This window comes from Nocardia sp. NPDC088792 (assembly GCF_044750615.1).
In the GTDB taxonomy this organism is placed as follows: domain Bacteria; phylum Actinomycetota; class Actinomycetes; order Mycobacteriales; family Mycobacteriaceae; genus Nocardia.
On sequence record NZ_JBIVKC010000002.1, the window covers coordinates 285200 to 400542 of the forward strand.

Sequence of the window (115343 nt, forward strand, 5' to 3'; positions counted from 1 at the left end):
GACTCCACCACAGCCGACAGCGGATCGAGGTCCGCCTCCGATCCAGTGGTGACGCTGGCGCCGGGCGGGCAGACCACCGCTCTCGCGAGGTATCGGGTGGCGTACTTCAACAACGGCTGCGACAAGGCGATCGCGGACTATTTCGTCGTGTATCCACCTGAATCGACAACGCCGACAGCCCTTCCTGGGAGCGGGGCCGACAATGCCGCATACTACTGCCGCAATCCCGATCGAGTGTATTGGGATGGGGTCGGAGCAGTCGGAGACAGGTGACACTGATCAACTGGATGCCAGCAGCCGTTGGTGCATTCGATATAGCGCTGTGAGAACACCGCGGCATGACCGAGAGCCGCATCGACCTGCCTGCCGATCCGCGGCACCCCTGCGAGTTCATCGACCTCGGTTCCGTACGGCAACACGGACCGGTCACTACGACAAGCGCCCCGGCACCTGCGATGTACGACCCCGGGGTCGGGCGTCAGGACGCCCAGCCGGCGAAACCCTGGTGCCGATGGCGAGGTTGGTGCCCTTGGGGAGGTACTGGCGCCAGGACGCGCTCAGTGCGGCAGTTACGCAGGTCCGAATCGACAGGTTCGGTTCACCACAAAGAAGGGGTTGACGGGCAGCCGTTCAACCTCCTGCGTTGCTCGGTTCCGGACGACGTAGTCCACGACAGTTCGCGCGATATCTTCGACACCTGCATCGAGAACGCTCGCGCGATACGTCTGCCAGTCAGCGAGCTTGCCGGTGTCACGTTCTGCGCCGCGGTGAATCATGCCGCTGCGACGTCCTCTACTCGACGCTGAAAACCAAACAGCCCTACCGCATTCCAGCACGGCGTCCTGATCGCCGATACCCGATCCGGGTCAGGCGTCGGGCCCTTCCTCACGCCGCGCCCTGGTCGACAGGCCGCGCTGCCACCAATCGATCACTTCACCCGCGAGGGCCATATCGTCGATGAGTTGCGCGGCAGCTTCCACCTGCACACCGGACTGACCGCAAAACGTCCACAGCCGCTGAGCCGCCCGGTGGTACTGGTGGATCACCGCATCAACCTCGAACGCATCCACCTGTCCCGCACGGAACCGATTCAAGGCCCGACCGACGTGTGCGACCAACTCACCGAGGCGCGCTTCGTGATACGCCGCCACGCGATCCCGGGCAGCCTGCCGCTCAGGCTTTGACACCACTCAAATCACCCTACCGACCATCAGAGCCGCTACCACGCAGAACATCGGCCAGCGACTTGACGAAAACCATTGGGACAGCCCCGGCGGACCATCGCGCGGCCCCGAAACCAGTACAGGTTGAATGGTGCGGTGGTCAGTAGTGAAGTAGAACGGATTCGCCGGTTGATCGACGGGCTGCGTCGCGACCGTCGGGCCCACCCGTACCATGGCCGCCGCGAGTACTCCGGCCTGGCGAACGAAGTCGCGGTGGCATGTCATGAGTTGATCGGTACCGAGCCGACCGCGGTACCGGCTCTGCTGCAGCGAGCGGTGGAGCGGGTGACCGCGACGCTGATGTACATGGACGACTCCGCCGGCATCGTCGGAGACAATCTGCGCGGCCTCATGGCTGTGCATGCACATGCGTGCGCGGTCGCGGCACCGGATTCGAAACGACTGGCCGCATGGCTGGTCAAACTGCGTCTCGACGGCCCGGGCTGGCCGGACTTCGAATTACGTGACTACACCGATGCGCTCGGTGACCGAGGCCGCCGGGAGATCGCTCGTCTTCTCGCCGACCGCGCCGAAGCGGTAGGCCCGGGTCAACACGGCTGGGACGAGTTCGGAATCCGCATCCTGCGCGAGCAACTCGCCGAGACCTCCGGTGACGTCGACGAATACGTCGCTGTACTCGCCGAATCCCTGCACTCGGCAACGCAATATTTGAAGATCGTCGAGGTGCTGGTCACGGCGGACCGCCATGCCGACGCCGAACGATGGGCGGCACGTGGGCTGGGACAGCGGGGTATACCCGAGGATGTCGCCAGGCTGCGCGACACATACGTGGACCTGTTGCTAGGCCGCGGAGCGACCGCCGAGGCGATGGACCTGCGGCGAAAGGTGTTCGACCAGTACCCCACCCGCCGCAACTACGCCGACCTTCGCCGCACGGCATCGGCGCTCGAGCAGTGGGGCGAACTGCGAGACACCATGATCGAACGCTTGCACGGCGCTGTCGCCGAACAATCCGGCTATGTCGACGAGCTGATCGCCGTCCTGCTCGACGAGGACGACCTCGACCAGGCTTGGCAGGTCGCGTGCGCTCATCCCGACAGCCTGCACGAATCCCGTTGGCACCAGCTGATCGAGCTACGCCGACCCGACCGCCCGATCGAGGTCATCGCCCCGCTGCAACGGCTCATCGAAAACCGTCTGGCCAATGACCGCGACAAGTACCGCTACGACCGTGCCATCAAGTTGCTGCGGCAGCTCCGTGGCGCTTACCGAGCCGCGCGAAAACCGGACGATTTCGACGCCGACAAGGCCGAGTTGCGGGACGCCCACAAGCGCAAGACCTCATTGATCGCGAAACTCGACCGCGCGGGGTTTTGATCGCGACCGACCAGTTCTCGGCATCGGTGCGACCCCCTTCATTCGGTTGCCGGAACCGCCGGTGTTTACCGGGCGGTAGATGATCCCGCAGGGCGGCAACCGATTAGAGTGCCGTTGTGTGGCAAGCCCTTTGTTGGTGGTCGCCGACGCGAGTCTGGATGAGCTGTTCGACGACCGCACCTTTCAGCGCGGACTGAAATACGCCGAGCAGGGGCGTGTCACCGCGGCCGAATGGTTTCCCGCCGAGCTGGAGTTGGTCGGCGAAGTCGAGGGCTCGCAGCGCAATTGCTACGTGTCGACCCTCCGGTTCGCCCGGCGGCGCGGTGTGCTCGAGGTGGTCGATTCCGATTGCACCTGCCCGGTCGGATACCAGTGCAAACACGCTGTGGCCCTGGCCATCACCGCATGCATGCCCGCGTCGGCCGTGGCGGTGGACGCACAGCCGTCGTGGGAGGCCACGCTCGGCGATCTGCTGCCCGAGCACGAGTACACCGACACCGCCCCATTGGCGTTGCAGCTGAACGTGACACGGCGACGCCCCGATGCAACGCCCGGCCCCGCGGTCACAGCCACGTTACGCCCGGCGCATCGCGGCAAAACCGGATGGATCGCGGGCAAACTGAACTGGTCCAACCTGGCCTACGCGCAGTCGCCCGACGGGCGGCGTTTCGCACCCGAGCACCTGCGGATCCTGCGGGAGCTGTATGGGCTGTATCTGAGCGCCGGACGGTACGGCCATTACGGCTACGGCTCCGACAAGACGCTGAACCTGGCCGCTTTCGACAGCCCCGCCCTGTGGACGATGCTGGCGACCGCCCATGACGCCGGAATTCCGCTCGTCCACGGCAAGCGACCACTCGACGAGACTCCCGCCCACGGCCGGTACCAATTGCACGTCACCGACGACGACGGGGATGTGACAATCACACCCGTCATCCGGGTGGAGGGACTGCAGGTGACGCCTCTGTCGTTCATCGGAGCCGACGGTCACGGGGTCGTGTATATCGACCCCGCGGATCCGGGCGAGCGGTTCCGGCTGGCGCGCCTGGATCCGCCCGCCCCGGCACGGTCCCATCCCGCGCTGTTCGCCCGAACGGGGTTGCGCGTACCCGCGGGCGACCGGCATCTACTGCTCACCGGCTATTACCCGCGCATACGCCATGTGATCGACGCCGACAGCGAAATATTCTCCGCACCAACCATTTCCGGACCGACATTGGTCTTGGAGCTCGGATACGGCCCGAGCCACACCGTACGGGTGGGCTGGCGATGGGAATACTCCATCGCCGACGACCGTCACCTGCTGCCCCTCGACAGCCGATCCGGTCACCAGTTCCGAGACAGCGCTGCCGAGCGGACCCTGCTCACCGAGCTGCCCGCCGACTTCCAGGGCGTCGGCCTCGAGGGGCTGCACCCGCTGGCCCTGGGACCGGCCACCGCCGAACTCACCGGCACGAACACCCTGCAATTCACGACTCACGTCCTGCCGCCGCTACGCGAGCACCCCAGCGTCCGCATCGAAACACACGGAACGGCAACCGATTACCGCGACGCCGGTGACTCACTGGTCATCGAGGTGTCGACGGCGCCGTCCGACTCCGGCACCGACTGGTTCGACCTGGACATCACCATTTCCGTCGAATCCCATGCTGTTCCGTTCCGTGAGGTTTTCACCGCGCTGTGCGCCGATGACACCCACATGATCCTGCCCGACGGGGCATATTTCGCCCTCGACCGGCCCGAACTACAGACGCTGCGCTCCCTCATCGACGAGGCCCGCGCGCTGCACGACGCGACCCCGGATCGCCTGCAGATCAGCCGATACCAGGCCGGGTTCTGGGACGAGCTCACCGAACTCGGCGTCGTCACCCGCCAAGCCGACGAGTGGCAGCAGCAGGTGCGCGGGCTGCTCGACACGACCGCCATCGACAATCCGCCCACCCCAACAGGTTTGACCGCCGAGCTGCGCCACTATCAGCAGGAGGGTTTCGCCTGGCTGACCTTCCTGTGGCAACACCGCCTGGGCGGCATCCTGGCCGACGACATGGGACTCGGAAAGACCCTCCAAGCGCTGGCGCTCGTCTGCCATGCCCGCCAACACGATCCCGCCGCGCCGCCATGGCTGATCATCGCACCCGCGAGCGTCGTGCCCAACTGGGTCGGCGAGGCCGCCCGGTTCGCCCCCGCTCTGCGCGTCACCGCGCTCACCGACACGCTGCGCCGATCCGGCCGCGACCTCGCCGAGGTTGCCGCCACCGCCGAGGTCATCGTCACCTCCTACACCCTGCTGCGGCTGGACGCGGACTCCTACCTGGCCCGATCGTGGTCAGGATTGCTGCTCGACGAAGCCCAATTCGTGAAGAACCACCAGGCCAAAACCCATCAGTGCGCCCGCCGCGTCGACGCCCCGTTCCGGCTGGCCATCACCGGCACCCCGATGGAGAACAACCTGATGGAACTGTGGTCACTGCTGTCCATCGTGGCACCCGGCCTGTTCCCCCATCCGGCCAAATTCCGCGACTACTACGCCACACCGATCGAAAAGGGCTGCGACACCGAACGTTTGGCTCGGCTGCAACGCCGCATCGCGCCCTTGCTCCGCCGCCGCACCAAGGAACAGGTGGCCACCGAACTGCCCCCGAAACTCGAACAGACCCTGCACGTCGACCTTTCCCCCAAACACCGCAAGATCTACGACACCCGGCTGCAGCACGAACGACGCAAGGTCCTCGGCCTGCTCGACGACGTCGACCGCAACCGCCTCACCATCCTGACCTCGCTGACCGCGCTGCGGCAGCTCAGCCTGCACGCGGCTCTGATCGACGACAACCACGACGCCGTCGAATCAGCCAAACTCGAGGCGCTGCTGGAACATCTGGACGAGGTCGCCGAATCCGGGCACCGCGCCCTGGTATTCAGCCAGTTCACCCGATTCCTGACCCGTCTCCGAGACCGCCTCGACCGCGAAGGCATCGCCTGCAGCTATCTCGACGGCCGCACCCGCAAACGCGCCGAAGCCATCGAGCGCTTCCGCGGCGGCACCGCCCCGGTCTTCCTGATCAGCCTCAAGGCCGGCGGATTCGGGCTCAACCTCACCGAGGCCGACTACTGCTTCATCCTCGACCCCTGGTGGAACCCCGCCACCGAAGCCCAAGCCGTCGACCGCGTCCACCGCATCGGCCAGACCAACACCGTCATGGTGTACCGGCTCATCGCCAACGACACCATCGAGGACAAGGTGATGCGACTCAAACAACGCAAGGCCGCCCTGTTCGACGGCGTCTTCGACGATGCCGGTGGAGGCTTCGCCGGTCAACTGGGCGCAGACGACATCCGCGCACTGTTCGACTAGCACTGCGATCCGCGGCTCGCGCGGGCGCACGACAGGCCGGGGCTGTCACCGCCCTTCGGCGTAGATGGTGTCGAGGTCGACCAACATCGGGCTGTCGGCCTGCTTCGGCGTCTGCCCGGGACCAGTGCCGAGAGCCTGGAGATTATCATCGAATCCTGCCCCGCTGTAGCAGGTCAGGCGGGTTTGGCTGGTGTCGTAGCCCTTGGCTGACAACAACTCTCGAGCACGTCGCAGGCGGTCCACATGCCCGATGGTCATGGTGCGGTCCCACTTGACCTCCCCCAGGGACAGAATGCGGCGCGGCTGATCGGTTTCCTCAGGCGCCAATACCGCGACATCGATCTGGATCTGTTTCTTGTCCCGTGGATCGTTGATCGTCGCGGCCGCCACCTGGCCGGGCAGATCCCCGAACACTTCCGGTCCCACCGACATCGCCCACTCCCGGCAGATTCCCTCGAAATGCGGGCCCACCACCTGCGACAGGAACGTCGCCCTCGAATTGCGCCACGCCGCCTCAGGATTGCCTCGCTCCAACCGGGTCCACTCGCGGCGCATGATCGCCTCATAGAACACGATCAGCGGCTCGGCCACCCGATATACCGACTTGCCCCGATTGAACGGATCCGCCTCCCGAATCACCAGTTGCGCGTCCTCGAGCACCGACAATGGATGCCCGATATCGGTGGAGCTACGGCCGATCGTGTTCGCGATACCGCCCCGCGTCGTGTGCCCGCCCGCGATCGCGCCCAGCACCGCGTGATACAACGCCGCATCCCGAATCTCCGTCTCCTCCGCCAACAGATACCGCGCCTCACGGAACAACGGCACCTGCGGATTGAGTACCGTCCGCAACACCCAGGAATCGAAGTCCTCCAACGACTCCGGCGCATCACCCGCGACGAACTCACGCCGATACGCCGGCGTCCCACCCACGATCGCGTGCACCAACACCGCCAGGCGCGGATCCTCGATCCCCCAGAACCGCGCCGACTCCCGATAACCCAGCGGCTTGACGATCAACTCCAAACTCGCCCGACCCCGCAACGGCGCACTACCACCCAGCAACCGCCCCATCACCGACATCGCCGACCCACACAACAACACCCGCGAACCCGACTGCCGCGCATAGCCGCGCGGATCGAGTGCCCGCTGCAACACCGACGGCAACGACGGACTCGCCTTGGTCAGATACGGAAACTCATCGATCACCACCAGCCCCTCCCCCACCACCGCGAACAGCCGCTCGAACGCCTCGTCCCAGTCACGGAACGCATACCGGCCACCACCCGCGTACGCCGCGACAGCGGCGCCGAACTCCGCCAGCGCCTCGACCTCCGTCGCATCGGTCGCGGTGAAGAAGAAGCCCCCGACCGCGTCGGCAACCGCATCCAACAAGAACGTCTTACCCTGCCGCCGCCGCCCACTGACGATCCCCAACCGCACATCAGGACTCGGCGACGTCGCGAACCGCACCAGCCCATCCCACTCACGGTCACGATCGAACACCCGATCCGGCTTCACCAAGGCTGCCATGAATAGAACTATACTTCTAATAAGTACGCTTCTATAGGTGTTACCCGTTGCATCATGATCACCTCTGATGCTAGAGCGTCGGAATGTCCAATCTCGCCCTGAAACCCGGCACCGCCGGGCACCCGCACACCCGACAGCTCCCCGACGGCCGCTACGAAGCCCGCCTCCTGTGCCGCAACAATCTCGGCCAGTACCGCAAACCCCGGCGGACCGGTACCACCGAAGCCGAAGCGGTACGAAGGGCGCGCAAGGCCGCAACCACCTGGATCGCCAGCAAACCCGGCAGCCACACCGTGAAACCATCCACCCGCCTGTCGCCCTCGCCGACATCTGGCTGGCCGAAACGATACTGCGGGGCCACCTCGCCCGCGGCACCCTGACCATCTACCACTCCCACCTCGACCGCGCCCGCAGCCCGAACGCCCGCCCCGACGCCATCGACCACAACCCCATGGACGCCACCCTCAGACCCGTCCGCCGACTCGACGAACCACACGTCCTGCCCCACACCGTCTTCGACGAGTTCCTCCGCCAAGTCCAGACCTGGTGCAACGACGGGGCGATCCCCGGCCGGCCGGCACGCCGAGGCGGCCCGAGGCGCGAACCGCGCATCCACTGGACCATCCAACTACTCCTCGACACCGGGCTACGCCCCGCCGAGCTACTCGGCCAGCGCACCCACGATGTCGAACTCGACACGCCCATTCCCAGGATCTGGATCCGAGGCAAACTTACCGACCTCGGCGACGGTCACGGCTGGCGCTGGCAGCCCGGGCTCGAGACCGGCACCAAAGGCATTCGCCGCCTGGCCCTCTCACCACGAGGCATCGCAGCCGCCCGCGCGCTCCTCGCCGACCACATTCCTTCCGAAGACCATCTGCTCATCCCCTCACGCACCGGAAAAGGCTGGAACCTCAACAACTTCGGCCGCCTCTGGCGCAGCGTCCGCACCCCCGAATTCGCCACCATCACCCCACCCAGATCCGCCACCGCGTCGCCACCGACGTCCGAGACATCAACGGCATCGAAGCAGGCGCGCAACTCGGCGACTCCCTCCTCGTCACCGCCCGCTACTACGCCGCCCGAAACCAGCACGTCGACAACAGGACCGCACTGGAACGAACCGGCGAATGGACACGCCGCGCCCGACCATGAGAAAACCCAACGATCATGGACCCATCACGGACCATTTCGACCCCGAAACGCGAAAAGCCTCCGACCGCACATTTCATCCGTGCTGGTCGAAGGCTTTTCTATTGCTCCCCCATCTGGACTCGAACCAGAAACCTGCCGATTAACAGTCGGCTGCTCTGCCAATTGAGCTATAGGGGATTGTTTCCCTGGCTGGTGCCTCTCGGACCGGCCGGGGAAAACTTTAGCGCATTGATTGTTCACTTCCCAAATCGTGGGTCTACCTGCGGGGATGGGGTGGGGGCGGGGAGGGGGTGCCGGATCGACAGGGGGTGGTGGGGTCGGGCAGGATGTGGGGGCGGACAGGACTACGGGAGGAGCTTCTCGGAATGTTGCGGTTGATCATCGGCGTCGCGGCCGGGTATGTGCTGGGCGCGAAGGCCGGGCGGGTTCGGTATGAGCAGATCAGTAAGACCACCCGCGCGATCACTGAGAGTCCTGTCACACGGAAGATGGTTTCGGTGGGGCGGCAGAAGCTCGCTGACAAGTTGAGCACCCAGCCCAAGCTCGAACCCATGGTGCCGATCGATGAGCGGACCACCATCTTGGTGCCACAGGATCAGTTGCGGCGGTGAGGGTGGGGCTGCGCCCCTACTCGCAACCACAGCGCATTCGGCCCCACTCGCACGGCGGCACGTTGGGAGAGTGGGGCTTTACCCCCGGCCTCGCGGGTCAGCGCCTGAAGTCTTCGGCGTTGCCCATGGCTTGGGCTACAAGGCTTTTGCGGTATTGCTCCAGGGCCACCAGGTCGCCGAACAGCTCCATGTAGGCGGCGGTCTGCTCGGTGGAGGAGATGCGCTGGAGTTTGGACTTCAGCTCGGCGATCTGGCGGCCGACCGAGGCTTCCTGGATGCGGGCGAGGACACCGGTGACGAAGCGGGGGATGTCGTCGGCGGATTTCACCGGCAGGGCTTCGGCGGCCAGTTCGGAGACCAGGGCGCGCATCATGAGGTCGTCGGTGTGGTCGGCGACGGTGGTCACCCATTCGGCGCCGCTGAGGCCGGACGAGGCGCCGCCCGCCTTGACGATGACGGTGTGCAGCGCGATGTAGACGGGGTGCGTGAACGCTTCGGCGCCCAGCGAGTCGAAGACCGGGCCGGCGAGGGCCGGGTACTGGAGGGCCGCCGCCAGCACCTGACGCTGGGGCAGCAGGACCGGGTCGCGGGGGTTGGGGCGGGCCGCGGTGCTGTCGGAGATCGGCTGGGAGGCTTCGGATTTCGGGGCGGGGCGGCCGTTGGCTGGGCGGCCACCGGTCGCGCCGCGCTGCTTGCGGGCCTCGTCGCCGACCCGGCGGACGACCAGCTGGATATCGTCCCAGCCGACCCAGCCGGCCAGTTTGGTGGCGTAGGCCTTGCGCAGGGCGTTGTCCTTGATCTGCGCGACCACGGGGACCGCCTCGCGCAGGACGGCGACCTGCTGTTCGGGGCTCATGTCATTGGTGACGGGATTCGAGTACTTCTTGACGATGCCGCGAATCACGAACTCGTACAGGGCGACTCGGCGCGCGACCAGGTCGCGGACGGCGCCGTCGCCGTTGCGCTGGCGCAGTTCGCACGGGTCCAGGCCGTCGGGGGCCACGGCGATGTAGGTCTGGCCGGCGAGCTTCTGGTCGCCGCTGAAGGCCTTCACGGCGGCGGCCTGGCCGGCCGCGTCGCCGTCGAAGGTGTAGATGATCTCGCCGCGCCAGAAGTTGTCGTCCATGAGCAGGCGCCGCAGGATCGACAGGTGCTCGTCGCCGAAGGCGGTGCCGCACGCCGCCACAGCGGTTTTCACGCCGGACAGGTGCATGGCCATCACGTCGGTGTAGCCCTCGACGACGACCGCCTGATGCCCCTTGGCGATCTCGCGCTTGGCGAGGTCGAGGCCGAAGAGCACCTGGGACTTCTTGTACAGCAATGTTTCCGAGGTATTGATGTACTTGGCGGTCAGGGTGTCGTCGTCGTACAGGCGACGGGCGCCGAACCCGATGACCTCGCCGCCGAGATTGCGGATGGGCCACAGCAGGCGGCGGTGGAAGCGGTCCATGGGGCCGCGCTGACCCTGCCGGGACAGGCCCGCGGCCTCCAGCTCCTTGAATTCGAATCCCTTGCGCAGCAGGTGCTTCGTGAGGGCGTCCCAGCCGGAGGGCGCGTAACCGCAGCCGAACTGGCGGGCGGCGTTCGCATCGAAATTGCGCTCTGTCAGGTACTTCCGGGCCGCTTCGGCGTCGGGTTCGCCGAGCTGGGACATGTAGAACTCGTGTGCGGCGGCATTGGCGGCGACCAGGCGGGCACGGGTGCCGCGGTCCCGCTGGACGGAGGTGCCGCCACCCTCGTAGTTGATCTTGTAGCCGATGCGATCGGCCATCTGCTCGACGGCCTCGACGAAGCCGATGTGCTCGAGCTTCTGCAGGAACGCGAAGACGTCGCCGCCTTCACCACAGCCGAAGCAGTGGAATACACCGTGCTGCGGTCGCACATGGAAAGAGGGCGTCTTCTCGTCGTGGAACGGGCACAGGCCCTTCATCGACAGCGCGCCCGCCGATTTCAACGCTACGTATTCACCAACGACATCCTCGATCCGAACACGTTCACGAATCGCCGCGATATCGCGGTCAGGAAGTCGGCCGGCCACGGCAGCGAGTCTAGCCCCGCCCCACCGACACACTCGACCGGGACGCACGACTGGACACCGGACCGAGTGACCCGGTGCGGCGCATGCCAGGATCTATCGGTGCTCAGCCTGTACCACGACGCCCGGACGCCGGTGCATTCCGTGCCCGCCGGGGCGAAGCTGCTGGTGCTGGCGGTGACGGGCACCGCGCTGTTCTTCCTGCCGTCCATTGCGTGGCTGGCGGTGGCATTGGCCGTGGTGATCGGCCTTTATGCGGTGGCGCGGATTCCTTGGCGGGTCACCGGGCGGCAGTTGCTCGGGCTCGCGCCCTTCCTGGTTTTGATCATGCTCGCGCAGGTGCTGTTCACGAGCTGGCAGAGTGCGATCGTGGTCGGCGAGCGATTGCTGACTTTGGTGCTGCTGGCGAATTTGGTGACGCTCACCACTCGCACCACCGCCATGATCGACACCGTCGAAAGAGCCCTCGCCCCACTGCGACCCCTCGGCGTGCGGCCCGAGCGAGTCGGGCTGCTGGTGGCCATGACCATTCGATTCATCCCCGTCATCCGGGAACAGGCCGAGCTGGTCCGGGCCGCGCAGCGCGCTCGTGGCATCGAGCGCAGCACGGTCTTCCTGGTGCCGCTGCTGATCCGCACCCTGCGCATGGCCGACGGTGTCGGTGAAGCACTGGACGCCCGCGGTCTGGACTGACGTCCGAATCTCATAGGATGCCCGGAATGCGAAGTAGGGATCTGGCGCAGGTAGCGCTGTTCGCGGCGATCATGGTGGTGCTCGGGTTCTTCCCGTTGATACAGCTGCCGGGAGCGTTCGCGCCGTTCACCTCCCAGACCCTGGGCGTGATCCTGGCCGGCGCGATCCTCGGCGCGCGGCGCGGCGCGCTGGCGATCCTGCTGTTCGATGTGCTGGTGCTGGTCGGGTTGCCGGTGCTGCCGGGCGGCCGCGGCGGTCTGTCGGTGATCATGGGGCCGACGGGCGGATTCATCCTGGCCTACCCCCTGGGCGCGCTGGTGATCGGATTCCTCACCGAGAAACTGTGGCAGCGGTACAACCTGGCGATCGCGCTGGTGATCAACTTCCTGGGCGGGGCGATCGTGTTGTACGCCATCGGGATTCCGTGGATGGCGGTGGCCGCGCACATTTCGCTGGCCAAGGCCTTCACCACCTCGCTCGTCTTCATACCCGGGGACATCGTGAAAACCGTCATCGGCTCGCTGGCCGCGGTGGCCGTGCGGCGCGCCTATCCGCTGATTCCGAGCCGGGCATGATCGAGCTCGAAGGGGTCACGCACCGCTTCGGTGAGCGGGAGGTGCTGCGGCAGCTGGATCTCACGCTCGACGAGCGGCGCATCGCTGTGATCGGATCCAACGGGTCCGGTAAGTCGACGTTCGCGCGACTGCTCAACGGGCTGCAGGTGCCCAGCGAGGGGCGCGTACGGGTGGACGGGCTGGATACGCGCAAGCAGGGCAAGGCGGTTCGCCGGCTGGTCGGATTCGTGTTCCAGGATCCGGATGTGCAGATCGTCATGCCGACGGTGGCGGAGGATCTGGCGTTCGGGCTCAAACACCACGGGTTCTCGAAAGCCGAGGCCGCCGAACGGGTTACCGAGGTGCTGGCCGAGTACGGGCTGAGCGACTTCCGGGATCATCCGGCGCATCTGCTCAGCGGTGGGCAGAAGCAGATGCTGGCGATCGCGGCGGTGTTGTCGGTGAGGCCGCAGTACGTGGTGTTCGACGAACCGACCACCCTGTTGGATCTACGCAACAAACACCGGATCGCGAAGCTGCTGCACGAGATTCCGCAACAGGTCATCGTGATCTCCCACGACCTGGACCTGCTCACCGAGTTCGACCGCGTACTGGTCTTCGACGAAGGCCGCCTGGTCGCCGACGGCGCCCCCGCCGACAGCATCGCCCACTACCTGGACCTACACGCGGCACTCTGAACGCCGGGCCGTATTCACGCCGCTGAACGCCGGCAGAACCGCGCTACTCCGTGCGGCCGAAACGCTTGCGCCGCACATGATCCGTGAGCCGCTGCCCCGGCTTGCCGTGAAATGCCATGGCGGCTGTGATCCGCGGCGACCTCCCCCGCACCGGTGTGACCCGATGCCGGGATAGTCGCCCGGCATGCAGCAGGAAGGTCCCGGGCGCGGTCGGCAGCAATCCGATCCGCTGCCGTTGCGCGCCACTGCGCTGCAGGACCGCGCGTGGAAGCGAATGATATTCGAGCACCCCACCCTGTTCCGGGGCGGCGATGTGCACGTCGAGCATGTAATCCGGCAGATCGAAATGCCAGTCCTGCCCTTCCCCGTGCTCCTGGATGTGCACCGTCAAAGCCCCGAGCGAATCGGCCGACCGATACGCCGGCTCGCCCACCACGCGGGAAACGAAGTCCAGCAACGGTTCCCACAGATACAACCGTTTCAATGGCGAGGAGGCCGGAATCCGGTCCCCGGCCAGCAGACATTCGATGACCGGCGGCGGCTCCCCCGCCCGCCCGCGCTGCTCGGCGAGATCGATATCCGGCAGTCGCACCCCGTCGATCGCCCCATTGGCCAGACAGTTCGCCGCGATCTCCGCCAGCGCCTCCTCCCGCAGGAACTCCCGCAGCACCAGCACCCCGCTCGCCGCGAACTCCCGCCGCGACTCGTCGATCAACTCCTCCAGCACGCGCAGGTCCCGCCGATCGAGCGGATACCGCTCCAGATCAGCGATCTCGTCCATATCGGCCGGCACACACACCTCCACCCGGAATCCGCCGCAGCCACCGCCCACGGCTCGATAACCCCCGCCAGCCTGACACACCCCCCCGGCGCGCCACTACCGATCGCCCAATCGCCGAGTGGCACATGACGGACGCGACACGCCGCGAAATCCGGCCCTCATGTGCCACTCGGCGACCGGGCTGAACCGGTTAGGGGATGCCGGCGGCGAAACGTTCCAGGCGGCTTTCGGTGTAGGAGGCGATCTGGTCGACCACTACTCGGACCCGGGCGGTGTCGTCGGGGGCGGATTCCCAGGTGGGGACGAGGAGGCGGTCGAGGCCGCGGGGGGCGGCGGCCAGGAGGCGGTCGGCTACCAGGTGGATGCGTTCGCGTTGGCCGGCTTGGCGGACCTGGTGGATCGGGTCGGAGAGGACGTAGCGGAGGGCCATTGTCTTCAGGACGGCGACCTCCGTCGCCGCTATCCGCGGGACTTCGAGGTCGGCTGTGTAGCGGGATAATTGGCGGCCGCCCCAGGCGGCGCGGGTGGCCTCGACGGCGGCGGTGGCGAATCTGCCGACCAGGTCGCTGGTGAGGCGTTTCAGGGCCACCGAGGCGGTGAGGGAACCGTCGAAGTCGGTGACGGCGGCGACCACCGGCATTTCGGAGAGGCGCTGGGCGGCGGCCACCAGTTCGCCGGCGGAGAGCGAAGGGTGCTGGCGCGCACCGAGTTCGGAGAGGGCGGCCTGTTCGAGGGGGTCGGCCAGGGCGCGCAGGTCGATGCGGCCGGCGATGACGCCGTCCTCCACATCGTGGACGGAGTAGGCGACGTCGTCGGCCCAGTCCATGATCTGCGATTCGAGGCATTGGCGGCGGTCGGGCGCGCCCTTGCGGACCCAGGCGAGGCGGTCCATGTCGACGTCGTAGGCACCGAATTTGGAGCTCGGACCCGTTCTGCCCCACGGGTATTTGATGACCGCGTCCAAGGCGGCGCGGGTCGGGTTCAGCCCGAAGCTGTTGCCGAGTTCGTCGATCACCTTGGGTTCGAGGCGGGTGAGGATCCGCAGGTTCTGGGCATTGCCCTCGAAACCGCCGTGCGCGTCGGCGAATTGGTCGAGCGCCTTCTCACCGTTGTGCCCGTACGGGGGATGCCCGATATCGTGCGCGAGCCCGGCCAGATCGACCAGATCGGGGTCGCAGCCGAGGCTGTCGGCGATGCTGCGGCCGATCTGCGCGACCTCCAGCGAATGGGTGAGCCGGGTGCGCGGCGTGTCACCGTCGCGCGGGCCCATGACCTGTGTCTTGTCGGCGAGCCGGCGCAATGCCACGGAGTGCAGCACCCGCGCCCGGTCGCGCGAGAATTCGCTGCGCCGGGCCGGGCAGGGCGACCAGCTCAGGCCCGCGGTCCGGTCGGTTTCGGGCACCATGCGCTCACGATCGAAGTCGGAGTACACCTGGTCGTAATCGATGCGCGCATTCATGGGTTCACTGATCTGCCGTGTATTTGAAGTCTGCCGGGTAGTGGGTCAGTTGATACCAGAGCAAAGCGAACGTCTCCCGGAAAATGCCGTGCGCCTGCGATTCCCGCGTGTAGACGGCGGGTCCGGTGCGGACGGGCGCGGTCCAGGCCGAGAGGCCGGCGTCGCGGGCCATGGTGCGGGTGCGCAGCGAATGCCAGGGATCGCTGACCAGCACCACAGCGGATTTGCTGCGCGCCCGCAGGGCTTTGGAGACGGCTTCCACGCTCTGCAGGGTGTCGGAGCCGGTTTCGACGGCGAGGATCCGGTCGGACGGAACGCCCCGGTTCTCCAGGTAGAGCTTGCCGGAGGCGGCCTCGGTGTAGTTGTCGCCCAGCTGTTTTCCGCCGACGGTGACGACCAGCGGCGCGACGTTCTCGGTGTAGAGGTGGTAGGCCTGATTCAGCCGGGCCTCGAACACCGTGGACGGGGTGCCGTCGTACTGCGCCGCGCCGAGCACCACGATGGCGTCGGCGGGCGAGTAGTCGGAGATGCGGGCCACCTGCCACACCCGCACCGCGGTACCGCCGACCACCAGAACCGCCATGAGTACTGCGCCGACCAGTAGGCGCCGGGCCCAGCGCAGGGTGACGCCGACACACCCGCCGCGGAGTGTGCCGGTGTTCCTGTCCTGAACCAGCCGATCCGGTTCGGGGGTGCGGTTCCGGAGCTTCACCAACCGCGCCGCCGCCGTTCGGGCAGTTGCGAGCGCTGGGCGCCGACCGGGTAGGCGAACGGTCTCATACCGTCAACATAGCTTGTCCGGCCCGGCCGGCGCCGCCGTGTGCCGCGGTCGGCATCAGTCCAGCAACAGCTCCGGCGAGTAGAGATCCAGCCAGGTGGCCATGTCGATCACATGGTCGAGGCCGACCCGGATATGCGGGGCCATCCGGGCGGGGTCCTGTTCGACGGCGCGCTTCGCCCAGCCGCGGTCGAGGATGGTGAACAGCGCGTCGTTCGGCTCGGACAGGATTTCCTTCACCAGCTGCTGCAGCGCCGCCGCGTAGCCGGGGTCCTGGGTGGACGGGTAGGGACTCTTGACCCGCTCCACGACCGATTGCGGCAGGACGTGTTTCGCCGCGTGTCGCAGCAGGCTCTTCTCCCGGCCGTCGAAGGTCTTCAGCGACCACGGCGTGTTGTAGACGTATTCGACCAGCCGGTGATCGCAGAACGGCACGCGCACTTCCAGTCCGACCGCCATGGACATGCGGTCCTTGCGGTCGAGCAGTTGCCGGACGAAGCGGGTGAGGTGCAGGTGGCAGACCGTGCGCATGCGGTGTTCCCGCTCGTCCTCGGAGTCGAGGTGGTCGACCTCGGCGACGGCGGCGGCGTACTGATCGGCGACATAGTCGTTCAGTTGCAGTCGCTCCCGGAGTCCGGGATTCAGGATCTCCCAGCGGGATTCCCCGGAGAGCGGGTTGTTGAAGGCCAGCCAGGGGAAGTTGTCCTCCTTGAGGACGACCTCGTCGTGGAACCAGCGGTAGCCGCCGAAGACCTCGTCGGCGGATTCGCCGGACAGCGCGACCGTGGACTGTTCGCGGATCGCCCGGAACAGTAGATACAGCGAACTGTCCATATCGCCGAGACCCTGCGGGATATCGCGGGCGGTGATCACGGCGCGGCGCACCGAAAGATCGGCCAGGTCAGCGGGATTCAGGATCACATCCTGGTGTGCGGACTTCACGTAGTCCGCCACATCACGCACGAACGGCGAATCGGGAGTGTCGCGCATCTCGTCGGGGATGAAGTTGGCTTCCTGGTTGACGAAGTCCACCGAGAACGTCCGCACCTGTTCGCCGTCGCGGGCCAGGCGCTGTGCCGCCAGGCCGGTGATGGTGCTGGAATCCAGTCCGCCGGAAAGCAATATGCACCGGGGCACGTCCGAGATCAGCTGCCGGTCGACGATATCGGTGAGCAGTTCGCGGACGTGTTCGACAGAGTCCTGCCGGCTGTCGGTATGTTCGACCGCCGTCAGTCGCCAGTAGGTGCGCTCGCGAAGACCGTTGCGGTCCACGGTGATCAGCGTGCCCGGTAGCACCTCGGACATGCCCTTCCACAGGGACCAGCCGGGGGCTTTGGTGAAGGCGAAGAGCTCGCGCATGCCGTCGAGCTCGACTGCCTTGCGCGCCAGGGGATTCGCGAGGATGGCCTTCGGTTCCGATCCGAAGAGCACGCCGTCGGGCGTGCGGTAGAAGTAGAAAGGCTTGATGCCCATGCGATCCCGGACCATGACCAGCTTCTCGTCACGCTGGTCCCAGATCGCGAAGGCGTACATGCCGTTGAGGTGGTCGACCAGGCTCTCGCCCCACTGCAGGTAGGCGCGCAGGACGACCTCGGTGTCACTGTCGGTGGTGAACGAATGTCCCAGTCCCGCAAGCTGTTCGCGCAGTTCGCGGAAGTTGTAGGTCTCGCCCGAGTACACGATGGCCACGTCCCCGCCGGGGGTGGCCACGCTCATCGGCTGCGCGCCGCCGGGCAGGTCGATGATCGCGAGCCGTCGGTGGCCGAGTGCGCCGTGCTGTCGTAGGAATGTCCCGCGGCCGTCCGGTCCCCGGCACGCCATGGTTTCGGTCATGGCGTCCAGCACCCCCTGCTGCCGCGTCAAATCGGAGTCGAACGAAACCCACCCTGCTATCCCGCACATCCGGGACCTCCCAGATTCGTTAGCTGAAACAACTATCCGTAATCCAGGTGTAACACAACGGAAGTCGCCAGGCTACTAACCAACCGTCCGGTTTAGCACCGGCAAACGACGGGCACCGGACACCCGGCTAGGCGTCGGCCACGCCGCTATCAGCCGAATCCGACTGACAGAACTGGTATTTTCCGCGATCGAGCCGGCGGATATTGCTGTCGTCACGCAACGCCATCCGGCCCAGGGCAACCTTTACGTGGTGACGCGCGCTCATCGGCAATTCGAGCCCCCGCTCCTCCAGCGCCGCCACCACTTCCGTGGGCGTCCAGGTCTGATTGGGATGCTCGGCGAGGAAGTCGGACACCATCCTCGGTAGCGACCGCCCCTGCCGCTCGAGGGGCGCCTCACGTGTCGGCGGCGCATCCTGCAACTGCTCGAGGCGGGCCGTATCCAGCCAGTCCGCCACCGTCAGCAGCTTGGCGCACGCGGCGCGTAGCTCCGCGCCGGGCGAACGGATGTCACCGAGGTTGTACATCGCCTGGTAGTAGCGGCCGATCTTGGTGAGTAGCTCCACGGCCTGCTGCTCGGTGTCGGCGACGATGGTTTCGCTGCTACGACCGGAGTTCGATAGTGCCGCCGTTGGTCCTGCTCCCACCCTGCACGCTCCCCTTCCCGTCGATTGGCCAACTACCGCACGGGAGACCCTAACCCCACCATCGGGCCGAATTGTGAAAGGCCACAATGTCACCCGAGCGGTACTCCGGGATCGGAGCCGTCAACGCCGCGGCCGAGCCGGGCGATTCGCCGCTATACCAAGTCGAGCGTATCGAGGAAACGTTCGCCGACCGGGACATCTCCGGTGATCGTCAGCTCCGCCTCCGCCCAGGGTGACCGGCGGGTGGCCCAGGACAGGAACTCCGTTGCACTGCCGGTGATCCGGGTCGCGGCGCCGGTGACATCCCCCGGCTGCACGCGCAGACCACCTGCGCCGGCGGGCTCGATCCGCCAGGTACCGCCGCCGGGTCCCCGCAGGGTGAGCGCGATCGGAGCATCGAGCCAGGTCAAGCGGGTGCGGTGCGACTGCTCCAGCAGTGCCATGGTCCAGGCCAGGGCGGCGGACATGCGGCGATCGTCGGTGCCCGGCGGGGTGCGCCCGAGCGCGGGCGCGATATCGCAGCGCAGGTGGACATGCCAGTCGTAGACGAAGATGGTGGGCATCAGTCGCAGCGGATACCGGCCCAGTTCCCCGACGGGTAGCCGGACCCGTTCGATGCCGGGGAGCGTGGACAATCCGAGCGCCGCACAGCCGATCCGGCTCCAGCTGACGAAGTCGCCGTACACCTGTTGCGAGGATCGGCCGCGCACCGCCGCCACCACCTCGTCGTTGAGCCGCTCGAGGTCGTGGCTGCGCATGGTCGCCAACGCCGCCGGTGTCACCAGCGCCCGCTGTGTGGTGGCGAGGTGCGCGACGACATCCTGCACACTCCACCCCTCGGCGCGGCTGGGTGCGGCCCATTCCTCGGCGGAGAAGTCCGCGCAGAAATCGATCACGGCGGCACGTTCCGCGCGCATGGCGGCAAGATATCCGGAACTCATGTCTTCTCCCCCTCAGGTGAAAATCGGCAGACAGGCAACAGAATTCGACCGGTGAGAATCACCAGCCGCGGGCGCGCCACTCCCCCAGCTGTGGGCGCTCCCGGCCGAGCGTGGTGTCGTCGCCGTGACCCGGATAGACGACCGTGTCATCGCCGAAGCGGCCGAACAGCTTCGACTCCACATCACCCAGCAGCGAGGTGAAATCCTTTGCGTTGCCGGTCTTCCCGACACCACCCGGGAACAAGGAGTCGCCGGTGAAGAGGTGGGTGCGGCCGGCGCCGTCGGTCAGGGCGAGGGCCACCGAACCCGGGGTGTGGCCGCTGAGGTGGATGGCCTGCAGCTCGAGGTCGCCGATCAGGATGGTGTCACCGTCGGCGAGCAGGCGGGACGGGGGCACGGGCAGCGGTGCGGCATCGAGTTCATGTGCAGCGGTCGGGATTTCGGTCGCGTCGACCACATCCTTCAGACCCCACCAATGATCCGGGTGCTGGTGGGTGGTGACGATGAGCTCGACCCGGCCCGGGGCCTCCTGGGCGAGGAGTTCCAGGATTCGCTCGGGCTCGTTGGCGGCGTCGATGAGGAGGGCCGCGCCGGTGGCGGTGCTCTGGACGAGGTAGACGTTGTTGTCCATGGCGCCGACCGACATCTTCACGATGCGGGCGCCGGGGACCTCACGCTGCTGTGGATTCGAACCGGGGGCGACATGGCCCGTGTACTGGGTATCGATCGAGATCACGTGACCGATCGTAGTCACCGGGGGCCGACACGGGTGGCGGGGAATCCGGTCGTCCGGCCTGCGGCGGATAGATTCGGGGGATGCCGCTACCGAAGCAGCACTCCGTCGCTCGGCTCTGGTCCCTGCTGGTGATGTGCCTGCTGACGGTGGTGATCGGCCCGGTGACGGCGGGTACCGGGCCCGCAACCGCCACCCCGCCGCAGCGGCTGCCCACCTATGTCACCGATACCGCGGGTGCGCTGAGCGGCGGGCAGACCGCGCAGTTACAGGCGGCCATCGATGCGCTGTACGGGAAGCATCATGAGCGGCTGTGGGTCGTGTATGTGCGGAGTTTCGACGGCATGGACTCGCACGCGTGGGGTGAGCAGACGGCGCGGGCCTCCGGTTTCGGGGATCGGGATGTGCTGCTGTCGGTCGCGGTGGACGATCGGGCCTACGCGTTCACCGGAACAGTGCCGTCCTCGATCACTGAGAAGGATGTGGATCGGTTCCTCAGCAACGGGGTCGAGCCGAAACTGCGGGCCGGGGATTGGGCGGGCGCGGGGCTGGCGGCGGCCGAGGGGCTGTCGAATGCGATGAGCGGGTCGGGTGGGGTGAGCTATCGGACGCTGCTGGTGTTGCTGCTGATCGTGGCGCTGATATTGCTGGCCGGCTGGTTCTGGCTGCGGCGCCGGCGCGGGCGGCACGACCGCTCGCGGCTGGATTCGGCGCGGCAGGTGGATCCCACCGATGCGCGAGCGCTGGAGGGGCTGCCGCTGGTGGTGCTGGATGCGCTGTCCAAGGAGACGCTGGTCGACGCCGACAATGCGATCCGGACCTCGGCGGAGGAATTGCGGCTCGCCACCGATGAATTCGGGGCGATCGCGACGGCGCCGTTCACCGCCGCGCTGCAAGGGGCGAAATCGGCGCTGGCCAAGGCATTCTCGATCCGGCAGCAGCTCGACGACGATATTCCCGAGACGCCGGACCAGCAGCAGACCATGCTGGTCGAGCTGATCAGCAGCTGCGGCCGCGCGGATCGTGAACTCGACGCCAAGGTCAGCGAATTCGATGCCATGCGCAATCTGCTCATCAATGCCGGGGATCGGCTCGACGCGCTGACCCGGGATCTGGTGGCGCTCACCGCGCAGCTGCCGCGCTCGCGGCAGATCCTCGCCGGTCTGGTGGCGAGCCAGCCCGCCTCGGTGCTCACCCCGGTTCGCGACAATGTGGGCATGGCGGAGGAGCGAATCTCCTTCGCCGAAAGCAATATCGAAGACGGGCGGGCTGCGATCGCGAGACCGGTCGGGCAGCAGGGCGCGGCCGTCGCCGATATCCGCGCCGCCGAAGCCGCCGTGAATGCGGCGCGCACGCTGCTCGATGCCGTCGACACCGCCGCCACCGATATCGAGCAGGCGCGCGCCGGATTGCCCGGCCTCATCGAGGAATTGCGGCGCGACCTCGATACCGCCGCGGGCCTCACCGAACACGGCGGCGCCGAGCTGACCGCGGCCGCCGCCGGCGCGCGCACCGCACTGGATCACGCCGTCGCCGACGGTCCGGACAACCCGCTCGGCGCCTTCCAGCAGGCCATGGCCGCGGACACCGCACTGGACAATGCGACAGCCGCCGCCACCGACCGCAAGATCGCCGCCGAGGAGCTACGCCGCCGCCTCGACCAGACCCTGACCGCGGCCCGCAGTCAGATCAATGCCGCCGCCGATTTCATCAGCACCCGCCGCGGCGGAGTCGACGCCGAACCCCGCACCCGCTTGGCCGAGGCGCAACGCAGCCTCGACCAGGCCCAGCAGCTCACCCCCACCGACCCGGCCCAGGCCCTCCAATTCGCCCAGCGCGCGGTAGAACTCGGCAGCCGAGCCCTGCGCACCGCCCAGGCCGCCGTCAACGACTGGCAGGCCCAGCAACGCGCCACCCCCAACTCCCAGACCGGCGCCGTCCTCGGCGGCATCCTCATCGACGGCATGCTCCGCGGCATGGGCAACCAATACCGCGGCGGCGGAGGCGGATTCGGCGGCGGCTACGGCCCCGGCTCCTTCGGCGGCTCCGACGGCTCCCGCCGCATCAGCCGCGGCGGCCGCTTCTGAACCACCCGAACGCGGATCTCGACCGGGTGCGGGCGAGCCGCGGGAGCCACTGCCGCGGAGGCTGTTTACAGCCAGCCGAGGCGTTCTGCGGCACGGACGGCCTCGGTGCGGGTGCGGGTGCCGGTTTTGCCGATGGCGGCGGAGAGATGGTTGCGGACGGTGCCTTCGGAGAGGTGGAGTTGTCTGGCGATCGCCCCGGCGGTGGCGCCGTCCGCGGCGGCGGTCAGGACTTCGCGTTCGCGGGCGGTCAGGGGGGAGGTTCCGGCGGTGAGGGTTTCGGTGGCGAGGGCGGGGTCGACCACGCGGAGGCCCAGGTGGACGCGGCGGACGGCGTCCGCGAGTTCCCGTGCGGGCGTGTCCTTGACGACGAAGCCGCTGGCCCCGGCGTCGATCGCGCGGCGCAGGTAGCCCGGGCGGCCGAAGGTGGTGACCATGAGGATGCGGACCTGTGGATGCGCCGCGTGCAGCTGGGCGGCGGCCGAAATGCCGTCCAGACCGGGCATTTCCACGTCCAGCAGCGCCACGTCGGGAGTGGTCTTCGCGACGGCGTCGAGTACCTCGTCGCCGCGGCCGACCTCGGCCACCACCTCCAGGTCGGGTTCCAGGTTCAGCAGTGCCGCGAGGGCGCCGCGCACCAGTGCTTGATCGTCGGCGAGCAGCAGTTTGATCATTCCCGCTCCTGTGTCGTCCCTGCCGGAAAGCTTGCCAGCACCCGTAATCCGCCTTCCGGGCGATTGCCGAGAGTGAGGGTGCCGCCGGTGGCCTGCACGCGTTCCCGCAGGCCGGACAGCCCGGAACCGGAGCGGGACGACTCGCGCATGCCCACCCCGTCATCGGCCACCTCGATGCTGCGCGGGGTCACCCGCACCCAGCAGTGGCGGGCCCCGCTGTGCCGGACGATATTGGTGACCGCCTCGCGCAGCACCCAGCCGAAGACGACGCTGTGCCGGATCGGGAGGTCGTCGGTGTCGGGCAGGTCCGTCTCGATCTCGGCGGCGGTCAAGGCCGTTCGCGCATTGGCGAGTTCACCCGCCAGCGACACCTCGCGCAGTCCGCCGACGGTGGTTCGCACCCCGGCCAGGGATTCACGCGCGAGCCGTTCGACATCCGCCATCTCGGCCCGGGCGCGTTCCGGATCGATATCCAGGAGTCGTTGCGCCAGTTCGGTTTTCACGGTGATGACGGTGAGCGAATGGCCGAGGATATCGTGCACGTCCCGGCCCACCCGCAACCGCTCCTCGGCGACGGCGAGGTCGGTCAACTGCTGCCGGGCGATGAAGAGCTGGTGATTACGCATGAGAATCAACCGGACGCCGCCGATCGCGAACGCCGATATGACGACCGACTGGATGAGCGTGTAGTCCACCGATCTGCCCGCCGCCAATTGCGGAATCACCGCCGTGGCCAGGATCAGTACCACGAGCGCCGGAATCACTCGCCGCGCCGGCACGGTGAAGGCGGTGAACGACGCGACGTACACCACGAGCCCGACCGCCTCGAAGCCCAATGTCACCGCGGCCGCCGCGATCAGCGCCCCCAGCACGACGATCGGCAGGATCACCAGCCGGAAGGACGAGGAACCGAGCGGCCACGCCGCCCTGACGCTGCCACGCATCAGCAGGTAGTACGAACCGATGTAGACGCCGCCGAACGCGAAGATCACCACCAGCGAATAGCTCCGGGCCGCCGGATCGGCCAGGTCCCAGGCCTGCCGCAAGGGGTCGATCAGATAGACGGCCCAGACCGCGGCGAAGATCCAGCCGATCCGCCGCCGGCGCCGGATGCCCCGCTCCTCTTCGTCGGTCACCCCGAGCGTGTCATCCACACCGCGCGACGCTACCGCAGGCGTCAGCAACCAGCCGCGGCTACCGAGCTCGCCGCGCTCGGTAGCCGCGCCGAGCGGGATCGGCGGGTCAGCGTGCGGTGTCACGGCGGAACAGTACAGCGGAGCCGATGGTGAAGACCGCCGCCCAGGCGAGGACGTTGACGATGGCCAGCGCTACCGCGCCACCGCTGGGTTCGGCGAAGGGGGCGCGGGCCGGCACGGCGACGCCGTTGGTGGGGAACACTTTCGAGGCGGTGTCGAACCAGCCGTGCAGGGGCATGAACAGGCCGCCCGCGAAGGACAGCAGTGCCCGCGCCGGCCCGAGCAGCTGCATGACGTTCTCCGACGGCAGCAGGTAGCCCATGAACAGGCCGAATGCCGCGAACACCAGCGAGCCCAGCCAGGCGATGAGGAAGCAGCCGAGCCATGCGCTCGCCTGCAGTCGCGCGCCCAGCGCCACGCCCACCGCGAAAACCACTGTCACCGAGAGCAATCCGAGCACCATGGCGACCGCGATCTTGACGGCGATGTACACCGGCTCCGGTCGTGGTGAGGGCAGATCCAGGCCGTCCACCGCGCGCACCGCACCGCCGGGCGATCCGAAAGTCTTCACCAGGCCGCGGATTTCGATGACCGGTGCGGTCGCGCGCCGCGGTCGCGGCGGCACGAGGCCATTGGCGGTTGCGTTCATACCCCCACTGTCGTCCGCGGCAGTTGGGGAAACCTCCCCCATCCATCACGACTCCCCCATGACAACTGTCATGCGCGGCACCCTGCGCGAGGTGTCGGGCCGGACGGTGGCAGCGGTCGCGTCAGACGGTGACGGTCACCGTGTGTAGACCGCCGGGACCCAAGGGGAACGGTGGCCGGGTGACCGGGTCCTGGATCTGCCCGGAGCGACTCGTGACCCGCGCCTGAATGGCGTGATCGCCCGGCGGCAGGTCGACCACCGTGCGCCAGCGACGCCAGGCGCTGGGAGCCAGTTCGGCGCCCAGTTCCACCGGGATCCACTCAGTTTCGTCCACGCGGATCTCGACGGCCGAGACGCCCTGGGGTGGCGCCCAGGCCACGCCGGCCACGGTGCACTTGCCGGACCCCGAGGCGCCGCAGGAGGCGACATCGATACGGGCCTGCGGGCGGACCCAGAGCGGGTCGGCGGGCCACCCGCGCTTCCACCAGTAGTCGACGTGACTGTCATCGGTCAGCTCGAGCGCGGTGATCCATTTCGCGCCGGAGTACTGACCGTAGATGCCGGGCACGAAAACCCGTGCCGGAAAGCCGTGTTCGGGTGGCAGCGGTTCACCGTTCATGCCGATGACCAGGTAGCCGGGCCATTCGCCGGTGCGCAGCGGTGCCAGGGGCAGTGAGATGGTGTAGCCGTCCACGGCGCGGCTGACCAGCCGGGTCGCACCGGAGTCCGGGACCGCATGGTCGAGCAGCGCGGTCAACGGCACGCCGAACCAGCGGGCATTGCCGCTGCGGCCCGAGCCGGCGGTGTTGTGCACGCACACCATGACGGCATCGAATTCCACCGCCTGCTCGGCCAGATCGGGCAGCGACAACCGCAGCGGATGCGCCACCTTGCCGCTGATGGACAGCCGCCACTGCTCCGGCTCGATGCGCGGCGGCCGCGAATTCACGTCCGCCACATAGAATTTGCTCGCCTGCGTGATCAGCGGTGACAGGCCCGGTTCGGCGCCGAACCCGTCCTCCGGCACCGGCGCGTGCGAACCCATCGGGCCCACCCGGCGTACCCGCTCCCGATACCGCCGATCCTCGCGCCGCACCAGCGTCTCGGCGGCGGCGAAGAGTCCCGCGCCGGCGGCCGCCCACAGTGCCACGCCACCGAGATCGGCAGGCGGACGCCGTAATCCGGCCCGCATCACAGCCGCGGTGGCCACCGCGCCGGCCGCACCGGCCACCGATCGGTTCGCGCCGCGTAGCGCCGTAGCCGCCGTCCCGGCCGCCAGGACCGCGGCGGCGGGCGTCCGCAGCCGTGGCGGCAGCAGGGCCAGCGCGGTGGCCTCGGCCACCGCCGACACCGCCGCGCCCAGCCGGGTCAGCTCCTTGTCGTGGGCGCCGCCCTGCGCCACCATGGCCTCGACCACCTGCACGGGCGCGTAATCGGCGGCCAGGCGGCCGATCCCGTCCAGCACGGAACCGCCCCTGCTCGCCGCGATCAACTCTCCGGCGCCCAGCGCGCCCAGGCCCACCGCCGCGGCCCCCACCAACCGGCGCTTCCCGCTCATCGACACTTGTTCGGCCTTCCGTCGTCGCCCGGGTATCGCCGCCCATTCTTCACCAGCCGGGACGCCGCCAGAAGGGTTCGCCGAGGTTCGCACCCCCTCCGCTCATGCGTCGCCACGGGCCAGATAGTCGTTCACCAGCGGCCCGATTCTGGTGAGCGCCTCGGCGGTGATCATCTCGTTGTGCCCGAACGGGAGTGGAATGTCATGAATGGCGCCCGCGATGTAGGACCGCCAGGTACTGACATTCGGGACCGGATCCGGGTTGTAGGCGGCGGCGAAGAACAGCAGATCACCATCGAACACCTCGGGCTCGTGCTCCGTGATCTGCCGCAGCAGATGCTGCAGATCGCTGTACAGGTGACCGAGTTCGGTCGCCGTGAACGACACCCCGACGCCGTCCAGCAGCTGCGCCGCCTGCTCGGGCGTGAGGTGCTCGAGCTCCGGCGGGACGTCGACGCCGCCGAACTCCGCCAGCAGCATGGACAGCGGCGGAATCGCGCCGTCGGCGGGAATCTCCACGCCCGCCCGGGAATCCAGCATGATCAGCGACGGGACCGGCTCGCCGCGACGGCGCAATTCGACCGCCACGGCATGCGCGATCGGGCCGCCCGCCGAATAGCCCAGCAGGTGATACGGGCCCTGCGGCTGGACGCGGCGGATCTCCTCGATATACCGGACCGCCAGATCGCGCACCGTACGGTCCGCGGTGCCGCCATCGGTGACGCCCGGCGACTGCAACCCGTGGATCGGCCGCGCCGGGTCGATGTACTGCACCAATCCGCCGTAGCACCACGCCAATCCGATGGCCGGATGGATGCAGAACAGTCCCGGCTCGGCACCGCCCGGACGTATGGGCAGCAGTACGCGCATGGACGGATCGATCTCCGGCTGCTCGGCGGTCTCGGTGAGCCGCACCGCCAGGGCCGCGGGGGTGGGATCCAGGAACATCCATTGCACGGGCATGGGGATACCGGTCTGCTCACGCACCAGGGTGACCAATCGGACGGCTGCCATGGAGTTGCCGCCGATCTCGAAGAAGTTGTCGTCCACGCCGATACGCGGGGTCTCCAGGATCGTTTCGAAGGCCGCGGTGAGAGTCCGTTCGGTATCCGTGCGCGGGGCGCGGTAGACGCGGCGGACGGGAGTGGCCGCGGTGCCGGCCTCCGGGACGGCGGTCGGTCCATCGTGAGTCTTCACCCGAAGGACCCGCAGCGGATCGCTCGAATCACCGAACGGGACCACGATCTCACCGACCGGGGTATCCGGATCCGATGTCACCGCGGCCAGCAGGCCGAGGAAACCATCGGCCATGGCCTGCGCGGTGGAACGATCGAACAGGTCGGTGGCGAAGGTGAGCGAGGCCGTGATGCCCGCCGGTTCGCCCGCCGCACCGAACTGTTCGGCCAGCATCCATTCGAGATCGAACTTGGCGCCCGGCGCGGGCGCCTCCAGCGGTCGAATCTCCAAGCCCGGCAGCGAGGTTCGGCCCAGCGGCAGGTTCTGGAAGGCGAGCAGCACTTGGAACAGGGGGTGATGGGCGGTGGACCGGACCGGGGCGAGGGCCTCCACCAGGCGCTCGAACGGCAGGTCCAGATTGCCGTAGACGGCCAGATCGGACTGCCGCACCGCGTCGAGCGTCGCAGCGAAGCCGGCCGCGGGATCGATGGGTGCGCGCAGCACCACGGTATTGACGAACATGCCTACGAGGTCATCGAATTCACCGTCGCCTCGACCGGCGACGGCGGAACCGAGGGCAATGTCCGGGTCATCGGACAGGCGGGCCAGCAGGACCGCCAGCGCCGCGTGCGCCACCATGAACGGGGTCGCGCCGTGACCGCGCGCCAGCAGCTGCAATCTATCGTGAATCCTTGCCGGAACAGTGAATTCGATACGGTCGCCGACTCCGGAGGGAATCTCGGGCCGCGGGCGATCGGTCGGCAGGCTGTGCACCCGAGGGAGACCGTCGAGAGCGGTACGCCAGAAGTCCAGCTGCCGGCTATCCAGGCTGTCCGGATCGGTCTCGGAGCCGAGCAGTTCCCGCTGCCACAGGGCATAGTCGGCGTACTGCAGCGGGAGCGGAATCCAGGCCGGTTCGGCGCCGGAGGTGCGAGCGGCGTAGGCGTACAGCACATCTCGGGCCAGTGGCGCCATGGACCAGCCGTCGGCGGCGATGTGATGCACCGCCATGGCCAGGACCGTGCGCTCCGGAGAGACATGCAGGATGCAGATCCGGAGCGGGGTTTCGCGAGTGACATCGAATCCCCGCGACAACTCGGCGATCAGGGCCTCAGCGATGCCCTCCGGCGCGACCGTCATTTCGATGACGTCAGCGGAATCCTTTGCAGCCGGACGGATCTCCTGATACGGAGTTCCGTCGGGCCCGACCGGATAGATGGTGCGCAGCGTCTCGTGCCGGGCCACGACATCGTCGATGGCCGCGCGTAGTGCCGGAATATCCAGCGTCCCTTCGATATCGAAGGCCCCGGGAATGTTGTAGACGGCCGACGCCGGGTCGTAGCGGTTGAGGAACCACATGCGCTGCTGTGCCGCGGACAGTGGGATCCGCTCCGGTCGCGGGCGCGGTCCCGGCCGGGGGCGATCGGTGGCCTCGCCCGAAGCGATCACCGCGGCGAGATCGGCCACCGTGGGCGCATCGAACAGTGCTCGCACCGGTACGGCGGTATCCAGCGCCGCGCCCAGGCGCGCTACCACCCGCGTCGCGATCAGCGAATTACCGCCCAGGGCAAAGAAGTCATCGTCCTGCCACACCTGATCGATCCCCAGCACCTCGGCGAAAGCGGCCGCAACAGCCGTTTCGATGGGACCGTCCGGCTCCCGCTGCTCGCCCGCGACCGGCTGCGGTGCGGGCAGCGCCTCGAGGTCCAGCTTGCCATTGGCGGTGCGCGGCAGGTCCGCCAGCACCACGATGGCGGACGGCACCATATAGGACGGAAGACGCTGCGCTGCGGTCTTCTTCAACTCGGCCGGTCGCGGTTCGGCGCCGGGTGCGGGCACCGCATAACCCACCAGCATGCCCCCGCGATCGTCCGCGCGGACGATCGCGACCGCGCGGGCAACCGCCGGATCGGCGGTCAGCGCCGCCTCCACATCACCGAGTTCGATCCGCAGGCCGCGCAACTTCACCTGAGTATCGGTGCGGCCCAGGTACTCCAGGTCTCCGTCCCGCCGGCGCACCAGATCGCCCGTGCGGTACATGCGCTGACCGGGCGTCCCGTACGGGTCGGCCACGAACCGCGCACCGGTCAGGTCGACCCGGCCGAAATAGCCGCGGGCCAGCCCGATCCCCGCCAGATACAGTTCACCGACCACACCATCCGGTACCGGGAGCAACCTCTCGTCCAGCACCCGTGCGTGCATACCGGGCGCGGGCGTGCCGATGGTGATCGGCGCGCCGGGCCGCAACGGCGCGGAGCCCGTGGCCCATACCGTGGTCTCGGTAGGACCGTAGTCATTGAAATGGTTGCGGCCCTCCGCATTCCACGCGGTGACCAGTTCCGGCGGGCACGGCTCGCCACCGGTGACGATCGCCCGCACCGAGTCCAGACCGGCCGGATCGACCGTGGACAGCGCGGACGGCGTGATCGCGATATGCGAAACCCGCTCCCGCGCCAGCAGTTCCGCGAGCTCGGGGCCGGCGAACACGGCCGGCGGTGCGACCACCAGCGTGGCTGCCGCTCCCACCGCCGTCACCAGCTCCAGCACCGAGGCGTCGAAGCTCGGCGAAGCCACCTGCAGCACCCGTGACGCCGGGCCGACCTCATTGCGCTCGCGCTGTGCCACAGCCAGATTCGCCAGCCCCGCATGGGTCACCACCACGCCCTTCGGCGCGCCGGTCGACCCGGACGTGAAGATCACATACGCAGGCTGCTCAGGATGCGAGCCGACCGGCCCCAGCGCGACGTCGGGCACCGCTGCATCATGACCATCACCGATGAAACAGTCATCCGCACCAGCCGATTCATCCAGGGACCACCACCGCACCGCGCTCGGCAGGCGGTCGCGGTGAGCCGAAACGGTCAGGCCGAGAGTGACACCGGAAACCTCGACGATCCGGGCGATCCGGTCAGGTGGGTAGGCCGGATCGATCGGGACGAAGGCCGCGCCGGTGCGAGTGATCGCCCATAGTGCGAGCACCGATTCGATGGAGCGTGGAATACCCACGGCCACCAGGGTTTCCGGGCCGGCCCCGGCCGCTCGCAGGCGGCGGGCCAGATGTTCGGCGCGGGCATCGAGTTCCCGATAGGTGAGGCGGCGGCCCGCGCAGACCACGGCTTCCCCGTCCGGGTTGGCGGCCACGGCATCGGCCATGAGAGCGGCGAGCATGCGGGGCGCGGCAGCGGGTTCGGGAGCGGCCCGCAATCGGCCGCGTTCGCTGCCGGTGAGCAGGTCGATATCGCCTACGGGGCGCGCCGGGCGCGCGGTGACATCGGCCAGTAGTCGCACCAGGCGAGCGGTGAAGGCCGCCATGGTGGATTCGTCGAACAGATCGGTGGCGTAGCAGCAGCGCAGTTCCATGCCGTCGCCGTCGCCGATAAGGGTGAGGCTCAGGTCGAAGCGGCTGTTGGTCTGGGGCAGGTCCAGCGGGGTGACGGTGAGGTCCGGGAGTTGCAGTTCCGGCAGGGCCAGGTTCTGGAACACCAGCATGACCTGCACGAGCGGATGCCGGGCCTCCGAACGTGGCGGGGAAAGGACCTCGACCAGCCGCTCGAACGGGACATCGGCTCGATCGAAGGCCGCCAGGTCGGTGTCGCGGAGCCGGTCCAGCAGATCGCCGAAACCCTCGGCCGGTCGTATGCCGGTGCGCAGCACCAAGGTGTTCACGAACATGCCCACCAGGTCGTCCAGCTCACGGACGCCGCGGCCGGCGACCGGGGTGCCGACCACCACGTCCGCGCTGCCGCTCAGCCGGGCCAGTAGCACCGCCAGCGCGGCGTGTATCACCATGAACGGCGTCGCCCGGTGTTCCCGGGCCAGCGCGTCGATGGCGGCCGTGAGCGGGCCGTCCACGCGTGCGCGGCATTCCGCCGCCCGATACGAGGCCCGCGCCGGGCGGGGACGGTCCGTGGGCAACTCCAGGAGATCGGGTGATCCGGCCAGCGTGCGTGACCAGTAGTCGATCTGGTGGGCGAGCGGTGACTCCGGATCGTCCTCGGCGCCGAGTCGATCGTGCTGCCACAATGCGTAATCCGCGTACTGCACCGGCAGCGGCTCCCATACCGGGGACAGTCCGGCCGCCCGCGTCGCGTAGGCGGCGGCCACATCCCGGGTGAGCGGGGCCATGGAGAAGCCGTCCGTGGCAATGTGATGCGCCACCAGCACGATCACATGCTCGTTCGCATCGACACGGAACAGCCGCAGCCGCAGGGGAACTCCGGCCGTGACATCGAAGCCTTCCAGCACCGTCCGGGCGACAGCCTCGGTCAGTGTGTCCGGGCCGACCGAGACCGGCGTGAGGTCGAGGGCAACCTCGTCGGCGGTGAGAATCCGCTGGGTGCCCACACCGTCGATATCCGGATACATCGTGCGCAGGGTCTCGTGCCGGTCGATGACATCGCGCAAGGCCAAGCACAGGGCATCCAGCTCGAGTTGCCCGGAAAGCCGCAGTGCGACAGGCACATTGTAGGCAGGCGACGCGGGATCGTAGCGGTTCACGAACCACATGCGCTGCTGCGCGGGCGACAGCGGAATCGTCGCGGGCCGCCGCACGGGCAGCAACGCCGGGCCGACGACATCCGGCTCCCCGGCCGCCAGCCGACGCGACAGGTCCGCGACCACAGGCAACTCGAACAACAGGCGCACGGGTACCGCGACGTGCAGTTCCGCGGACAATCGCGCCGCCGCTCTGGCGGCAATGAGCGAATCGCCGCCGAGGGCGAAGAAGTCATCGCGAGCGCCGACCCGCTGCCCGCCGAGAACCTCGGAGTACGTCGCCGCGACCAGTTCCTCCACCCCGACCGGCTCCAGGTATTCCACCTGCGCCACTTCAGGTTCCGGTAGAGCACGCAAATCGATCTTGCCGCTGCGAGTCCGTGGCAGCTCGGGCAGCACTCGAATGCCCGACGGAACGAGATAGCGCGGCAGCCGCGCGGACACCCACGCAACCAGGTCACTCGCCGAAACGGTGTCGGCGTCCCGGGACAATCGCTCAGCGGCCTGGGCCTGCGACGCCGTGGCCGGGGACAGCGCCACATACGAGAACAGCGCCATGACGCCCGTAGGCGCGCGATGCGCCACCGTCACCGCCGACTCCACCGCCGGATGAGTCAGCAGCACCGCATCGACCTCACCCGGCTCGACGCGAATGCCGCGGATCTTGACCTGGAAGTCGTCCCGCCCGACATACTCGAATCCGGCGGGCGTACAACGCATCAGGTCACCGGTGCGATACATCCGCTGCCCCGGCGAGAAGGGATCCGCCACGAACCGCGCCGCGGAAAGCGCTGCGCGACCGGCATATCCGCGCGCCACACCCGGGCCCCGCACATAGAGCTCACCGACCCCGCCGAGCGGAACCGGGCGCAGCCAGGCATCCAGCACCAGCAGGGTGGCACCGGGCACCGGCATGCCGATCAGCCCGGCGGTCTCCGGCGTCATCGGCCCGCCATGACCGGTCGCGATGGTGGTTTCGGCAGGGCCATAGGAGTTCACCAGCCGGCGCCCGGCGCCCAGCCGGGTGACCAGCGCAGGCGGGCAGACCTCACCGCCCAGGAGGATCGAACCGACCCCGCGCAGCTGCTCCGCGGACAGGGTGCCCAGCATGCCGGGCGTACACACCAGATGGGTCGCCGCACCCGCCGTGAGCGCAGCCGCCAATTCCGCGCCCGCATTCGCCTCGGGCGGGGTGAGAACCAGTGTGCCGCCGACCGCGAAAGTGGACAGCCACACGAGGATCGCGGCATCGAACGCCGGGTTCAGGCAGTGCGCGACGCGGGCGTCACGATCCATGCGGCCACTGTCCGCCGTCCCAGCGACCATATTCGCGAGACCGGCGTGACTGACCACAACACCCTTGGGCGTGCCCGTCGACCCCGAGGTGAACACGATGTACGCGGCATTGCCGGGCCGCAGGGGTGCGAGCCGATCGGCATCGGTCACCGGCGCATCGGAGAACCGCTCGGCCGAAACAATGGTGGCCGGATCATCGAGGACGAGCCATTCGACCTCGGCCGAGTCATCCGTCCCGATGGGCAGACCCTCGACTTCGACACCGGTAATCCCCAGCACCGCAGCGGATTCCGCGGCCATGCTCGCAGTCCGCGCCGCCGGTTGCGCCGTATCGATCGGCACGAACGCAGCCCCGGTCTTGGCAATCGCCCACACCGCCACTATCCCGGCCACCGACCGTGGCAGGGCTACCAGCACCGCCCGCTCGGGCCCGGCGCCGACCGAGATCAGCAAGCGCGCCAGCCGATTCGACAGCGTATCCAGCTCGCCGTACGTCAGGATCGGATTGGTTCCATCCGCGAACAGCACTGCCGCCTCGTTCGCTATTCCCTTGGCGGACAGCAGGTCCGGGAGTAGACCGGCGGTATGATCAGCGGGTCCGGAGCGTATCGACGGGGTGTCCAGCGGGTCCGTGCTGTAGAGGTCGGCCGTGCGTCGTTTCGGGTCGGCGGCGATGACCGTCAGGAAGTGCGCCAGGCTGCCGGCGATCGAATCTGCCTGCGCCGCATCGATATAGCGCGGGGAGCGAGTCAGCTCCAGCCGGAGCCCGTCCGCGGTGTAGGCGGCCAAGGATAGCGGGTAGTGGGTGCCGTCATGGGTGGTGAGCCCGGTGATGGACAGCTCGACCCGGCTGCTCGCTTCGGTGAGAGCCGCGGCATCGACCGGGTAGGACTCGAAGACCGTGGCCGTATCGAAGAGCGGGCCCAGGCCCGTACCGGCGTGGATTTCGTCCAGGCCGAGGAACTGATGTTCGGCCAGGGCCGCCTGCTCGGACTGGACGCGCGCGAGCAGCTCGACCACCGGTTCGGCCGGATGCAGGGTGATCCGCACCGGAACGGTATTGACCATCATGCCGATCATGTACTCGGCCCCGCGGACCTCCGGCGGACGGCCGGACACCGTTGCACCGAAGATGATGTCGGCTGAGCCGGTCAGCTCGGACAGCACCATGGCCCAGGCGGCCTGCACCATGGTGTTCATGGTGACCTGATATTCGGCGGCCGCCGCCCGCAGCCGGTCGGCGAAGCCGGTGGGCAGCGGGACCTCGTGCGCGACCGGGGTCACGGGCGCGTCGGCGCGGGGTGCGGACGGGGCGATCAGGGTCGGGCCGTCCAGACCCGCCAGCGCGCGCGACCACGCCGAACGCGCTCGCTCCGTATCGCGCTCCGACAGCCACTCCAGGTACCCGCGGAACGGGACCGGCGGCGCGAAACCGCTGACATCGCCACCGGTCTCGTACAGTGCGACGAGGTCGGCCAGCAGTAACGGCATCGACCAGCCGTCGAGAATCAGATGATGGTTGGTGATGATCAGCCGGAAGCGGTTCTGCCCCAGTGCGATACACAGGAATCGGATCAGCGGCGGGGTATCCACGGCGAACGGCGCCCGCAGCTCGGCCGCGGCCAGCTCGTCGAGCTCCGCCTCGGTCGCGCCGAAGGCCTCACGATAGGTGCACGGCACCAGTACATTCGCGGCGATCACCTGCACGGCCTGGTCACCGGATTGCACGAAACCGGCGCGCAGCACGTCATGCCGGCGCACCAGCGCCTCGGCGGCAGCAGTCAGGCGCACCACATCGAGATCCGCCGACACATCGATGACGGCCTGCACCGAATAACCGTCGGGGCCGCCCGCGGACAGTTGCGACTGGAAGAGCAGGCCGCGCTGCAGGGGCGTCAACGGCCACACATCGGCCAGGCTGACGTATTCCCGCTCCCATTCGTCGATCTCGCTCTGCGTGGTGGGCAGCAGCGCGAAATCGCTGGGCGTGAACCCGCCGGTCGAATGCGCGCCCGCCTGCTCCGCGAGCTCCGCGGCGGCCGAAACCCACTCCCGCGCCAGTGATTCCACCTCGGATCGATCGATCACGCTGGAAGCGAACCGCCACACGGCCCGAATCGACTGCCCCCGTTCGGATTCCAGCAGCACGGCATCCACCGAAACCACCGCCGGCAACGGGAACTCCGGATCCGCATGCCCGCCCAGCCGATCCGCCATGGACACCGGCAGCCAATCCCCCTCGGCCACCGTGTCCGGCACCTGCCCCAGATAGTCGAACCCCACCTGCGGTTCCGGCAGCGCAGCCAATACCTCCGCCGCACCGGGATTCAGATACCGCAGCAGCCCGTAACCGAACCCGCCGCGCGGCACCCGGCGCAACTGCTCCTTCACCACTTTCAGCGCGGCCACCGCCGGCGACTCCCCATCCGGCCCGGTATGCACCGCAACCGGCCCCAGCCGTACCGGCACCTGCGCCGTGAACCACCCCACCGTCCGCGACAGATCCGCCCCCGGCACAGCCGCCTCGTCGCGCCCGTGCCGCTCGACCGCCACCACCGCGCTCTCGGCCTCGTCCTCCCCCCGGCCCGCCCGCCACCGCGCGAGCGCCAACGCCAGCGCGGTCAGCAACGCATCCTCCACCCCGCACCGATACGCTGCCGTCACCCGCCCAGCCAGCAATTCGGACACCGCACGGGGAATCACGACCTCGAACCGCCCGGCAGTGGCCTCGGTATCCACCCAAGGATCCAGCCGCCGCACCCCCAGCAACGAATCCGCCGCCAGAACCTCCCGCCAATAACCCAATTCGCTCACCGGCCAGGCAGCGTCGATCATGCCGCCGGATTCGGGTACGGCAAGCTCCCGGAGTGTGTGCGCCCAAGTGCGCAGGGATGTTCCCGTCTCCTGCAGACTCGGCGTCGTCCCCGCCACGGCCTGCGCCCAGGCAGACATCAAGTCGGGCAGCAGAATTCGCCACGACACCGCATCACAAGCCAGGTGATGAACAGCGATCAGCAACCGGCCCCGAGTCGCGGCCCCAGCATCCAGCCAGGTCAACGCGACCATCCGCCCCGCACGAGGATCCAGCCGCGCCACCGCGGCCGACAACTCCACGTCGATGACGCTTTCGGTTGCGGGCCAATCGATTCGGGTGATCAGGTCGGCGGCGTCGGTGTGGTGTGGGGGCGGGACTTCGAGTTCGGGGCCGTGGGGGGTGTCGACTACGCGGGCGCGGAGTAGGTCGTGGCGGTCGAGGAGGGCCTGCACGGTGCGGGCGAGGAATTCGGGCTCGATGCCCATCGGCAGGGCGACCACCATGGACTGGGCGAAATGCTCCCAGCCCGGGCGGGATAGTAGCCAGGAGGCGATCGGGGTCAGGGGGAGGCGGCCCAGGCCGCCGCCGGGGAGTTCCGGGAGGCGGGCGGGGCGGTCCTCGACGCGGGTGACCGTGGCGGCCAGGGCTGCCGGGGTGCGCTGTTCGAAGACCTCGCGGGCGGAGAAGACCAGGCCGGCGGCGCGGGCGCGGGACACCAGCGTGATGGCCATGATCGAATCGCCGCCGAGGGCGAAGAAGGAGGTGTCCGGGTCGACTTCGGCGGTGCCGAGGATCTCGGCGAAGAGGGTGCAGAGGATGCGTTCGGTCTCGGTGGACGCGGTGCGGCGGTGCATCGGTTGCGGGGCAACCGGTTCCGGCAGGGCGCGGCGATCCACCTTGCCATTGGCGGTGAGCGGGAGCGCGCCGAGCACGGTCACCGTGGCCGGCACCATGTACGGGGGCAGGCGGTGCGCGGCATGCTCCAGCAGTTGGGCCTCACTGACGCGGACTCCGGCATGCGGGACCACATACGCGGCCAGCATCGAACCGCCCGCGGGTATCGGACGCGCCACCGTCACCGCGATCTCCACGGCCGGATGCGCGTCCAAGGCGGCATCGATCTCGCCGAGTTCGATGCGCATGCCACGCAGCTTCACCTGGAAGTCACCACGACCGACGTACTCGAGCACCGCGCGGTCCTCGGACATGGTCCACCGCACCAGATCTCCGGTGCGATACATGCGACCGCCGGGCTCGCCGTCGAGCGCCGGCACGAACCGTTCGGCCGTCAGTCCCGGACGGCCCACATAACCGCGCGCCACCCCCGGACCGGTCACATACAGCTCCCCGGCGACGCCGGCGGGCACCGGCCGCAGCCAGCGATCCAGTACCAGCATGCCCGCACCCGGAATGGGTTCCCCGAGCCCGGCATTCTCGCCCGGCGCCAGACCACGCGTGTACGTGACCGCCACCGTGGCTTCGCTGGGCCCGTACGAGTTCAGCAGATCACGCCCGATCCCGAAGCGCGCCACGATATCCGGCGGTGTCGGCTCCCCGCCGGAGGACACCGCACGGACACCGTCCAGCGCATCCGGCTCCAGGGTCGACAGCACGGCGGGCGTGGAACACACCTGCGTGATACCGAACTCCCGGACCAGCGCCGCCAATTCCGGCCCCAGCACCGGATCCGCCTCGGCCACCACGAGTGTCGCGCCCGCCGCGAACGCCTGCAGCCACTCCAGCACCGACGCGTCGAAGCTCGGATTCAGACACTGCAGGACCCGCGACCCGGCCTCGACCCGATACGAATCGACCACGGCGGCAGCCAAACCCGCGAGACCCGCATGCGTCACCACGACGCCCTTGGGCACCCCGGTCGACCCCGACGTGAACACGATGTAGGCCGGATTCCCGACCCGCACCGTCCCGAGTAACTCATCCGCGGCCAGCGGCGCATCCGATACGAGACCCCGAGTGCCCCCGGGCTTCCCGTCAACGCCAGATCCCAGGTCCGCCGCAGATCCCCGGTCCGCACCAGGTTCCCGGTCTGAGTCAGATCCCCGGCTCGCACAGGATCCCCGGCTCGCACCGGATCCCCGGTCCGCACCGGATCCCCGGTCCGCGCCCGGTTCGTACGCTGCGCCGTGGGTGTTCGAGACGGGCCAGAGGTCGTCGAGCGGGAGCCAGCGCACCGAATCGGGCAGATTCGCGTCCGCTCGTGCGAGGTGCAGGCCGAGGCGAGCGCCGCATTCGGCGGCGATGCGGGACATTCGGTCGGCGGGCATGGATGTGCCCAGTGGGACGAACGCCGCGCCGGTCTTGGCCACGGCCCAGAGGGCGATGATCGCCTCCGGAGAACGCGGGAGGGCCAGCAGCACAGCCGATTCCGGGCCGATATCCGCGGCGAGCAGCCTACGGGCGAGGCCGTTCGATGCCGCGTCCAGCTCACCGTAGGTGAGCCGGCGGTCCCCGGCGATCACGGCGGTCGCCTCGTGGCCTGCGCGTCGCAGACCGCCGCGCAGAATATCCCGCAGCAGGCGCGGTTTCGGGGCCTGCGGCCCGTGCGCGCCGGTCAGCAGGGGCTTTTCGTCGGCCGTGAGGTATTGCAGGTCGGCTACCGCGGTATCCGTTTCCGCCGACAGCAGCGACTCCAGCAGGCCGAGGAACCGGCGGTGATGGCGGGCCAGCGAATCCTCCTCGTACAAGCGAGGATTCGCCGCGAAATCGACATGGATGGGCGCGCCCGCCCCGTGCTGGTAGAAGTTGACGAACAGATCCTCGATCGGGCCCGAGGTCAGCACGTGCAGGCCGGACTCCACACCGGCGAAGTCGATTCCGGTCGGGAACAGCATGATGTTGATGACCGGCCCCACGATGCCCCGGCCGGACTCCGGCACGCCGGACGAATCCGATTGCGGCCCGCGGGACTCGCCATCGCCACCCACACCACCGCGCATGTCCTCGTGCCGGCACCGCTGATGCCGCAGCGCGCCCGAGGCCGCCACCCGGACCGCGTCCAGCACTTCGCCGACCCGCCCCGCCCGTGGCACGCGCACGCGCAGCGGCACCACATTGGCGATCATGCCGCCGGAACGCCGCAATACCGCGGTCGTGCGGCCGGAGACGGGCAGGCTGATCACCACGTCCTCGGCGGCGGTCAATCGCGCGTAGTACAGCGCGATGGCCGCCATCACCACCACCGCCGAGCTGGCGTCGAATCGGCGTGCCGCACTCTCCAGGCGTGCGGCCGTCACCGCGGGCAGCTGGGCGCGCGCTTCGCGGGCCAGCGCGGCCGCCGGAGCGGTGGCAGCGACCAGGCTACACCGCTCCGGCATGCCGGCGGTCACCTCGTGCCAGTAGTGCCGATCGGCGGCGAACCGGGTGGAGTCCCGGTACGCCATCTCCGCTTCGTGCACTTCCAACAGCGAGGCCGCGGTGCCGGGAGGCGCCTGATGCCCGTGCACCGCGGCGTTGTAGAGCTCGGCGACCCGGTAGAGCATGGTCACCGAACCGAACCCATCGATGAGAATGTGGTGAGCTCTGGTGTACCAGAGGTGATGGGACTCCCCGACCCTTATCACCGTAGAAACACCAGCTCGTGACCCGAGCAGGTCGATCGGCTCGGCCACATCCGCATGCATCCACTCCAGTGCGGCGGCTACCGGATCCGGTCGATCGCGGAAGTCCAGGAACCCCACCGTGGGTTGGAGGTTCGGGTCGACCACCTGAAACGGCCGATCGTCGATCTCCGCCAATCGCAGGACACCGGAACCGAATTCGCGTGCCGCGGTCAGTCCGGCCCGGCGCAGGGCGCCGATGTCCAGTGGTCCGCGCATCTCGATGTACTGGGCTTCCGACAGTGGCACGGTCGGATCCAGTTGCTGCGCATACCACATCCCCAGCTGCGCCGGGGAGAGCGGGAAAACGGTGGCGGTCTGTTCCGCCGCTGGTTCACGGGTCATGTCGACCTACCTGGTGGAGGTGGAACATTCGTCTTCGGGCTGCACCTCGTAGGCCGGGACCCAGGCGCCCGGTCGAGAGGTCAAGCGACTCACCATGATCGATCGGACATGGGCGGGCAGCGTCGGCGCGAACTTGCGCACATAAGCGTCCGTCCATTCCGGATTCTCGAGCAGGAACGGGAAATCGGTCGTCATCATGGAGCGCACCACCAGCATGGGCAGTGGTGCGTCCAACGGCCGGAATTCCTTGTTCCACAATCCAGGTTGGTCACAGCCTGGATAAAATTGCCCGAACATGCTGCCGCGTTCCACGAACTTGCTCTTGAATTCCGCATGTATCTCATCGATCAGCGTATAATCCTTCACATTGGGGAACACCGTGATCATGGCGCGCAGCACGGAAGTGGAACTGCCATTCCCCGTAGGCAGTTCGGGATACACCTCCAATGCGTCACGGAAGATCGCACGTACCCAGACAGGCCGCGGCTCCACCGCAGGGACCTGCGCCAACCAGAGCAGATCCCTGCGTATGGAGGGCCTGACATACGGGCACACGGGCCCGTCTCTACCCAGTTCGTCACTGGGTCGGGTCAGAAAGGAATCTGCCCAAGATCGAAATGCCGCCACCGTCGATTTCGCGGCGGGGCAAGATGATCCGGTGTCCCCCAATGAGACCCATTGCAGCCCCGAGCGGGGGCCGATAACACGCTCGCTCATGACTCACCTCGGATGCTCGGGTAACGGCTGAGAAGGCGCCGAAACCCATACTCCTTAAATACTGCCTCGGTCATGGGTCGTTAACACGAGTAGTTGGATACCCGATTCCACTGAGATGCCCCAAATTTCGTGGGCAGCGAATAAAGAAAAGACCGGTCAGGCATTGACCGGTCTTTTCTGTGAATTTGATCTTCAGGCGCCGATGAGACGCTGTGCCAAGTAGCCCTCTACCTGATCCAGCGCAATACGCTCCTGCGCCATCGAGTCCCGCTCACGCACCGTCACCGCATGATCCTCGAGCGTGTCGAAGTCGACCGTGATGCAGAACGGAGTGCCGATCTCGTCCTGGCGACGGTAGCGGCGGCCGATGGCGCCGGCGTCGTCGAACTCGACATTCCAGTTCCGGCGCAGCTGCGCGGCCAGATCCTTCGCCTTCGGCGACAGGTCCGCATTCCGCGACAGCGGCAGCACCGCCGCCTTGACCGGAGCCAGGCGCCGATCCAGGCGCAGCACCGTGCGCTTCTCCATGACGCCCTTGGCATTCGGCGCCTCGTCCTCGTTGTACGCGTCCACCAGGAAGGCCATGAGCGAACGGGTCAGACCCGCCGCCGGCTCGATCACGTACGGCACGAAGCGCTCGTTCGTGTTCTGGTCGAAGAAGCTCAGATCCGTACCCGAATGCTCGGAATGAGTCTTCAGGTCGAAGTCCGTGCGGTTGGCGACGCCCTCCAGCTCACCCCACTCGGAGCCCTGGAAGCGGAAGCGGTACTCGATATCCACAGTGCGCGTGGAGTAGTGCGAGAGCTTCTCCTTCGGGTGCTCGTACAGCCGCAGGTTCTCCGGATCGATGCCGAGATCCGTATACCAGGCCATACGAGTGTCGATCCAGTACTGATGCCACTGCTCGTCCTCACCCGGCTTGACGAAGAACTCCATCTCCATCTGCTCGAACTCACGGGTACGGAAGATGAAGTTGCCCGGCGTGATCTCGTTGCGGAACGACTTACCGATCTGCGCGATACCGAACGGCGGCTTCTTGCGCGCGGTGGTCTCGACGTTCTTGTAGTTCACGAAGATGCCCTGCGCGGTCTCCGGGCGCAGGTAGTGCATGCCCTCTTCGGACTCCACCGGGCCCAGGTAGGTCTTCAGCATCATGTTGAAGTCCTTGGGCTCGGTCCACTTGCCGACGGTGCCGCAGTCGGGGCACACGATCAGTTCCATGGACACCGAATCCGGGTCCTCGATCTTGTGCTTCTCGGCGTACGCCTCCTGCAGGTGGTCCTGCCGGTGCCGCTTGTGGCAGTTCAGGCACTCCACCAGCGGATCGTTGAACACCGCGACGTGACCCGAGGCCACCCACACCTGACGGGGCAGGATGATCGACGAGTCCAGGCCGACCACGTCGTCCCGGCTGGTGACCATGGACCGCCACCACTGCCGCTTGATGTTCTCCTTGAGCTCGACTCCCAGCGGCCCGTAATCCCACGCCGATTTCGTACCGCCATAGATCTCACCGGCGGGGTACACCAGACCCCGGCGCTTGGCGAGGTTGGCGACGGTGTCCACCTTCGACTTGGGTGCCACTGAACAGTTCTCCATCCGTATCCGGAAGATTGCAAGGATTCATACCAGCCTATCTGCCGGGTGCCAGCCGATTTACACCCGTGCCCGGGCACGCGCGACACGCGGGTGCGAGACGCTGCATTTGACATGCGCACACATGCATACAAAAATGGAATCGGTTTCCAATAAGGAGTTGGCCCATGACCACGGACAGCGGTGCCCCCCTGCGGCGCTCGCACGTCGCGACCGAAGCACCGGCCGCCATCCCGCACGACCCGTACCCGTACCGGTCGCCCATGCCGCCGGCGGTGCCCCCGCGCACCATTCTCGACTCCGCGGGCGAACTACTGCGCGCCCTCGCCGCACCCGTGCGCATCGCCATCGTGCTGCAACTCCGCGAATCACCGCGCTGCGTGCACGAACTCGTCGACACCCTCGGGGTGACCCAGCCGCTCATCTCCCAGCACCTGCGGATCCTCAAGTCCGCGGGCGTCGTCCGCGGGGAACGCACCGGGCGCGAGGTCATCTACGAACTCGTCGACGAGCACCTGGCGCATATCGTCATAGACGCCGTGGCACACGCCGAGGAAGGGTGATCGTGGGAACAACCGAGAAGACGGTCGGGGTTCGGAGTACCCGCCAGCGCAGCGCCATCGCGGCACTGCTGGCGGATATCGACGAATTCCGCTCCGCCCAGGAACTGCACGACGAACTGCGCAAACGCGGGGAGGGCATCGGCCTCACCACCGTCTACCGCACCCTGCAGTCCCTGGCCGACGCGGGACTGGTCGATGTGCTACGCACCGACACCGGCGAATCCGTCTACCGGCAATGCTCCACCGGACACCACCACCACCTCGTCTGCCGGCACTGCGGGCGCACCGTCGAGGTCGAAGGACCCACCGTCGAAGCCTGGGCCGACAGCATCGCCGCCGAACACGGCTTCACCGACATCAGCCACACCATGGAGATCTTCGGCACCTGCAGCAGCTGCTCCAACGGGAAGAAGCAACTCTCGTAACTCTCGAGGAGGTTCCCGCTGTCCTCGGGCGGACGAGGAGGACAAGGGGGACATCTCGCTTGTCAGCTTGTTCAGAACGGATGTTCGTTTTTAGGTTGAGGGCATGCCCAGAGTCAGCGAGGAACATCTGGAAAGACGCCGGCAGCAGGTTCTCGATGCCGCGCAGCGCTGCTTCGCACGAAAAGGCCTGCACGGCACCACCATGCAGGATGTGTTCGCCGAATCCGGGCTCTCCGCCGGTGCGGTATACCGGTATTTCAAATCCAAGGACGACATCATCGCGGCCCTCACCACCGAGGCCACCGTCGACCTACGCGACGCCCTCACCGAGGCCGTCTACAGCGAACCACTACCCGCCCCAGGCGAACTCGTCCGCACCATCTGCGAAACCGTCGTCGAACTCAGCGGCGCCGACGGCCCCATGCGGCTCGTCCCGCAGGCCTGGGCGCTCGCACTGACCGACCCCAATGTCGCCGACTACGTCCGCACCAATATCGGCGGCTTCCGGCGACTCTGGCACGAATACGCCCGGCGCATGTGCGAATACGGCTGGCTCCCAGCGGATGCCGACACCGATGCCGTCGCCAAGGCGCTCATGGGAGTGCTGCCGGGCTTCATCCTGCAGCACCTCATCCTCGGCGACACCGACCCGGACGACCTCGCCCGGGGCATCGAGCTACTGTTCCCGGACTACCGGCCCGTGCCGCAGCCGCTCTGAACCGGCCGCGCGCACAAGCGGATTCAGGGCAGCAGACCCTGACGCGCCCGGCTCGCACCCGACAGCGCGAGCAGGATGATCGTGGCCAGCGCCTCGTCCTCCAGGCCCGCCGCCGGGAAGGTGTAGCGCATGATCACATCCGCCTCCTTCTCCCGGCCGACCACCGTGATGGTGCCGAACTGCAAGGCGGCATTGCGCTCGGCAACCCGCTTGTGCAACTGCGGTTTCAGCGGGCGATCCCACGCCAGGATGCACATCAGCGCGAGCACATCCAGGCCGGGCGCCAGATTCACGCCGCGCAGCGAGCACAGCGCGCCCTCGTATTCGAAACCGAGGCCGCCGTCCTCCTCACGGATGGCCACGCCGTAGCGGGTCAGCAGATTGCGGGCCCGCGCCTGGAGTTCCTCGGCGGGAGTGGGAGCGTCGGTCACTTCACACCTCCGAAACGGCGATCCCGCTTGGCGTATTCGAGGCAGGCATCCCACAGGTTGCGGCGATCGAAATCCGGGAACAGCGTGTCCTGGAAGACGTACTCGGCGTACGCCGCCTGCCACAGCAGGAAGTTCGAGGTGCGCAACTCGCCCGACGGACGCAGGAACAGGTCCACATCCGGCATGTCCGGCTCGTCCAGGAATCGGGCGACGGTCTCCTCGGTCACCTTCTCCGGGTCGATCTCACCGGCCGCCACCCGGCGCGCGATTTCCCGTGCGGCATCGGCGATCTCGGCGCGCCCGCCGTAGTTCACGCACATGGTCAAGGTCATCACCGTATTGTCGCGGGTCAGCTCCTCCGCGACCTCCAATTCCTTGATCACGCTGCGCCACAGGCGCGGTCGCCGGCCCGCCCAGCGCACCCGCACACCCATTTCGTTCATCTCGTCGCGGCGGCGGCGGATCACATCCCGGTTGAAGCCCATGAGGAAGCGCACCTCGTCCGGGCTGCGCCGCCAGTTCTCCGTGGAGAACGCGTACGCCGACAGCCACTTCACGCCCATCTCGATGCAGCCCTCGACGGTGTCCATGAGCACCGCCTCACCGCGCTCGTGGCCCGCGGTGCGCGGCAGCCCGCGATCCTGCGCCCAGCGGCCGTTCCCGTCCATCACCAGCGCCACATGCCTGGGCACGAATTCCGCCGGGATGGCGGGCGGCGTCGCACCCGACGGATGCGGCGACGGAGGACGCACGGTGCGCAGGTCAGCGGGAGGCTTACGAGTACCGATCACGCCCACCATCCTGCCCGACGCGCCCGAGCCCGCGCCGCCGCCCACGGGATAACCCCGCGCTCTCCACGAAACCCCCACATCCAGGCCACCCAGTGGCACCTGAGCATTGAAGTTTGTCCGGATTCACCACGCTCAGGTGCCACTCGCAGTCAGGAGACCGGCCAGGTGTCGATGTAGGCGCGGTAGGAGCCGAAGGGGAGGCTGGCGTCGTAGACGAGGTTGCCCTGGGGGTCGAACTCGGACAGGCGCGGGACCATGCCCCAGCTGACGAAGGTGTCGCCGTTGGGGAGGGTCTGGGCATTGCCCATGGCCATGCTGACCAGGCCGTCCGGGTGCTGCTGATTGCGGACCAGGGTCGCGCGCTCGGCGACCGGGTCGACGTGGATCCACTCGACACTGGACGGACCGCGCGATTCCAGGCCGTCCGAGTTGTTGTTGAAGAGGCGCAGCGTGGAGTCGTCGGTGAATTCGGCGTCGTGCTGGAAGGCGAACTCCACGTTCGGGTCGGCGACGATGGTCGGGCTCTTGCCGCCGAGCTGCCAGTTGATATCGCCGGTGCGCGGATCGATGTCGTAGACGGTGGCCGTATTGCGCAGCGAGACAACCAGGTTGCCCGACGCATCCAGACTGATGGAATTCATGTGATACGGGTCGTATACGTCGCCGTTCAGCTTGCCGTTCGTCTCCGAATCGGTCAGCGGCACATGGTCGGCCGCGCTCCAGCGGAACAGCTCCTTCCCCAAGGCCACATCCATCACGATCGCGACGGTGTCGAACATCTTGCCGTCCTTGGGCCCGCCGATGGCGGTCAGATCGGCATTCACCTGCGGATACGAGGTGAGCAGCGCATGCCCGTCCGGCGTCAGCCGGAACTCGTGCACATCCGCGCCCGCGCCACCCGGATCCACCGTGGCCAGCACATCGAAGTTCTCGTCGGCGATGATCCCCACCCCCGAACCGTGCCCCGCCACCGTGCTCCCCTGCCACCAGGTCAGCACCTTCCGCCCCTGATAAACCTGAGTCCGGAAGTTCGAAACATCCTGCCCTGCAGGCGGCGTGTACTGCTTGATAACCCGACCCGACCGGTCGGCAATGACATTCGCGGGCTGCCCGCCGGGTAGCAACTTCGCCACCGCGCCCACCCCCGGCACCAGCGCGGCCGCACTCACACCCGACGTGTAGAAGATGTCCCCCACGGCAATCCCCGGCTGCTGCACCCGCACGGTGTACGAGAGCCCGCCGAACGGCAGACTCGGCAGCACCGGCTGTGCCCCGGCGATACCGGTGGCAGCAGCGGCGAGAACGGATACGGCGGCGAGCGCCACCGGCAGGCGGCGCACCACGCCACCCGTGGACTTCCGAGCACGAGAGTCGATCACGCCGTGAACTTTAGGCCAGCTAACAGCCATTTCCCTTGTATGGAATCTCACTGATCCCGGCGTCGTATCCCCGCCCACTGACCGGGACTCTCATGGTCGGCGCCGGGAGCTCACGCAACGGACGCGACGCGACGATCGGATGCCGGAAACCGCCCGGTCAAGGGGGATGACAGTGACAGCCGAAAACCACACGACCAGTACCGATTTCGCGGTTGAGCGTCCCGATCCGCGGCGGGTCAGCCCAGAGCGGCTTCCGCGCGATCCACTGCCTCATGAGGGCGGGTGCGTTCGATCAAAGGGAGGGTGCGGAGTTGGCGCTCCAGATGCCATTGAAGATGGGCGGCTATCAGCCCGGTGGCTTGGCGGCGCATGGTTTCGGGGATGGCATCGATGCCGGTCCAGTCGCCACGGTTGAGCGCGCTCATATGGTCGAGAACGCCGAGCATGGGGGTGGCCGCGCCCGGTGGGCGGCAGTGCACGCAGACCGCGCCGCCCGCGGAGACGTGGAAGGCGCGATGCGGGCCGGGGGTGGCGCAGCGGGCGCATTCGTCCAAGGCGGGAGCCCAGCCCGCGAAACCCATGGCGCGCAACAGGAATGCGTCGAGGATGAGTTCGTGCGGGCGATGACCGAGGGCGATGGCGCGCAGGGCGCCGGCGGTGAGGGTGTGCAGGCGGGGAGCGGGGGCGCCCTCCTCGCCGGCCAGGCGTTCGGCGGTCTCCAGGACGGCGCAGGCGGCGGTGTAGCGGCCGTAGTCGGCGACGATATCGGCGGCGAAGGTCTCGACCGTGTGCACCTGGGTGACGGTGTCGAGATTACGGCCCGGATGTAGCTGAACATCGATGTAGGCGAACGGTTCCAGGCGCGCACCGAACTTGGACCGGGTCCGCCGCACTCCCCTGGCGACCGCACGGACCAGGCCGTGCTGCCGGGTCAGCAGCGTGACGATGCGGTCCGCCTCGCCAAGCTTGTGCTGCCGCAACACGACAGCGTGATCCCGATACAACCGCACCGCAACAGTCTCGCACGCGCGGGCGACCGGAGAGCGCGGAGCCGCCGCGTGTGGTCGCGTCGCCGCGGGAAAGGGTCATCGAATCGCCGTTGGACGTGTGACCAGAATCGCGCTACGTTACCCGTGGGTACGAAGGAGACGGGGTTCACATGACGATGGCGTCGGTAGCAGAGCTCGGGCTGGCGCGGATGGCGGCGGCCCTCGCGGCGGGTGAGATCAGCTCGGTGGAGGCCACCACCGCGGTGCTCGACCGGATCGAGGCCAGTCAATCCACACTCAATGCCTTCCGCATCGTGCGCCGCGACGAGGCGCTGGCGGAGGCCGCCGCGGCGGATCGGAAGCTCGCCGCGGGTGAGCGCGCACCGCTGCTCGGGGTGCCGTTCGCCATCAAGGACGACACCGACCTCGCCGGAACCCCGACGGCCTTCGGCTGCGGCGGCGATCTGCCGGTGAAAACCGAAGACGCCGAATCGGTTCGGCGACTGCGGGCCGCCGGCGTGGTGATCGTCGGCAAGACCAATACCTGTGAACTCGGGCAGTACCCGTTCACGGACGGAAAGGCCTTCGGGCACACCAGGAATCCGTGGGCGGCCGAGCACACACCCGGCGGCTCCTCGGGCGGTTCCGCGGCGGCGGTCGCGGCCGGATTGGTCCCGGCCGCACTGGGTTCCGACGGCGCGGGCTCGGTGCGCATTCCGGCGGCCTGGAACAACCTGGTCGGCATCAAACCGCAACGCGGGCGCATCTCCACCTGGCCACTGCCCGAAGCGTTCTACGGGCTCACCGTGAACGGACCCCTCGCGCGCACCGTCGAGGACGCCGCGCTGCTGCTCGATGCCGCGTCCGGACCGCATCCCGGCGACCTCCACACCCCGCCCGCCACCCGCGTCTCCGACGCCGTGGGCCGCGATCCCGGCCGCCTGCGCATCGCGCTGTCGCTCCGGATTCCGTTCACCGCCACCAAGACCGCGCTCGACCGCGAGGTGGAGGCCAAGGTGCACGGCATCGCCGGCGCCCTGCGGCGCCTCGGCCACGAAGTAGTGATCGCCGATGTCCCCTACGGCGTCCTCATCGGCGCGACCTTCCTGCCGCGCTCCATGGCCGGCATCCACGAAGTCATGGGTCGCATGCCGGGCGTCGTGGTGGACCCGCGCACCGCGCACAATGCCACCGTGGGCCGTCTGCTCGGCCCCGCCCTCTTCGCCGCGCGCAAGGCGGAACCCTTGCTGCGCAATCGAATCGGCCGCATGTTCGACGACTTCGACATCGTGCTGGCCCCCACCACCGCCACCCCGCCCCCGGACGTGCACGCGCTCGACGGCATCGGCAACTGGGCCACCGACGAAGTCATCACCGCCGCCTGCCCGTACACCTGGCCGTGGAACATCCTCGGCTGGCCCTCGGTCAACATCCCCGCCGGTTTCACCGCCGCCGGCCTCCCGGTCGGCGCCCAGCTCATGGGCCCGGCCGATGCCGAACCCCTCCTGGTATCCGTCGCCGCCCAGCTCGAATCCAAACTGAAGTGGTACGAACACCGCCCGACGGCCTGGTGGGAGCGCCCGGCGGCCTGATGGCCGCGAGGTCAGAAACCGAGCTTGCCCAGCTGCTTCGGGTCGCGCTGCCAGTCCTTGGCCACCTTCACGTGCAGGTGCAGGTAGATGCGGGTGCCGAGGATGTGCTCGATCTGCTTGCGGGCGTTGGTGCCCACCTCTTTGAGGCGGGCGCCGCCCTTGCCGATGATGATGGCCTTCTGGCTGGGGCGCTCGACATACAGCAGGGCGTGCACATCCAGGAGGTCTTCGTTCTCCTCGCGCGGGAGGATCTCCTCGATGACCACGGCCAGGGAGTGCGGGAGTTCGTCGCGGACACCCTCCAGAGCGGCCTCGCGGATGAGCTCGGCCATGAGGGTTTCCTCGGGCTCGTCGGTGAGCTCGCCGTCGGGATAGAAGGCCGGGCCCTCCGGCATTTTCGAGGCGATGACATCGATGAGCGTCTCGACCTGCTCACCCTTGACCGCCGAGACCGGCACCAGATCCGACTCCGGGCCGAGCAGCTGGGAAACCGCCAGCAGCTGGTGCGCAATCTGGTCGCGACTCACCTTGTCGATCTTGGTGACCACGCCGAGCAGGGTGGTCTTCGGCGCCATCTGCCGGATCTGCTCCACGATCCAGCGGTCACCGGGACCGATCTTCTCGTCCGCCGGAATGCAGATCGCGATGACGTCGACCTCGGAATAGGTATCGCGCACCAGGTCGTTCAGCCGCTGCCCGAGCAGCGTGCGCGGCCGGTGCAGACCGGGCGTATCGACCAGGATCAACTGCGTGTGCTCCCGGTGCACGATGCCGCGAATGGTGTGCCGCGTCGTCTGGGGCCGCGACGAGGTGATGGCGATCTTCTGCCCCACCAGGGCATTGGTCAGCGTCGACTTCCCGGTGTTCGGGCGGCCGACGAAACAGACGAAGCCGGAACGGAATTCGCCACCGCCCTGTGCAGAACCCGTGCCCTGCTCAGAATTCTTGCCGCTCATTCGAACACCTCCGACTCACTGTCCAGATCCAATCCCTCAGGGATATTCCGCTCCCCCACCGCATTACCGGCCACCGCACGCTCCGCGGCGATCGGGTTCTCCACCCCGTAGTCACCCGCGTCCACCGTCTCGAAAACCTTGCCGGTGCGATCGGTGAAGACGATGCGCGCCGCGGCCGAAACCTCGCGCACGGCCGCCACACCCGGATCGGAGAACTTACCGGCGACCACCACCGCGCATTCGAAACCCTCTGCGCCACTGGAGATCGCGGCCGCTACCGCCGCCTGCAATGCGGTCAGCCGCAGCGCCGACAACTCCACCTCACCGGCCGCGTAGGTGCGGCCGTCGGTATCACGCACGGCCGCACCGCTATTGCCGCCCGTCCGGCCCATCGCGCCGCGCGCGAGCACCAGCAGCTTGTTGTCCTCGGCATCCAGTTCAGTCATCGGCCTCTCCGTCCTCGTGTATCGCGCCGCCCGATTCCAGCTCGGCCGATTCGGTTCTCGTCTTCTCCGGCGCCCTGCGCACCACCACCGCGTGCACCCGCACCCGGCCGCGCGCATCCGCGCCGCCCTCCCCCTTCAACTGCAGGCCGTGCACGACCGCCTTGGAGCCCGGCAGCGGCACGCGGCCCAGCGCGTGCGCGAGCAGGCCGCCGACGGTGTCGACGTCCTCCTCCTCGATCTCCAGGTCGAACAGTTCGCCCAGGTCGTCGATCGGCAGTCGCGCCGACACCCGGTAGCGGCCGCTGCCGATCGGCTCGATGGGCGCGATCTCGTCCTTGTCGTACTCGTCGGAGATCTCCCCGACGATCTCCTCCAGAATGTCCTCGATGCTGACCAGGCCCGCGATACCGCCGTACTCGTCCACGAGCACCGCCATATGGTTGCGGCGGCGCTGCATCTCGTCGAGCAGCGCATCCAGCGGTTTCGAATCCGGAACGAAGACGGCGGGGCGCATCACCTGGCGCACCTTCACCTTCTTGCTCCGATCCGCGTACGGGACAAGGTCTTTCAGGTAGACGACGCCGAGGATGTCGTCGACGTTCTCGCCGATCACCGGAATTCGCGAATGCCCCGACCGCACCGCCAGCGACATCGCCTGCGCCGCAGTCTTGTCCGCCTCGATCCACACCATCTCGGTGCGCGGCACCATCACCTCACGCGCCGGAGTGGTATCCAATTCGAAGACCGACTGGATCATGCGGCGCTCGTCCGCATCCACCACGCCGCGCTCCCCCGCCAGATCCACCACTTCCCGCAGCTCGATCTCGGAAGCGAAGGGGCCGTTGCGAAATCCCTTACCGGGCGTGATCGCATTACCCACCAGAATGAGCAACCGGCTGATCGGGCCGAGCAGTGAGCCGATGGCCTGCAACGGCAGCGACGCACCCAGCGACAGCGAGTACGCGTGCTGCCGGCCCAGCGTGCGCGGCCCCACCCCGATCACCAGATAATCCACCAGCACCATGACCACCGCAGTGATCACCAGCGCCTGGAACTCGGTGAGCCAGTCCATGAGCACCGCGGCCAGCAGCACCGTCGCGGTGATCTCGCAGAACACCCGCAGCAACACCATGAGATTCACATAGCGCGGCCGATCCGCGATGATGCGGGTCAACCGGACCGCGCCGGTACGCTCCGCGCGCACCAGATCTTCCAGGCGCGCAGGGGAAATCGTATTCAGCGCCGCGTCCAGCGCGGCGAACATCCCGCCCGCGGGGACCAGGATGATCGCCAGCAGGAGCAGAACGAAAGAATTCACGCCGGGTCCAGCGGATCACCGGGTGCGGTGAATCCGGTCTTGCCCAGCAGTCGCCGATCCCGCTCGGCGAGTTCGTCGCGCCGCTGCTGTTCGCGCAGGCTCTCGTACCAGCCCTCCAACAGGGAGGCCTGCAGCGCGAACATCTCCTTCTCCTCCTCCGGCTCGGCATGGTCGTAGCCGAGGAGGTGCAGGACGCCGTGCACGGTCAGCAGCGCCAGCTCGTGATCCATGGAATGCCCGGCCTTCTCGGCCTGCTGAGCCGCGAACTCCGGGCAGAGCACGATATCGCCCAGCATGGAGGGGCCGGGCTCGGCGGCGTCGGGCCGCCCGCCCGGTTCCAGCTCGTCCATGGGGAACGACATCACGTCGGTCGGACCCGGCAGGTCCATCCAGCGCATGTGCAGATCGGCCATGGTGTCGAGATCGACCAGCACCATCGACAGCTCCGCCGCCGGATGCACATCCATCTGGCTGATGGCGAACCGCGCGACGCTGACCAGTTCTTCTTCGGATACCTCGATACCCGATTCGTTGGCGATCTCGATACTCACCCGATAAGCCTATCGGCCGAGTTCAGTGCCGCTCCCCCCGGCTCGCGGCACGCCGCTGCGCACGATTGCCCGGATAGTGCACCGCGGCCGGTGGCCGCGACTCGTTCTCGAACCGGTCGTAGGCGTCCACGATCTCCCCGACCAACCGGTGCCGCACCACATCCGCGCTGGTGAGCACGGAGATATGGATATCGTCGATATCGGTGAGGATCTCGGTCGCCGCCCGCAGACCGGACCGCGAATTGTTCGGCAGATCGACCTGGGTGACGTCACCGGTCACCACGATCTTCGAACCGAACCCCAAGCGGGTCAGGAACATCTTCATCTGCTCGGCCGTGGTGTTCTGCGCCTCGTCGAGAATGATGAACGAATCGTTCAGCGTGCGACCACGCATGTACGCCAGCGGCGCGACCTCGATGACACCGGCCGCCATGAGCTTCGGGATCGCCTCCGGATCCATCATGTCGTGCAGGGCGTCGTACAAGGGCCGCAGATACGGGTCGATCTTGTCGTTGAGCGTGCCGGGCAGGAAGCCCAGGCGCTCACCGGCTTCCACCGCCGGACGCGTCAGGATGATGCGATTGACCTGCTTGGTCTGCAAGGCCTGCACGGCCTTCGCCATGGCCAGATACGTCTTACCGGTACCCGCCGGACCCACACCGAACACGATGGTGTGCGAGTCGATGGCGTCGACATAGCGCTTCTGATTCAGCGTCTTGGGCCGGATGGTCTTACCGCGCCGGGACAGGATGTCCAGGCTCAGCACCTCCGCCGGGGAATCCGAGGAACCCTCGGTGAGCATCGAATACGTGTGCCGCACCGCCTCCGGGGTGACCACGCGATTGCGCGCGGTCAACGCCACCAGCTGGGCCACAACACGTTCCGCCAGCGCCACATCGGCGGGCTTGCCGGTAAGGGTGACGGAATTGCCGCGCACATGAATGTCGGCATCGAGAAGCCGCTCGAGTTCACGCAGGTTCTCGTCAGCCGAACCCAGGAATCCGAATACCGACTCCGGTGCCAATTCGATGCTGGAACGAACGGTCCGCCCTGCCGGTCCGGACCCGTTGCCGCCGGCCCCGATGCCGGCAGTGGGTGTGTTCTGATCGCCGATCTCGCCTGCGTTTCTCAAAAGTGGCTATAGCCTGCTTTCCGGTCTCGAACCTCACGTCGTTGACCAAAGTTTACCGCCGACGTCCGACACCGCCCAGTGAATAGACGGCTACCAGCAGGTGTGACGCCGGACTGCCGCAGCGCTGCGGCCAGCGCGTTACTCGACGGCCTACTCGACGGCCCAGTCGAAGGCGAAATCCCGGAAACGCCGCACGACCTCGCCGTGTACCGCGGTCGAAGACCAGATCAGGCCGACCGCACGGGTCGCGCCCGGGTCCGCAAGCGGCACCAGGACCGGGCCCGGCTGCGGGCCGCGCAGCGGCGGTTCCTCCGCGGGCAGAATCGCGACACCCAATCCGGCGGCCACCAGACCCGCCACCGTAACCAGATCACTCGATTCGAAGACGACACGAGGGCGGAAATCGGCTGCGGCACAAAGGTCGTCGAGGATGCGGCGCATGCCGAAACCCGGGTGCAGGGCGATGAAATCGGCCTCGGCGACCTCGGACAGACGGACCTGACGCCGCGCGACCAAGCGATGCTCGGCCGGGACCGCCAAGGCCAGGCGCTGCCGCAGCAGCGTGCGCCAGCCCAGGCCGGGAGCAGCGGGTTTGGGGGAAACCAGGCCGAGATCGCTGGTGCCGTCGAGGACATGCGCGGCCACCATTTCCGCGGCGCCCTGATCAAGGATGAAGGTGATGTGGGCGGACGTGCGGCGGAAGCCCGCCACCAATTCGGGAATCAGGCGGGCGCCGAAGGAATGCAGGAAGGAGAGCCGGACCACCCCCTTCGCCGGGTTTGCCAGGTCGGCCAATTCCCTTGCGGCAGCATCCAGTTCGGCCTGCGCGCGGCGGGCGTGGTCATAGTAGACGCGACCGAAATCATTGAGCGTCAGGCGTTTTCCGTGCCGGTCGAAAAGCCGCACGCCCAGGCGGTGTTCCAGACGGGCCAGCATGCGGGACAGGGTGGGCTGGGTCAGGTGCAGGCGGTCGGCGGCCGCGCCGACGCGTTCCAGCTCCGCGAGGGTGGTGAACCAGTGCAGATCGTCACTCGCCATGGCCTGCCTCCCGACCGGTAGCTCAGCTAATGCAGTAATCGCATCAACTATCCGGTTATTATGCATTTCCTTTCGTAGCGGGCGCGAACCATGCTCGGAACGTGAGCACAGCAGCGGTCATCGCACCCCCGGACACCACCAGCCACGAGCGCCGCATCACCATCGCCCTCTTCGCCGCCGGACTGACCACTTTCGCGTCCATGTACAGCGCGCAGGCCCTGCTGCCCAGCCTCTCCGCCGCCTTCGACGCGACACCCGCGCATGCGGCGCTGGCGGTCTCCCTGACCACCGGACTGCTGGCCGTGGCGATCATTCCGATGAGCGTGCTGTCCAATCGGTTCGGGCGGACCCGCATGATGATCGGCTCGGCGGTGACCGCCTGTGTCATCGGACTGCTGCTGCCGTTCAGCCCCAGCCTGGACGTACTGCTCGCCGGGCGGGCGATCCAAGGGATCACGCTGGCCGGGGTGCCCGCCGTGGCCATGGCCTACCTGGCGGAGGAGATCGGGGCGAACGGGCTCGGGACCGCGATGGGCATCTACATCGCGGGCAATACCGTCGGCGGACTGGGCGGGCGGCTGATCCCGGCCTTCACCCTGGAGGTGGCGTCCTGGCGCTGGGGCGAGGCCATGGTGGGCCTCGCGTCGGCGGGGTGCGCGGTGATCTTCGTCAAGATGCTGCCGCCGTCCCGGAACTTCGCGCCGCGGCCGCTCGATCTGCGCACGCTGACAAGGGATTTCGCGGGTCACCTGCACCACCGCATCCTGTTGCCGCTGTTCGCGCTGGCCTTCGTCGCCATGGGCAGCTTCGTCTCGATCTACAACTTCCTCGGCTACCGGCTCACCCGCCAGCCGTTCGGATTGTCCGACGCCACTGTGGGATTGATCTTCATCCTGTACCTGGCCGGCACCTTCACCTCCGCCGCGGCCGGACGGCTGACGGCCCGCTTCGGCCGCAATCGCGTCCTGGTCGCCGGCATCGCCACCATGGCCGCGGGCCTGCTGCTCACCCTCCCCGACCAGCTCTTCGTCATCCTCTTCGGCGTACTGCTCTGCACCGCTGGCTTCTTCGCAGTCCACTCCATCGCCAGCGGCTGGGTCGGCGCCGCCGCCGAAGGCAATCGCGCCGCCGCCTCCTCGCTCTACCTCTTCGCCTACTACATGGGCAGCTCGATCGCCGGCGGCGCAGCCGGTTTCGCCTTCGGCCGCTTCGGCTGGGCCGGACTCACGACCTACGTAGGCGCACTGATCCTGATCGCCGCCGCACTGGTGGCAGCCCTCGCGACCCGATCCCGCCGGATCACCACAGCCGACCGGCAGGTACACGCCTGACCGCCGGTGGCCACGGCGCACCGCAGGATTCCCAGCACGGCAGAGTTCTCACCGGCGCAGGCCGGGCGCTCTCACCAGCGCGCGGTCAGGGCGCCGAGCGCTCCCAGCGCGACGGCCGCCGCGGTCGAGGTGCGAAGCACCGTCGGGCCGAGGAGGACGATGTCCGCGCCCGCTTCGGACAGGGCGGCGAGTTCGGAGTCGTCGAGGCCTCCTTCGGGGCCGACGATGAGCACCACTTCGGGAGCGCCTTCGAAAGGCAGCTCGGTGAAACGGGATTCGCCCGATTCGTGCAGGGCGGCGACCACTGCGCCGTTGGCCTTCGCGGCCCGTACCAGGTCGACCAGTTCCCGGGTGCTGTGCAGCTCGGCCACATCCGGGATGTAGGGGCGGCGGGATTGGCGGGCGGCCTGTTTGGCGGCGGCGCGCCATTTGTCGACGCCCTTGCGGGCCTTGGCCTCCCAGTTGGAGACGCAGCGGGACGCCTGCCAGGGGACGATGGCGTCGGCGCCGGCCTCCGTCATCAACTCGACCGCCAGTTCGGAGCGGTCGGACTTGGGGAGGGCCTGGACCACGGTCACCTGAGGGGTGGCGGGGGTGGCGACCCGGCGGTCCAGGACCTTCAGTTCGAGGCGATCCTTGTGCGCCACCGTCACTTCCGAGGCGGCCAGGATGCCGTGGCCGTCGGAGAGGGTGATGGGTTCTCCGACCCGGATGCGGCGGACGGTGGCCGCGTGCCGGCCCTCCGGTCCGTCGAGCACGGCGGTGTCCCCGGGTTCGGGGACCTCGTCGAGGTAGAAGACGGTGGCGGCCAACGGGTCAGCGTCCGCTGAAGGAGGCGCGCAGGCGGGCGAACAGGCCGCTGTTGTGCTCGGACTGGGCGGTCAGCACCTCGGTGCGTTCATTGGCGCGCAGGCCCTTGTACTTCTGCAGCAGGTCCGTCTGCTTGGAGTCCAGCTTGCTGGGCACCACGATGTCCAGGTGCGCGATCAGGTCACCGCGCGAGCTGACCCGCAGCTTCGGCATGCCGTGCCCGCGCAGCACCGACGCCTCGCCGGGCTGGGTGCCCGCCGGGATCGTGAGCTCGACCGGCCCGTCCAGGATGGTGTCGACGACCACCGTGGTGCCGAGCGCCGCGTCCACCATGGGCACGCGAATCGTGCAGTGCAGGTCGTCGCCGTCGCGGACGAAGGTGTCGTGCGGCTGCTCGACGATCTCCACGTACAGGTCACCGGCCGGGCCACCGCCCGGGCCCACCTCGCCCTGCGCGGCCAGCCGCACCCGCATGCCATTGGCCACACCGGCCGGAATCGGCGCGGCGATCTCGCGGCGGGCGCGCACCCGGCCGTCGCCGCCGCACTTGCGGCAGGGATCGGGGATGACCTCGCCCGCGCCACGGCAGGTGGGGCAGGGCCGGGAAGTCATGACCTGGCCCAGGAAGGACCGCTGCACACTCTGCACTTCACCCGCGCCACCACAGGTTTCACAGCGCACCGGCTTGGAGTTGCCGTTGGTGCCGGAACCCTGGCACAGATCACAGAGCACGGCCGTGTCGACGGTCAGGTGCTTGGTGACGCCGACCGCGCACTCCTGCAGCGAGAGCCGGGTGCGCAACAGCGAATCCGCGCCGGGCTGCACGCGCCCGCGCGGCTTGCGCGGGTTGGCGCCGCTCATCCCGCCGAAGAAGGCCTCGAACACGTCGCCGAGCCCGCCGAAGCCGGCGCCGGAGAAACCGCCGCCCATGCCGCCCGCGCCGGATTCCAGCGGGTCACCGCCGAGATCGACGATGCGCCGCTTCTCCGGGTCCGACAGCACCTCGTAGGCCGCCGACACCTCCCGGAACTTCTCCTGCGCCTCCGGTTCCGGATTGACGTCGGGATGCAGTTCACGCGCCAACTTGCGATAGGCGCGCTTGATCTCCTGGTCGGTCGCGTTACGTGCGACGCCGAGCAGTCCGTAATAGTCCCGTGCCACTGCGCTCTCTAGTCCTGTTTCGTCTCCGCTTGCTCACCGTTCGGCGAGCACCTCACCGATGTACCGGGCGACGGCCGCAACCGAGGCAATGGTGCCCGGATAGTCCATGCGGGTCGGCCCCAACACCCCCATGCCACCCAGAACGGTACCGGGCATCCCGTAACCGGTGGACACCACGGCCGTCCCGCGCATCTGCTCGACCTTCGTCTCCTCGCCGATCTGCACGGTCACGGTACCCGGCTGCTGTGCCGCTGCCAGCAGCTTCAGCACGATCACCTGCTCTTCGAGCGCCTCCAGCACCGAGCGCAGCGAACCCGGGAAACCGTTGCCGGCGAAATCCGAGGCGCTGCGGGTGAGGTTGGCGGTGCCGCCGAGTACGAGCCGTTCCTCCGGATGCTCGACGAGGGTTTCCACCAGCACGGTCGAGACCCGGATCAGCACCTCGCGCAGCCGCGCGGGCGAATGTTCGGGCAGTTCGGCGACCGAGGCCGAGGCCATGGCCAGCCGCTTACCGTCCATGGCCTTGCCGAGCATGGCGCGCAGGACGGCGAGGTCTTCTTCGGTGATCAGATTGCCCAGATCCACCAGGCGCTGTTCGACCCGTCCGGTGTCGGTGATCACCACCAGCAGCAGTCGCGCCGGATTGAGGGCCACCACTTCGATGTGCCGGACGGTCGACGCCGAGACGGTCGGGTACTGGACCATGGCGACCTGGCGGGTGAGCTGGGCCAGCAGGCGGACGCCGCGGCGCAGGACGTCGTCGAGGTCGACGCCGCTCTCCAGGAACTCCATGATCGCCCGGCGTTCGGCGTTGGAAAGCGGCTTCACTTCGGAGATGTGGTCGACGAACTGCCGGTAGCCCTTGTCGGTGGGGATGCGGCCCGAGGAGGTGTGCGGCTGGGCGATGTAGCCCTCGGCCTCCAGCACCGCCATATCGTTGCGGACGGTCGCGCTGGAGACTCCTAGATTGTGGCGCTCCACCAGGGTTTTCGAACCGATCGGTTCCTTGGTGGATATGTAGTCCGCGACGATCGCGCGCAGGACCTCGAGCCGCCGTTGTTCCGTGGTCGACATGGGGCCTACCTCCTGGTTCGTCTCCGGGTACGTGCGGATGCCACCAGTTCGCCGGCGCTGTACACAACCGGTTCACCGACGGGCAACGGCCACGCGGATTCCCGGACATCCGAAAACCAGTTTAGTTGCCTGTCGGCATATTGCCTGCGAGCCGGTCCCGGGCCGCGGTCCGCCGTCAGATGAGGAGGCCGGAACCACCGGGCTCATTGCCCGGCTTCCATTTGATGGAGCAGCCGATGCTCGGGGTGTGCGGTTCCGGTACCGGTCGCCCGGCCAGCACCAGATCGAAGGCGGCCCGCAGGGTCGCGCCATCGGAGCGGACCTCGTTTCGCGGTCGCGCGGCATCGAATTCGCCGCGATAGGCCAGACGGCGGTCCGCGTCGTAGAGGAACAGATCGGGAGTGCAGGCGGCCCGGTACGCGCGAGCGATCTCCTGCGCATCGTCGATCACGTACGGAAAAGCGAAGTCCGCGCGGCGCATCTGCTCGCGCAGGTGCGGGGCATCGTCCTCCGGATAGCTCACCATGTCGTTACTGCTGATGCCGACGGTGGCCAGACCCCGCGCCCGCAATTCGGAAGTGACTGCGCCGAGCGACCTTTCGATACGCCGCACATACGGGCAGTGATTGGACAGGAACACCACCAGCAGGGCCGGCGCCCCCGCGAATCCGTCCAGGGACACCTTGCTGCCGTCCACCGCGGGCAGCGTGAATTCCGGTGCGGGCGTGCCGATCGGAACCATGAACGATGCGAGCGCCATACCCCCATTCTCCGCCGCGCGCAGGGTCAGCCGAGCAGTTCGGCGAAGAAGGCGCGGATATCGGTGACCAGCAGGTCCGGGGTCTGCATGGCGGCGAAATGCCCGCCCGTGTCGAAGTCGGTCCAGCGCACGATGGTGTTCATCTGCTCGGCATACCGGCGGATGGCGACGTCCTCGGCGAAATTGGCGACGGCCGTGGGCGTGGTCGAGAGGGTCGGCAGCGCCGGCGAGTGCAAGGTCTCGAAATACAGCTGGGCGGAGGAGCCGCCGGTATTGGTGAACCAGTACACGGAGATGTTCGCCAGCATCTGGTCCCGATCGACCCGATCTTCCAGCGCGCCTTGACTTCCCGTCCAATCATGGAACTTCTCGGTGATCCAGGCCAGCTGCCCGGCCGGCGAATCGGCAAGCGCGAAGCCGAGCGTATGCGGACGGGTGCCCTGGATCTGGAAGTAGCCGCCGCCATCGGTGAGAAAGGCGCCCAGGCGCGCCAGGCTCTTTCGCTCCCGCACGGTGAGCGTCGCGGCGGTCTCCTCCGGAACATGGCCGTAGGGAATGAAACCCATGGTGGCGGCATTCACGTGCACGCCGACGACCCGTCCGGCATCCACCCGGCCCAGATCCGGTCCGATGAACGCGCCGAAATCGCCGCCCTGCACGCCGTAGCGCGGATAGCCCAGGCGGCGCATGAGTTCCGCGTAGGCGCGGGCGATGCGCATGCTGTCCCAGCCCGGGGCCGTCACCGGGCCGGAGAACCCGAAATTGGGGTGCGACGGGATGATCAGGTCGAAGGCCGGGCCGCCCGACTCCGGATCGGTGAGCGGCTCGATGACCTCCAGGAATTCGACCACCGACCCCGGCCAGCCGTGCAACAGCAGCAGCGGGAACGGATTCAGCTTCCGGGATCTGATGTGCAGGAAGTGGATCCGCGCACCGTCGATGACGGTGGTGTACTGCGAATAGGAGTTGAGCCGCTGCTCCCACCAGCGCCAATCGAAGCGCGCGGCCCAGTGGGCGGACAGCTCCCGGAGCGGGTCGACGGGCACGCCGCGGGTCCACCCGGCCCCGGGAATCTGTGCGGGCCAGCGGGTTTCGCCCAGTCGCCGGCGCAGGTCACGAAGCTGCGCCTCGGGCACCTCGACCTGATACGGGACGATGTCCTCGTCGAACATGGCGAATCCTCGCGAGCGGGGCGCACAGGACGCCGGGGTGGGCTGTTCGGTGCAGCGTAGGACACACTCGCCGCACGAACGGCCCAATCACGGCGCGTACGGGCGCGGTGCGGTGGCGCGCCTCGGCAGAATCCGGCGCAAAGCGCGAAAACGCCCCTGCGGCAGCACTGAATCGGCAAGAAAACGCCGGATCACCGCCGGACTGCCGGACGCCTGCCGAAACTGCCCGATTCAGCCCAGCGGATGGTGCGGGAGCCGGAGCGAGACCACCCATCCGAAGCCGTGGTTGCCGGGCTCAGCCGAGGAGGGTGCGTACGACGCCGTCCGCCAGCAAGCGGCCGCGCTCGGTCAGCACCAACCGGTCGCCCTGCTGCACGGCCAGGCCGTCTGCGAGCACGCCCGCCGCGGCCTCGCGACCGGCGGCATCGAGGTCGGCCAGCGGCAGGCCGGTGCGGAGGCGGACCGTGAGCATTACGCGTTCGGTGTATTGCTCGTCGGCGGTGAGGGCCTCCCAGCCGGCGGCGGGCAGGCCGCCCAGGGTGACCCGATCCGCATAGCGCGCAGGGTGTTTCACATTCCACCAGCGGACGCCGCCGATATGGCTGTGCGCGCCCGGGCCGGCGCCGAGCCAGTCGCCGCCGTCCCAGTAGCCGAGGTTGTGGCGGCAGCGGGCGGCATCGTTCGCGGCCCAGTTGGAGACCTCGTACCAGTGCAGGCCCGCGGCGGACAGGCGGTTGTCGATGCGTTCGTAGCGGGCGGCCAGGACGTCGTCGTCGGGGGCGGGGAGTTCACCGCGCCGCACTCGCCGGGCCAGTGCGGTGCCGTCCTCGACGATCAGCGAGTACGCGGAGACATGATCGACGCCGGCCGAGAGCACGGCGTCCAGGCTCTTGTCGAGATCGGCGTCGGTCTCGCCCGGCGTCCCGTAGATGAGGTCCAGGTTCACGTGCTCGAAGCCGGCGGCCCGGGCTTCCTGCGCGGCGGTCACGGCCCGGCCCGGGGTGTGGGTGCGGTCGAGGATCTTCAGCACGTGTGCGGCCGCGGACTGCATGCCCAGCGAGACCCGGGTGAATCCGCCCGCGAGCAGGCGTTCGAAGAATTCCGGTGAGGTGGATTCCGGATTCGATTCGGTGGTGACCTCGGCGCCGGGGGCCAGGGTGAAGTTGTCGCGGATGGCGCTCAGCACGTTCGCGAGACCGTCGCCACCCAGCAGGGAGGGGGTGCCGCCGCCCACGAAGATCGTTTCGACCTCCGGCGTCGAGGTCGGGAAGGTCGCGAATTGTTCGGCGGCAGTGGACAATTCGCCGCGCAGCGCCTCGAACCAGGATTGCGGGGAGGCCGAGGTACCCAGCTCACCCGCCGTATAGGTGTTGAAATCGCAGTATCCGCAGCGGGTCGCGCAGAAGGGCACGTGGATGTAGATCCCGAAGGCCCCGCCTCCGAAGTCACGCAGCGCCGGCACCAGCGATTCGTCGGTGGCGGGGGCGATTGCGGCGGCGGAGTCGGTCACCTATTCAGTGTGACCGGTCGCGCGGGTCACACCGCACGCACCGTCCGTAGGTCAACTGCCCAAGATCGGAACCGGCTTGATCTATGACGGTTGTCACAAACCGGATGATATATCCAGGGGATTTCCCGCAAAAGCGCGGAAAATCTCGTCCGACGGTCGGAACGACCCGTCTGACGTGGCACAATAAGCGACATGACTGGACTTGGAGTACGACTCGTGGCGCGTCGCCATGTCGACTTCAAGCGCGTCTGCAGCGCGAGCTGTCTGCCGGACTGCCTCCGGTAGATCGGCTCCCCCTTCCCGGAATCCGGCGTGTTCTGACGCCGTAAGAGCCGGTTCTGATCTCGGAGGCGAGAGCCAGCCCCTCCCGCCTGCCCGCAAGACCCTCAGGAGCGACCCCATGACGTCGAGCACCGACGCCAACAGTTCCGAATCCACTCGCCCCGCCCGGCCCGAACGGCCCGCCGTGGAACGACGTGTGCGTCCGGACCGTCCGCGTTCGGAAGCGCCCGTCGCGCCGCGCGAGCGCACCGCGCGGCCGGTGAAGCGCAAGTCGGAGGGTCAGTGGGCGCTCGGCTACCGGGAACCACTGAACGCGAACGAGCAGAGCAAGAAGGACGACAACCCGCTCAACGTGCGCGCGCGCATCGAGAACATCTACTCGAAGCAGGGTTTCGACTCCATCGACAAGAGCGATCTGCGCGGCCGCATGCGCTGGTGGGGTCTCTACACCCAGCGCGAACAGGGCTACGACGGCACCTTCACCGGCGACGAGAACATCGACATCCTCGAGGCCCGCTACTTCATGATGCGGGTGCGCTGCGACGCCGGCGCGCTGAACCTGAAGCAGCTGCGGGCCATTGCCGGCATCTCCACCGAATTCGGCCGCGACACCGCCGATCTCTCGGACCGCGAGAATGTGCAGTACCACTGGATCGAGATCGAGAACGTGCCGGAGATCTGGCGGCGGCTCGAAGAGGTCGGCCTGCAGACCACCGAGGCGTGCGGCGACTGCCCGCGTGTGGTGCTCGGCTCGCCGCTGGCCGGTGAGTCGCTGCACGAGATCCTCGATCCGACACCGGCCATCGACGAGATCGTGAAGCGCTACATCGGCAAGAAGGAATACTCCAACCTGCCGCGCAAGTTCAAGACCGCCATCTCGGGCCAGCAGGATGTGGTGCACGAGATCAACGACGTCGCCTTCGTCGGCGTCGAGCATCCCGAACACGGTCCGGGCCTGGATCTCTGGGTCGGCGGCGGCCTGTCCACCAACCCGATGCTGGCCCAGCGGCTGGGCGCATGGGTGCCGCTGGACGAGGTGCCGGATGTGTGGGAAGCGGTCGTCTCGCTGTTCCGCGATTACGGTTACCGCCGCCTGCGCACCAAGGCCCGCCTCAAGTTCCTCGTGAAGGACTGGGGTGTCGAGAAGTTCCGTCAGGTGCTCGAGGACGAGTACCTGAAGCGCAAGCTGATCGACGGCCCCGCGCCCGAGCAGCCGGCCCGCCCGATCGATCACATCGGCGTGCAGAAGCTGCGCAACGGCCTCAATGCCGTCGGCTTCTCCCCCATCGCCGGTCGCGTCTCGGGCACCATCCTGACGCAGGCCGCGGACGCCGTGGAGCGGGCCGGGTCGGATCGGGTGCGCTTCACCCCGTACCAGAAGTTCATCGTGCTCGACGTGCCCGACGACAAGGTCGAGCAGCTGATCGAGGAGCTGACGCCGCTCGGCCTGCAGGCCCGCCCGTCGCATTGGCGGCGAAACCTGCTGGCGTGCAGCGGTATCGAGTTCTGCAAGCTGTCGTTCGTGGAGACCCGCAAGCGGTCGCAGGTGCTGGCGCCCGAGCTGGAGCAGCGGCTCGCGGATATCAATGCCGACCTGGATGTGCCGATCACCATCAATATCAACGGCTGCCCGAACTCGTGCGGCCGGTCCCAGATCGCCGACATCGGCTTCAAGGGCCAGCTCGTCGACGACGGCGACGGGAATCAGGTGGAGGGCTTCCAGGTTCATCTCGGTGGCAGCCTCGGACTCGACAGCGCCTTCGGGCGAAAACTGCGTCAGCACAAGGTGACCAGTGACGAGCTCGGCGACTACATCGAGCGTGTGGTGCGCAACTTCATCAAGAACCGTGACGGTGAAGAGCGTTTCGCACAGTGGGCTGTTCGCGCCGACGAAGCAGATCTTCGGTAGTTGGGAGAAACGTCAATGACTACAACGAAACTCGCTGAGGCCGAGCTGCGGGCGATCGCCGAGAAGGGCGCCGCCGAGCTGGGCACCGATGCCACCGCGCAGGAACTGCTGCAGTGGACCGAGGACAACTTCGGCTCGAATTACATTGTGGCGTCGAACATGCAGGACGCCGTGCTGGTGCAGCTGGCCGCGCAGGTGAAGCCCGGCGTGGACGTGCTGTTCCTCGATACCGGCTACCACTTCGCGGAGACCATCGGCACGCGGGACGCGGTCGAGCTGGTGTACGGCGTGAACATCGTGAACGTGACGCCGGAAAACACTGTGCCGGAACAGGATCAGCTGCTCGGCAAGGATCTGTTCGCCCGGGACGCCGCCGAATGCTGCCGCCTGCGCAAGGTGGTCCCGTTGCAGAAGTCCCTCGCCGGATACAACGCCTGGGTCACGGGCATCCGCCGGGTGGAGGCGCCGACTCGCGCCAACGCGCCCCTCATCTCCTTCGACGAGGGCTTCGGCCTGGTGAAGATCAATCCGATCGCCGCCTGGTCCGATGACGAGATGGCCGCCTACATCGAGGCCAATGGCATTCTCGTCAATCCCCTTGTGGAAGAGGGCTATCCCTCGATCGGTTGCGCTCCGTGCACACGGAAGCCGGAACCGGGATCCGATCCGCGATCCGGCCGCTGGGCCGGGCTCGCCAAGACCGAATGCGGGTTGCACGCGTCATGACCACTTTCGAAACCGAAACCGATCTCGAGGAGTTCGCCTCGCTCCGGGAATTCGACACTCTGGCCGCGCTGGAATCCGAGTCCATCCACATCTTCCGTGAGGTGGCGGGCGAGTTCGAGCGGCCCGTGATCCTGTTCTCGGGCGGCAAGGACTCCACCGTGCTGCTGCACCTGGCGATCAAGGCCTTCTGGCCCGCGCCGCTGCCGTTCGCGCTGCTGCACGTGGACACCGGGCACAACCTGCCCGAGGTCCTCGAATTCCGGGACAAGGTGGTCGAGAAGTACGGGCTGCGACTGCATGTCGCGTCGGTGGAGGACTACCTCGCCGACGGCCGGCTGCAGGAGCGCCCGGACGGCATCCGCAATCCGCTGCAGACCGTGCCGCTGCTGGACGCCATCAACGAGAACCGCTTCGACGCGGTCTTCGGCGGCGGCCGCCGCGACGAGGAGCGCTCGCGCGCCAAGGAGCGGATCTTCTCGCTGCGCGACGCGTTCGGACGCTGGGATCCCAAGCGGCAGCGGCCGGAACTGTGGAACCTGTACAACGGCCGGCACGCGCCCGGCGAGCATGTGCGGGTGTTCCCGATCTCCAACTGGACCGAGCTGGACATCTGGCGGTACATCGCCCGCGAGGACGTCGAACTGGCCAGCATCTACTACGCGCACGAGCGCCCGGTCTACCAGCGCGACGGCATGTGGATGACCCCCGGCTCCTGGGGCGGGCCGGCGGATCACGAAGAGCTGCTGACCAAGTCGGTGCGCTACCGCACCGTCGGCGACGGATCCACCACCGGCGCAATTCTTTCCGAGGCCGCCGACAACGAGGCGATCCTCGCCGAGGTTGCGGCATCCCGCCTCACCGAACGTGGCGCCACCCGCGGCGACGACCGAGTTTCCGAAGCGGCGATGGAAGACCGCAAGCGAGAGGGTTATTTCTGATGTCCGACCTCCTTCGACTCGCCACCGCCGGCAGCGTCGACGACGGCAAGTCCACCTTGGTCGGACGGTTGCTGTACGACACGAAATCCGTACTCGCGGACCAGATCGACGCGGTCACCCGCGCCTCGGTCGACAAGGGGCTGTCCACGCCCGACCTGTCACTGCTGGTCGACGGGCTGCGCGCGGAACGGGAACAGGGCATCACCATCGACGTGGCGTACCGCTACTTCGCCACGCCCAAGCGGTCTTTCGTGCTCGCCGACACCCCGGGGCACGTGCAGTACACGCGGAACACGGTGTCCGGCGCGTCCACCGCGCAGCTGGTGATCCTGCTCGTGGACGCCCGCAAGGGTGTCATCGAGCAGACCCGCCGGCATGCGGCAGTCATGGCGCTGCTGGGGGTGCCGAAGCTGGTGCTCGCGGTCAACAAGATCGATCTGGTCGATGACCCGGCCGGCGTGTTCGACAAGGTCCGCAGCGAATTCGCCGAGCTGACAGCCAAACTCGGCTGGGCGCCCGGCGACGTGCAGGAGATCCCGGTCTCCGCGCTGCACGGCGACAATGTGGCCTCGCGCTCCGCGAACACCCCGTACTACGACGGGCCGTCGCTCATCGAGCACCTGGAAGCGGTGCCGGTGGACGCGGACGTGCACGGCCGCCACCAGGTGGGGCTGCGCTTCCCGGTGCAGTACGTGATCCGCCCGCGCACCGCCGAACACCCCGACTATCGCGGGTACGCCGGGCAGGTCGCGGCCGGAGTGGTCAGCAAGGGCGACGAGGTCGTGGTGCTGCCCTCCGGCACCCGGACCACCGTCGAGCGCATCGACACTCCCGACGGCGAACTCGCCTCGGCACAGCCCGGCCGTAGCGTCACCCTGATCCTCGCCGACGACGTCGACGTCTCCCGCGGTGATGTGATCGCGGCCGTCTCCGGCGCCCCCGAGCCGATCGAGGCCTTCGACGCCACCGTCTGCTGGCTCGGCGACAAGCCCCTGCGCCCCGGCGCCCGCCTGCTCCTCAAGCACGGCACCCGCACCACCCAGGCCATCGTCGGCGCCCTCATCGAGCGCTTCGACGAACAGCACCTGTCCTCGGACCCGAGCCCGGAATCCCTGTCCCTCAACGACATCGGCCGCATCTCGATCCGCGTCGCCGACCCCATCGTGGCCGACGACTACAGCATCAACCGCCACACCGGCTCCTTCCTCCTCATCGACCCCGCGGGCGGCAACACCCTGGCCGCCGGCCTGGTCGGCGACGCCCTCACCGCGGTAGAAGTCGGAGCCTGACGTGACCCCGCCCGGCAGCGCAGCTGTTCCGGCCGCCCTGCCGGGCCGCCCCACGCCCCACCCCGGATCCCCTGCACCGCAGAGTTTCCCGACCGGCACCGGCGGTGGACAGATCGCACGCCGATCCGCCGGCAGCACACCGGCATTGCTCGCGGTAGCCCACGGCAGCCGCGACCCACGATCGGCGGCAACGATGCACGCGGTGGTCGAGCAGATCGCCGCGGCGCGACCGGACCTGGATGTCCGCCTCGCCTTCCTGGACCTGAGCGCACCACCGGTCGATCAGGTGATGGATGCCATTGCCGCCGAAGGACATTCGCACGCGGTGGTAGTTCCCCTACTGCTGGGCAGCGCCTTCCACGCCCGCGTGGACCTACCGGGCCTGCTCGACGCGGCCCACACCCGCCATCCGCGCTTGCACCTGACCCAGGCCGATGTCCTGGGTACCGATGCGCGCCTCATCAACGCCCTTCGCGACCGCATCCACACCGCCCGAGCCGGTGTGCAGACCCTCCCGCCCGCATCGCTCATCGCCTCGGCGAACCGAAACGGCGGTGCTCCGGGAGCGATGCCGGAGTCGTCCCGGTCGCTCGGCATTGCCGTAGCGGCGGTCGGCTCCTCTTCCGCGGCGGCCAATGCCCGTACCGCCGAGGTAGCGCGGCGACTCACGGCGCTCACCGGGTGGAAGACCGAAATCTGCTTTGCCACAACCGAACCCACAGTTGCCGAAGCAGTAGCACGGCTACGGGCACGTGGTGCAGAGGAAGTGCTTGTCGCACCCTGGTTCCTTGCGCCCGGACTCCTGACCGATCGCCTGATCGCAACGACGCCGGACGTGGTGCATGCCGACGCACTGGGCCCCCACCCGGCATTGACCGATATCGCCCTGGACCGCTATCACACCGCCGTCAGCACAACCCTCAGCTTGTCGGCCTGACCGCTGCCATTCGCCGAGTGGCACCTGAGGTACGCGACACGCCGATGGCGGCGTTCCTCATGTGCCACTCGGGGTTGGGTGGGGGGTGGGGGTGGGTGGATAGGGTGGGGTGGTGATCAAGGTTGTGGTGTTCGATGTGGGGGAGACGCTGGTTGATGAGACTCGGATCTGGTGCCGGTGGGCCGATCGGATCGGGGTGCCTCGGTTTGCGTTGCTCGGGGTCATCGGGGGGATGGCGGGGGCCGGGCGGCCGTTGACGGAGGCGTTCGGGCTGGTGCGGCCGGGGTTGGATCTGGCGGCCGAGGATCGGGCTTGGGCGGCGGAGGAGCCGGGGAGTTTGCGGAACAACTTCGATGGGGATGATCTCTATCCGGATGTGCGGGGTGGGCTGGCGGAGTTGCGGGGGCGGGGGCTCGGCGTGATCATCGCGGGAAATCAACCGCCGCAGGCCAAGTCGGCGCTGGAGCGGATGGGGCTGCCGGTCGATGCCATCTACACCTCGGCCGAATGGGGGCTGGAGAAGCCGGATCCGGCGTTCTTCGACAAGGTCGTGGAGGTCGCGGGGGTGGGGGCCGCCGAGATCGCTTATGTCGGGGATCGGGTCGACAATGACGTGCTGACCGCGCGGGCGGCGGGCATGCTGCCCATCCTGATTCGGCGCGGGCCCTGGGGCTATCTGGGCTCGGAACACCCCGATGCGGCCCGCGCGACCGTGGTGGACAGCATCCTCGAACTGCCCGACCTGCTGGCGCCGGTCCGCTAGCGCGGCACGCCGGGCGCGGCCCGCGCACAAACCCCTTGATGATCTTCGAGCGGATACGCTCAGCAGGCCGTATCGCAGTCCGACCGACCCTGCCGGGTACGACACCAGGGGGAATACATGGATCCGAATCAGCCGCCCGCATGGCCTGGTGGCCAGTCGCCGGGCCAGACACCCGCGCAGCCCGCGTGGCCCAGTGGGCAACCGGGTCAGCCGCAGGCGTGGCCGGGGAGTCAGCCGCCGGGGTGGTATCCGCCGATGGGCGGGGCGCCCGGGTATCCGATGCAGCAGCCGCCGCAGGGCACCACCAATGGGTTCGCGATCGCGGCGTTCATTACCGGTCTGCTCGGTATGTGCTTGCTGGCCTTGCCGTTCGGGTTCGTAGCGCTGTCGCAGATCAAGCAGCGGGGGCAGCAGGGGCGGGGGCTGGCCATTGCGGGGATGGTGATCTCCGTGGCGTGGCTGGTTTTCGGGGTACTGATCGGGGTTGTCGCGGCGGTGACCGACCACTCGTCGAGTACCGGTTCGGGGGTGTATCCGTCGGCCGATCCCACGGGGACGACCGGGTACACCTTGTTGCGGAATCTGAAGACCGGGGACTGTGTGAACGGGGTCGGGGTCGGGACGCGGATCAAGGGCGCGACCGTGGTCGATTGCGCGCAACCGCACGACGGCGAGGTGCTCACCACCTTCCGCCTGCCCACCTACGACAGCGACCAGGCGGCGCGCGACTACGCCGAAACACAGTGCAGCCAGCCGTTCGACCAGCTGAACCGGGACGATCTCAAACTCTTCTGGTATCGCCCCGAGACCAGCACCGACTGGGCGCAGGACGGGTCGGTGCAGTGCATTGTCCGGAATGCGCAGGGCGGCAAGCTGACCGGGAAGGTCACGCGCTGACGGTCAGCGTTGCGGCGGCTCGTTCTCACCCACCGGCAGGTACGGGATGAGGGCGTGCGCGAGGTTCGTGATCGTCAAGGACTGCAACCACACTCGGCCCGGGCCGGTGAGCGCCGCCAGGAACAGGCCATCGCCGCCGAACAGCACATTGCGGACACCGCGCATGATGGTGATGTCGAATCGCACCGAGGCATCGAACAATCCGACATGACCGGGGTGCACGCGCAGGGTTTCGCCCGGCGCGAGATCGTATTGGATGACCTCGCCGGACAACTCGACCCAGACATAACCGGAACCGGAGATCTTCTGCAGGGTGAAGCCGGTGCCGCCGAATATCCCGGCGCCGAGCCGCCGCTGGAAACTCAGGCTGACGCGGACATCACCTGCGCCGCAGAGGAATCCGTGGCGATGCACCATGTACTCGACACCGGGCTCGACCCGCATGGGCAGGATCTGACCGGGCAGTTTGGCCGCGAACGAGACCCGTCCGGGCTGCCGGGCCGCCGTGTACTCGGTCATGAACAGGCCCGCGCCCGCCAAGGCACGCCGCACCGCACCGAAGACGCCACCGGCCGCGCCGCGCGTGGAGGTGTGCAATCGGATCGAATCGGTCATCCAGGAGAGCTGCCCCGCCTCCGCGATCAAGCTGTCCCCCGGCTCGAGCGAAACCTCGAGCACCGGCATGGTGGTGCCTCTGATTCTGGCGTCCATTTCCTGTGCCCTCCTGTCGGTTCCGATGCTCAGGGGTGATCCCCGCACGGGCGACGAACCCCGATTTCGACAGTACCGCCGTACAACCGCGCACCGGCGCGCCAGATTCATGACACATCAAACGCGATGACGTCTTCCCGCCGGCTCCGACCGCGGGCATGACCGTGCCCACCGCCGCGCTGGGCACGAGAAAGGCGCGAGGGTGGGCCGGTCATTTCGACGCCGGGGTGGGGGCGGGGTGCAGGTCCGCGCTCCCACCCACGTCGCCGCTCCGGGGGCCGGAGGCGGTTGCGAGGAGGAGGGTCGCGCAACCACGTCCGGCGCCGGTGGCGGGGCTAGCGGTGACCGCCGCCTCCGCCTCCCCTGCCGCCGAATCCGCCACCGTGGGATGCGCCACCCGAGGTGCCGCCGGCGGAGAAGCCGCCAGGAGAAGATTTGCCGCCCGCGGGGGCGCCGCCGTTGGCCGCACCTCCGCCGATGGAATTGCCGCCGGTGCCACCACCATTCGCAGCGCCGCCACCATTGGCAGTGCCACCACCGTTCGCAGCGCCGCCACCATTGGCTGTACCACCACCGTTCGCAGTACCACCGCCATTCGCGGTACCACCACCATTCGCGGTACCACCACCATTGGCAGTGCCACCACCGTTCGCAGTGCCACCACCATTGGCTGTACCACCGCCATTCGCGGTACCACCGCCGTTCGCGGTACCACCGCCGTTCGCGGTACCACCGCCATTCGCGGTACCACCGCCGTTCGCAGTGCCACCACCATCAGTGGTGCCACCGCCGGTGGTGCTGCCGCCGGAAGTTGTTCCGCCGCCGGTGGTTCCGCCGGGATTCGAACCGCCGGCGGGGGCGCCTCCGGCGTCGCCGGCGGGGGCGGTTCCGCCTCCGGCATTGCCGCCGGCCGCGTTGCCGCCCGGGTTCGCGCCGCCACCCGTGGTGGAGCTGGCCGGGTCGCCGGTGGTCGCGCCGCCCGAAGCCGTTCCGCCGTTGGCCGTGCCGCCATTTGCGGTGCCGCCGTTGGCTGTTCCGCCGTTGGTGGTGCCGCTGTTGTCGGCGGCACCGTTGGGGCCTCCACCCTTGGTTCCACCCGCTGGTGCGGCCGGATTGCCGGGTTGGGTTGCGCCCGGGGCGTTTCCAGCGGGTTGGGGGGCGGCGGATACGGGTTGGGACGGGTTGGCGAGGCCGGGGAGGCTTACCGAGGGGAGCTGGCCGGGGAGGGCGGTGAAGGGGTAGGAGGCGTTCACCTGGAAGGGGATCGGGTTCACGAATTCGGCGGGGTTGGCGTAAGGGGTTGGGCAGCGGTCCCATCGGTCGGTGGGACCGGTGGACGGGTGGACGGGGGCGACGGGTCGGCCGGAGGACCAGTTCGGGGTGACGGTCGGTGCGATCGGCCCGTAGTTGCTGAGCATCGACACCGCGGCGACGGCGCGCACACCGGTGCCGCCGGTATTGCCGTCGTCGTAGAGCAGGACATCACCGCCGCCCGTGCTCAGGCCGATTCCGGCGCCGATGCCCGCCCCGGCGCCGGCGGCATCGGCCGGTTCGGGGTTGGCCTGCAGAGCCGAGGGTCCGGCGACGGGTCCGCCGAGCACGGTGGCGGCGGACATGGCCAGCGCGGAAGCCACTGCCGCGCTGGAGATTACGGCGGCTCGCGGCGCGTATCGGACGATGGCCGAGCCGGTGTCGGCGCTGCGGTAGGCGGCGATGGCCGCGCCGACGGCCACGGTGTGCGCGGGATCGGGCGACATGACGACCGGTCGTTCCAGCTCGGCGAGCGCCTTGCCCACTTCGGCGGGCCGGGACGCGCCGCCGATGAGCAGCACCCGGTCGATATCGGCGAGTGCGAGGCCGGCGCGGTGGACACACGAGCGGACCAAGCGTAGCGAGTTGTGAATATGCCAGGTGCGCAGGCGATTCGTATCGGCGGCGGGCACCACGGCGGATACCGCCTGCGCCGAATCGGGTGCGAGGCTGCGGGCATATCGGGCGAGCAGGGCGCCGAGCGGCCGTCCGCCGTACTCGTGTGAGCGTTCGGCGCGACCGAGTATGCCGCGTTCGTCGCGGTCGGCCTCGGTGCGCACCACGGCGACGTCGAGGCTGTTGCCGCCCAGGTCGTAGACGAGGGTCAAACCGTTGGTGGAGATGCCGTATTCGGCGTCGAGCCATTCGACGGCGGCGACGGGCTCGGGCATGAGGGTGACGTCCGCGGCGCCGGACCAGTCGAGGGCCCGCCGCAATCGAGTGACGTGTTTGTCCGAATAACAAGCGGGATAAGTGGTTACGGCGGGCGCTTCCGGGGCATTTGCGGCAATAAGCCCATTTACCACCGCCGCAATGAGATCCGCGGGCGACCAGATGCGGCCTCCCATGACCACGGGGTCGGGTTCGGCCGTGAGATCGGCGAAATCCGTGACCACCGGCGCGAATCGGGGAATTCCCCCGATATGCGGACCGCCGGCGCTGTCGAAGGTGACAGCCGTGCGCCGGACACGCACGGCAGGCCGGTTCCGATCACCGGCCGAGGTCGCCCATACAGAGTTCACTGTGCCGATGCTCATACCAAAGCCAACTGTCATTGCTATCCCGTCAACGCACCGAGACCACGGCCCCACAGGCGTACCAACCATGTGGTCGCGGTCGTTTTCCAAACAGCGCGTTCAGGTTAGCTGGCGTTTGCGGGACTTGAATATCGATTCGGGAGAAAAGATTTCGCGTCCAGTAGCGAAGTTGGCGAATCTACTGGTCAGGCAACTAATACATCAAGATCGAATCCGACTGCGCGACAAAAACAACCGAACAGTCTTTCTTTGCAGCTACGGCACAGCGAATTGCTAATACATACCAACCGGTCGTCGACGAGTGTCCGAAAAATAAAACCGCAACGTCAGTTCAGAAGTGCAGAAGGTCGATCACTGGTCGGTTGCTGCCCTCGAGATCCCCACCCCGGAAGACTCGCCGTCCGTGATTCGCAATGAATTCAGCTCTACTACAGGAGATGTCGTCCCGAGCAAACGTGGCATTACAACTCGCACAACACACACGAAAGCCGCCGCACACGGAAGGGGGTTCGCGTGCGACGGCCTCCGCCGGTAGCGCTACCGGCTCCGTACCAGTAGCGGTAGCCTGCGCCGCGTGCGATTGACGGCGCCGCCGCGGATCACCTGCGGCTGGCGAGCACCGACCAGTCGGTCGAAATCGCCTGCACTGCGGGCCGGCTGAGCCAGCCGCCCGGCGTTGAAATCATCGACCAGCTGACGCACCGTCTGCTGCGCGCACGACTTATTGGTACCGATGAACCCGGTCGGCCCCCGCTTGATCCACCCGGTCACATACGTACCGGGCACCACCGCGCCGCCCGACTCCTCCAGCACCCGCCCATCGAAGTTCGGCACGATGCCGGTCTGCTCGTCGAACGGCACCCCCGGCAGCGCCACTCCGCGATAGCCGACCGACGTCAGCACCAGACCGGCCGGCAGCGTCCGCACATCCTCGGTCGCGACCGCGTGCACCACACCGTTGTCACCGGTGACGAGCTCATTGCGCACCACCTCGACCCCGGTCACCCGATCCACACCGGTGAACGACACCGGAGACGTCAGGTACCGCAGCACGATCCGCTTGCGCCCGCCGGTCGGCCGATCGGCCGGCCCGCGCAGCAGCTTCAGCTTGTGCTCGACCTTCTGCGACATGCCCGGAACCGGTTCGGGCACCTCGCCTTCCACCACGATGTCCACATCCGCGCCCAGCAGGCCGATGAACTCCGGCACCGTGAAGGCCGATTCCGCGGGACCGCGACGGCCCAGAATGACCACTTCCCGAATCCGGCTGCGCCGCAACGCCGCCAGCGCCCGCGGCGAAACATCCGTTCCGGCAAGCAATTCCGGATCGGTGGTGAGGATCCGCGCCACGTCGAGCGCCACATTGCCGTTGCCGACGATGACGGCCCGCTCGTGCGAGAGGTCGAAGAACCGGCCCACCTGATCCGGATGCCCGTTGTACCAGGCCACGAATTCGGTGGCGGAGACGCTGCCGGGCAGACCCTCACCGCGGACGCCGAGCTTCCGATCCGACGACGCGCCCACCGCGTAGATCACCGCGTGATGCGCCGCCAGCAGCTCGTCATGCGAAATCTGATCGCCCACAGTCACATTCAGATACGACCCGAATCCGGGCTGCGCCGAGATGACATCGAACAGCTCGCTCACCTGACGCGTCCGGGTGTGATCCGGCGCCACACCGAAACGGGCCAGCCCGTACGGCATGCTCAACCGATCGAACACCGTCACGGAAACGACGGGCTGCGTGAGCAATTCGTCCGCCGCGTACATGGCCGACGGTCCCGAGCCGACGATCGCCACCCGCAGCGGCTCCCGCCCGCGCTTGACCTCCGCCACCGGAATCGGCTGCGCCAGCAGCGGACGCGGCCGCTCGGCGCGGTAGAAGTCGGCATTGATCTCGATGAACGGCAGCTGCTCGTCCGTCAGCTTCTTGGTCGACACGATGGCGTCGACCGGGCAGGCGGTGGCACAGGCTCCGCAGTCCACGCACGCCTGCGGATCGACGTAGAGCATCTCCGCGCTCAGGAAATCGGGCTCGTCCGGCGTGGGGTGGATGCAGTTGACCGGGCAGGCGTAGACGCAGGAGGCGTCACTGCAGCAGGACTGGGTGACAACGTACGGCACTGTACGAATCCCCTTCCGTCAGGCGATCTTGGTCTTGGCGGCGCGAATCGGCTCCGAACGGTAGCGCGAGGCCGGGCCGTCGATGCCGAGGATCTTCCACACGCGCTTGGAGATCGGGTTCATCAGGCCGATTTCCTGAGCCAGCGCACGCACATCGATGAAGTAATCGCTGAAGACTTTCTTGGCGTCGGGCGAGCCGTAGAACAGCTCCTTGCGCACCGACTCCGGAATATCGAACTCGCGGAAGAACTTCCTCGGCGGCGTCGCGATGGAGCGACCCAGGATGAACATGACGATCGGCATGGCGATCGACAGCACGAACCGCTGCGGCAACTGCTGTTCCGGCACATGGTGCTTCAGGAACTCGTGCGCGAAGGAGATGTGGCGCGCCTCCTCGGCGACGTGGATCGACATGACGCCGCGCATGATCGGGTGCACCTCCTCACCCGAGCGCAGGATCTGCTTCTGGATGTGGTCGATCGGCTCCTCGCCGGCGAGCACGGCCATGAAGAACAGGTTGGGGAACATGATCGCGATCGGGACGCCGAGGAAGCGCAGCTGCCGCACGAGCGGACCCATGCCGGGTACGTCGGCGCCGATGCGGTTCACCATCTCCTGGAACATCAGGGTGTGGTTGAGTTCCTCGGCCATCTCGTGGGTGCAGTAGCGGAATTCCGCGTCACCGTTGGGCAGCGAGAAGGTGTGGTTGATCATGCCGCTGACGAGGATGGACTCGAACTGCAGGCCGACCTTGGCGATATTGGCCTGGCGGTATTTGCCGAGTTCGATCTGCTTCTCGACCGGGAGCGACTGATACCACTCGTGGCGGCCCAGCGGGTCGGCGGATTCGGGGAGAATCCAGCGTTCGGGGCGCGAGTCGGCATCGAAGTCGGGGTTGTCCCAGTCGATGTCCTCGTAGGGATCGAAGTGCTTGTTGACCGAGCCTTCGGACAGCAGCAGCAGCTTGTCGGCGTACTCCTGAGCTTCGGCAACCACGGGGTCGTCGATCGGCGTCGAGGTCGGAGACATCGTCGTCACCCTCCAGTCAGTGGCGTTTTATCTGTGTCCAATGGTTACACCAAACCGGAGTTACGTCAACAACTGCTTGCAACATGCTTGCACGAGCCAGCACCCCGTACCGCCCGTCAACGGGCAGAACCGGCCGGTAACCGACCGAGATATACGAAAGGCGCCCCCGAACCCCGAAGAGAGTGGGTTCGGGGGCGCTGCCCTCCGACAGTCTGTCTATCGCCGCACGCACCGATTCCGTGACTACGGCGGAGCGCAGCCCGGTGACCACGTCACAGCGCGGCCACCCTCGTGATGCGACGGAACAGACCGGTAAGGGAGTGATTGCGGTGCGCCGACAGATCCTGATCCAGCAACGCCTGCCGCGCCGCGATCGCCGCACCGTCCGCGATCGTGCGCTCCGGATCCGCGGCCACCACCACCGGCCGCGCCAACTGCTTCGCCAGCACCTGGGCCACCTCGGGCGGCCGCGCCGCACCCCCGACCACCAGGATGCGATCCACATCCGCCATGGTCACATCGGCAATGCGCAGGCACCGATAGACCAGCGCCAGCGAATTGCGAATGTGCTCACTGCGCAACTCACCGGAATCCGCGTCCGACAACCCGCGCGGCACCACCTGCGCACCCCCGGTGCGGCGCAATCGCTTCGCCACCGCATCACCGAAGGCCCGGCCGCCGTACTCGATCGAATGCAACGGCTGACCCACGATCGGATTGCTCGGCGCACCCGCACCCACCCGCAGCAAGGTCACATTCAAACCCGAACCGCCGAGGTCGTAGACCAGCGCCAAACCCGGTGTGAGCGGGCCACGTTCGGCCGCCAGCCAGGTCGCCGCCGCGATCGGCTCGGCCACCAGTTGCGCCTGCGGCAGGCCGACATGATCCAGCGCGGTACGCAATTCGTCCATCACGTTCACCGGATAGCCGGCCGGATGCGTAACCGCGATACCGGTATCCGCCTCGGGCGCCTTACCCAGCACCTCGGTGATGACGCTGTACGCGACGGTCGCCACCAGATCCGCACCGGTGAGCGCCCGATGACCGACCCGCGCGAGCGGCGCACTGCCGTGGCTGAGATCGGCGAACTCGGTGATCACCCGCCCGTGCCGCGGAATCCGGCCGACGCGCGCGGTACCGGAACTGTCGAAGGTGAGGGTGGTCCGCCAGGTGGTCGGCGGCGCGCCGCGGCGGCCCGGCGGATTCTTGCCCGATCGGTCCGCGGCTGTCGCGCACACCGTATTGACCGTGCCGATACTCAAGCCCACACCGAACGCCATCACATCCACCTCGATCGACGAGCCGATTTCGTCAGCCTGCCTGACCCGGCCCGGGATTCATGCAACTCCTGCGCCCAATACTTGCCAACCACCGGACACACGGTTGTCCGCACGTGCGCCTGTTAGCGGGCACAACCCCGCTGTCCAGGAAGGCGGCGGAGGACACGCCCGAACGGCCGCAGATCGCGAAAAGTTTGCCCGGCTCCGGACAATTCGGGGCATACGAGCAGGGCCCGACCGGCGGTACCGGTCGGGCCCTTCGATATCGGTCTCGGGACGGAAGCCCCGCGATCGGGGCGCCTCACTCCGCCTTACGGCCCGGGTAGAGCAGGGCCGGACCTATCGCCAGCGCGGACAGACCCAGCACCCACCAGAAGGTGAGCCCGAACCCCGCGGCGCCCGCGTGCGCAGCCAGATAGTGCTGCAGGATAAGGGGCACCACGGTGGTGCCCACCGCGCCGCCGACCCGGTTCAGCACGTTGATCGTGCCCGCCGCCTGCGCGAACTGCTGCGGCGTCAGACTGGAGTACACCGCCGCCATACCGGGCACCATCACGATGCCGATCCCCATGCCGCGCAACACCAGCGACGCGGTGATCAGCCAGCCCGCCGGATCATTGCCGAGCTGCGTGAACACGACCGTGCCGAGCAGCGTCAGGCCCAGACCGGCCAGGATCATCGAACGCGCCGAGAAGCGATCGCTCACCTTGCCCGCGAGGAATCCGGCGATCGCCGTGGCCAGCGCCTGCGGCAGCACCAGCCACCCGGTGTGCAGCGCGTCCACATGCCGGACCTGCTGGAAGTACAGCGGCAGCAACAGCATGGCGCTGTAGAGCACCGCGCCCTGCAGGAACGAATTGCCCGCTGCCACAGCGAATCCGCGGTCGGCGAACAGCCGCAGATCGATCACCGGAGTGATCCGGGTGCGCAGTGCGTGGATCCCGTATCCGACGACCAGTACCGCACCGGCGACGAGTGCCGGGAGGCCGAAACGCGAACCACCAGTGCCGGAAACCTCGGTCAATCCGTACAGCAGACCCGTCAAACCCGGTGCCAGCAAGGCGAATCCGAGCCGATCGAGGCGGTTGCCACCGGTCCCGGCAGGCTCACGATCGCGGTCGGCGGGCACCATGCGGCCGGCCAGGATCAGCGCCACGATGCCGATCGGCACATTGAGCAGGAACATCCAGCGCCAGCCCAGCCCGCTCAGAATGATTCCGCCCAGCACGGGTCCCACGGCGGGCGCGAAGGTGATCGGGATCAGCATCATGCCGATCACCTTGGCCAGCCGTTCCCTTCCTACGGCTTTGACCAGCACCGTCTGCCCGATCGGCTGAATCATGCCGCCGCCGAGGCCCTGCAGCACCCGGAAGACGATCAGGCTGGTGGTCGACCAGGCCAGGCCGCAGAGCGCGGAGCCGGCGATGAACATGGCCACCGAGGCCATCCACATGCGCTTCGCCCCGAATCGGGTTGCTGCCCAGCTGGACAGCGGCATGACGAGGGCGATGGCCAGCAGATATCCGGTGGCGATCCATTGAATGGAGGCCATGGGGCTGCCGAGACTCTTTGCGATGGAGCCGATTCCGACGCTCACGATGGTGGTGTCGAGCAGGGCGAGGATCGGGCCGAGCGTCAACACCGAGGCCCAACGGAGGGTGCCGGGCGGCAGGGGCGTCGTGGTGGGCGTCTGGGTGCGTACTGCAGTGGTCATGACTAGAGATTAGGTCGGACCTATTGAATAGGTCAATACCAACTTTTATGTTCGACATATGAAGTGCGATAGAGTGCAGCCATGACCAGCGTGCGTGAACTCAACAAGCAGCGAACCCGCGCCGCGATCGCGGATACGGCCACGCGGCTCTTCCTCGTACGCGGCTTCGACAAGGTCACGATCGCCGAGGTCGCGGCCGCCGCCGGCGTCGCCAAGATGACCGTCACGAACTACTTCCCCCGCAAGGAAGACCTGGTCTTCGACCTGGCCGAGGAACTCATCTCCGGTCCCGCCGACACCGTCGCCGCCCGCCCGGCCGGCGAATCGGCGCTGCACGCCCTGCGCCGCGCCTGCCTCGAAGGGCTGGAACGCCGCGAGCCCGCGCTCGGCTTCGCCGGACCGGAATTCGCCCGGATGGTCCGCGAGAGCCCGGCACTCACGGCCCGGCTGCGGGAGATTCACGAACAGCGGGAGAGCGCCCTGGCCGCGGTTCTCGCCGAGACCGCCGGAGTGGATCCGGGCGCGGACGATGCGGACCTGACCCCGCGCATCGCCGCCGCGCAACTCGACACCGTCCGGCGCATCGTGCTCGGTGAGGCCCTCCGGCGGAACGCCGCGGGCGAGGACCCCGAGCGGATCGCCCGCGAGCTGTCCCGCTGTGCCGCAAGCGGATTCGATCTCCTCGAGCCCGCACTCGGCGACTACGCGGTGCGTACGGCCGAATAAGCGAACTCGACCGGCACACCGGTGCGGGATGCCGTCCGCGTCCCTCGGTGGTGTGCCGGTCGAGCTTGTTTCAGCGCCTTACGTTTTCAGAGCCCTACTTGAGAGTGGAGTTCAGCATCGAAGAGCTGAGGACCGATACCAGGTTGTAGGCCAGGTTGATCAGATCGGAACCCGCACCGGTCTGGCCGATGAGCATCTTGGCCAGCGGAGCCAGCAGGCCGATGACCGTCTGCACCATGGTGGTCATGGTGCCGACGTCCAGGCCACCCTTGTCCGAGGTCGAGGGAGCCTGACCACCGGGGTAGGTCTGACTGCCCGGGCCGGTCTGGCTACCAGGACTCGTCTGACTGCCGGGGCTGGTCTGACTACCGGGACTCGTCTGACTACCGGGACTCGTCTGGGCTCCAGGGACGGTCGGCGAACCGGGACTCGTCGGAGCGCCCGGTTGGGTCTGCGCGCCCGGCGCGGCCGGTGATCCCGCCGGATAGCCCGGACCGGTGGGCGAACCGGGAGACTGCCGTACCGGTGCCGCGATCGACTGCGGGCCGCCCGAGGCAGGTTGCGCCACAATCCTGTCCACCGGCTTGATGCCCGCCTGGGCCGGCGCCCCGGGCAGCGGCTGCCCGCCCGGCTTGGCCGCCTGCGCGGCCTGCCAGTCGAGGAACTGCTTCTCCAGGTCTTCCCAGGTGATGGTGCCGTTCCCCGGCTGGGTCGGCTGCGCCTGCGGCTGAGCCGGATTACCCTGCGGCTGCACCGGATTGGCCTGCGGCTGGGTCTGGCCCGGCGCCTGCGCGGCAGGCAACTGGGCCGGCTGCGCCGGAACCTGCCCGGGCACGGGACTCTGCGCACCCGGGTACTGCGGCGCGGGCGCCTCCGCGCCGGGCACCTGAACTCCCGGCAACTGGGCTCCGGGCACCTGGGCTGCCGGCAACTGCGCCTGCTGCGCAGGAACCTGCGCGCCCGGCGACTGCACCGCGGGCTCCGATGCTCCGGGCACCGGCGCCGCGGGCAACTGTGCCTGCTGCGCGGGAACCTGCCCGGGTACCGGACTCTGCGCGCCCGGCGACTGCGGCGCGGGCGCCTGGCCCGGTGCGGGAACCTGCGCCTGCTGCGCGGGGACCTGCGCCGCGGGGACGGACGGTTCGCCCGGCTTGCCGGCGCCCGCCGGGTCGACCACGCCGGCCGGGTTCACCGAACCCGGTGCGGGGCTACCGTTTCCACCGTTGACGGTGTCGGAGGCCTTCGCGGTGTTGTCACCCGGGACCGGCACGCCCAGCAGGTAGGACACGATGCCGGTGGTGATGGTGACCGCGTGGCGGAGCTGGCCTTCGGGGGTTTCCAGGCTCTGCGCGTCGTCGACATTGGCGCCATTGCCCATTTCGAGGAAGATGTCCGGCACCTCGGTGAGGGCGGGACCGGCGACGTCGGAACGGGTCTGCAGGCCGTCGACCGCGCCGTTGTAACTCGCGACGGGGAAACCGGCCTGGACGTAGGCGTCTCGCATGGCCTTGTTGGCGGCGAGCCCGGCGCCGGCCTGGACCTCGTTGGCCTTGGCGTCCGGGACCGGCAGCTGCGGGACGATGAGGTGGAACCCGCGCCCGTCGGCGGGACCACTGTCGGCGTGGATGCTCACGGCGACATCGGCGGCGGATTGGTTGGCGGCGCGGGCGCGGTCGTCGATGCAGCCGCCCCAGCCGGTGTCGTCGGGCCGGCTCAGCACGACGTGCGCGCCGAGTCCCTCGAGCGAGGTGCGGACCAGCTGGGCGACGTCCCAGTTGATGGTGTGTTCGGCGATGCCGTGCAGGCTGGTCATGCCGGTGGTCTGGCATTCCTTGCTGCCGCCGCGGCCGTCGCTGACCGGGCGGGCGACATCCTGGCTGTGGTTGGGGCCCTGGTGCCCGGGGTCGAGGAAGATGGTCTTCCCGACGAGTTTCTGGGGCAGTTCGGGCGCCGCGGGCGCGGCCGACGAGACGGCCGGCAGCAGTCCGGCGACGGTGGAGAGTGCCGCGGCCGTGACGGCGGTGTAGAGCCCGGCCTTGACCATGCTTGGTTTCATAAGCGGACGGCGCTCGGGGGCTGAGCGCCCCTCCCTTCCCACTAGTAACACCAAACTCAGTTGTTGACTCTGGCAACATCAGTTACTACCGGGGACCCACTATCCCGTACTCCCCCGCACCCACCGGAACGACGCGCCCACATACCCCGCCCGGACTTCATCCCCAGCCGACACGCCGATAAGTATTTTGCGCGACACGCGCAAACACGCCGCATCGCCGCAGGACACACGCAAACACGCCGCAAGACACGCGACGGGTGTGGGGCCGCCCGGCGCAGCGGCCTCACACCCGTACAGGAAAACTCGCCCGCTACCCGGGCGCGGCTACTCGCTAGCCGGAGACGATCCGATCACCGCTCACCTTCACGGGCTTCGAATCCAGCGACCGCGCGGCAGGCCCCTGAGCGACGGTGCCGTCCAGCCGGTACTCACTGCCGTGACACGGGCATTTGATGAGACCGTCCGCAATGGCGTTCACCTTGCAGCCCAGGTGCGTGCAGGTGGACGAGAACCCGTCGAAGGTGCCGGCGACGGGCTGTGTGATCACGGTGTCGCCGACGATGATGCCGCCGCCCACCGGAACGTCGGATACGGCGGCCAGGTCGGCGGGGTCCTGCTTCTTGTCCTGTGCCGGATTCGCCGACGCGGCGGCGGGCGCGCTCGAATTGCTGCTGCAGGCCACCACGGTGAGCGCGGTGGCGGCCACCCCGGTGGCGGCGAGCGCGGTCCGGCGATCCAGGCGCAGGCCGCCGGGGGCGGGCGATTGTTCTGTCATCGGGTAACTCCTCTGTCGGAGCGGACCGTAGCGGTCGGCTGCTGCCTGTTGGACGGGTGAGCGGGTCCGGAGGTTCATCCCCATGCATTCAAGCGCTGATCGGGAGCCGCCGCAGCGATCTGAGCGCATAGTGCACCCGGGTTTTCACGGTGCCGACGGGTACGCCCAGGTCGGCGGCCACATCCTGGTAGGCGCGATCGCACAGGATGACCTGGACGACGGCGTCCCGCTGCGGCGGCGGCAGATGCGCGAGCAGTTCGTCGACCAGCAGTCCGTCGGCCAGTGATTCGGTGAAATCCGGCCGGGCGCAACGCCATTCGGCGAGTTCGGTGATCTCGTCCCAGCTGGCGTCGCCGGGGCGGGCGGCGCGGAAGCGGCCGATATCTGTGAGGATATTGCGTTCGATGGTGAGCAGCCAGGTGCGGACGCTGCCGCGGGCCGGGTCGTAGGTGGCGCAGGCGCGCCAGGCGCGGAGCAGGGTTTCCTGGACGGCGTGTTCGGCGAGGCCGGTATCGCCGAGCCGGGACTGCGCCCGCCAGTGCAGGAGCGCCTTGTCCGCGGCGAGGACCGCGGCCAGGCCGGATTCGGTGCAGAGCCGGGCGCAGTGGGGGGTACAGCCGGCGCTGTCCGGGAGCGAGCGAAGTGTTCCCATGTCTGAATATCGCGCCAGCACCCAGAAGAGCATCATTCGCCAGATATTTCCGATTTCCCCCAAACCGACCGGAGATTCTGATAGACCCCTCCCGGGAGATTCGGGGATCACCCACCCGCACATATTTGAAATCCGTGCGGTTCAGAAATCCGAGGGAGGAACACCCGTGCGTGCAGGCGCGCTCGTGATCGCGGGAGCCATCGCTTCCGTCCTGACATTGACCACATCCGGAATCGCCGCCGCGCAGCCGGCCACGAATATCACGGCAGACGGCACCTACCTGGTGAACGTCGATCTCCAGCCGGGCACCTACGTCGGCGACGGCGCACCGGACCCGGCCACCGGAACCTGTTTCTGGAAGCGATTGTGGAAGGTGCAGACCGCCACCGACTATCCGGATCCGAACTACTACATCATCGCCAGCGACAACACCGCACTGAAGCCGATCACGGTCGAGATCAAGTCGACCGATGTCGCGTTCAGTTCGCAGAATTGCGGTGCGTGGCATTTGGTTCCGCCGCAGCCGAATACCGGTTCGGCGGGCTAACCGAAACAAGCGGCCGCTAGGGTGGCGGCATGACGAGGCGCAGAATTCTTATTACGGGCGCGAGCTCCGGCCTGGGCGCGGCCATGGCACGCGAGTTCGCCGCCCGCGGCCGCGATCTCGCCCTCTGCGCGCGACGCGTGACCAACCTCGAAGAACTGCGCGCCGAACTCCTCGCCGCCCACCCCGGCCTCACGGTGGCCGTGCGCGGACTGGACGTGAACGATCACGACGCCGTGCCGAAGGTCTTCGACGAGCTGCGCGCCGAACTCGGCGGCCTGGATCGGGTGATCGTGAACGCCGGACTGGGCAAGGGCGCCCGCCTCGGCACCGGCCGCGCCGACGCCAATCTCGCCACCGCCACCACCAATTTCGTGAGCGCCATGGCCCAGGCCGAGGCCGCGCTGCGCATCTTCCGCGAACAGCGATCCGGGCATCTGGTGCTGGTCTCGTCCATGAGCGCGGTGCGCGGCCTGCCCGGTCCGAAGGCCGCCTACGCGGCCAGCAAGGCGGGCCTGTCGGCGCTGGGCGAGGGGCTGGCCATCGAACTGCGCGGCACCCCGATCAAGGTCACCACCCTGCAGCCGGGTTTCATCGCCACCGATATGTCCGCCCGCGCGGGGGACGCCCGGCTGGTCACACCGCTGGACAAGGGCGTGAACTCGATGGTCGCCGCCATCGAGCGCGAATCGGTCCGCGCGAACGTGCCCGAATGGCCGTGGCGGGTGCTGGGTTTCGTGATGCCGCTGCTGCCCCGGGCGGTCATGGCGCGCATGGGCTGAACCAGCGCAGCTGAGAACTCTCTGAAATCAGCACGATCCGGCTCGCCGTGACCGCAACCCCTGACTAGCATCGGCGCAATGTCGAAGTTCACCACGTGGGACGGCCTGGAGCTCAACTACACCGAGTGGCCGGGCGAGGGCGTCCCGGTGGTGTTGCAGCACGGCATCGTGGCCGACACCAATGCCAATTGGATGAGCGTCGGCATCGTGGCGGCGCTGCGCGGCGCCGGGCATCGGGTGATCTCCCTGGACGCGCGCGGGCACGGGCGGTCGGCGAAGCCGCACGATCCGGCCCGCTACTCGTGGGAGGGCATGGCCCGGGACGTGAGCGCGCTGTACGACCATCTGGAGCTGGATCAGGTTGTGCAGGTCGGCTACTCGATGGGCGGGGTCATCTCGCTATTGGTCGCGGGTAGCGATGAGCGCGTGCGGCGCCTGGTGGTCGGTGGCATCGGTTGCGGCGTGGTCGATTGCGGCGGTATCGATTGGCGGGCCATCAAGGCCGAGGAACTCGTCACCGCCATGCAGGGCGAGACCGCCGATACGGTGATGCCCGGCCGCATGTTCCGCATTCTCGCGGACGCGCTGGGCGCCGATCGGGAAGCGATCGCCGCGGTGGCCACCGGGATCAATGCCGCCCCGATCGAATCCCTGTCCGGCATCAAGGTTCCCACGCTGGTGCTGGCGGGCGAGGCGGATCCCTTTGCGGCCGAACCGGAACGCCTCGCCGAGGCGCTGCCGGACGGCCGCTGTGTCACCGTCCCCGGCGATCACCTGACGGCGACCGCGAATCCGGCCCTGCACGCCGCGCTGGTGGAGTTCCTGCGCTGAGGCACATCGGTTTCCGAGGCCACACCGGCTCCCACGCGGAGCCGGTGTCAGTTCTGATGCCGGTGCGGCACGAACTCGAGGGTCAGCAGGGCCAGCGCCGCGATGAGCACCTCGCGCCAGCGGATCAATACGAAGCGCTGCGGTCCGAAGGAATTGAACTTGCGCAGGAAGCGGTACAGCGATTCCAGCCGGATGAGCGGATCACCCAGTCGCACCGCCACATACACCACCTGCAGGGTCCGCGACCGCTCCTTCTCGGCGAACAGTTCCGGGAAGGCGGCGAAGGCCAGCGAGATCCGCTTGATGCCGTTGTCCCGGGCGTAGTCGACGAGGTCGACGATCATGCGTTCGTCGAGGCCGTTGGGGGCGTCGCGGCGGCGCCACGGGACGTCCAGGCTGAGTTCCTTGCCGTTGCCGGAGACGCCGTAGCGCTGGAATCCGACGATGCGGCCGTCGGCGTCGCGCGCCATGACCACCAGCATGCCCGGATGCCTGCCGTCCAGCAGGTGGTCCAGGATCATGGAGAAGCCGCGGGTCTGGCGGCCGTGTCCCCATTCGTCGACGATGCCGAGCAGGGTTTCGCGGGTGGGTTCGGGCAGCGCGACCTCGGGCACGATCTCGGTGGTGACGCCGAAGTTCTTGGTGCGGCTCACGGCCTGCCGCAGGTTCCGGAACTTGCGCCCGACCATGTCGAAGTCGTCGACCTCGATGACCACGTCGCGGCCGATCGGAATGGCCCGCAGGCCGCGGTGATCGATGGCCCGGTGCTGCCACAGCTGGGCCAGCGCCGGATTGGCGCCGAGGATGGCGAGGCGCCAGCCGTGTTCGCCGGCGAAGGCCGAGAAGTCGGTGATCAGTTGCGGGAATCGGCTGCTGTCACCGATGGGGTCGCCGGAGACCACCGCGATGCCGAGGCGGGCGCGGTAGGCGATGGCGGCGGAACCGTCGGCATTGAAGAAGTAGGTCTTGGACGAGTGCAGCGCGAACGGCGCGAGCGGATCGATCTCCGTGCGGCGGACCAACTCGGCGACCCGGGGCAGTTCCTCGGGTTCGGGCTTGCTGCCCTGCGGCAGCATGAGCACCGCGCCGCTGGCGGCCAGGAAGACGAAGCCGAGCACCGGGTGTTCGGCGCGGTAGCCGAAGTTGGCGATCACCAGCACCATGGCGGCGAAGGTGAGATGCGGCAGGGTGATGGGCCGGCGCAGGTAGAGCCCGCGGGCGACGAAGAGTCCGGCGATCGAGACGGCGACGAACCAGCCGTGGTCATTGCCTTCGCTGCGGGCGCGTTCGGCGGCCCAGGCCAGGACCAGGCTGGCCAGGATCAGGGCCCCGATGAGCCCGACCCGGGTGCTGGGTCCGGCGCTGAAGGCGGTTTCCCGGTAGGCGGTCAGGGTCGGATTCGGCACGCGTTCTTCACGCATCAGAACCCCTTCTCCTCGCGCATGGCACACTCCCCAAAGCGATCATCCCGCATCTCCCTATCGACACACTATGTCGGAGAGACCATTCGAAGCATGTAGTTATTCCGGCCAGCGGCCGGCGGGGTGTTCCAGGACGGGGTCGGTTATACCGCCCGGACATGCCAGGGCGGGGGCATCCCAGCCGGCCAGGCGCGCCCCGGCGGCGTAGGCGGAGTGGAAGAAATCGAGGGTGGTGGCGACCGGATCGGCGCTGTCGCGGGCCGTGTCGTAGGCCAGGTAGGCATTGTGTCCCGAGCCCGAAGGCACCCAGTGAGCTGCGGGAGGCCGCAGCGGCTCGCTGTTGAGGCCGGCGGGTTCGGGGGCGGTGTAGGAGTAGAAGGTGGGTTCGGGGATGCGGTCGTCGCCGAACCAGAATCCGGCGCTGATGACTTCGCGGGAGTAGGCCTCGCGAGTGACAAGATCCACACTGCCGGGCATATCGATCTTGCGATCGGAGAAGCGCTGCACGGCGAGATCGAAGGTGTGCCAGAAGAGCTGTACCGAGCTGATCTTGCCGGAGTAGCCGGCGCTGAATTCCTCGAGGATGCGGCCCACCTGGCTCTGGATCCGGAAGGCGCGGTGCACGGCGGCGACGTCGTAGGTGTGGTGGTCGTAGTCCCGGTCGAAGGGGCGGCCGTGGTCGGGCAGGTCGAACGGGGTGGGGTGCGGGAGGGTGACGTCCACGCCGAGGTCGCGCAGGCCGCGCATGGCTTCGGTGTAGAAGGTGGCGACGGATTGGCCCTGCAGTGGGATCTCGTCCTGGACGCCGCGGTCGGTGGAGAGTCGCAGTACGTGGTCGAAGAAGTCGAAGGCGCAGGTGAAGACGGGTCCGTCGGTGGCGGTGCCGAGCGGGAGGGTGGTCCAGCCGCGGGCGGTGAGCCGGTAGGTCATATGCCACCAGTGGTTGCGGCGGATGCCCTTGGCGAGTGCCACCTTGCCGATGATCTGGGCGAAGCGGTGCAGGGTTTCCTTGGTGGGCCGCCAGGCGTCGAGCGGCAGGGGCGGCAGCACCTCGCCCGTGTCGGATAACGGCGTCACGGTGCTCGTGGATTCGGCCATGGCTCTGCCCACTTTCGTCGAGACGGGTCGTGTTCCAGATCGGCGCTCCGGTTGCCAGCCTACCCGAACCGCCGGGCCGAACCCGCAGTTATCCTGCGGTAACAGCGAATCACTCAGTAGTGCAAGATTTTTCGAGATATTCTGAATGTTCCCCGGGCTATGCCCCGACACGGACAGGGGGTAAATCCGCATGGCGGACGTCACCGTCGGGACGGCGCATGCCGTCGTCGTGACCGCGGTAGCCGATCCCGCGCAGGTGGAGGGCCTGGAATGGGATCGTGCCGTGGAGTACCTGCCGAGCATCGATTCGCAGGTCATGCAGGCCTGGGTGCGAGCACAGGAGGTGAAGGGGCAGGCGGTCCGGCACGGGATGGTGATTCCGGGTTCGCGGCGGCGGGTCGCGCCACAGGGGGCGTATCGGGAGGTGTGCGTGCCGTCGGCGGAGTATCAGTTGTTCAGTGCCGCGGTGCGCACGCAGCGGAAGCGGGCGCTGGAACCGGGCCTGCCGGAAGACGATTCGCGCCTCGTCACACTGACCGCGGCGCGGCGCTGAGTCAGTGGCGCGTCGTGGGTGCGGAGGTGGTCGAGCAGGGTTGCGGTGTTCATTCCAGGAGTGCAGGAACCGTCACTCTTGACATTCCATCGATTTTCTTGCCCTCCAGCGGCTTTCACCACGGCGGCCCGCGGCCCTGACGCGGGCCGCCATGATGTGAACGCGGCGCGAGGCGCGACCGACCGGCGATGAGGGGTACCGGTTCGGCCGGCCGCCATCCGAGTGATGGCCGGTGTGCCGCACGGCGCCCGCCCTAGAGGGCGCCGTGGGTGCCAGCCTAAAGTTTATTGCAGTTACACTGCAATATGATGAATGTCCCAGCAAGTCCATGGCAATATTTCGGCCCCGAAGGCACTCGAGGGGACGCGTTGTGATCGGATTCAGGCATGAGTGACGACTCGCCCGTGCGCCGCCGCAGGCGCAACCCCGAACAGACCCGCAAGGCGATCGTCGACGCCCTGCTGTCCGCCATGAAGGAGCGGCAGGCGATACCGACCGCCAAGGACATCGCGGCCCGCGCGGGGGTTTCCGAGCGCAGCGTCTTCGTGCACTTCGCCGGACTCGACGATCTGAGCGCGGCGGCCACCGACGCACAGTCGGAGTATGTGGAATCCCTGGTCGCCACGGTCGATCCGGCGCTACCGCTGGATGAGCGCATCGCGGCCGTGGTCGCCCAGAGCGCGGAGATCTTCGCCGCACAACGCCATCCGCGCCTGTACGGGCTCATGGAGTCGAACACCATGCCCGCGGTGGACACGCGAATGCGGTTGACCGACAAGCGAATCCGCGAGGCGCTCGCCCGCGTCTTCGAACCGGAGCTGACCCGGGACGGGGCAGCCGACGGTGAACTCCTCGACCTGATCGAGGCCACCGCCGGCTGGGCCTTCCGGCATCATCTGATGGATCGGCGCGGCCTGTCGCAACAGGCGGCGTCCCGCGCCATCACCCGCGCCTTGCGAGCGTTGTTCGCGGACAACGCCTCTCGCGACTGACCTGTCCGGCGCAGCCCCATGACCGCGGCAGGCAGGTGACGTTCGGCAAGAGCCGGGTAATGGTGTTCGCAATCGTGCAGCAAGCGATCCGAGGCACCCTGTTCAGTCGAGTTCCGCGCCGGTATTTCTCCTCAGAGTTCGACCATCTGGTGGTCGCCGACATTGCCGCCCAGGTAGCGCAGGTGATCGTTGCTGTCGCCGAGCGTGTGCTCGATGGCGGTGAGGCGGGCGGTGTAATGGCCGACCGGGTATTCGTCGGTCATGCCGATGCCGCCGTGCAGCTGGATCGCCTCCTGGCCGATGAGGCGGGCGGAGCGGCCGACGCGCAGCTTGGCGCGGGAGGCCACCACCGGATCCACGATGCCGTCGGCCAGTGCCATCGAGGCGTACATGCTCATGCCGCGGGCCAGTTCCAGCGCGACGTACATATCGGCGGCGCGCTGGGTGAGGGTCTGGAAGGTGCGCAGCGGGACGCCGAACTGTTTGCGGGTCTTCAGGTATTCGGCGGTCAGCCGCAGTGCCTCCTCCATGGCGCCGACGGCTTCGGCGCACAGCGCGGCCTGTGCCGCGGTCAGGGCGGCGGAGACGGCGGCGGTGGCGTCGACCGGTTCGCCGAGGAGTTCGGCTGCCGCGCCGTCGAATTCGATGCTCGCGCCGCGCAGTCCGTCGTGGGTGGTGTAGGCGGTGCGCTGCACGCCCGGGTCGGCCGGACTGACCAGGAACAGTCCGATGCCGTCGTCCGGAAGGGCGGCGCCGACGATCAGCAGGTCGGCGCAATCACCGTGCGGTACAGGGTGTTTGCGGCCCGTGATAACCCAGTTGTCGCCGCGGCGCACGGCGTGGGTGCCGGTCTCGGTGGCGGGCCAGCGCAGGCCGGGTTCGCCGTGCGCGAAGGCCAGTTTCAGCGTGCCGGCGGCGATGACCGGCAGCAGGTCCTTGCGCTGTGCGTCGGTGCCGGTCCGGGTGATGAGGCCGCCCGGCAGTAGTGCGCAGTCGAGGACCGGTTCGGGGGCGAGGCGGCGGCCGAGTTCGGTCATGACCAGCATGACCTCGATGGGTCCGGCGCCCATGCCGCCGTCCTCTTCGGCGAAAGTCAGGCCGAGCAGCCCGATTTCGGCGAGGTTGGTCCAGATCTTGGGGTCCCGGCCCGGGCCGGCGCCGGCGATCCCGTCGCGGCGTTCGGGGCCGTAGCCGCGGTTCAGCACGTCACGCACGGTGTCGCGCAGCAGCTTCTGTTCGGTGGTGAGCTCGAAATCCATGGTGCTGCCTCACAATCCGAGGATCGTCGAGGCGATGATGCCGCGCTGCACCTCGTTGGATCCTCCGTAGATCGATGTTTTGCGGTAGTTCAGGTAGGTGGCGGTACTGCGGCGCGCCCAGTCGGGGGTGTCGCCTTCGCGGGCAAGGGAATCCGGTCCGGCGATGTCGACCAGCAGTTCGGTGACGGCCTGCTGCAGTTCGGTGCCGCGCAGTTTGAGGATCGAGGAGGCCGGGTTGGGTTTGCCGTCGGCCGAGCCGGCGGCCACCCGTAGTTGCACGAGTTCCAGTGCCAGCAGCTCGTTCTCGAGGTCGGCGAGGCGGGCGGCGAAGAGCGGGTCGTCGAGCATGGTGCGGTCGCCGAGCCGGGTCTGGCGGGCGTGTTCCTTGGCGAGCCAGAGCCGGACCTTGGTCTGGCCGACGGCGGCGATGCCGGTGCGTTCGTTGCCGAGCAGGAACTTGGCGTAGGTCCAGCCCTGATTCTCCTGGCCGACGAGGTGCTGTGCGGGGACGCGGACGTTCTCCAGGAAGACCTCGTTGACCTCGTGGCCGCCGTCGATGAGTTTGATGGGCCGCACGGTGACGCCGGGGGTGTCCAGCGGGAACAGCAGCATGGAGATGCCGGCCTGTTTCTTGGGTGCGGCGGGATCGGTGCGGGCCAGGCAGAAGATCCAGTCGGCGGATTGGGCCGCGGTGGTCCAGGTCTTCTGGCCGTTGATCACGTAGCTGTCGCCGTCGCGGACCGCGGTGGTGCGCAGCGAGGCCAGGTCGGAACCGGCCTCGGGTTCGGAAAAGCCCTGGCACCACCAGATGTCGAGATCGGCGGTGGCGGGCAGGAAGCGCTCCTTCAGCTCCTGGGAGCCGAAGTGGGCGATGACCGGGCCGATCATATTGACGTTGAAGGTGAGTGGTTCCGGTACGGAGGCGAGTTGCATCTCGTCGTGCCAGAGGTGTCGTTGGATGGGCGTCCAGTCGCGACCACCCCACTCGACCGGCCAGTTCGGCGTGGCGAGGTTGTGCGCATTGAGAATGCGCTGGGTGGTGACGATGTCGTCCTTGGTGAGTTCCTGCCCGTGCCGGTTCCGGTTGCGGATATCGGCGGGGATTTCACTTCGGTAGAAGGCGCGCAGCTCGTCGCGGAACGCGAGCTCGTCCTCGGTGAGCGCCAATTGCATGCGTTGACCTCCAGTCTCGAACGCGGGATATGATACACAGCGACATCGATGTCTCAAATAGGCTCGAAGGGAGCGCTTGTGCCGGACCAGCACCACCCGGACCACCATCCCGGCCCCGACCAGGTCATGGGCGTCGGCGAGCTGATCGCGCGCCGGCACCGCGAGGGCAGCCTGCCCGGCCTGCGCCGGGATTCGCACCGCCTCGCGCTGGTGATCGAGGGCGGCTCCTCGCGGGGCGCGTTCTCGCACGGCATGGCGATGGCCATCGAAGACCTCGGTGTCCTGCCCTGTTTCGATGCCGTCTACGGGGCGTCGGCGGGGGCGCTGAATGCCGCGTGGCTGTTGTGCGGGCGTGCGGTCGAGGCGCGGCGGGCCTGGAACCCGGAGGTCATCAACCGGGTGATCGCTCCCACGCGCGCGCTGCGCGGGGGCCGGGTGGTGGACACCGACTACCTGGTACACACCGTGTACGAGCGCATCGTGCCCATGGATTTCCCTGCCATCCTGGCGAATTCGGTCACCTTCCATCCGATTGCCACCGATGCCGATACCGGCACGGCCGTCGATCTGCATCCCGGGCTCGCCGATCCGGCGGACGTGCAGGCCGCGTTGCGCGCCTCCACCTGCCTGCCGATCCTGGCCGGGCGGCCGGTGCGTATCGGCGCGCGCCGATACGTGGATGCCGGGCTGTCCGAATCCGTGCCCATCCGAACCGCTTTCACGCAGGGCGCGACGCGGGTGCTGGTGCTGCGCACCCGCCGCTCGGACGAGATCGCCCGCCCGCCTTCGGCCTTGGAGAACAAGGTGGTGGCCCGCTTCCTGGCCAAGCACGCGCCCGGCACGGTCGAACCGTGGTTGTCGCGCCTCCACCGGCATGACGAGGACGAGCGGGATTTCGGCACCGATCCCGCCGTGCTGCAGATTCGCCCGCCGCGGGGCGCGCCGGAGATCGGCCGCATCGCGCGGGATCCGGACGTGCTGCAGCAGGCCCTGATGCTGGGCCGCGCCGAGACCGCCCGGACCTTGTCGCGGTACCTGACCCCTATGCTTTCGACGTGACACGCAGCGAGGGCACCAGGACACCCGGGCGGCCGGCCTCGGCCAGCCGCGAGGATGTGCTGAACGCGGCCATCGCCATGTTCCTGGCGTGCAAGCGGGTCGATGTGAATGCCATTGCCGCGCAATTAGGGGTGAGCCGCGCCAGTATTTATCGCTGGTTCGGTTCCCGGGACGGGTTGCTGGGCGCGACCATTGCCCGTCAGCTGGAGCGCATGGTCGGTTTTGCCGACCGGCATTCCATCAGCGATGGCGGGCAGCGGTTGAACGAGATCCTGGATCGCACCATTCACTGGATCGTCGAGGATGCTTCGCTGCGTACGTACTTCGACAATGAGTCGACCGCCGCCCTGCGGTTGATCACCCGTAGCGACGGGACGGTGCATCGGGCCGCGGTGGCGATTGTCGAGCAGCTCATCGAGCGAGCCCAGGCGGATGGTTATGAACCGCCGATCGAACGGGCCACGCTCGCCTACGCACTGGTCCGGCTGTGGGAGGCTTTCCTCTACAACGATGCCGTGGCCGGGTTCCGCGGTGATGTCGAGCGGCTGCGCCAGGTGCAGACGGCGCTGCTGCGGGTGTGACCGCGCCCTGGACTTCGAGCTATTCTTATTGCACTACAACTGCAATAACAAGGAGAAGACGCCGTGGCGGACTCGAACGAGCAGCAGCGATCCTGGGTATCACGCAGAAAAGTGCTGGGCGTGGGCTCGGCCTTCGCGGCCGGTCTCGTGCTGGCCGCGTGCAGCAGCTCGAAGAACGCATCCCCGGCCACGTCGACGACCACCACCCCGGCCTCGACCGACCCGAAAGACATTGCCGCCGCGGCCTATACGTTCGGCTACCCGCTGGTGCTGATGGATGCGACCCGGCAGGCCGCCGGCGCGTCCAATGAGTTCGCCCATGCGCTCGGCCTGCCCACGCCGACCGAGAAGTCGGTGGTGCGGCTGAACCTGGACACGCTGTACTCGCAGGCGTGGCTGGATCTGCGCGCCGAACCACTGGTGCTGCAGGTGCCCGGCATGGACGGCGGCCGGTACTGGCTCATGCAGATCATGGACGCCTGGACCAATACCCGGCACAATCCGAGCAGCGTGCACCCGCAGACCGGCGGCGGCGCGCCGTACACCTACCTGGTGACCGGACCGGGCTGGTCGGGCACGGTGCCGGACGGCATGACCCGCCTCGATATGCCGACCGCGACCGCGTGGCTGCTCGGCCGCATCCAGGTGAACGGCACCCAGGACGAACCGGCCGTGCGGGCGCTGCAACAGCAGCTGCAACTGGTCCCGCTGAGCGCCTGGCAGCGCGGCGAACGGACCGCACCGAGCCGCCCCTACACCCCGAATCCGGCCGCCGCGCCGCCGCCCAAGCAGGTGGCCAGCATGGACGGGATCACCTTCTTCAACCGGATGTGCGCGCTCATGGCCGCGAACCCGCCCGCACCCGAGGATGCCCCGGCGCTGGCGCGATTCGCGACGATCGGTATCAAACCCGGTGCGACGGTGGATAATTCGAACGCCGATGCGCTGAACGGCGCGGCCGCTCGCGCGAAATCGGGGGCCGTGGGCTTCGACCTCCCCGGTTCCACCAACGAGAACGGCTGGAGCTTCAATACCAAGATCGGCACGTACGGCACCGATTACGCGTTGCGCGCCGTGACGGCGGCGGTCGGGCTGGGCGCGAATCTGCCCGAGGATGCGATCTATCCGTCGGTCAACGGGAAGGCCGACGACAATGGGACGCCGATCCGGTATCGGCTGCACTTCCCGGCCGGGCAATTGCCGCCCGTGGCGGCATTCTGGTCGCTGACCGCCTACGACGCCGACAGTTATCTGGTGCCGAACGCCGCGAATATCTATTCGGTCGGACATCTGGTGCCGGTGGTGCAGAACGCGGACGGTTCGGTCGATCTCGCGGTGCAGAACGCGGACCCGGGTAATACGGTGCCGCAAGGGAATTGGCTACCCATTCCGGCGACGGGGACCTTCTCGCTGAGTATGCGGCTCTACGCGCCGCGGCCGCAGGCGCTGAACGGCGACTGGAAGCCGCCCGCGCTCACGAAGCAAGGCTGATCCGGACAAGAAGAAAGCCGCGGACCGGATCCTTCGGGATCGGGTTCGCGGCTTCGGCTGTGCCGGTATCGGCTCAGGCCAGGCCCCACGCCTTCAGCAGGTAGGTGATGTTGGCGGCAAGGGCGGTAACCGAGTTGGCCAGGTTGAGCGCGGCGGAACCAAGATCAATGATCGGCATTGCGTTCTACTTTCGATTCGGATACACAGTTCAACCCCAACGTAATTACGGGGAAGATGAAGCGCATCATGAATCGACTCACCCCCGGCCTGCGGCGTTAGCTGAATCACAGGCCGGGCGTTGGTATTACACCGCTGCAATTCCCGATCAATTCCGCTCGGGTAGCCGAAGCCCTTTCAGCGCCAAGGCATTCAACGCCACGATAATGCTGGAACCCGACATGGACATGGCGGCGATCTCCGGGCGCAGAGTGAAGCCGAGCGGTTCGAAGACACCGGCGGCGATCGGCAGCGCGATCGTGTTGTAGCCCACCGCCCAGGCCAGATTCTGATGCATCTTGCGCAGCGTGCCGCGGCCGATGCGCAGGGCGACCGGCACATCGAGGGGGTCGGAGCGCATGAGCACCAGGTCGGCGGTCTCGATGGCCACGTCGGTGCCCGCGCCGATGGCAATGCCCAGATCGGCGCGCGCGAGGGCGGGGGCGTCGTTCACGCCGTCGCCGACCATGGCGACTTTCCTGCCGCCGGACTGCAATTCGGCGATCTTGTCGGACTTGTCGCCGGGCAGGACGTCGGCGATGACGGTGTCGATGCCGAGTTCCTTCGCTATGCGTTCGGCGGTGGCGTGGTTGTCGCCGGTGAGCATGACGACCTCGATGCCCATATCGTGCAGGTCCCGCACCGCCTGGGCGGAGGTTTCGCGGGGCGCGTCGGCTATGCCGATGACGGCGGCGGCCTTGCCGTCGACGGCGGCGAGTACGGCGGTCTGCCCGTTGCCGGCGACGCGGTCGCGGGCGGCGGCCAGGTCGTCGAGCGGGATGCCCTCACGCTCCAGGAGTCGGCGGTTGCCGATGACGACGCGGTGGCCGTCGACCGTGGCGATCGCACCGTGACCCGGGATATTCTCGAAGCCTTGTGCGCGTTGACCGTTCGCGCCGTGCCCGTCCGCGTATCGCACTACCGCCTCAGCGAGCGGATGCTCGGATTCACGTTCGACCGCGGCCAGTAGCGGAAGCAGTTCCGCCTCGGAAATCACTCCGTCCATGACGATTTCGGTGACCTCGGGCTCGCCCTTGGTGAGGGTGCCGGTCTTGTCCATGACTACGGTCCGGATACGGGCCGAGCTTTCCAGGGCCATCGCGTTCTTGAACAGCACACCGCGTTTCGCGCCGAGTCCGGTGCCGACCATGATGGCGGTCGGTGTGGCCAGGCCGAGGGCGTCGGGGCAGGTGATGACCACCACGGTGATCGCGAACAGCATGGCCTTGGCGAAGGTGGCGCCGGCGAGCAGCCACACCAGCAGGGTCAGCCCGCCGCCGGCCAGGGCGACCAGCACCAGCCAGAAGGCGGCGCGGTCGGCCAGGCGCTGGCCGGGGGCCTTCGAATTCTGGGCCTGCTGCACCAGATTCACGATCTGCGCCAGTGCGGTGTCCGACCCGACCTTGGTCGCCTCTACCCGCAGGGTGCCGTTCTTGTTGAGGGTCGCGCCGATGACGGCGGCGCCCGCCGCCTTGTGCACCGGCAGGCTCTCGCCGGTGACCATGGACTCGTCGACTTCGCTCTCGCCGTCCTCGACGATGCCGTCCACCGCGATCTTCGCGCCGGGCCGGACCAGCAGGATGTCGCCGACGATCACGTCGGCCGTGGGGATTTCGGTCTCCTGCCCGTCCCGGAGCACCACGGCCTTGGGCGGTGCGAGGTCCAGCAGGGTCCGGATCGCGTCATTGGCGCCGCCGCGGGCGCGCATCTCGAACCAGTGCCCCAGCAGTACGAAGGTCGCGAGCATGGTCGACGCCTCGTAGAAGACTTCGCCGCCGCCGGTGAGGGTGATGACGAGCGAGTAGATCCAGCCCGCCCCGATGCCGACCGCGACCAGCACCATCATGTCGAGGGTCCGGGCCTTCAGGGCCTGCCATGCGCCGGTGAAGAAGATGGTCGAGGAGTAGAGGATCACCGGCAGGCTGAGGATGAGTTCCCAGATGTCCGAACGCATTCCGAACGGCGTCCCGAAATGCCATCCGAACATATCGGTGGCCATCGGCGACCACAGCATCACCAGCACCGAGAACACGGCCGCGACCAGGAACCGATTTCGCATGTCCCGGGCCATATCCTCCATGGACATCCCGGCATGTCCCGCATGCCCGCCGTGCCCCATGGCCGCGTGGTCCATCTCCCCCATGGCCGCGTGCCCCATGGCGGTGTGATCCATCTGCTGCGCGGCCGCGTGGTCTGCGTGTCCCATGGCGGCGTGATCCCCGGTCGCGTGCGCGCCGTGATGTCCGGTGGCGTCGGGTTCGGTCATGGGGTCGCAGACGTGGTTGGGCACGGACTGTCCCGCGCAGTGCAGCCCGCATTCGTGTATCCACTCCCGCAGGTCGGCCACGGAGGTCTGCGCCGGATCGAACACCACCGTCGCGGTCTCCGATACCGGATTGGCCTCGACCTCCAGCACTCCCGGCCGTCGCCCGAGCACCGCCCGGACCGACCCCTGCTGACTGGCCCAGCGCAGCCCTCGCATGTCCAGCACCGCCGTACTCCGCCGTTCCATACCCGCTCCTCACACTCGACTGCCGCCTCCGACCATATACCCTATAGGGGTACCGGGTACAGGCCCGGCGCCGGGCAAGTCGGCGACGCCACAGCGGCCCGGCCGAATACCACCGTCTTGCCCGGGGAACTGCCCGTTCGACGCAAATCCTGCAGGTCGACGCCGGTATTTCCGCAATGTTGTTGCCGTGCAACCCGAACGGACAATTCCGTCGGTTTCGATGTCACACTGAAAACATGCGGGAAATCTGTCGGAGTTGCCGCGGTTCACGCTCGGGCCGCGGCCCCGACCACGCCCCCGCCGCCTACCCCACCTGCGCCCACTGCACCCACGAGGAAGTCCACAACTGCCTCGACTGCAACGGCTTCGGCGTCGACCCCGCCGACTGCGAAGTGATCTGTTTCTCCTGCCGCGGCCGCGGCTGGGTGCACTGATCCACGGCCCGGAACTCCCTCAGCCAGTGCGGCTGCCGCCCCGCAGTGCGAGTATCGAAGCGGGAAGCAGCGCGATGATCGCGGCGGCCAGCACCCAGGCGAAGGCCGTGGTGAAGGCGTCCGCTGCCCGGCCGGCGCCCGCTGTCCGCAGTCCCTGCTGCAGGACGACGACGAACACGGCCGTGCCGATGGATCCGCCGATGCGCTGCATGATGTTGAGTTGCGGTGTGGCGTCGGCCATTCGGTCCGGGCTCAGGTTCTCGAGCGCGGCCGTCATGGCGGGGGTGGCGGCCAGGCCGATGCCGAGACCGCGCGCGATCATGGCGAGGGCCAGGAGCCAGTACGAACTGTCGTCGGCCAGGAAGAGGAACGGCACGGTAGCTGCCACACCCAGCGCGGCGCCGAGCAGACAGGTCCGGGCGCCGATTCGTTCGTAGAGCCGCGCGGACAGCACCATGGCTACCGCTGCGCCGATGCCCTGCGGCGCCAACAGCATTCCGGTGTGCGCCGCATCCTGGTGGCGTACCAGTTGAAAGTACAAGGGCAGCAGGATCATTGCGCCGAAGGTCACCGCGCCGAGGACCAGGGTGGTGACCGCGGCGGATGCGAAGACCCGGTCACGCCAGAGCCCGAGGTCGAGGACCGGGTGGTGGGAGCGGAGTCCGTGGACGGCGAACAGTGCGAGGGAGGCCGTTCCGGCGAGCAATGGAACGAGCACCCGGGCGCCGGTCACACTGTCCGTGCCCGCCTGGGCCAGGCCGTAGGTGATCCCGACCGTTCCGAGTGAGATCAAGGCCAGCCCGCGGACATCCAGGGGGCCGGCCGCTTCCCGCGGTCCGTCGGCGGGCAACAGCCGCAGGGCCAGCACCAGGCCGAGCACGCCGAATGGGAGGTTGATCAGGAAGATCCATTGCCATCCGGCGTATTCCAGCAGCAGACCGCCGACGGTGGGCCCGATGACCGGAGTCAGGACCATCGGAATGCCCGCGGCCACCATGGCTCTCGCCATGCCCGCCCGCCCGGCGGCGAGGACCAGGATCAGCTGCCCGGCCGGAATCATCAGTCCCGCACCGGCACCCTGCACGATCCGCGCGGTGATCAATAGGCCGAGACTGCCGGCCAGGCCGCAGCCCAGCGAGGCGAGTGTGAAGGCCGCCAGCGCGGCCACATAGAGCCGGCGGGGCCCCACGCGCCGCGCCGCCCATCCGCTGAGCGGCAGCACGGCGACCTGTGCGAGCAGGTAGGCGGTGACGACCCATCCGATCGCGTCGAGCGTGCAACCGAGCGCGGCGGCCAGGGATTTCAGCGCGACATTGACGATGGTGGCATCGAGAAAAGCGAGCACCGCGCCGATCAGTACGACGACGACGGCCCGGCGTGCCTGCGGGCTCAGCCCGCTGGTCACGCCGTCGGAAACGTTGGAAGCAGTCACCTTTCGAAGTGTCATCCACTCGGGTGAAAGTGTCAACCAAACGGATGACAAAGTAGACGAACGGATGACCCAGTCATCCACACCGATAAACTGTCCGGATGGCAACCGAGCCCGTCCACCCGCCGGAACCGTCCCCCACAGTTCCGTCCCGCAGCCCACGTCGCGCCCCCAGCTCAGACGACCGCCGGCGCGATGCCGAACGCTCCCGCCAGGCGCTGCTGGACGCGGCGCTGGACGAGTTCGCCGCGAAGGGTTTCGACGGTGCCCGCGTCCAGGACATCGCCGCCCGCGCGGGCGTGAACAAACAACTCATCGCCTACTACTTCGGCGGCAAAGAGGGCTTGTACCAAGAGATTCAACGCCACTGGCCGGAAGCCGAGGCCGAACGAGCGGACCCGGACCTCCCCCTGGCCGACACCGCCGCCCAATACCTGACCGCCGCCCTCGCCGACCCGCGTCCGGCCCGTCTGGTGGTGTGGCGCGGATTGACCGGCGCCGGAACGGATTCCGACTACCTCGAGGACGCAGCCAACGTCGAAACCGATCTCACCAACCTGCGCCGCGCCCAGCAGCGCGGCGAGATCGCCCCCGACCTGGATCCGGCCTTCGTCCGGATGGCCGTGATGAGCATGGTCCTGGCTCCCCTCATGCTGCCCGACGCAGCCGTGCGCGCCGCCGGAATGGAGCCCGGCTCACCGGAATTCGAGGACTACTACCGCACCCAACTACGCACCCTGATCCGCCGTTTGGGCGATGGCGAGGAGACGGGGCGATGAGCCTTGCCCGTCTCGTTGTCAGAAGGCGCGGCGTTCGCGCGGGGTGAGGAGGCAGAGCAGGGCTACGAGCAGGCCGCCGCCGACCAGCCAGAGACCCCAGGTGTTGTTGCCGAGCAGGTGAGCCGTGTCATTGCGCAGCTGGCTGTCGAAGCGATCGTCCAGGCGCCAGGCGAGGATACCGAGACCGATCAGGCCGGCCAGGACGCCGAGGCCGCCGATCGGGCGGAATCCGGTGAGGGCCGAGATGAGGATGGCTGCGGCTACGCAGACCAGTCCGAGGGCGAGGGAGTTCTGGAAGGCGACCGAGTGGCCGTGGATCTGGTCGAGGGTCTGCCCGGGGGCGAATCCGTTTCGCAGGTCGTCCCATTGGACATTCCGGGCGTCGACCGTACCCACTAACGGGCCGAAGGTGCCGACCGCGACCACGATGGCGCAGATCAGGAGGAGCAGATGCACGAAAGTTCGCATACTCCACGGTAGGCGAAACTATCGAGCGACAACTCCTCGTGTTGCGAAGTGCTCGAGCCCTACGATATGAACCTGACGAATCGCGGTCCGGGGGGCTCCGGGCAGCCCGTTCACAGAGTTCCGTTCAGCCGCAAAGGAATCAGTCAGCCATGTCCGAGCCGGTCGTGTTCACCAGCTACTACTCCGATGAATCCAACGAGGACGGGTTCCAGTGGGAGTTCCACTGCGATCGCTGCCGCAGCGTCTACCGGTCGCCGTTCGAGCAGAACTACTTCTCGCGCGGGCGTGGCGCCCTGCGTGTCCTGCGGGACCTGTTCGGTGATCAGGTGAAGGCCATCGACAAGTTGTCCAATGCCGCCGACAGCTACTCCAACCATTGGGGCGGTTCGGCTTCCGGTACCAAGGACAAGGCGTTCGCGCGCGCGGTCGAGCAGGTGAAGGGCGACTTCCGGTTGTGCGGCGGCTGCGGTTCCTGGGCGTGCGCGAGCAACTGCTGGAACGAGCAGGTCGGCCAGTGCACCCAGTGTTCGCCGCAGGTGCAGCATCAGATCGCGCAGGCGCAGGCCGATGCGCGCGGGTCGCAGATCCGGGAGGCGGCCTACCAGCAGAACTGGGTGCAGCAGACCGATATCGCGACCCCGGCCCGGGTGACCTGTCCGACCTGCGGTTCGAACACTCAGGGCGGCAAGTTCTGTGGCGCCTGCGGTACGGCGCTGGCGCTCACCTCGAACTGCGGTGTCTGTGGGCATCAGGTGCAGGTGGGGTCGGCGTTCTGCTCCAATTGCGGCCGCCCGCAGTAGCTAACGGATTCCCGGCGTGCGTGGGTCATTGCCCACGCAGCCGAGGATGAAGCAGCCCGGCGGCCAGTCGCCGAAGGGTGCGTAGAGCGGTTTGCCGAGGCATTGGAACAGACCGCAGCCCGGATAGGCCATGGGTCCGAGGCCGAGTGCGGACAGCGTGGCGTCCGGGTTGGTGAGCATGGGGTCGAGGATGCTGACGTCCGGGTGCGGGACGTACGGTCCGGGATCGGGCAGGGGCGGCTGCAGGAAGGCGCGGGTCAGGGCGCGGAAGACGTCGTGCGGAAAGCTCACGGAGCCACCGGGAATCGTCACGCCGGTCCAGCTGACCAGCAGTCCGAGGCTGGGCACGATGAAGTTGTCCTGCCGCATCATGCCCGACATCTGGAAGGTGTCGGACGGTAGTCCGGGGAACAGGGAGTCGCAGCCGGGGCCGTTGACGGTGAACAGGAATCCGTAGCAGGTGTTGGCGTCGACCGGGGCGACCGCCTGTTTCAGGTAGTCCGGCGAGATCACCCGAATCCCGTGCCAGTCACCGTCGTTCACCAGCAGCAGTCCGAGTTTGGCGTAGTCGTCGGGCGGCATCACCAGGTGGGCGTGGCCGTAGGTATTGCCGCTGCGGTCGCGCGCCCAGTGATAGTCGGTGGGTTCGATGCCCAAGGGGGAGAACAGGTGCTGTTGCGCGAAGGCTTGGATGTCCTCCCCCACCGCCTGCTGGATCACGTAGGCGAGCAGGTCGACGGCGCGCTGACTGTACTGCCAGACCTGGCCCTGCGGGTGCACGATCGGCATGCCGAGCGCCTGGGCCACGATGTTCGGGTCCAGGTTGGCGAGTCCGGTGATGCCTTCGGAGGCGACGGCGACTTCCATGCCGGAGGTCTCGTTGAGCAGGCTGCGGACGGTGATCGCGCGGTGGCCGGCGTCGCCGAGGCCGGGGGGCAGGTATTTGTCGATCGGATCGTCGACGTGCAGTTTGCCCTGGTCGACGGCGATGCCGGCCACCATGGCGACCACGCTCTTGGTGCCGCTCCACAGGTTCCAGGCGACGCCGCCCGCGCGCTGATTGTTGGGGCCGCCGGCGACCAGGCAGTTGTTGCGGAAGATCTGCAGGGTGAACCGGGTCGGGTCGGAGGCGAAGCCGACCGCGCTCTGCAGGGCCGCGGGGTCGAGGCCTTCCTCTTGGGGGGTGGCGGTTTCCGGCTGCCTGCCGTCATTGACTTGGCAGTGTTTCAATCCGTCGGATGCCTCGGGCACCGCGGCGTTCGCGCCGGATACCCCCAGCAAGGCAATGGTGGCCGCCATGATCGCCACCACCATGCCTGTCACGACACGAGTCACGTAACCCTCCTCCTGAACCTTCGTCCAGGACATCGGAGAACGCTTGCGGCCGTTATCTTTCCGTGACCCCCAACTTATCGGGGCGGTGTCTTTCGGGGCTCATACGCCGTCGAGCACGCCGCGCCGGCTGAGCAGGCGAGCGGCGTTCTCCTCGAACACCAATCGGCGCACGCCGGGGTCCGATACCGCGGCTTCGACGGTGTGCCGCGCGGCCACCACGTCACCGTAGGGCGTGTTCGATCCGAACAGGCACTGCTCGGGCACCGTGCGGGCCGCCGCGCGCACCGCGAAAGTCTGCAGGGCACTGGACAGGTCGAGATACAGGTTGGGACGATCCTCGGCCAGATCCACCAGATCGAGGGCATGCAGCCCGCCGAGCGCCCCGACGATGAGCGGTACGGACGGATAGCGTTCGGCCAGCTCACGATAGGTGCGCAGATCGTCGATCGTATTGGGCGCGAAGCCGTGGGTGAGCACGGGAACGCCGCCGTGCTCCGCGACCGCCGCCAGCACGGGCTCGATAGCGGCCGCGCGGCCGGGCGCGGGCGTGAGTTCACCGATACCGGCGACGCCCGGCCGGGTCAGGTGGTCAGCCACCCATTCCCGGATGCGCCCGGCCTCGAGGTGCAGCGGCACCGAGACGAAGGCGATGGTCTCCGCCGGATGCTCCGCGACCGCCCGCAGCAGGTCCGCGATCGCGTTCCGGAAGCGTTCCTCCGGTAGCGGCCCACCGCTGATAACCGTTGTGACACGGGCGAATTCGGCCCGCAACTCCGTATTCGTGGTGGCGGCCTCGGGATGTACGCTGCTGGGCAGCAATACGGTGCGGGTCACGCCCGCGACGCGGGCGCGGGCCAGCTGGGCGGGGAGGTCGACGGTGAGGTGCGCGTGGATGTCGATGGTCATGAAGGATCCTTTCGCCGGTTCCTGACCACGCGACGCTAGACCTTGACATCGGTGTCAAGGTCAAGCGCCGGACAGCCCGGCGGAGCGCCTCGCTAGGCTCGACGGGTGACAGCACGACAGCAAGGAGGCCGGGCGGCGCACGCCGAGGCACGGCGCGAGGCCATTCTGGAGGCCGCCATGAACGTGATAGCCGAACGCGGCTATCGCGCCACCTCCCTGGCGGCGGTGGCCGAACGCGTCGGCCTGACCCAGCCCGGTGTGCTGCACTATTTCCCGAGCAAGGAACACCTGCTGGTGGGTGTGCTGGAGGCGCGGGACCGCTGGGATACCGCCGCCTTCCTCACGGAATCGACCAAGGCCACGCTCTCCCATGTCGAGCAGATCGTCGAGTTCAATACCGAACGGCCCGGCGTGGTGCAGACTTTCACCGCGCTCGCCGGGGAGAGCACCACGGGTGACAATCATCCGGCGCGCGAGTTCTTCACCACGCGGTACGCCAATCTGCGCGCGGCCTTCACCGCCATGCTGCGCGCCGAGTACGGCGATGAGCTGCCCGGTGGCCTCACCCCGGAACGGGCCGCCCCCTTGCTGATCGCCGTGATGGACGGTTTGCAGATCCAATGGCTGCTGTCGCCCGACGAGGTCGATATGACGGCCGCGTTCCGGGATTTCGTGACGCTCATCTCGGGTGGCGACCGCAGCACGCCCTAGAGCAGGACGGGTCCCGCGAGCGCCGCCCCGGCCGTGCGGAGGAATCCGGCGGCCATGATCGCGGCGACGGTTTCGCGGTAGCTGTCGGAGGCTTCGAGGGCGGCGACCTCCTCGGGCCCGGCCCAGGCGGTGACCACCGTGCAGTCCGCGCCGTCGCGCAGGAAGGTGCAGCCGCGGAAACCCTTGTGCGAGCGGAACATCGGCAGTGAACGTTCCTGGGCGAAGCGTTCGTACTCCGCCGCCAGGGCGGGGTCTATCTCGGCTCTCCAGACGCGGAGAATCATCGGATCGTCAACCTTCCCAGAATGTTCCGGTCAGCCCGACCGAGCGGAAGTACTCGGCGGCCTGCGCCGGATGCCGCCGTACGTATCCGGCGTCGATGTTCACGCGGGGCGTCCTCCTGTGCCGTCCTATGCACATGATGCCCCGCCGGCCGGGTCCGTCAGCCGAGATCGAGATCGGCGGGGAGACCGGACTGGTGGAGCACGTCGGCCAGGTTGTAGTAGTCGTCATCGGTCACGATCTCCTTGCCGCGCATCTTCAGGACGGCGACGGCGGGCACGGAGAAGGGCTTGGGCGCTCCGGCCAGCTGCCCGGTGAAGGTCCAGCTGATGGCCACCTGGTCGGCTGTGCCGAAGGCATTGTCGACCTTTATGTTCGCGCCCTGCACGAACTGGTGGGTGTTGATCGCCCACTGGGCGATGCCGTCCCGGCCGTTGTAGGTGCGGCCGAAGGCATGGTCGCTGTAGCGGGCACCGTCCTGGGTGAACAGGCCGGCCAAGTGCTGCGGGTTGCTGTCCTTCCAGGCGGCCCCCCAGTCGGCGGCGATGGCGGGCGTCCCCTCGGCCTTGGGCTTGTCGGAATCGCATGCGGCCAGTACGGCTGTCGCGGTGAGGCCGAGTGCGACGGCGGCGGCGATGGTGCGGGCGGTGGTTGCTTCTCGTTTCATGCGATAAGCGTCGCGTTCGGGCCGGGTCGCTCGCGTCGGTAGTTTTCGCCTACCCACCGCCGCGGGTCACCGTTTCGCGGTCAGCGGGTGTCGACGGTGGCGAAGGCGGCCCAGAGCAGTGGCGAGTGCTGGATCTCGCCGGATTCCCGCCAGGCGGCCAATTGGCTGCGCTGCCAGTCGTTCAGGGCCGGGATGGGGGCGGGCAGGTCATGGGCGGCGTCGATGGCGCAGACCGCGTCCTGGAGGGGGTGGATGTGCGCGGGTGCGCCGCCGAGGCGCTGGAAGGCCAGGTCGGTGGGGAGCGGCCAGCGGCCGGCGGTCACCAGTTCGGCGCCGCCGGTGATCATGGCGGCGATCAGGCCCAGCGGTTCGGCGAAGCGCAGGTCGCCGCCGCTCTCGCAGGCGATCAGGGCGACGCGGCTGGGGATCGGCCACAGTTGCGGGCCGGTGCGCGGGTCGTCGGTCAGAGTGTGGGTGCCGAGCAGCAGGTCGCGGGCGGAGAGTGGGCGGTGATCCCGTTGCGGCGCGGCGAAACCCGGGGTCGCGGCGGGGCAGGCGAGGTGCAGGGTGGCGGAGTCGCTGTGGCCGGACGTGGGTGGTGCGGCGGTCACGTGGCCGACGTACAGCAGGCGGGATGCGCCCGCGCACAGGACCTTCGACAGCCAGTCGCGGTCGACGTCGGTGCGGCGGAAGGCCTCCAGGGGATCATCGACCCGCGGCACCAGCCGGTCCGCGGCGGCGTGACCGGCCACCAGGGCGGTCAGCGGGGCGTCGGCGCTCATGCGGCCGAGAACCGATCCGAGCGCGGAATCGGCGCGGAAGCCGGGGATTCGGGGATCCAGGATGGCCACCACCGGAAGCTCGCCGGTGTCCGGCCAGGAGCGCCCGATCCGGGCCGGGGCGTGCACGATGCCGGTCGGCGCGAGCACGCTCAGATCCGCGATATCGAGCAGGCGCAGTTCGGGATCCGGGGCCAGCAGTTCCCAGGGCAACTGCGCGACGCGGGGTGACGGCTGGATGCGCAGGTGCGGGCGGATGCCCTGTAGATACAGTTCATGCAATTGCTCCGCCAGGCGGTACGGCAGGAAGGTCGACGAAAGCGATTGCGCCAGCGTGTTTTCCGACTCGGGTGCGGCCAGTTCGCCGGTGGTGAGGGCGGATTCCAAGCCGCCCGGGCGGCCGGGGGCGGGTAGCGCGGCGTCGAACCTGCGCACCGCCGTGGCCACCTCGTCCTCGGAGACGAGGCCGACGCCGGGCGGTGCGCTGTCGTCCGCCCAGCGCCAGCTGACGAAGAGGTCTCCGGCGTCGGCCATCCGGATGTACGCGGTGGGTTGCGCATTCGGGCCGGAGCGCGGGGTGGTCATGCGGGGATCACCCGATCGTCGCGGAGGCGGCGGCCGTAGCGCTGTTCGGCGGCAGCGATCCAGGTATCCAGGGCGATGCGGCCGTCGGGTGGGACGGCCACCCGGGGCGGTGGGGTCACCGGCAGACCGGCGCCGGCCGCGACCGCCGCGAGTGCGGTGCCCAGTTGCAGGGCGTCGCTCAGGGGCGCCGAGCTGACCAGCGGCGGGTCGATGGATTCGGGCAGGTCGACGTGTGCCCGGCCGTTGGCGGCCACTTGCTCGAGATCCAATGTCGTGCCCGCGCAGAGGGTTTCGATGAGGTCGATGAGCAGGGTCGCGTCGCCCGCCTGATAGGCGTAGCGGAAGGCCAGCCGCAGGGCGGGGTCCGCCATGCGGCGGTTCCAGTTCTCGCGCTGCGCGCCGTCGGGGAGTTCGTAGCGCACCGCGTCGAGGGCGATCGCCGAGGTCACGGCGAGATCCACTGCACGGGAAAGTATTCCAGGATCCGATTCCACGAGTGGTTCCAATAGTCCGGCATGCCAGAAGTCGAGCTGCGCGCAGTGCAGGCCGAGTCCGTGTTCGAGGTAGGTCGAGCGCGCGGCGGTCAGATCGGATTCGCCGTCGTCGAATCGTCCGGCGGCGAATGCCACTGTGGCCGAGCGCATTCGGACGTCGGCGGCGTCGATGACCGCGCCGGACTCCTCGAAACGGGTGAGCGCCTGCCGGTAGCGGTCGCTCGCCACCCGGGTATCGCCTCGATGCTCGGCGATGAATCCGGTGATCTTCCAGCCGATTCCGGCGCGGTAGGCGGCGCCGCCGGTCTCGAAGTGTTCCTGCGAGCGCAGCAGCAGCGGTTCGGCCTCGTCGAAACGCCCGGCGCGGGTGAACATGAGGGCCAGGTTCTGCTGTGTCTCCGCGACGCCGTCGACGTCTCCGGCCGCTTCGAAGGCGGCGAGACTCTGCCCCGCGAAGTCCTCCGCGAGTTCCCACCGGCCCGTCTCGAAGTGCGCCGCGGCCAGATTCATGAGCGCGTGGCCCGCCTGTTCGGGCGCGAATCGCCGTGCCGCGTCGAGTGATTCATTGGCCAGCTCGATGGCGACCGCCCACTGCTGCCGATGCATCGCCACGGCGGTGGCCGATACCAGGGTGGCGAACCGCAGCTCGGGTGACGCGCCGTCGGCGGACAACAGCAGTCGCGCCTCCTCCAGCGCCGCCTGCGCTCCGTCCAGATCTCCCAGATGCTGTTGTGCCTGTGACAATCCGATCAAGGCGCCCGGCCGCATGCGCGGGGCGTCCGCGGGCATCAGGTCCAGGGCTTCCCGATATCGCCGCACCGCCTCGGCATGCTCGCCGAGGTGATCGGTGACGGTGGCGGCGTTCACCATCGCGCACACCCGCAGATCCCCGGTCTCGATCCCCACCGCCCGCTCGAAAAGCTCCAGTGCCTCCCGCAATTCGCCCCGCCCCACCGCCTCGGCGCCGGCCTGCAACAGCCCCGACCCGTCCCCCGTTTCGCCACCGACCACAACAGCCATCTCAGAAGTCCGAATCCTCGGCGGCCGCAGCGATTTCCGCGAGCAATGGCGCATCGAACCCGGCATCGGCCTCGGTCCCCGCCGCCGCCCGCAACCGCCCCGCCGCGAATTCCCGCACCCGCCGCCGGACTTCCCTTGCGATCGCCGCGCTTTCGACCTCGTCCGGCGGACTCGGCCGGGCCGCGGCATCGGCGTCACCGGCGCCATCGGCGTCGGGCTCGCCTGCTGCGGGCGAAGGGAATTCGCCCTCGGGCCGAGCGGCTGTCGGGATCTCCCCGGGGCCGAAGCCGGGTAGGTGGATGTGGAAGTGGACGGCGGATTCGGCTCCGGGGGCCGGGGTTTCGCCGGTCCAGGCGCCAGGGGTGGGGGTCAAGGGGGTTTCTGTGGTGCCGGTGGGGGTTTCGATGCGGACCCAGGGGCGGAGGTGGGCGGGGATGGCGGTGGGGGTGCCGGGGGCGGTGGCGGCGCTGATCGCGACGGTGGTGGCGCCGGCGGCGCGGATGACCTGCCAGGAGATGGCGCGTTCGGAGGCGTCGAGCAGGCCGGGCGGGCAGTGGCGCCAGTCCCAGCCGGTGGCGCCGCGGGCGAGGACGAGGGCGCCGGGCCGCTGGGTGGGGTCGCCGGCGGCGAGGGCGTAATCCGCAGCGCGGGGGAAGATTTCGATGGGGGCGGGCGAGGGGGCGAGCAGGGCGTCGGCGCCGGCCACGAGGATGTCGCATTCCTCGGTGAGGTCGGCGATCTCGCGGTCGAGCAGGCCCTGGTCGAGGGGTGGGATGCCGTCCAGGGTGGAGGCGGGCCACCAGCGGGAGGCCCAGTGCGCGTAGGCGAGTCGCCAGGCGCTGACGGCGAGCGCGGGCACCGCCGGGTCGACGGCGGATTCCGCCGTGCCGCCGTCCTCGAGGGCCAGGGCCACGGTCTCGCCGTAGAGGGCCCAGATCCATTCCTGCGCGAGCTCTGCATCGTCGATGATCGCGGCCGGAGTCAGCTTGCGGTCCAGCACATTCCAGCTCAGATGCCCGCCGGCCACTTCGAGCACCATGACATTCGCGCCGGCCGCCACGTCCAGCACGGTCACCCCGCCGCCGGGCACGATGCCCTGCAATCCCGCCCCGAAGCCGCGAATCGCCACCGCCGAGTTCGTCATCCCGCCCTCGATTCCAATGGGTCGAGTTCGGCCGCGACGGCGGTGATGGCCAGGGCGCGTTTGACCCGCATGCGGTGGTCGAGGATGACCGAGCGGGCGACGCCGTCGAGCACGTCCCAGAGCTCGGCGGTCGCGTACACGGGGATCTCGCGGACATCGCGCCCGTGCAGGCGGGCCCACAACCGGCGGATGTAGGGCCGCCACGGCGCCTGGAGATCGACCGCGATGGCGGCGAGCGGCCCGGCCACGCCGTCGGATGCGCGCGCGCCGTCCGGCTGTACCGTCATCCGGCGCGCCTGCAGCACATAGGCTTCGCGCTGCCAGCGCGAATTGATCAGGCGCGCAGCCGCATTGCCGCCGCCGAGCGAGCTGCCGTCAGCGGTCGGGTCGCTACCGCCGATCACATCGTCGCGGAGCGCGTTGCCGCCGGCCGGACCACCCACACCCGCTGGACCACCCACACCCGCCGGACCACCCACACCCGCCGAGCCGTCTGCACCCGCCGAGCCGGCCGGACCGCCTGCTCCGGCCGCGTTGCCCCTGGCGATGGGGCGCAGTTCGAGGGCGAGGGTCACGCCCGCCGCGGCGGCGATGCGCAGGGATTCGTCGAGCAGGGCCCAGGGTGCGCAGGATCTGGCGATTTCGGCGTTCACCAGTTCGGGGATGACGGGCAGGTCGGCGCGTTCGGTGGTGGCCTGCAGGACGGTGAACACGCGCTCGTGGATGGTGCGGTCGAGGGGCAGGCCGAGGCTGGCTTTGGAGGCCGAGTCGCCGAGCTGCGGCGGCAGCGGGAGGGCGTGCAGGGTGAGGCCGAGTTCCTGGGCGGTGATCGTATTGCCGTTGCGCCACAGGCGGATTCCGGTGTGGGTGCCGATGCGGGCGTCGGCCAGGTCGTCCAGGTCGACGCCGGGTTCGGGGCTGCCGAGGCGTTCGGCGGCGCAGGCGTTCAGCAGCGCGGTGAGGGCGGCGGTGTGCGCGGGGGTTTCGGTGAGCGGGCGGCGGCGCCAGGCGGTGTGGATGAGCTCGCTCAGTTCGCGGGCGCGGGCCGGGTCGGCGAGGTATTCCTTGAGCACCTGGGTGGTGCGCCCGGCGGTGAGGTCGTGGATCTCGCGCAGGGCGGCCTCGGCGGTGGCGCGGTCCCGGATCGGGTCGGGCAGGCCGGCGCGGGTGGCGAGTTCGAAGCAGCGCTGGAAGTAGAGGTCCTGGGCATTGCCCTCGGTGATGCGCAGTGCCCGCCTGGTCTGTTTGAGCAGGTTGAACCAGGCGGCGGTGGCGCGCAATACGTCGGCGGCGGCATTGATGCGCGCGGTGAGCAGCGCGGCCCCGTCGAAGGTGAGAATGGATCCGGCGCAGAGGGGATGCTGCACGGGCCGGATGACCAGCGGGTCGAGGATGAGTTTCACGGTGCGGCGCAAGGGCCCGCCGTGTGGGCCGCTGAGTGCCTCGACGCCGTCGAGGCGCCGCCACACCTCATCCAGCACCATCGCTCTCGGCCGTCGCATTTGCCCAGATTACTGCAGGTGAGAGGGCTGCGCGCGCGGAAAGTTGGGATCGGTAGGACGTCCGGTTCTTTTTACGGTTCTGGTATCGGTTCCACCCGGCGAACCGAATGAGCAGGACAAGGGAAAGATCATGAACACCAAGTCGATTCGCCTGGCCACCACCGCAGCCGTGGCCGGCACCGCCGCCGTCGCCCTGCTGGTCACCGGTTGCTCCAGCAACTCCTCGAGCAGCCCGGCCGGTACCACCTCCGCCGCCCCCGTCAGCGCCACTCTGACCTCCGCCCCGGCCTCGTCCGCCGCCAAGGATGCCCCCGCCGCGGGCGGCTCCTCGGCCACCGTCGGCGGCAAGGCGATCACCGCCAACTTCACCACCACCTGCGCCAAGCAGGGCGGCAACCTGGCGCTGGCCCTCACCGACAACTCCAATTCGACCTACGGCACGCTCAGTGTGAGCGCCACCCTCACCGGCGGCAGCACCGTGCAGGCGGTCGGCATCGCGGGCACCAAGGGCGGCTCGAACGGCGCGGCCTACGCGGTCGGCTACGGCAATGGCGTGCCCGGCGGATCCGCGACGGTCACCAAGACCGGCAACACCTACGAGGTGAAGGGCACCGGTGTCGGCGCGGTGGACATGTCCAATCCGATGGCGGGCCCGCAGAACGAGAGCTTCGACATCACCTTCGCGTGCACCACGATCGTCGGCGCCTGACATTCGACCGCCCCGGGCGCCGAACGGCGGCCCCTGACCCCGCTCATGTCCTCGTCCGGGCGTGAGCGGGTCCGATTCCCTTCCGCCTCCGGATCTTTCGAGGAAACACCATGAAGAACAACATCCGCATCGCCGCCGTCGCCTTCCTGGTGCTGGGCGTGGGCTACTACTTCTGGCACGGGCTGACGTCCGACGACATGCTGCCGTGGGTGGGGTGGCAGATGGGCTTGCCGATCGCCGCCCTCACGGTGGTGCCGATCGCTTTCGCGTTCACCGGTGACGGCATCCTGTCGGCGCTGACCGGCAATAACAGCTCCGCCTACCGCAATGCCCTGGTGGGCCTGGGCACCATCGAATCCTTTGCGCAGACCGGCGTTTACCTCAATGAGCAGCCACAGGTGAAGATCGCCTTCCGGGTGGAGGGCGCGCACGGCGAGACGTTCCCGGCGCAGGCCAGGATGATCGTGCCGCTGACCGAGCTGGCGTTGCTGCGCCCCGGCGTGGTGCTGCCGGTCCGGTATCTGCCCGAGCGGCCCGGCCGGGTCGAGGTGGATATGTCGGGCGATACCGCCGCGGCGCAGGAAGCCATGAACCAGGCCATGATTCGCAAGGGTTTCACCACCCGGGCCAAGCTGGATATCGCCCGGCGCGGTATCGCGGCGCAGGCGGTGGTGCGGTCGCTGTCGGTACCCGGCGAGATCCGCGACGGCCACACCCGGGTGAATCTGGAACTGGTGGTCACCCGCCCCGATAACAGCACCTTCGCGACGCATATGGACAAGTTCCTGCAGCCGGCCCTGGTGTCGCGGGTGCAGGTGGGCCGGATCGTCCAGGTGCACTATCTGCCCGAGAACGAGCAGGAGGTGGTGCTGTCGCTCCCGGTCAATGCCGGATGATGGGCAGCACAACGGATTTCACAGACGAATAGGCGAGTGCTCCCGAGGGCGCTCGCCTTTTTCGTGCCCGCTGCGCGGCAGCGCGTACGAGACGGTCGCGGCGACAACGATATTCGCGGCCAGTGCGATCAGGCCGCCGTTCAGGCCGAACAGGGGATCACGGCCGAGCGCGTGCAGGATCAGCACGATGGCGGTGCCGGCGAAGAGCCCCGCCGCGACGCCCGGCGTGGTGAGCCGCCGCCAATACAGTCCCAGCAGCACCGCCGGAACCAGTTGCGCCATGCCCTCGTAGGACAGCACCGAGAGATTCACCAGCGCTTCGGGATACAGCAGCGCGCCGCCCAGGGCGACCGCACCGACCACGAAGCACACCAGCTGGGCCAGTCCCCGTTGCCGATCCGCCGACGCGCCCCGCCCTCCGCGCAAGCCGCCGCCGAGAATCGTTCTGCCCCAGAGGGTTCCGATCGACACCAGGAACACGCTCATGGGCACGATGGCCGACAACGCACCGGCGATGCCGATCACCGCCACCACCGGCGACGGCAGCGAATCGGTCACCAGCGAGTACAGCGCCAGATCCGGATTCGACAGGTGCGGAACCACGAACAGCGCCGCCGCGCCGATAGCCATGGGAATCACCAGCAGCAACTGATACCACGGCAACAGCATCGAATTCCGGCGCAGTGCGGTCGGATTCGCCGCGGACAGATAGCCGGCCACCGTGGTCGGGAAGATGCCGATGGTCACCGCATTGAGCACGATGGTCGACACGAACCACGCCGATCCGAAGGTGCCGCCGCCCGCGCCCGGGAAGGTCAGCCACTGCGGTTTCTCCGCGACCAGCCGGTTCAGCAGTTCGCCGGGTCCGTCGAAGTAGTGCCAGGGCACGTAGACGGCGAGGAACACGATCGACAGCACGGCCAGCCCGTCCTTGAGCACGCTGACCCACGCCGAGCCGCGCAGGCCCGAGGCCAGCACGAAGGCCTCGGCCACCACGAACGACACCACCGCGGCGACCTTCAGATCGACGGCGTCGTACGACATGGCATGCACCACCACGCCCATGCCCTGGATCTGCAGCTGCACATACGGCACCAGGAAGACCGTGCAGATCACCGCGACGGCGAAACCCAGTGGGCGGGAGCCGAATCGGTGCTCGGCGATATCGGCGATGGACATCAGCCGGTGCCGCGCACAGTAGGTCCAGATGAGCGGCGCGAGGAAGTAGGCGGCCACCAGACCGGTGCTCAGGTACGCGATCAGGTAGAAGATCGGCACGCCGTACCGGTAGGACCAGCCGGCCGCGCCGAGGAACGAGAAGCTGGTGTACGACTCGCCCGCCATCAGCAGCAGGACGAACAGGGTGCCGAGGCCCCGGCCGGAGATCGACCATTCCGAGATGGATCGTTCGCGGCCGCGGCCCGACAGCACGCCGATCACCACGGCCGCGAACATGGCGACCGCGAACAGCGATACCGCGACGACCGCCCGGCCGGTCACGAAAGCTCCTCCGCGGCATCGTCGTTGCCGTCCGCGGGGACGAATTCCGCGGCCCCGGTCCGATAGGCCGGATCGAACCGTGCCACCAGCGCGACCAGCGGTCCCGTCAAGGCCGTGACCACCAGCAGGTAGCAGACGAGGAACGGGATCCCCGCGATGCGCGGCTCGATGCGGTTGGCCACCACGGGCGCAAGCAGATACAGCACCCCCGGCAGGGCCA

At 68.2% G+C, this 115343-nt stretch carries 95 protein-coding genes, 1 tRNA gene and 1 pseudogene (2 of these 97 running past the window's edge); 38 read left to right on the forward strand and 59 right to left on the reverse strand.

The window, feature by feature from the left end; translation table 11 throughout:
* From ACIP5Y_RS10680 to ACIP5Y_RS10695, 4 genes are all read left to right on the forward strand, one after another.
* A protein-coding gene (locus ACIP5Y_RS10680; RefSeq protein WP_400349546.1) for a DUF4232 domain-containing protein crosses the window boundary here: on the forward strand, positions 1–273 show its 3' portion. It extends 249 nt beyond the left edge of the window; the window shows 273 of its 522 coding nt (coding positions 250–522); its start codon lies off the left edge, out of view; the stop codon is at positions 271–273.
* A gap of 689 nt (positions 274–962) precedes the next feature.
* Positions 963–1184, forward strand: coding sequence for a hypothetical protein (locus ACIP5Y_RS10685; RefSeq protein WP_400349547.1), 222 nt, complete (start codon positions 963–965; stop codon positions 1182–1184).
* 135 nt (positions 1185–1319) lie between these two features.
* Positions 1320–2561: a hypothetical protein gene (locus ACIP5Y_RS10690; RefSeq protein ID WP_400349548.1), complete on the forward strand. Its 1242-nt coding sequence runs from the start codon at positions 1320–1322 to the stop codon at positions 2559–2561.
* Between the two features lie 118 nt (positions 2562–2679).
* Complete coding sequence (locus ACIP5Y_RS10695; RefSeq protein WP_400349549.1) at positions 2680–5913, forward strand: SNF2-related protein; 3234 nt, start codon at positions 2680–2682, stop codon at positions 5911–5913.
* Between the two features lie 45 nt (positions 5914–5958).
* Here ACIP5Y_RS10695 and ACIP5Y_RS10700 read toward each other — a convergent pair whose 3' ends face one another.
* A complete protein-coding gene (locus tag ACIP5Y_RS10700; RefSeq protein WP_400349550.1) occupies positions 5959–7446 on the reverse strand; it encodes an ATP-binding protein in 1488 nt (495 codons plus the stop codon).
* Positions 7447–7529: 83 nt separating this feature from the next.
* On the opposite strand from ACIP5Y_RS10700, the gene ACIP5Y_RS10705 reads away from it, so the two are divergent.
* Entirely contained in the window at positions 7530–7826 is a 297-nt protein-coding gene (locus tag ACIP5Y_RS10705) for a hypothetical protein (RefSeq protein ID WP_400349551.1), read from the forward strand.
* 879 nt (positions 7827–8705) lie between these two features.
* Here ACIP5Y_RS10705 and ACIP5Y_RS10710 read toward each other — a convergent pair.
* A tRNA-Asn gene (locus tag ACIP5Y_RS10710) sits at positions 8706–8778 on the reverse strand.
* 188 nt (positions 8779–8966) lie between these two features.
* Between ACIP5Y_RS10710 and ACIP5Y_RS10715 the strand changes: the two genes are divergently transcribed.
* Positions 8967–9212, forward strand: a complete 246-nt coding sequence (locus ACIP5Y_RS10715) for a hypothetical protein (protein ID WP_400349552.1) — start codon at positions 8967–8969, stop codon at positions 9210–9212.
* Between the two features lie 97 nt (positions 9213–9309).
* Here ACIP5Y_RS10715 and dnaG read toward each other — a convergent pair whose 3' ends face one another.
* On the reverse strand, positions 9310–11250 hold the full coding sequence (gene dnaG, locus ACIP5Y_RS10720; RefSeq protein ID WP_400349553.1) for a DNA primase: 1941 nt from the start codon (positions 11248–11250) through the stop codon (positions 9310–9312).
* A 99-nt stretch (positions 11251–11349) separates the two neighbouring features.
* On the opposite strand from dnaG, the gene ACIP5Y_RS10725 reads away from it, so the two are divergent.
* The 3 genes from ACIP5Y_RS10725 to ACIP5Y_RS10735 are packed head-to-tail and all read left to right on the forward strand — an operon-like array spanning position 11350 to position 13192.
* Positions 11350–11940 carry an energy-coupling factor transporter transmembrane component T family protein gene (locus ACIP5Y_RS10725; RefSeq protein ID WP_400349554.1) on the forward strand — a complete coding sequence of 197 codons (591 nt, stop codon included), beginning with the start codon at positions 11350–11352 and terminating at the stop codon, positions 11938–11940.
* 26 nt (positions 11941–11966) lie between these two features.
* Positions 11967–12515 carry a biotin transporter BioY gene (locus ACIP5Y_RS10730; protein WP_400349555.1) on the forward strand — a complete coding sequence of 183 codons (549 nt, stop codon included), beginning with the start codon at positions 11967–11969 and terminating at the stop codon, positions 12513–12515.
* A complete protein-coding gene (locus ACIP5Y_RS10735; protein WP_400349556.1) occupies positions 12512–13192 on the forward strand; it encodes an energy-coupling factor ABC transporter ATP-binding protein in 681 nt (226 codons plus the stop codon). The genes ACIP5Y_RS10730 and ACIP5Y_RS10735 overlap by 4 nt, the downstream gene beginning before the upstream one ends.
* A gap of 43 nt (positions 13193–13235) precedes the next feature.
* Here ACIP5Y_RS10735 and ACIP5Y_RS10740 read toward each other — a convergent pair whose 3' ends face one another.
* The 7 genes from ACIP5Y_RS10740 to ACIP5Y_RS10770 all read right to left on the reverse strand — a co-directional run bounded on the left by ACIP5Y_RS10740 (position 13236) and on the right by ACIP5Y_RS10770 (position 20435).
* Entirely contained in the window at positions 13236–13985 is a 750-nt protein-coding gene (locus ACIP5Y_RS10740; protein WP_400349557.1) for a hypothetical protein, read from the reverse strand.
* 178 nt (positions 13986–14163) lie between these two features.
* Positions 14164–15432 carry a deoxyguanosinetriphosphate triphosphohydrolase gene (locus ACIP5Y_RS10745; protein WP_400349558.1) on the reverse strand — a complete coding sequence of 423 codons (1269 nt, stop codon included), beginning with the start codon at positions 15430–15432 and terminating at the stop codon, positions 14164–14166.
* A gap of 4 nt (positions 15433–15436) precedes the next feature.
* Positions 15437–16015 carry a YdcF family protein gene (locus ACIP5Y_RS10750; protein WP_400351231.1) on the reverse strand — a complete coding sequence of 193 codons (579 nt, stop codon included), beginning with the start codon at positions 16013–16015 and terminating at the stop codon, positions 15437–15439.
* A 252-nt stretch (positions 16016–16267) separates the two neighbouring features.
* A complete protein-coding gene (gene asnB / locus ACIP5Y_RS10755; protein ID WP_400349559.1) occupies positions 16268–18112 on the reverse strand; it encodes an asparagine synthase (glutamine-hydrolyzing) in 1845 nt (614 codons plus the stop codon).
* A gap of 127 nt (positions 18113–18239) precedes the next feature.
* Complete coding sequence (locus ACIP5Y_RS10760) at positions 18240–18758, reverse strand: hypothetical protein (RefSeq protein WP_400349560.1); 519 nt, start codon at positions 18756–18758, stop codon at positions 18240–18242.
* Between the two features lie 152 nt (positions 18759–18910).
* Positions 18911–19699: a maleylpyruvate isomerase N-terminal domain-containing protein gene (locus ACIP5Y_RS10765; protein ID WP_400349561.1), complete on the reverse strand. Its 789-nt coding sequence runs from the start codon at positions 19697–19699 to the stop codon at positions 18911–18913.
* 58 nt (positions 19700–19757) lie between these two features.
* Entirely contained in the window at positions 19758–20435 is a 678-nt protein-coding gene (locus ACIP5Y_RS10770; RefSeq protein WP_400349562.1) for an MBL fold metallo-hydrolase, read from the reverse strand.
* A gap of 80 nt (positions 20436–20515) precedes the next feature.
* Between ACIP5Y_RS10770 and ACIP5Y_RS10775 the strand changes: the two genes are divergently transcribed.
* Positions 20516–22519 carry a TPM domain-containing protein gene (locus tag ACIP5Y_RS10775; protein ID WP_400349563.1) on the forward strand — a complete coding sequence of 668 codons (2004 nt, stop codon included), beginning with the start codon at positions 20516–20518 and terminating at the stop codon, positions 22517–22519.
* 65 nt (positions 22520–22584) lie between these two features.
* Here the strand turns inward: ACIP5Y_RS10775 and ACIP5Y_RS10780 are convergent, their stop codons facing one another.
* From ACIP5Y_RS10780 to ACIP5Y_RS10810, 7 genes are all read right to left on the reverse strand, one after another.
* A complete protein-coding gene (locus ACIP5Y_RS10780) occupies positions 22585–23190 on the reverse strand; it encodes a response regulator (protein WP_400349564.1) in 606 nt (201 codons plus the stop codon).
* Positions 23187–24449, reverse strand: a complete 1263-nt coding sequence (locus tag ACIP5Y_RS10785) for a sensor histidine kinase (protein ID WP_400349565.1) — start codon at positions 24447–24449, stop codon at positions 23187–23189. The genes ACIP5Y_RS10780 and ACIP5Y_RS10785 overlap by 4 nt, the downstream gene beginning before the upstream one ends.
* Positions 24433–25035 (reverse strand): ABC transporter permease, encoded by a 603-nt coding sequence (locus tag ACIP5Y_RS10790; protein WP_400349566.1) that lies wholly within the window; start codon positions 25033–25035, stop codon positions 24433–24435. Before ACIP5Y_RS10790 ends, ACIP5Y_RS10785 begins: the two co-directional genes overlap by 17 nt.
* Positions 25036–25156: 121 nt before the next feature.
* Positions 25157–26593 carry a molybdopterin-dependent oxidoreductase gene (locus ACIP5Y_RS10795; protein WP_400349567.1) on the reverse strand — a complete coding sequence of 479 codons (1437 nt, stop codon included), beginning with the start codon at positions 26591–26593 and terminating at the stop codon, positions 25157–25159.
* A 102-nt stretch (positions 26594–26695) separates the two neighbouring features.
* Complete coding sequence (locus tag ACIP5Y_RS10800; RefSeq protein ID WP_400349568.1) at positions 26696–40336, reverse strand: amino acid adenylation domain-containing protein; 13641 nt, start codon at positions 40334–40336, stop codon at positions 26696–26698.
* Between the two features lie 6 nt (positions 40337–40342).
* Complete coding sequence (locus ACIP5Y_RS10805; RefSeq protein WP_400349569.1) at positions 40343–41053, reverse strand: DUF6875 domain-containing protein; 711 nt, start codon at positions 41051–41053, stop codon at positions 40343–40345.
* Between the two features lie 192 nt (positions 41054–41245).
* Entirely contained in the window at positions 41246–42637 is a 1392-nt protein-coding gene (locus tag ACIP5Y_RS10810; protein ID WP_400349570.1) for a glycine--tRNA ligase, read from the reverse strand.
* Positions 42638–42912: 275 nt separating this feature from the next.
* On the opposite strand from ACIP5Y_RS10810, the gene ACIP5Y_RS10815 reads away from it, so the two are divergent.
* The 3 genes from ACIP5Y_RS10815 (at position 42913) to ACIP5Y_RS10825 (ending at position 44355) form a co-directional block, all read left to right on the forward strand.
* On the forward strand, positions 42913–43212 hold the full coding sequence (locus tag ACIP5Y_RS10815; RefSeq protein ID WP_397009178.1) for an ArsR/SmtB family transcription factor: 300 nt from the start codon (positions 42913–42915) through the stop codon (positions 43210–43212).
* 2 nt (positions 43213–43214) lie between these two features.
* Positions 43215–43637, forward strand: coding sequence for a Fur family transcriptional regulator (locus ACIP5Y_RS10820; protein WP_400349571.1), 423 nt, complete (start codon positions 43215–43217; stop codon positions 43635–43637).
* Between the two features lie 103 nt (positions 43638–43740).
* Positions 43741–44355, forward strand: a complete 615-nt coding sequence (locus ACIP5Y_RS10825) for a TetR/AcrR family transcriptional regulator (protein WP_400349572.1) — start codon at positions 43741–43743, stop codon at positions 44353–44355.
* A gap of 23 nt (positions 44356–44378) precedes the next feature.
* Here the strand turns inward: ACIP5Y_RS10825 and ACIP5Y_RS10830 are convergent, their stop codons facing one another.
* From ACIP5Y_RS10830 to recO, 4 genes are all read right to left on the reverse strand, one after another.
* Positions 44379–44786, reverse strand: coding sequence for a hypothetical protein (locus tag ACIP5Y_RS10830; RefSeq protein ID WP_400349573.1), 408 nt, complete (start codon positions 44784–44786; stop codon positions 44379–44381).
* Positions 44783–45586, reverse strand: a complete 804-nt coding sequence (locus ACIP5Y_RS10835) for an isoprenyl transferase (protein ID WP_400351232.1) — start codon at positions 45584–45586, stop codon at positions 44783–44785. Before ACIP5Y_RS10835 ends, ACIP5Y_RS10830 begins: the two co-directional genes overlap by 4 nt.
* Before the next feature lie 140 nt (positions 45587–45726).
* On the reverse strand, positions 45727–46956 hold the full coding sequence (locus tag ACIP5Y_RS10840; RefSeq protein ID WP_400349574.1) for an arylsulfotransferase family protein: 1230 nt from the start codon (positions 46954–46956) through the stop codon (positions 45727–45729).
* Positions 46957–47192: 236 nt separating this feature from the next.
* Positions 47193–47966, reverse strand: a complete 774-nt coding sequence (gene recO / locus ACIP5Y_RS10845; RefSeq protein WP_400349575.1) for a DNA repair protein RecO — start codon at positions 47964–47966, stop codon at positions 47193–47195.
* Between the two features lie 149 nt (positions 47967–48115).
* Between recO and ACIP5Y_RS10850 the strand changes: the two genes are divergently transcribed.
* A complete protein-coding gene (locus tag ACIP5Y_RS10850) occupies positions 48116–49537 on the forward strand; it encodes an amidase (RefSeq protein ID WP_400349576.1) in 1422 nt (473 codons plus the stop codon).
* 11 nt (positions 49538–49548) lie between these two features.
* Here the strand turns inward: ACIP5Y_RS10850 and era are convergent, their stop codons facing one another.
* The 6 genes and pseudogenes from era to ACIP5Y_RS10880 form a co-directional block, all read right to left on the reverse strand.
* A complete protein-coding gene (gene era, locus ACIP5Y_RS10855; RefSeq protein ID WP_400349577.1) occupies positions 49549–50493 on the reverse strand; it encodes a GTPase Era in 945 nt (314 codons plus the stop codon).
* A 128-nt stretch (positions 50494–50621) separates the two neighbouring features.
* Positions 50622–50939: pseudogene (locus ACIP5Y_RS10860) on the reverse strand (cytidine deaminase); the annotation flags it as partial.
* Positions 50932–52257 carry a hemolysin family protein gene (locus ACIP5Y_RS10865; protein ID WP_400349578.1) on the reverse strand — a complete coding sequence of 442 codons (1326 nt, stop codon included), beginning with the start codon at positions 52255–52257 and terminating at the stop codon, positions 50932–50934. The gene ACIP5Y_RS10865 and the pseudogene ACIP5Y_RS10860, both read right to left, overlap by 8 nt.
* Positions 52254–52808: an rRNA maturation RNase YbeY gene (gene ybeY, locus ACIP5Y_RS10870; protein ID WP_397009044.1), complete on the reverse strand. Its 555-nt coding sequence runs from the start codon at positions 52806–52808 to the stop codon at positions 52254–52256. Before ybeY ends, ACIP5Y_RS10865 begins: the two co-directional genes overlap by 4 nt.
* 22 nt (positions 52809–52830) lie before the next feature.
* The gene (locus tag ACIP5Y_RS10875) at positions 52831–53892 is read right to left on the reverse strand and encodes a PhoH family protein (protein WP_400351233.1); all 1062 of its coding nucleotides are present in this window, start codon (positions 53890–53892) and stop codon (positions 52831–52833) included.
* A 198-nt stretch (positions 53893–54090) separates the two neighbouring features.
* Positions 54091–54978 carry a LysR family transcriptional regulator gene (locus ACIP5Y_RS10880; RefSeq protein WP_400349579.1) on the reverse strand — a complete coding sequence of 296 codons (888 nt, stop codon included), beginning with the start codon at positions 54976–54978 and terminating at the stop codon, positions 54091–54093.
* 101 nt (positions 54979–55079) lie between these two features.
* Here ACIP5Y_RS10880 and ACIP5Y_RS10885 point away from each other — a divergent pair, with 101 nt between their 5' ends.
* Positions 55080–56309, forward strand: a complete 1230-nt coding sequence (locus tag ACIP5Y_RS10885) for an MFS transporter (protein WP_400349580.1) — start codon at positions 55080–55082, stop codon at positions 56307–56309.
* Positions 56310–56380: 71 nt separating this feature from the next.
* Here the strand turns inward: ACIP5Y_RS10885 and ACIP5Y_RS10890 are convergent, their stop codons facing one another.
* From ACIP5Y_RS10890 to hemW, 6 genes are all read right to left on the reverse strand, one after another.
* Positions 56381–57121, reverse strand: a complete 741-nt coding sequence (locus ACIP5Y_RS10890) for a 16S rRNA (uracil(1498)-N(3))-methyltransferase (protein WP_400349581.1) — start codon at positions 57119–57121, stop codon at positions 56381–56383.
* A gap of 4 nt (positions 57122–57125) precedes the next feature.
* On the reverse strand, positions 57126–58280 hold the full coding sequence (dnaJ, locus tag ACIP5Y_RS10895) for a molecular chaperone DnaJ (protein ID WP_400349582.1): 1155 nt from the start codon (positions 58278–58280) through the stop codon (positions 57126–57128).
* A gap of 33 nt (positions 58281–58313) precedes the next feature.
* Positions 58314–59354, reverse strand: coding sequence for a heat-inducible transcriptional repressor HrcA (gene hrcA, locus ACIP5Y_RS10900; RefSeq protein ID WP_400349583.1), 1041 nt, complete (start codon positions 59352–59354; stop codon positions 58314–58316).
* A 175-nt stretch (positions 59355–59529) separates the two neighbouring features.
* Complete coding sequence (locus ACIP5Y_RS10905; protein ID WP_400349584.1) at positions 59530–60114, reverse strand: thioredoxin family protein; 585 nt, start codon at positions 60112–60114, stop codon at positions 59530–59532.
* A 26-nt stretch (positions 60115–60140) separates the two neighbouring features.
* Positions 60141–61286, reverse strand: coding sequence for an epoxide hydrolase family protein (locus ACIP5Y_RS10910; RefSeq protein ID WP_400349585.1), 1146 nt, complete (start codon positions 61284–61286; stop codon positions 60141–60143).
* A gap of 295 nt (positions 61287–61581) precedes the next feature.
* Positions 61582–62775: a radical SAM family heme chaperone HemW gene (gene hemW, locus ACIP5Y_RS10915; RefSeq protein WP_400351234.1), complete on the reverse strand. Its 1194-nt coding sequence runs from the start codon at positions 62773–62775 to the stop codon at positions 61582–61584.
* Between the two features lie 213 nt (positions 62776–62988).
* On the opposite strand from hemW, the gene ACIP5Y_RS10920 reads away from it, so the two are divergent.
* The 8 genes from ACIP5Y_RS10920 to ACIP5Y_RS10955 all read left to right on the forward strand — a co-directional run bounded on the left by ACIP5Y_RS10920 (position 62989) and on the right by ACIP5Y_RS10955 (position 70537).
* Positions 62989–63081 (forward strand): Ms4527A family Cys-rich leader peptide, encoded by a 93-nt coding sequence (locus tag ACIP5Y_RS10920; RefSeq protein ID WP_373281383.1) that lies wholly within the window; start codon positions 62989–62991, stop codon positions 63079–63081.
* A gap of 115 nt (positions 63082–63196) precedes the next feature.
* Complete coding sequence (locus tag ACIP5Y_RS10925) at positions 63197–64987, forward strand: nitrite/sulfite reductase (protein WP_400349586.1); 1791 nt, start codon at positions 63197–63199, stop codon at positions 64985–64987.
* A 15-nt stretch (positions 64988–65002) separates the two neighbouring features.
* A complete protein-coding gene (locus tag ACIP5Y_RS10930; RefSeq protein WP_400349587.1) occupies positions 65003–65713 on the forward strand; it encodes a phosphoadenylyl-sulfate reductase in 711 nt (236 codons plus the stop codon).
* Positions 65710–66651 carry a sulfate adenylyltransferase subunit CysD gene (gene cysD, locus ACIP5Y_RS10935; RefSeq protein ID WP_400349588.1) on the forward strand — a complete coding sequence of 314 codons (942 nt, stop codon included), beginning with the start codon at positions 65710–65712 and terminating at the stop codon, positions 66649–66651. Before ACIP5Y_RS10930 ends, cysD begins: the two co-directional genes overlap by 4 nt.
* Positions 66651–67940 (forward strand): sulfate adenylyltransferase subunit 1, encoded by a 1290-nt coding sequence (locus ACIP5Y_RS10940; RefSeq protein WP_400349589.1) that lies wholly within the window; start codon positions 66651–66653, stop codon positions 67938–67940. The genes cysD and ACIP5Y_RS10940 overlap by 1 nt, the downstream gene beginning before the upstream one ends.
* 193 nt (positions 67941–68133) lie before the next feature.
* The gene (locus tag ACIP5Y_RS10945; protein WP_400351235.1) at positions 68134–68877 is read left to right on the forward strand and encodes a sirohydrochlorin chelatase; all 744 of its coding nucleotides are present in this window, start codon (positions 68134–68136) and stop codon (positions 68875–68877) included.
* Positions 68878–68989: 112 nt separating this feature from the next.
* The gene (locus ACIP5Y_RS10950) at positions 68990–69640 is read left to right on the forward strand and encodes an HAD family hydrolase (protein ID WP_400349590.1); all 651 of its coding nucleotides are present in this window, start codon (positions 68990–68992) and stop codon (positions 69638–69640) included.
* A gap of 117 nt (positions 69641–69757) precedes the next feature.
* Positions 69758–70537, forward strand: a complete 780-nt coding sequence (locus ACIP5Y_RS10955; protein WP_400349591.1) for a DUF4190 domain-containing protein — start codon at positions 69758–69760, stop codon at positions 70535–70537.
* A gap of 3 nt (positions 70538–70540) precedes the next feature.
* On the opposite strand, the gene ACIP5Y_RS10960 is transcribed toward ACIP5Y_RS10955, so the two are convergent.
* The 6 genes from ACIP5Y_RS10960 to ACIP5Y_RS10985 all read right to left on the reverse strand — a co-directional run bounded on the left by ACIP5Y_RS10960 (position 70541) and on the right by ACIP5Y_RS10985 (position 79962).
* A complete protein-coding gene (locus tag ACIP5Y_RS10960; RefSeq protein ID WP_400349592.1) occupies positions 70541–71248 on the reverse strand; it encodes a TIGR00266 family protein in 708 nt (235 codons plus the stop codon).
* 335 nt (positions 71249–71583) lie between these two features.
* Positions 71584–73800, reverse strand: coding sequence for an Hsp70 family protein (locus ACIP5Y_RS10965; RefSeq protein ID WP_400349593.1), 2217 nt, complete (start codon positions 73798–73800; stop codon positions 71584–71586).
* A 552-nt stretch (positions 73801–74352) separates the two neighbouring features.
* The gene (locus tag ACIP5Y_RS10970) at positions 74353–75939 is read right to left on the reverse strand and encodes an FAD-dependent oxidoreductase (protein ID WP_400349594.1); all 1587 of its coding nucleotides are present in this window, start codon (positions 75937–75939) and stop codon (positions 74353–74355) included.
* Positions 75940–75957: 18 nt separating this feature from the next.
* Positions 75958–76968: a diiron oxygenase gene (locus tag ACIP5Y_RS10975; protein WP_400349595.1), complete on the reverse strand. Its 1011-nt coding sequence runs from the start codon at positions 76966–76968 to the stop codon at positions 75958–75960.
* Positions 76969–77240: 272 nt separating this feature from the next.
* Positions 77241–78248 carry an Hsp70 family protein gene (locus tag ACIP5Y_RS10980; protein ID WP_400349596.1) on the reverse strand — a complete coding sequence of 336 codons (1008 nt, stop codon included), beginning with the start codon at positions 78246–78248 and terminating at the stop codon, positions 77241–77243.
* Positions 78249–78549: 301 nt separating this feature from the next.
* The gene (locus ACIP5Y_RS10985; RefSeq protein ID WP_400349597.1) at positions 78550–79962 is read right to left on the reverse strand and encodes an MDR family MFS transporter; all 1413 of its coding nucleotides are present in this window, start codon (positions 79960–79962) and stop codon (positions 78550–78552) included.
* 81 nt (positions 79963–80043) lie between these two features.
* Between ACIP5Y_RS10985 and ACIP5Y_RS10990 the strand changes: the two genes are divergently transcribed.
* Complete coding sequence (locus ACIP5Y_RS10990) at positions 80044–80688, forward strand: TetR/AcrR family transcriptional regulator (RefSeq protein WP_400349598.1); 645 nt, start codon at positions 80044–80046, stop codon at positions 80686–80688.
* Positions 80689–80782: 94 nt separating this feature from the next.
* On the opposite strand, the gene ACIP5Y_RS10995 is transcribed toward ACIP5Y_RS10990, so the two are convergent.
* The 3 genes from ACIP5Y_RS10995 to ACIP5Y_RS11005 all read right to left on the reverse strand — a co-directional run bounded on the left by ACIP5Y_RS10995 (position 80783) and on the right by ACIP5Y_RS11005 (position 84171).
* Positions 80783–82732, reverse strand: a complete 1950-nt coding sequence (locus ACIP5Y_RS10995) for an N-acetylmuramoyl-L-alanine amidase (RefSeq protein WP_400349599.1) — start codon at positions 82730–82732, stop codon at positions 80783–80785.
* A gap of 343 nt (positions 82733–83075) precedes the next feature.
* On the reverse strand, positions 83076–83519 hold the full coding sequence (locus ACIP5Y_RS11000) for a ubiquinol-cytochrome c reductase iron-sulfur subunit (protein WP_400349600.1): 444 nt from the start codon (positions 83517–83519) through the stop codon (positions 83076–83078).
* 88 nt (positions 83520–83607) lie between these two features.
* Positions 83608–84171: a sigma-70 family RNA polymerase sigma factor gene (locus ACIP5Y_RS11005; protein ID WP_400349601.1), complete on the reverse strand. Its 564-nt coding sequence runs from the start codon at positions 84169–84171 to the stop codon at positions 83608–83610.
* Between the two features lie 166 nt (positions 84172–84337).
* On the opposite strand from ACIP5Y_RS11005, the gene ACIP5Y_RS11010 reads away from it, so the two are divergent.
* The 3 genes from ACIP5Y_RS11010 to ACIP5Y_RS11020 all read left to right on the forward strand — a co-directional run bounded on the left by ACIP5Y_RS11010 (position 84338) and on the right by ACIP5Y_RS11020 (position 86328).
* Positions 84338–84718, forward strand: coding sequence for a hypothetical protein (locus tag ACIP5Y_RS11010; RefSeq protein WP_400349602.1), 381 nt, complete (start codon positions 84338–84340; stop codon positions 84716–84718).
* A 29-nt stretch (positions 84719–84747) separates the two neighbouring features.
* Positions 84748–85497 (forward strand): SDR family oxidoreductase, encoded by a 750-nt coding sequence (locus ACIP5Y_RS11015; protein WP_400349603.1) that lies wholly within the window; start codon positions 84748–84750, stop codon positions 85495–85497.
* A gap of 78 nt (positions 85498–85575) precedes the next feature.
* Entirely contained in the window at positions 85576–86328 is a 753-nt protein-coding gene (locus tag ACIP5Y_RS11020) for an alpha/beta fold hydrolase (protein ID WP_400349604.1), read from the forward strand.
* 47 nt (positions 86329–86375) lie between these two features.
* On the opposite strand, the gene ACIP5Y_RS11025 is transcribed toward ACIP5Y_RS11020, so the two are convergent.
* Complete coding sequence (locus tag ACIP5Y_RS11025; protein WP_400349605.1) at positions 86376–87749, reverse strand: bifunctional lysylphosphatidylglycerol flippase/synthetase MprF; 1374 nt, start codon at positions 87747–87749, stop codon at positions 86376–86378.
* Positions 87750–87848: 99 nt separating this feature from the next.
* The gene (locus ACIP5Y_RS11030; RefSeq protein ID WP_400349606.1) at positions 87849–88847 is read right to left on the reverse strand and encodes a DUF5996 family protein; all 999 of its coding nucleotides are present in this window, start codon (positions 88845–88847) and stop codon (positions 87849–87851) included.
* A gap of 190 nt (positions 88848–89037) precedes the next feature.
* On the opposite strand from ACIP5Y_RS11030, the gene ACIP5Y_RS11035 reads away from it, so the two are divergent.
* Together ACIP5Y_RS11035 and ACIP5Y_RS11040 are read left to right on the forward strand one after the other, a co-directional pair.
* Positions 89038–89400, forward strand: a complete 363-nt coding sequence (locus ACIP5Y_RS11035; RefSeq protein ID WP_400349607.1) for a hypothetical protein — start codon at positions 89038–89040, stop codon at positions 89398–89400.
* 386 nt (positions 89401–89786) lie between these two features.
* Positions 89787–90392 carry a TetR/AcrR family transcriptional regulator gene (locus tag ACIP5Y_RS11040; RefSeq protein WP_400349608.1) on the forward strand — a complete coding sequence of 202 codons (606 nt, stop codon included), beginning with the start codon at positions 89787–89789 and terminating at the stop codon, positions 90390–90392.
* 131 nt (positions 90393–90523) lie between these two features.
* On the opposite strand, the gene ACIP5Y_RS11045 is transcribed toward ACIP5Y_RS11040, so the two are convergent.
* Complete coding sequence (locus ACIP5Y_RS11045; RefSeq protein WP_400349609.1) at positions 90524–91651, reverse strand: acyl-CoA dehydrogenase family protein; 1128 nt, start codon at positions 91649–91651, stop codon at positions 90524–90526.
* A 9-nt stretch (positions 91652–91660) separates the two neighbouring features.
* Positions 91661–92824 (reverse strand): acyl-CoA dehydrogenase family protein, encoded by a 1164-nt coding sequence (locus tag ACIP5Y_RS11050; protein ID WP_400349610.1) that lies wholly within the window; start codon positions 92822–92824, stop codon positions 91661–91663.
* Between the two features lie 78 nt (positions 92825–92902).
* Between ACIP5Y_RS11050 and ACIP5Y_RS11055 the strand changes: the two genes are divergently transcribed.
* The 3 genes from ACIP5Y_RS11055 to ACIP5Y_RS11065 all read left to right on the forward strand — a co-directional run bounded on the left by ACIP5Y_RS11055 (position 92903) and on the right by ACIP5Y_RS11065 (position 95955).
* Complete coding sequence (locus ACIP5Y_RS11055; protein WP_400349611.1) at positions 92903–93883, forward strand: patatin family protein; 981 nt, start codon at positions 92903–92905, stop codon at positions 93881–93883.
* Positions 93880–94464, forward strand: coding sequence for a QsdR family transcriptional regulator (locus ACIP5Y_RS11060; protein WP_400349612.1), 585 nt, complete (start codon positions 93880–93882; stop codon positions 94462–94464). The genes ACIP5Y_RS11055 and ACIP5Y_RS11060 overlap by 4 nt, the downstream gene beginning before the upstream one ends.
* 63 nt (positions 94465–94527) lie before the next feature.
* A complete protein-coding gene (locus ACIP5Y_RS11065) occupies positions 94528–95955 on the forward strand; it encodes a DUF1254 domain-containing protein (protein ID WP_400349613.1) in 1428 nt (475 codons plus the stop codon).
* A 325-nt stretch (positions 95956–96280) separates the two neighbouring features.
* On the opposite strand, the gene ACIP5Y_RS11070 is transcribed toward ACIP5Y_RS11065, so the two are convergent.
* Positions 96281–98683, reverse strand: a complete 2403-nt coding sequence (locus ACIP5Y_RS11070) for a heavy metal translocating P-type ATPase (RefSeq protein WP_400349614.1) — start codon at positions 98681–98683, stop codon at positions 96281–96283.
* Between the two features lie 236 nt (positions 98684–98919).
* Between ACIP5Y_RS11070 and ACIP5Y_RS11075 the strand changes: the two genes are divergently transcribed.
* Positions 98920–99117 carry a hypothetical protein gene (locus tag ACIP5Y_RS11075; protein WP_400349615.1) on the forward strand — a complete coding sequence of 66 codons (198 nt, stop codon included), beginning with the start codon at positions 98920–98922 and terminating at the stop codon, positions 99115–99117.
* Between the two features lie 19 nt (positions 99118–99136).
* Here ACIP5Y_RS11075 and ACIP5Y_RS11080 read toward each other — a convergent pair whose 3' ends face one another.
* Positions 99137–100549 (reverse strand): DHA2 family efflux MFS transporter permease subunit, encoded by a 1413-nt coding sequence (locus ACIP5Y_RS11080; RefSeq protein ID WP_400349616.1) that lies wholly within the window; start codon positions 100547–100549, stop codon positions 99137–99139.
* A 98-nt stretch (positions 100550–100647) separates the two neighbouring features.
* On the opposite strand from ACIP5Y_RS11080, the gene ACIP5Y_RS11085 reads away from it, so the two are divergent.
* Entirely contained in the window at positions 100648–101325 is a 678-nt protein-coding gene (locus tag ACIP5Y_RS11085) for a TetR/AcrR family transcriptional regulator (RefSeq protein WP_400349617.1), read from the forward strand.
* An 18-nt stretch (positions 101326–101343) separates the two neighbouring features.
* On the opposite strand, the gene ACIP5Y_RS11090 is transcribed toward ACIP5Y_RS11085, so the two are convergent.
* On the reverse strand, positions 101344–101793 hold the full coding sequence (locus tag ACIP5Y_RS11090; RefSeq protein WP_400349618.1) for a hypothetical protein: 450 nt from the start codon (positions 101791–101793) through the stop codon (positions 101344–101346).
* A gap of 149 nt (positions 101794–101942) precedes the next feature.
* Here ACIP5Y_RS11090 and ACIP5Y_RS11095 point away from each other — a divergent pair, with 149 nt between their 5' ends.
* Positions 101943–102593 (forward strand): zinc ribbon domain-containing protein, encoded by a 651-nt coding sequence (locus ACIP5Y_RS11095; RefSeq protein ID WP_400349619.1) that lies wholly within the window; start codon positions 101943–101945, stop codon positions 102591–102593.
* Here ACIP5Y_RS11095 and ACIP5Y_RS11100 read toward each other — a convergent pair whose 3' ends face one another.
* Both ACIP5Y_RS11100 and ACIP5Y_RS11105 read right to left on the reverse strand, forming a co-directional pair.
* Positions 102594–103928, reverse strand: a complete 1335-nt coding sequence (locus ACIP5Y_RS11100) for a serine hydrolase domain-containing protein (RefSeq protein ID WP_400349620.1) — start codon at positions 103926–103928, stop codon at positions 102594–102596.
* A 99-nt stretch (positions 103929–104027) separates the two neighbouring features.
* Positions 104028–104834 carry an amidohydrolase family protein gene (locus ACIP5Y_RS11105; protein WP_400349621.1) on the reverse strand — a complete coding sequence of 269 codons (807 nt, stop codon included), beginning with the start codon at positions 104832–104834 and terminating at the stop codon, positions 104028–104030.
* A 105-nt stretch (positions 104835–104939) separates the two neighbouring features.
* On the opposite strand from ACIP5Y_RS11105, the gene ACIP5Y_RS11110 reads away from it, so the two are divergent.
* Complete coding sequence (locus tag ACIP5Y_RS11110) at positions 104940–105545, forward strand: TetR/AcrR family transcriptional regulator (RefSeq protein WP_400349622.1); 606 nt, start codon at positions 104940–104942, stop codon at positions 105543–105545.
* Here the strand turns inward: ACIP5Y_RS11110 and ACIP5Y_RS11115 are convergent.
* The 6 genes from ACIP5Y_RS11115 to ACIP5Y_RS11140 form a co-directional block, all read right to left on the reverse strand.
* Positions 105542–105829 (reverse strand): antibiotic biosynthesis monooxygenase family protein, encoded by a 288-nt coding sequence (locus ACIP5Y_RS11115; RefSeq protein ID WP_400349623.1) that lies wholly within the window; start codon positions 105827–105829, stop codon positions 105542–105544. The genes ACIP5Y_RS11110 and ACIP5Y_RS11115 overlap by 4 nt on opposite strands.
* 158 nt (positions 105830–105987) lie before the next feature.
* Positions 105988–106494 carry a nuclear transport factor 2 family protein gene (locus ACIP5Y_RS11120; RefSeq protein ID WP_400349624.1) on the reverse strand — a complete coding sequence of 169 codons (507 nt, stop codon included), beginning with the start codon at positions 106492–106494 and terminating at the stop codon, positions 105988–105990.
* Between the two features lie 80 nt (positions 106495–106574).
* Positions 106575–107858, reverse strand: a complete 1284-nt coding sequence (locus ACIP5Y_RS11125; protein ID WP_400349625.1) for a hypothetical protein — start codon at positions 107856–107858, stop codon at positions 106575–106577.
* Positions 107855–109372: a tetratricopeptide repeat protein gene (locus ACIP5Y_RS11130; RefSeq protein WP_400349626.1), complete on the reverse strand. Its 1518-nt coding sequence runs from the start codon at positions 109370–109372 to the stop codon at positions 107855–107857. The genes ACIP5Y_RS11125 and ACIP5Y_RS11130 overlap by 4 nt, the downstream gene beginning before the upstream one ends.
* Before the next feature lies 1 nt (position 109373).
* Positions 109374–110516: a hypothetical protein gene (locus tag ACIP5Y_RS11135; protein ID WP_400349627.1), complete on the reverse strand. Its 1143-nt coding sequence runs from the start codon at positions 110514–110516 to the stop codon at positions 109374–109376.
* Positions 110513–112000 carry a hypothetical protein gene (locus ACIP5Y_RS11140; RefSeq protein ID WP_400351236.1) on the reverse strand — a complete coding sequence of 496 codons (1488 nt, stop codon included), beginning with the start codon at positions 111998–112000 and terminating at the stop codon, positions 110513–110515. Before ACIP5Y_RS11140 ends, ACIP5Y_RS11135 begins: the two co-directional genes overlap by 4 nt.
* 148 nt (positions 112001–112148) lie before the next feature.
* Between ACIP5Y_RS11140 and ACIP5Y_RS11145 the strand changes: the two genes are divergently transcribed.
* Positions 112149–112727, forward strand: coding sequence for a lipoprotein LpqH (locus ACIP5Y_RS11145; protein WP_400349628.1), 579 nt, complete (start codon positions 112149–112151; stop codon positions 112725–112727).
* Between the two features lie 110 nt (positions 112728–112837).
* Positions 112838–113623: a hypothetical protein gene (locus tag ACIP5Y_RS11150; protein WP_400349629.1), complete on the forward strand. Its 786-nt coding sequence runs from the start codon at positions 112838–112840 to the stop codon at positions 113621–113623.
* A gap of 18 nt (positions 113624–113641) precedes the next feature.
* Here ACIP5Y_RS11150 and ACIP5Y_RS11155 read toward each other — a convergent pair whose 3' ends face one another.
* Both ACIP5Y_RS11155 and ACIP5Y_RS11160 read right to left on the reverse strand, forming a co-directional pair.
* The gene (locus tag ACIP5Y_RS11155; RefSeq protein WP_400349630.1) at positions 113642–115123 is read right to left on the reverse strand and encodes a sodium:solute symporter; all 1482 of its coding nucleotides are present in this window, start codon (positions 115121–115123) and stop codon (positions 113642–113644) included.
* Positions 115120–115343, reverse strand: the 3' portion of a protein-coding gene (locus tag ACIP5Y_RS11160; RefSeq protein WP_400349631.1) for a DUF3311 domain-containing protein. 73 nt of this gene lie beyond the right edge of the window; the window shows 224 of its 297 coding nt (coding positions 74–297); its start codon lies beyond the right edge, outside the window; the stop codon is at positions 115120–115122. Before ACIP5Y_RS11160 ends, ACIP5Y_RS11155 begins: the two co-directional genes overlap by 4 nt.

What these genes read in the sequence shown, in the direction of transcription:
- ACIP5Y_RS11150 (WP_400349629.1), top strand. Translation starts at nt 112,838, where the DNA reads ATGAAGAACAACATCCGCATCGCCGCCGTCGCCTTCCTGGTGCTGGGC.
- ACIP5Y_RS11050 (WP_400349610.1), bottom strand. Translation starts at nt 92,824, where the DNA reads ATGCAATTGGCGCTCACCGAGGACGAGCTCGCGTTCCGCGACGAGCTG.
- hrcA (WP_400349583.1), bottom strand. Translation starts at nt 59,354, where the DNA reads ATGTCGACCACGGAACAACGGCGGCTCGAGGTCCTGCGCGCGATCGTC.
- ACIP5Y_RS10850 (WP_400349576.1), top strand. Translation starts at nt 48,116, where the DNA reads ATGACGATGGCGTCGGTAGCAGAGCTCGGGCTGGCGCGGATGGCGGCG.
- ACIP5Y_RS10835 (WP_400351232.1), bottom strand. Translation starts at nt 45,586, where the DNA reads ATGGTGGGCGTGATCGGTACTCGTAAGCCTCCCGCTGACCTGCGCACC.
- ACIP5Y_RS10880 (WP_400349579.1), bottom strand. Translation starts at nt 54,978, where the DNA reads ATGGCGAGTGACGATCTGCACTGGTTCACCACCCTCGCGGAGCTGGAA.
- ACIP5Y_RS10775 (WP_400349563.1), top strand. Translation starts at nt 20,516, where the DNA reads ATGCCGCTACCGAAGCAGCACTCCGTCGCTCGGCTCTGGTCCCTGCTG.
- ACIP5Y_RS10795 (WP_400349567.1), bottom strand. Translation starts at nt 26,593, where the DNA reads ATGAGCGGGAAGCGCCGGTTGGTGGGGGCCGCGGCGGTGGGCCTGGGC.
- ACIP5Y_RS11025 (WP_400349605.1), bottom strand. Translation starts at nt 87,749, where the DNA reads ATGCGTGAAGAACGCGTGCCGAATCCGACCCTGACCGCCTACCGGGAA.
- ACIP5Y_RS11020 (WP_400349604.1), top strand. Translation starts at nt 85,576, where the DNA reads ATGTCGAAGTTCACCACGTGGGACGGCCTGGAGCTCAACTACACCGAG.
- ACIP5Y_RS11095 (WP_400349619.1), top strand. Translation starts at nt 101,943, where the DNA reads ATGTCCGAGCCGGTCGTGTTCACCAGCTACTACTCCGATGAATCCAAC.
- ACIP5Y_RS10925 (WP_400349586.1), top strand. Translation starts at nt 63,197, where the DNA reads ATGACGTCGAGCACCGACGCCAACAGTTCCGAATCCACTCGCCCCGCC.
- ACIP5Y_RS10750 (WP_400351231.1), bottom strand. Translation starts at nt 16,015, where the DNA reads ATGGCGGTTCTGGTGGTCGGCGGTACCGCGGTGCGGGTGTGGCAGGTG.
- ACIP5Y_RS10730 (WP_400349555.1), top strand. Translation starts at nt 11,967, where the DNA reads ATGCGAAGTAGGGATCTGGCGCAGGTAGCGCTGTTCGCGGCGATCATG.
- ACIP5Y_RS10735 (WP_400349556.1), top strand. Translation starts at nt 12,512, where the DNA reads ATGATCGAGCTCGAAGGGGTCACGCACCGCTTCGGTGAGCGGGAGGTG.
- ACIP5Y_RS10910 (WP_400349585.1), bottom strand. Translation starts at nt 61,286, where the DNA reads ATGTTCGACGAGGACATCGTCCCGTATCAGGTCGAGGTGCCCGAGGCG.
- ACIP5Y_RS10700 (WP_400349550.1), bottom strand. Translation starts at nt 7,446, where the DNA reads ATGGCAGCCTTGGTGAAGCCGGATCGGGTGTTCGATCGTGACCGTGAG.
- ACIP5Y_RS10765 (WP_400349561.1), bottom strand. Translation starts at nt 19,699, where the DNA reads ATGAGTTCCGGATATCTTGCCGCCATGCGCGCGGAACGTGCCGCCGTG.
- ACIP5Y_RS10940 (WP_400349589.1), top strand. Translation starts at nt 66,651, where the DNA reads ATGTCCGACCTCCTTCGACTCGCCACCGCCGGCAGCGTCGACGACGGC.
- ACIP5Y_RS11105 (WP_400349621.1), bottom strand. Translation starts at nt 104,834, where the DNA reads ATGACCATCGACATCCACGCGCACCTCACCGTCGACCTCCCCGCCCAG.
- ACIP5Y_RS10800 (WP_400349568.1), bottom strand. Translation starts at nt 40,336, where the DNA reads ATGACCCGTGAACCAGCGGCGGAACAGACCGCCACCGTTTTCCCGCTC.
- ACIP5Y_RS10960 (WP_400349592.1), bottom strand. Translation starts at nt 71,248, where the DNA reads ATGGACGCCAGAATCAGAGGCACCACCATGCCGGTGCTCGAGGTTTCG.
- ACIP5Y_RS11140 (WP_400351236.1), bottom strand. Translation starts at nt 112,000, where the DNA reads ATGGTGCTGGATGAGGTGTGGCGGCGCCTCGACGGCGTCGAGGCACTC.
- ACIP5Y_RS10985 (WP_400349597.1), bottom strand. Translation starts at nt 79,962, where the DNA reads ATGACCACTGCAGTACGCACCCAGACGCCCACCACGACGCCCCTGCCG.
- ACIP5Y_RS11070 (WP_400349614.1), bottom strand. Translation starts at nt 98,683, where the DNA reads ATGGAACGGCGGAGTACGGCGGTGCTGGACATGCGAGGGCTGCGCTGG.
- ACIP5Y_RS11135 (WP_400349627.1), bottom strand. Translation starts at nt 110,516, where the DNA reads ATGACGAACTCGGCGGTGGCGATTCGCGGCTTCGGGGCGGGATTGCAG.
- ACIP5Y_RS10815 (WP_397009178.1), top strand. Translation starts at nt 42,913, where the DNA reads ATGCCGCCGGCGGTGCCCCCGCGCACCATTCTCGACTCCGCGGGCGAA.
- ACIP5Y_RS11000 (WP_400349600.1), bottom strand. Translation starts at nt 83,519, where the DNA reads ATGACAGAACAATCGCCCGCCCCCGGCGGCCTGCGCCTGGATCGCCGG.
- ACIP5Y_RS11130 (WP_400349626.1), bottom strand. Translation starts at nt 109,372, where the DNA reads ATGGCTGTTGTGGTCGGTGGCGAAACGGGGGACGGGTCGGGGCTGTTG.
- ACIP5Y_RS10905 (WP_400349584.1), bottom strand. Translation starts at nt 60,114, where the DNA reads ATGGCGCTCGCATCGTTCATGGTTCCGATCGGCACGCCCGCACCGGAA.
- ACIP5Y_RS10955 (WP_400349591.1), top strand. Translation starts at nt 69,758, where the DNA reads ATGGATCCGAATCAGCCGCCCGCATGGCCTGGTGGCCAGTCGCCGGGC.
- era (WP_400349577.1), bottom strand. Translation starts at nt 50,493, where the DNA reads ATGAGCGGCAAGAATTCTGAGCAGGGCACGGGTTCTGCACAGGGCGGT.
- ACIP5Y_RS10995 (WP_400349599.1), bottom strand. Translation starts at nt 82,732, where the DNA reads ATGGTCAAGGCCGGGCTCTACACCGCCGTCACGGCCGCGGCACTCTCC.
- ACIP5Y_RS10825 (WP_400349572.1), top strand. Translation starts at nt 43,741, where the DNA reads ATGCCCAGAGTCAGCGAGGAACATCTGGAAAGACGCCGGCAGCAGGTT.
- cysD (WP_400349588.1), top strand. Translation starts at nt 65,710, where the DNA reads ATGACCACTTTCGAAACCGAAACCGATCTCGAGGAGTTCGCCTCGCTC.
- ACIP5Y_RS10805 (WP_400349569.1), bottom strand. Translation starts at nt 41,053, where the DNA reads ATGAGCGAGCGTGTTATCGGCCCCCGCTCGGGGCTGCAATGGGTCTCA.
- asnB (WP_400349559.1), bottom strand. Translation starts at nt 18,112, where the DNA reads ATGTGCGGGATAGCAGGGTGGGTTTCGTTCGACTCCGATTTGACGCGG.
- ACIP5Y_RS10980 (WP_400349596.1), bottom strand. Translation starts at nt 78,248, where the DNA reads ATGGCGTTCGGTGTGGGCTTGAGTATCGGCACGGTCAATACGGTGTGC.
- ACIP5Y_RS10975 (WP_400349595.1), bottom strand. Translation starts at nt 76,968, where the DNA reads ATGTCTCCGACCTCGACGCCGATCGACGACCCCGTGGTTGCCGAAGCT.
- ACIP5Y_RS10715 (WP_400349552.1), top strand. Translation starts at nt 8,967, where the DNA reads ATGTTGCGGTTGATCATCGGCGTCGCGGCCGGGTATGTGCTGGGCGCG.
- ACIP5Y_RS11115 (WP_400349623.1), bottom strand. Translation starts at nt 105,829, where the DNA reads ATGATTCTCCGCGTCTGGAGAGCCGAGATAGACCCCGCCCTGGCGGCG.
- ACIP5Y_RS10705 (WP_400349551.1), top strand. Translation starts at nt 7,530, where the DNA reads ATGTCCAATCTCGCCCTGAAACCCGGCACCGCCGGGCACCCGCACACC.
- ACIP5Y_RS11125 (WP_400349625.1), bottom strand. Translation starts at nt 107,858, where the DNA reads ATGACCACCCCGCGCTCCGGCCCGAATGCGCAACCCACCGCGTACATC.
- ACIP5Y_RS11040 (WP_400349608.1), top strand. Translation starts at nt 89,787, where the DNA reads ATGAGTGACGACTCGCCCGTGCGCCGCCGCAGGCGCAACCCCGAACAG.
- ACIP5Y_RS10930 (WP_400349587.1), top strand. Translation starts at nt 65,003, where the DNA reads ATGACTACAACGAAACTCGCTGAGGCCGAGCTGCGGGCGATCGCCGAG.
- ACIP5Y_RS11035 (WP_400349607.1), top strand. Translation starts at nt 89,038, where the DNA reads ATGGCGGACGTCACCGTCGGGACGGCGCATGCCGTCGTCGTGACCGCG.
- ACIP5Y_RS10780 (WP_400349564.1), bottom strand. Translation starts at nt 23,190, where the DNA reads ATGATCAAACTGCTGCTCGCCGACGATCAAGCACTGGTGCGCGGCGCC.
- ACIP5Y_RS11075 (WP_400349615.1), top strand. Translation starts at nt 98,920, where the DNA reads ATGCGGGAAATCTGTCGGAGTTGCCGCGGTTCACGCTCGGGCCGCGGC.
- ACIP5Y_RS10990 (WP_400349598.1), top strand. Translation starts at nt 80,044, where the DNA reads ATGACCAGCGTGCGTGAACTCAACAAGCAGCGAACCCGCGCCGCGATC.
- ACIP5Y_RS10745 (WP_400349558.1), bottom strand. Translation starts at nt 15,432, where the DNA reads ATGAATGCGCGCATCGATTACGACCAGGTGTACTCCGACTTCGATCGT.
- ACIP5Y_RS10790 (WP_400349566.1), bottom strand. Translation starts at nt 25,035, where the DNA reads ATGAACGCAACCGCCAATGGCCTCGTGCCGCCGCGACCGCGGCGCGCG.
- ACIP5Y_RS11005 (WP_400349601.1), bottom strand. Translation starts at nt 84,171, where the DNA reads ATGGGAACACTTCGCTCGCTCCCGGACAGCGCCGGCTGTACCCCCCAC.
- ACIP5Y_RS11085 (WP_400349617.1), top strand. Translation starts at nt 100,648, where the DNA reads ATGGCAACCGAGCCCGTCCACCCGCCGGAACCGTCCCCCACAGTTCCG.
- ACIP5Y_RS11045 (WP_400349609.1), bottom strand. Translation starts at nt 91,651, where the DNA reads ATGGATTTCGAGCTCACCACCGAACAGAAGCTGCTGCGCGACACCGTG.
- ACIP5Y_RS10920 (WP_373281383.1), top strand. Translation starts at nt 62,989, where the DNA reads ATGACTGGACTTGGAGTACGACTCGTGGCGCGTCGCCATGTCGACTTC.
- ACIP5Y_RS11090 (WP_400349618.1), bottom strand. Translation starts at nt 101,793, where the DNA reads ATGCGAACTTTCGTGCATCTGCTCCTCCTGATCTGCGCCATCGTGGTC.
- ACIP5Y_RS11015 (WP_400349603.1), top strand. Translation starts at nt 84,748, where the DNA reads ATGACGAGGCGCAGAATTCTTATTACGGGCGCGAGCTCCGGCCTGGGC.
- ACIP5Y_RS11145 (WP_400349628.1), top strand. Translation starts at nt 112,149, where the DNA reads ATGAACACCAAGTCGATTCGCCTGGCCACCACCGCAGCCGTGGCCGGC.
- ACIP5Y_RS11120 (WP_400349624.1), bottom strand. Translation starts at nt 106,494, where the DNA reads ATGAAACGAGAAGCAACCACCGCCCGCACCATCGCCGCCGCCGTCGCA.
- ACIP5Y_RS10945 (WP_400351235.1), top strand. Translation starts at nt 68,134, where the DNA reads ATGCACGCGGTGGTCGAGCAGATCGCCGCGGCGCGACCGGACCTGGAT.
- ACIP5Y_RS11030 (WP_400349606.1), bottom strand. Translation starts at nt 88,847, where the DNA reads ATGGCCGAATCCACGAGCACCGTGACGCCGTTATCCGACACGGGCGAG.